The 115,343-nt window shown below is 41.6% G+C and carries 110 protein-coding genes and 7 tRNA genes; 25 read left to right on the forward strand and 92 right to left on the reverse strand.

All coding sequences use genetic code 11. The features are described 5' to 3' along the window. Position 1 precedes the first annotated feature (1 nt). From PHW01_00625 to PHW01_00670, 10 genes are all read left to right on the forward strand, one after another. Positions 2 to 694, forward strand: a complete 693-nt coding sequence (locus PHW01_00625; GenBank protein ID MDD5626509.1) for a GIY-YIG nuclease family protein — start codon at positions 2 to 4, stop codon at positions 692 to 694. Between the two features lie 33 nt (positions 695 to 727). Beyond that, positions 728 to 1,087 (forward strand): four helix bundle protein, encoded by a 360-nt coding sequence (locus PHW01_00630; protein ID MDD5626510.1) that lies wholly within the window; start codon positions 728 to 730, stop codon positions 1,085 to 1,087. Beyond that, entirely contained in the window at positions 1,071 to 1,709 is a 639-nt protein-coding gene (locus tag PHW01_00635) for a prepilin-type N-terminal cleavage/methylation domain-containing protein (protein MDD5626511.1), read from the forward strand. The genes PHW01_00630 and PHW01_00635 overlap by 17 nt, the downstream gene beginning before the upstream one ends. A gap of 77 nt (positions 1,710 to 1,786) precedes the next feature. Further along, positions 1,787 to 2,311 carry a type II secretion system protein gene (locus PHW01_00640; protein ID MDD5626512.1) on the forward strand — a complete coding sequence of 175 codons (525 nt, stop codon included), beginning with the start codon at positions 1,787 to 1,789 and terminating at the stop codon, positions 2,309 to 2,311. A gap of 159 nt (positions 2,312 to 2,470) precedes the next feature. After that, positions 2,471 to 2,890 (forward strand): hypothetical protein, encoded by a 420-nt coding sequence (locus tag PHW01_00645; protein MDD5626513.1) that lies wholly within the window; start codon positions 2,471 to 2,473, stop codon positions 2,888 to 2,890. Between the two features lie 73 nt (positions 2,891 to 2,963). Continuing rightward, positions 2,964 to 3,425: a prepilin-type N-terminal cleavage/methylation domain-containing protein gene (locus tag PHW01_00650; protein ID MDD5626514.1), complete on the forward strand. Its 462-nt coding sequence runs from the start codon at positions 2,964 to 2,966 to the stop codon at positions 3,423 to 3,425. A gap of 48 nt (positions 3,426 to 3,473) precedes the next feature. Beyond that, the gene (locus PHW01_00655; protein ID MDD5626515.1) at positions 3,474 to 3,920 is read left to right on the forward strand and encodes a type II secretion system protein; all 447 of its coding nucleotides are present in this window, start codon (positions 3,474 to 3,476) and stop codon (positions 3,918 to 3,920) included. 246 nt (positions 3,921 to 4,166) lie between these two features. Next, a complete protein-coding gene (locus tag PHW01_00660) occupies positions 4,167 to 4,820 on the forward strand; it encodes a PAS domain-containing protein (protein ID MDD5626516.1) in 654 nt (217 codons plus the stop codon). Positions 4,821 to 4,911: 91 nt separating this feature from the next. Beyond that, a complete protein-coding gene (locus tag PHW01_00665) occupies positions 4,912 to 6,477 on the forward strand; it encodes a PAS domain S-box protein (GenBank protein ID MDD5626517.1) in 1,566 nt (521 codons plus the stop codon). A gap of 84 nt (positions 6,478 to 6,561) precedes the next feature. Continuing rightward, complete coding sequence (locus PHW01_00670) at positions 6,562 to 6,972, forward strand: response regulator (protein MDD5626518.1); 411 nt, start codon at positions 6,562 to 6,564, stop codon at positions 6,970 to 6,972. Positions 6,973 to 7,240: 268 nt separating this feature from the next. Here the strand turns inward: PHW01_00670 and PHW01_00675 are convergent. The 20 genes from PHW01_00675 to murB all read right to left on the reverse strand — a co-directional run bounded on the left by PHW01_00675 (position 7,241) and on the right by murB (position 30,442). Further along, a tRNA-Pro gene (locus PHW01_00675) sits at positions 7,241 to 7,312 on the reverse strand. A 264-nt stretch (positions 7,313 to 7,576) separates the two neighbouring features. Further along, positions 7,577 to 9,376 carry an alanine--tRNA ligase gene (locus tag PHW01_00680; GenBank protein MDD5626519.1) on the reverse strand — a complete coding sequence of 600 codons (1,800 nt, stop codon included), beginning with the start codon at positions 9,374 to 9,376 and terminating at the stop codon, positions 7,577 to 7,579. A 45-nt stretch (positions 9,377 to 9,421) separates the two neighbouring features. Continuing rightward, positions 9,422 to 9,733, reverse strand: coding sequence for a hypothetical protein (locus PHW01_00685; protein MDD5626520.1), 312 nt, complete (start codon positions 9,731 to 9,733; stop codon positions 9,422 to 9,424). A 94-nt stretch (positions 9,734 to 9,827) separates the two neighbouring features. Beyond that, entirely contained in the window at positions 9,828 to 10,898 is a 1,071-nt protein-coding gene (gene mnmA, locus PHW01_00690) for a tRNA 2-thiouridine(34) synthase MnmA (protein MDD5626521.1), read from the reverse strand. A gap of 79 nt (positions 10,899 to 10,977) precedes the next feature. After that, positions 10,978 to 12,216 (reverse strand): TIM barrel protein, encoded by a 1,239-nt coding sequence (locus tag PHW01_00695; protein ID MDD5626522.1) that lies wholly within the window; start codon positions 12,214 to 12,216, stop codon positions 10,978 to 10,980. Between the two features lie 125 nt (positions 12,217 to 12,341). Next, entirely contained in the window at positions 12,342 to 15,041 is a 2,700-nt protein-coding gene (locus PHW01_00700) for an ATP-dependent Clp protease ATP-binding subunit (protein ID MDD5626523.1), read from the reverse strand. Positions 15,042 to 15,098: 57 nt separating this feature from the next. After that, on the reverse strand, positions 15,099 to 15,440 hold the full coding sequence (locus PHW01_00705) for a hypothetical protein (protein MDD5626524.1): 342 nt from the start codon (positions 15,438 to 15,440) through the stop codon (positions 15,099 to 15,101). Positions 15,441 to 15,766: 326 nt separating this feature from the next. Then, complete coding sequence (locus PHW01_00710) at positions 15,767 to 16,441, reverse strand: HAD-IA family hydrolase (protein MDD5626525.1); 675 nt, start codon at positions 16,439 to 16,441, stop codon at positions 15,767 to 15,769. Positions 16,442 to 16,458: 17 nt separating this feature from the next. After that, positions 16,459 to 18,231 (reverse strand): type IV secretion system DNA-binding domain-containing protein, encoded by a 1,773-nt coding sequence (locus tag PHW01_00715; protein ID MDD5626526.1) that lies wholly within the window; start codon positions 18,229 to 18,231, stop codon positions 16,459 to 16,461. 99 nt (positions 18,232 to 18,330) lie between these two features. Continuing rightward, positions 18,331 to 19,641, reverse strand: a complete 1,311-nt coding sequence (locus tag PHW01_00720; protein ID MDD5626527.1) for a hypothetical protein — start codon at positions 19,639 to 19,641, stop codon at positions 18,331 to 18,333. A gap of 384 nt (positions 19,642 to 20,025) precedes the next feature. Next, positions 20,026 to 21,102: an HTH domain-containing protein gene (locus tag PHW01_00725; protein ID MDD5626528.1), complete on the reverse strand. Its 1,077-nt coding sequence runs from the start codon at positions 21,100 to 21,102 to the stop codon at positions 20,026 to 20,028. A gap of 153 nt (positions 21,103 to 21,255) precedes the next feature. Continuing rightward, positions 21,256 to 22,146, reverse strand: coding sequence for a protein translocase subunit SecF (gene secF / locus PHW01_00730; protein MDD5626529.1), 891 nt, complete (start codon positions 22,144 to 22,146; stop codon positions 21,256 to 21,258). Between the two features lie 78 nt (positions 22,147 to 22,224). Next, positions 22,225 to 23,694: a protein translocase subunit SecD gene (gene secD / locus PHW01_00735; protein MDD5626530.1), complete on the reverse strand. Its 1,470-nt coding sequence runs from the start codon at positions 23,692 to 23,694 to the stop codon at positions 22,225 to 22,227. A 45-nt stretch (positions 23,695 to 23,739) separates the two neighbouring features. Beyond that, positions 23,740 to 24,183 (reverse strand): NUDIX domain-containing protein, encoded by a 444-nt coding sequence (locus PHW01_00740; GenBank protein ID MDD5626531.1) that lies wholly within the window; start codon positions 24,181 to 24,183, stop codon positions 23,740 to 23,742. Positions 24,184 to 24,255: 72 nt separating this feature from the next. Next, positions 24,256 to 24,957 carry a hypothetical protein gene (locus PHW01_00745; GenBank protein MDD5626532.1) on the reverse strand — a complete coding sequence of 234 codons (702 nt, stop codon included), beginning with the start codon at positions 24,955 to 24,957 and terminating at the stop codon, positions 24,256 to 24,258. Further along, positions 24,947 to 25,378 (reverse strand): NUDIX hydrolase, encoded by a 432-nt coding sequence (locus tag PHW01_00750; protein MDD5626533.1) that lies wholly within the window; start codon positions 25,376 to 25,378, stop codon positions 24,947 to 24,949. The genes PHW01_00745 and PHW01_00750 overlap by 11 nt, the downstream gene beginning before the upstream one ends. A 232-nt stretch (positions 25,379 to 25,610) precedes the next feature. Further along, a complete protein-coding gene (locus tag PHW01_00755) occupies positions 25,611 to 26,141 on the reverse strand; it encodes an HD domain-containing protein (GenBank protein MDD5626534.1) in 531 nt (176 codons plus the stop codon). Positions 26,142 to 26,200: 59 nt separating this feature from the next. Next, positions 26,201 to 28,873 carry a preprotein translocase subunit SecA gene (gene secA, locus PHW01_00760; GenBank protein ID MDD5626535.1) on the reverse strand — a complete coding sequence of 891 codons (2,673 nt, stop codon included), beginning with the start codon at positions 28,871 to 28,873 and terminating at the stop codon, positions 26,201 to 26,203. A gap of 199 nt (positions 28,874 to 29,072) precedes the next feature. Further along, complete coding sequence (gene raiA, locus PHW01_00765) at positions 29,073 to 29,432, reverse strand: ribosome-associated translation inhibitor RaiA (protein MDD5626536.1); 360 nt, start codon at positions 29,430 to 29,432, stop codon at positions 29,073 to 29,075. A gap of 53 nt (positions 29,433 to 29,485) precedes the next feature. Next, positions 29,486 to 30,442: a UDP-N-acetylmuramate dehydrogenase gene (gene murB / locus PHW01_00770; protein MDD5626537.1), complete on the reverse strand. Its 957-nt coding sequence runs from the start codon at positions 30,440 to 30,442 to the stop codon at positions 29,486 to 29,488. Positions 30,443 to 30,595: 153 nt separating this feature from the next. Between murB and PHW01_00775 the strand changes: the two genes are divergently transcribed. Beyond that, positions 30,596 to 30,814 (forward strand): hypothetical protein, encoded by a 219-nt coding sequence (locus PHW01_00775; GenBank protein ID MDD5626538.1) that lies wholly within the window; start codon positions 30,596 to 30,598, stop codon positions 30,812 to 30,814. Positions 30,815 to 30,897: 83 nt separating this feature from the next. Here the strand turns inward: PHW01_00775 and PHW01_00780 are convergent, their stop codons facing one another. Next, a complete protein-coding gene (locus tag PHW01_00780; protein ID MDD5626539.1) occupies positions 30,898 to 32,232 on the reverse strand; it encodes a Mur ligase family protein in 1,335 nt (444 codons plus the stop codon). A 105-nt stretch (positions 32,233 to 32,337) separates the two neighbouring features. On the opposite strand from PHW01_00780, the gene PHW01_00785 reads away from it, so the two are divergent. Next, complete coding sequence (locus PHW01_00785) at positions 32,338 to 32,778, forward strand: hypothetical protein (protein MDD5626540.1); 441 nt, start codon at positions 32,338 to 32,340, stop codon at positions 32,776 to 32,778. 10 nt (positions 32,779 to 32,788) lie between these two features. Next, positions 32,789 to 33,391: a hypothetical protein gene (locus PHW01_00790; GenBank protein ID MDD5626541.1), complete on the forward strand. Its 603-nt coding sequence runs from the start codon at positions 32,789 to 32,791 to the stop codon at positions 33,389 to 33,391. Positions 33,392 to 33,517: 126 nt separating this feature from the next. Here PHW01_00790 and murG read toward each other — a convergent pair whose 3' ends face one another. The 20 genes from murG to PHW01_00890 all read right to left on the reverse strand — a co-directional run bounded on the left by murG (position 33,518) and on the right by PHW01_00890 (position 58,031). Further along, positions 33,518 to 34,612 carry an undecaprenyldiphospho-muramoylpentapeptide beta-N-acetylglucosaminyltransferase gene (gene murG / locus PHW01_00795; GenBank protein MDD5626542.1) on the reverse strand — a complete coding sequence of 365 codons (1,095 nt, stop codon included), beginning with the start codon at positions 34,610 to 34,612 and terminating at the stop codon, positions 33,518 to 33,520. A gap of 84 nt (positions 34,613 to 34,696) precedes the next feature. Then, the gene (ftsW, locus tag PHW01_00800; protein ID MDD5626543.1) at positions 34,697 to 35,785 is read right to left on the reverse strand and encodes a putative lipid II flippase FtsW; all 1,089 of its coding nucleotides are present in this window, start codon (positions 35,783 to 35,785) and stop codon (positions 34,697 to 34,699) included. 58 nt (positions 35,786 to 35,843) lie between these two features. Continuing rightward, positions 35,844 to 36,002, reverse strand: coding sequence for a hypothetical protein (locus PHW01_00805; protein MDD5626544.1), 159 nt, complete (start codon positions 36,000 to 36,002; stop codon positions 35,844 to 35,846). Further along, entirely contained in the window at positions 35,999 to 36,967 is a 969-nt protein-coding gene (locus tag PHW01_00810) for a carbohydrate kinase family protein (protein ID MDD5626545.1), read from the reverse strand. Before PHW01_00810 ends, PHW01_00805 begins: the two co-directional genes overlap by 4 nt. Before the next feature lie 279 nt (positions 36,968 to 37,246). Then, positions 37,247 to 38,833 carry a 2,3-bisphosphoglycerate-independent phosphoglycerate mutase gene (gene gpmI, locus PHW01_00815; protein MDD5626546.1) on the reverse strand — a complete coding sequence of 529 codons (1,587 nt, stop codon included), beginning with the start codon at positions 38,831 to 38,833 and terminating at the stop codon, positions 37,247 to 37,249. Between the two features lie 180 nt (positions 38,834 to 39,013). Next, positions 39,014 to 40,306, reverse strand: a complete 1,293-nt coding sequence (eno, locus tag PHW01_00820) for a phosphopyruvate hydratase (protein ID MDD5626547.1) — start codon at positions 40,304 to 40,306, stop codon at positions 39,014 to 39,016. A 147-nt stretch (positions 40,307 to 40,453) separates the two neighbouring features. Further along, positions 40,454 to 42,253, reverse strand: a complete 1,800-nt coding sequence (locus PHW01_00825; GenBank protein ID MDD5626548.1) for a DUF4012 domain-containing protein — start codon at positions 42,251 to 42,253, stop codon at positions 40,454 to 40,456. A gap of 155 nt (positions 42,254 to 42,408) precedes the next feature. Then, entirely contained in the window at positions 42,409 to 43,278 is an 870-nt protein-coding gene (locus tag PHW01_00830; protein ID MDD5626549.1) for a glycosyltransferase family 2 protein, read from the reverse strand. A gap of 10 nt (positions 43,279 to 43,288) precedes the next feature. Then, a complete protein-coding gene (locus PHW01_00835; protein ID MDD5626550.1) occupies positions 43,289 to 44,677 on the reverse strand; it encodes a hypothetical protein in 1,389 nt (462 codons plus the stop codon). 206 nt (positions 44,678 to 44,883) lie between these two features. Beyond that, positions 44,884 to 45,018 carry a hypothetical protein gene (locus PHW01_00840; GenBank protein MDD5626551.1) on the reverse strand — a complete coding sequence of 45 codons (135 nt, stop codon included), beginning with the start codon at positions 45,016 to 45,018 and terminating at the stop codon, positions 44,884 to 44,886. Between the two features lie 79 nt (positions 45,019 to 45,097). Next, a complete protein-coding gene (locus PHW01_00845) occupies positions 45,098 to 45,376 on the reverse strand; it encodes a hypothetical protein (protein ID MDD5626552.1) in 279 nt (92 codons plus the stop codon). A 15-nt stretch (positions 45,377 to 45,391) separates the two neighbouring features. Then, positions 45,392 to 46,387, reverse strand: coding sequence for a glycosyltransferase family 2 protein (locus PHW01_00850; GenBank protein MDD5626553.1), 996 nt, complete (start codon positions 46,385 to 46,387; stop codon positions 45,392 to 45,394). Between the two features lie 135 nt (positions 46,388 to 46,522). Then, positions 46,523 to 48,004 carry an O-antigen ligase family protein gene (locus tag PHW01_00855; GenBank protein MDD5626554.1) on the reverse strand — a complete coding sequence of 494 codons (1,482 nt, stop codon included), beginning with the start codon at positions 48,002 to 48,004 and terminating at the stop codon, positions 46,523 to 46,525. Positions 48,005 to 48,136: 132 nt separating this feature from the next. Further along, positions 48,137 to 49,468 carry a hypothetical protein gene (locus PHW01_00860; protein MDD5626555.1) on the reverse strand — a complete coding sequence of 444 codons (1,332 nt, stop codon included), beginning with the start codon at positions 49,466 to 49,468 and terminating at the stop codon, positions 48,137 to 48,139. Between the two features lie 157 nt (positions 49,469 to 49,625). Beyond that, on the reverse strand, positions 49,626 to 50,783 hold the full coding sequence (locus PHW01_00865) for a glycosyltransferase family 4 protein (GenBank protein MDD5626556.1): 1,158 nt from the start codon (positions 50,781 to 50,783) through the stop codon (positions 49,626 to 49,628). 172 nt (positions 50,784 to 50,955) lie between these two features. Next, entirely contained in the window at positions 50,956 to 51,657 is a 702-nt protein-coding gene (locus PHW01_00870; GenBank protein ID MDD5626557.1) for a segregation/condensation protein A, read from the reverse strand. 36 nt (positions 51,658 to 51,693) lie between these two features. Then, positions 51,694 to 52,185, reverse strand: a complete 492-nt coding sequence (locus PHW01_00875; GenBank protein MDD5626558.1) for a YbaK/EbsC family protein — start codon at positions 52,183 to 52,185, stop codon at positions 51,694 to 51,696. A 169-nt stretch (positions 52,186 to 52,354) separates the two neighbouring features. Beyond that, complete coding sequence (aspS, locus tag PHW01_00880) at positions 52,355 to 53,752, reverse strand: aspartate--tRNA ligase (protein ID MDD5626559.1); 1,398 nt, start codon at positions 53,750 to 53,752, stop codon at positions 52,355 to 52,357. A gap of 119 nt (positions 53,753 to 53,871) precedes the next feature. Further along, the gene (locus PHW01_00885; GenBank protein MDD5626560.1) at positions 53,872 to 54,126 is read right to left on the reverse strand and encodes a hypothetical protein; all 255 of its coding nucleotides are present in this window, start codon (positions 54,124 to 54,126) and stop codon (positions 53,872 to 53,874) included. A gap of 446 nt (positions 54,127 to 54,572) precedes the next feature. Continuing rightward, on the reverse strand, positions 54,573 to 58,031 hold the full coding sequence (locus PHW01_00890; protein MDD5626561.1) for a hypothetical protein: 3,459 nt from the start codon (positions 58,029 to 58,031) through the stop codon (positions 54,573 to 54,575). Here PHW01_00890 and PHW01_00895 point away from each other — a divergent pair. Continuing rightward, positions 58,021 to 58,437 carry a hypothetical protein gene (locus PHW01_00895; protein MDD5626562.1) on the forward strand — a complete coding sequence of 139 codons (417 nt, stop codon included), beginning with the start codon at positions 58,021 to 58,023 and terminating at the stop codon, positions 58,435 to 58,437. The two genes, PHW01_00890 and PHW01_00895, sit on opposite strands and share 11 nt — an antisense overlap. A gap of 539 nt (positions 58,438 to 58,976) precedes the next feature. On the opposite strand, the gene PHW01_00900 is transcribed toward PHW01_00895, so the two are convergent. Further along, complete coding sequence (locus PHW01_00900) at positions 58,977 to 60,563, reverse strand: FG-GAP-like repeat-containing protein (GenBank protein MDD5626563.1); 1,587 nt, start codon at positions 60,561 to 60,563, stop codon at positions 58,977 to 58,979. Positions 60,564 to 60,990: 427 nt separating this feature from the next. Here PHW01_00900 and PHW01_00905 point away from each other — a divergent pair, with 427 nt between their 5' ends. After that, positions 60,991 to 61,452 carry a hypothetical protein gene (locus PHW01_00905; GenBank protein MDD5626564.1) on the forward strand — a complete coding sequence of 154 codons (462 nt, stop codon included), beginning with the start codon at positions 60,991 to 60,993 and terminating at the stop codon, positions 61,450 to 61,452. A 133-nt stretch (positions 61,453 to 61,585) separates the two neighbouring features. Here the strand turns inward: PHW01_00905 and PHW01_00910 are convergent, their stop codons facing one another. The 11 genes from PHW01_00910 to PHW01_00960 all read right to left on the reverse strand — a co-directional run bounded on the left by PHW01_00910 (position 61,586) and on the right by PHW01_00960 (position 71,663). Next, the gene (locus PHW01_00910; GenBank protein MDD5626565.1) at positions 61,586 to 61,888 is read right to left on the reverse strand and encodes a hypothetical protein; all 303 of its coding nucleotides are present in this window, start codon (positions 61,886 to 61,888) and stop codon (positions 61,586 to 61,588) included. Between the two features lie 10 nt (positions 61,889 to 61,898). Further along, a complete protein-coding gene (locus PHW01_00915; protein ID MDD5626566.1) occupies positions 61,899 to 62,522 on the reverse strand; it encodes a V-type ATP synthase subunit D in 624 nt (207 codons plus the stop codon). Between the two features lie 93 nt (positions 62,523 to 62,615). Continuing rightward, positions 62,616 to 64,043 (reverse strand): V-type ATP synthase subunit B, encoded by a 1,428-nt coding sequence (locus PHW01_00920; GenBank protein ID MDD5626567.1) that lies wholly within the window; start codon positions 64,041 to 64,043, stop codon positions 62,616 to 62,618. 52 nt (positions 64,044 to 64,095) lie between these two features. Then, positions 64,096 to 65,847: a V-type ATP synthase subunit A gene (locus PHW01_00925; protein MDD5626568.1), complete on the reverse strand. Its 1,752-nt coding sequence runs from the start codon at positions 65,845 to 65,847 to the stop codon at positions 64,096 to 64,098. Between the two features lie 55 nt (positions 65,848 to 65,902). Next, on the reverse strand, positions 65,903 to 66,214 hold the full coding sequence (locus PHW01_00930) for a V-type ATP synthase subunit F (protein ID MDD5626569.1): 312 nt from the start codon (positions 66,212 to 66,214) through the stop codon (positions 65,903 to 65,905). 51 nt (positions 66,215 to 66,265) lie between these two features. Then, positions 66,266 to 67,237, reverse strand: a complete 972-nt coding sequence (locus PHW01_00935) for a V-type ATPase subunit (GenBank protein ID MDD5626570.1) — start codon at positions 67,235 to 67,237, stop codon at positions 66,266 to 66,268. An 81-nt stretch (positions 67,238 to 67,318) separates the two neighbouring features. Then, a complete protein-coding gene (locus tag PHW01_00940; GenBank protein ID MDD5626571.1) occupies positions 67,319 to 67,909 on the reverse strand; it encodes a V-type ATP synthase subunit E in 591 nt (196 codons plus the stop codon). A 99-nt stretch (positions 67,910 to 68,008) separates the two neighbouring features. Continuing rightward, positions 68,009 to 68,479, reverse strand: a complete 471-nt coding sequence (locus PHW01_00945; protein ID MDD5626572.1) for a V-type ATP synthase subunit K — start codon at positions 68,477 to 68,479, stop codon at positions 68,009 to 68,011. Positions 68,480 to 68,696: 217 nt separating this feature from the next. Next, entirely contained in the window at positions 68,697 to 70,637 is a 1,941-nt protein-coding gene (locus tag PHW01_00950) for a V-type ATP synthase subunit I (GenBank protein MDD5626573.1), read from the reverse strand. Positions 70,638 to 70,701: 64 nt separating this feature from the next. After that, positions 70,702 to 71,022: a hypothetical protein gene (locus PHW01_00955; GenBank protein ID MDD5626574.1), complete on the reverse strand. Its 321-nt coding sequence runs from the start codon at positions 71,020 to 71,022 to the stop codon at positions 70,702 to 70,704. A 140-nt stretch (positions 71,023 to 71,162) separates the two neighbouring features. Further along, entirely contained in the window at positions 71,163 to 71,663 is a 501-nt protein-coding gene (locus tag PHW01_00960) for a hypothetical protein (protein ID MDD5626575.1), read from the reverse strand. 188 nt (positions 71,664 to 71,851) lie between these two features. Between PHW01_00960 and PHW01_00965 the strand changes: the two genes are divergently transcribed. Beyond that, positions 71,852 to 73,087 carry an AIR synthase-related protein gene (locus PHW01_00965; GenBank protein MDD5626576.1) on the forward strand — a complete coding sequence of 412 codons (1,236 nt, stop codon included), beginning with the start codon at positions 71,852 to 71,854 and terminating at the stop codon, positions 73,085 to 73,087. A 315-nt stretch (positions 73,088 to 73,402) separates the two neighbouring features. Here the strand turns inward: PHW01_00965 and PHW01_00970 are convergent. The 26 genes from PHW01_00970 to PHW01_01095 all read right to left on the reverse strand — a co-directional run bounded on the left by PHW01_00970 (position 73,403) and on the right by PHW01_01095 (position 96,282). Beyond that, positions 73,403 to 73,476, reverse strand: a tRNA-Lys gene (locus PHW01_00970). Positions 73,477 to 73,577: 101 nt separating this feature from the next. Beyond that, positions 73,578 to 74,087, reverse strand: coding sequence for a hypothetical protein (locus PHW01_00975; GenBank protein MDD5626577.1), 510 nt, complete (start codon positions 74,085 to 74,087; stop codon positions 73,578 to 73,580). Between the two features lie 119 nt (positions 74,088 to 74,206). Beyond that, positions 74,207 to 75,355 (reverse strand): molecular chaperone DnaJ, encoded by a 1,149-nt coding sequence (gene dnaJ / locus PHW01_00980; protein MDD5626578.1) that lies wholly within the window; start codon positions 75,353 to 75,355, stop codon positions 74,207 to 74,209. 102 nt (positions 75,356 to 75,457) lie between these two features. Continuing rightward, positions 75,458 to 75,868, reverse strand: coding sequence for a DUF296 domain-containing protein (locus PHW01_00985; protein ID MDD5626579.1), 411 nt, complete (start codon positions 75,866 to 75,868; stop codon positions 75,458 to 75,460). Positions 75,869 to 75,917: 49 nt separating this feature from the next. After that, positions 75,918 to 76,202, reverse strand: a complete 285-nt coding sequence (locus PHW01_00990) for a hypothetical protein (protein ID MDD5626580.1) — start codon at positions 76,200 to 76,202, stop codon at positions 75,918 to 75,920. Positions 76,203 to 76,536: 334 nt separating this feature from the next. Next, positions 76,537 to 78,444, reverse strand: coding sequence for a molecular chaperone DnaK (dnaK, locus tag PHW01_00995; GenBank protein MDD5626581.1), 1,908 nt, complete (start codon positions 78,442 to 78,444; stop codon positions 76,537 to 76,539). A 163-nt stretch (positions 78,445 to 78,607) separates the two neighbouring features. Then, a complete protein-coding gene (locus PHW01_01000) occupies positions 78,608 to 79,054 on the reverse strand; it encodes an Hsp20/alpha crystallin family protein (protein ID MDD5626582.1) in 447 nt (148 codons plus the stop codon). 74 nt (positions 79,055 to 79,128) lie between these two features. Continuing rightward, positions 79,129 to 79,716, reverse strand: coding sequence for a nucleotide exchange factor GrpE (locus tag PHW01_01005; GenBank protein MDD5626583.1), 588 nt, complete (start codon positions 79,714 to 79,716; stop codon positions 79,129 to 79,131). A gap of 163 nt (positions 79,717 to 79,879) precedes the next feature. Then, positions 79,880 to 80,659, reverse strand: coding sequence for a hypothetical protein (locus tag PHW01_01010; GenBank protein ID MDD5626584.1), 780 nt, complete (start codon positions 80,657 to 80,659; stop codon positions 79,880 to 79,882). A gap of 231 nt (positions 80,660 to 80,890) precedes the next feature. Beyond that, positions 80,891 to 81,871: a hypothetical protein gene (locus tag PHW01_01015; protein MDD5626585.1), complete on the reverse strand. Its 981-nt coding sequence runs from the start codon at positions 81,869 to 81,871 to the stop codon at positions 80,891 to 80,893. A 123-nt stretch (positions 81,872 to 81,994) separates the two neighbouring features. Continuing rightward, a complete protein-coding gene (locus PHW01_01020; GenBank protein MDD5626586.1) occupies positions 81,995 to 82,852 on the reverse strand; it encodes a hypothetical protein in 858 nt (285 codons plus the stop codon). 293 nt (positions 82,853 to 83,145) lie between these two features. After that, positions 83,146 to 83,685, reverse strand: a complete 540-nt coding sequence (locus tag PHW01_01025; GenBank protein MDD5626587.1) for a sigma-70 family RNA polymerase sigma factor — start codon at positions 83,683 to 83,685, stop codon at positions 83,146 to 83,148. A gap of 101 nt (positions 83,686 to 83,786) precedes the next feature. Beyond that, the gene (locus tag PHW01_01030) at positions 83,787 to 84,062 is read right to left on the reverse strand and encodes a hypothetical protein (GenBank protein ID MDD5626588.1); all 276 of its coding nucleotides are present in this window, start codon (positions 84,060 to 84,062) and stop codon (positions 83,787 to 83,789) included. Positions 84,063 to 84,115: 53 nt separating this feature from the next. Further along, positions 84,116 to 84,187: transfer RNA gene (locus PHW01_01035), tRNA-Glu, on the reverse strand. A gap of 255 nt (positions 84,188 to 84,442) precedes the next feature. Next, entirely contained in the window at positions 84,443 to 85,729 is a 1,287-nt protein-coding gene (locus PHW01_01040) for a UDP-N-acetylmuramoyl-tripeptide--D-alanyl-D-alanine ligase (GenBank protein MDD5626589.1), read from the reverse strand. Between the two features lie 161 nt (positions 85,730 to 85,890). After that, positions 85,891 to 87,651 carry a penicillin-binding protein 2 gene (locus PHW01_01045; GenBank protein MDD5626590.1) on the reverse strand — a complete coding sequence of 587 codons (1,761 nt, stop codon included), beginning with the start codon at positions 87,649 to 87,651 and terminating at the stop codon, positions 85,891 to 85,893. Between the two features lie 202 nt (positions 87,652 to 87,853). Continuing rightward, positions 87,854 to 88,222 carry a hypothetical protein gene (locus PHW01_01050; GenBank protein ID MDD5626591.1) on the reverse strand — a complete coding sequence of 123 codons (369 nt, stop codon included), beginning with the start codon at positions 88,220 to 88,222 and terminating at the stop codon, positions 87,854 to 87,856. 35 nt (positions 88,223 to 88,257) lie between these two features. Then, positions 88,258 to 89,193: a 16S rRNA (cytosine(1402)-N(4))-methyltransferase RsmH gene (rsmH, locus tag PHW01_01055; GenBank protein ID MDD5626592.1), complete on the reverse strand. Its 936-nt coding sequence runs from the start codon at positions 89,191 to 89,193 to the stop codon at positions 88,258 to 88,260. A 170-nt stretch (positions 89,194 to 89,363) separates the two neighbouring features. Further along, complete coding sequence (mraZ, locus tag PHW01_01060) at positions 89,364 to 89,795, reverse strand: division/cell wall cluster transcriptional repressor MraZ (GenBank protein MDD5626593.1); 432 nt, start codon at positions 89,793 to 89,795, stop codon at positions 89,364 to 89,366. Positions 89,796 to 90,906: 1,111 nt separating this feature from the next. Then, positions 90,907 to 91,455: a hypothetical protein gene (locus PHW01_01065; protein MDD5626594.1), complete on the reverse strand. Its 549-nt coding sequence runs from the start codon at positions 91,453 to 91,455 to the stop codon at positions 90,907 to 90,909. 584 nt (positions 91,456 to 92,039) lie between these two features. Continuing rightward, positions 92,040 to 92,234, reverse strand: coding sequence for a hypothetical protein (locus PHW01_01070; GenBank protein ID MDD5626595.1), 195 nt, complete (start codon positions 92,232 to 92,234; stop codon positions 92,040 to 92,042). Positions 92,235 to 92,733: 499 nt separating this feature from the next. Next, positions 92,734 to 92,865 carry a hypothetical protein gene (locus PHW01_01075; GenBank protein MDD5626596.1) on the reverse strand — a complete coding sequence of 44 codons (132 nt, stop codon included), beginning with the start codon at positions 92,863 to 92,865 and terminating at the stop codon, positions 92,734 to 92,736. A 516-nt stretch (positions 92,866 to 93,381) separates the two neighbouring features. Further along, entirely contained in the window at positions 93,382 to 93,639 is a 258-nt protein-coding gene (locus PHW01_01080) for a four helix bundle protein (protein MDD5626597.1), read from the reverse strand. Positions 93,640 to 93,666: 27 nt separating this feature from the next. After that, positions 93,667 to 94,845 (reverse strand): ABC transporter permease, encoded by a 1,179-nt coding sequence (locus tag PHW01_01085; protein MDD5626598.1) that lies wholly within the window; start codon positions 94,843 to 94,845, stop codon positions 93,667 to 93,669. Positions 94,846 to 94,908: 63 nt separating this feature from the next. After that, on the reverse strand, positions 94,909 to 95,571 hold the full coding sequence (locus PHW01_01090; GenBank protein MDD5626599.1) for an ABC transporter ATP-binding protein: 663 nt from the start codon (positions 95,569 to 95,571) through the stop codon (positions 94,909 to 94,911). Between the two features lie 120 nt (positions 95,572 to 95,691). Then, on the reverse strand, positions 95,692 to 96,282 hold the full coding sequence (locus tag PHW01_01095; GenBank protein ID MDD5626600.1) for a hypothetical protein: 591 nt from the start codon (positions 96,280 to 96,282) through the stop codon (positions 95,692 to 95,694). Positions 96,283 to 96,586: 304 nt separating this feature from the next. On the opposite strand from PHW01_01095, the gene PHW01_01100 reads away from it, so the two are divergent. Further along, positions 96,587 to 98,896 carry a hypothetical protein gene (locus tag PHW01_01100; GenBank protein MDD5626601.1) on the forward strand — a complete coding sequence of 770 codons (2,310 nt, stop codon included), beginning with the start codon at positions 96,587 to 96,589 and terminating at the stop codon, positions 98,894 to 98,896. Between the two features lie 193 nt (positions 98,897 to 99,089). Here the strand turns inward: PHW01_01100 and PHW01_01105 are convergent, their stop codons facing one another. The 7 genes from PHW01_01105 to PHW01_01135 all read right to left on the reverse strand — a co-directional run bounded on the left by PHW01_01105 (position 99,090) and on the right by PHW01_01135 (position 104,311). Next, positions 99,090 to 99,701, reverse strand: coding sequence for a sortase (locus PHW01_01105; protein ID MDD5626602.1), 612 nt, complete (start codon positions 99,699 to 99,701; stop codon positions 99,090 to 99,092). Between the two features lie 83 nt (positions 99,702 to 99,784). Next, positions 99,785 to 100,222, reverse strand: coding sequence for a 50S ribosomal protein L7/L12 (gene rplL, locus PHW01_01110; GenBank protein MDD5626603.1), 438 nt, complete (start codon positions 100,220 to 100,222; stop codon positions 99,785 to 99,787). Positions 100,223 to 100,272: 50 nt separating this feature from the next. Then, a complete protein-coding gene (gene rplJ, locus PHW01_01115; protein MDD5626604.1) occupies positions 100,273 to 100,806 on the reverse strand; it encodes a 50S ribosomal protein L10 in 534 nt (177 codons plus the stop codon). Positions 100,807 to 101,065: 259 nt separating this feature from the next. Further along, complete coding sequence (mltG, locus tag PHW01_01120) at positions 101,066 to 102,079, reverse strand: endolytic transglycosylase MltG (GenBank protein ID MDD5626605.1); 1,014 nt, start codon at positions 102,077 to 102,079, stop codon at positions 101,066 to 101,068. 53 nt (positions 102,080 to 102,132) lie between these two features. Next, the gene (locus PHW01_01125) at positions 102,133 to 103,212 is read right to left on the reverse strand and encodes a mannose-1-phosphate guanylyltransferase (GenBank protein MDD5626606.1); all 1,080 of its coding nucleotides are present in this window, start codon (positions 103,210 to 103,212) and stop codon (positions 102,133 to 102,135) included. Between the two features lie 57 nt (positions 103,213 to 103,269). Further along, positions 103,270 to 103,626: a four helix bundle protein gene (locus tag PHW01_01130; protein ID MDD5626607.1), complete on the reverse strand. Its 357-nt coding sequence runs from the start codon at positions 103,624 to 103,626 to the stop codon at positions 103,270 to 103,272. After that, positions 103,616 to 104,311 carry a protein-L-isoaspartate(D-aspartate) O-methyltransferase gene (locus tag PHW01_01135; GenBank protein ID MDD5626608.1) on the reverse strand — a complete coding sequence of 232 codons (696 nt, stop codon included), beginning with the start codon at positions 104,309 to 104,311 and terminating at the stop codon, positions 103,616 to 103,618. Before PHW01_01135 ends, PHW01_01130 begins: the two co-directional genes overlap by 11 nt. Positions 104,312 to 104,608: 297 nt before the next feature. On the opposite strand from PHW01_01135, the gene PHW01_01140 reads away from it, so the two are divergent. From PHW01_01140 to PHW01_01175, 8 genes are all read left to right on the forward strand, one after another. After that, positions 104,609 to 104,935 carry a hypothetical protein gene (locus tag PHW01_01140; GenBank protein MDD5626609.1) on the forward strand — a complete coding sequence of 109 codons (327 nt, stop codon included), beginning with the start codon at positions 104,609 to 104,611 and terminating at the stop codon, positions 104,933 to 104,935. A gap of 395 nt (positions 104,936 to 105,330) precedes the next feature. Next, the gene (locus tag PHW01_01145) at positions 105,331 to 106,752 is read left to right on the forward strand and encodes a CAP domain-containing protein (GenBank protein MDD5626610.1); all 1,422 of its coding nucleotides are present in this window, start codon (positions 105,331 to 105,333) and stop codon (positions 106,750 to 106,752) included. Positions 106,753 to 107,604: 852 nt separating this feature from the next. Beyond that, the gene (locus PHW01_01150; protein MDD5626611.1) at positions 107,605 to 108,765 is read left to right on the forward strand and encodes a DUF642 domain-containing protein; all 1,161 of its coding nucleotides are present in this window, start codon (positions 107,605 to 107,607) and stop codon (positions 108,763 to 108,765) included. A 137-nt stretch (positions 108,766 to 108,902) separates the two neighbouring features. Continuing rightward, positions 108,903 to 109,415, forward strand: coding sequence for a hypothetical protein (locus PHW01_01155; GenBank protein ID MDD5626612.1), 513 nt, complete (start codon positions 108,903 to 108,905; stop codon positions 109,413 to 109,415). Between the two features lie 6 nt (positions 109,416 to 109,421). Beyond that, positions 109,422 to 109,913 (forward strand): signal peptidase I, encoded by a 492-nt coding sequence (locus PHW01_01160; protein ID MDD5626613.1) that lies wholly within the window; start codon positions 109,422 to 109,424, stop codon positions 109,911 to 109,913. 7 nt (positions 109,914 to 109,920) lie between these two features. After that, entirely contained in the window at positions 109,921 to 111,198 is a 1,278-nt protein-coding gene (locus PHW01_01165; protein MDD5626614.1) for a lamin tail domain-containing protein, read from the forward strand. 21 nt (positions 111,199 to 111,219) lie between these two features. Continuing rightward, entirely contained in the window at positions 111,220 to 112,014 is a 795-nt protein-coding gene (locus tag PHW01_01170) for a hypothetical protein (GenBank protein MDD5626615.1), read from the forward strand. Positions 112,015 to 112,539: 525 nt separating this feature from the next. After that, complete coding sequence (locus tag PHW01_01175; protein ID MDD5626616.1) at positions 112,540 to 112,791, forward strand: hypothetical protein; 252 nt, start codon at positions 112,540 to 112,542, stop codon at positions 112,789 to 112,791. A gap of 346 nt (positions 112,792 to 113,137) precedes the next feature. Here the strand turns inward: PHW01_01175 and PHW01_01180 are convergent, their stop codons facing one another. The 6 genes from PHW01_01180 to PHW01_01205 all read right to left on the reverse strand — a co-directional run bounded on the left by PHW01_01180 (position 113,138) and on the right by PHW01_01205 (position 115,262). Next, the gene (locus PHW01_01180) at positions 113,138 to 114,211 is read right to left on the reverse strand and encodes a caspase family protein (GenBank protein MDD5626617.1); all 1,074 of its coding nucleotides are present in this window, start codon (positions 114,209 to 114,211) and stop codon (positions 113,138 to 113,140) included. 194 nt (positions 114,212 to 114,405) lie between these two features. Continuing rightward, positions 114,406 to 114,479: transfer RNA gene (locus PHW01_01185), tRNA-Trp, on the reverse strand. Between the two features lie 123 nt (positions 114,480 to 114,602). Further along, positions 114,603 to 114,764 (reverse strand): 50S ribosomal protein L33, encoded by a 162-nt coding sequence (gene rpmG / locus PHW01_01190; protein MDD5626618.1) that lies wholly within the window; start codon positions 114,762 to 114,764, stop codon positions 114,603 to 114,605. A 39-nt stretch (positions 114,765 to 114,803) separates the two neighbouring features. Next, positions 114,804 to 114,875 (reverse strand) — tRNA-Thr (locus tag PHW01_01195). A 105-nt stretch (positions 114,876 to 114,980) separates the two neighbouring features. After that, positions 114,981 to 115,063, reverse strand: a tRNA-Tyr gene (locus tag PHW01_01200). 127 nt (positions 115,064 to 115,190) lie between these two features. After that, a tRNA-Thr gene (locus tag PHW01_01205) sits at positions 115,191 to 115,262 on the reverse strand. Between the last annotated feature and the right edge of the window lie 81 nt (positions 115,263 to 115,343).

The following is a 115,343-nucleotide window of genomic DNA, read 5'->3' on the forward strand; positions in this document are numbered from 1 at the left end:
CATGTATTACGTCTATACCTTAATTAGTAAGTTAAAAAATAAGACAGAAATATATATTGGATCAACAAATGATCTGAGAAGAAGACTAAGAGATCATAATAATGGTAAAGAAAGATCTACAAAACGTTATAGGACGTGGAATCTGATTTACTACGAAGCATATATAACAGAGAGTCTAGCAAGATTAAGAGAAAAACGATTGAAACATCACGGAAATGCGATGAAAGAATTAAAAAAAAGAATCGGATTATCCGAATGGAAAAGTGGTGCTGGGTTTACCTTGCTGGAAGTTCTTCTCTCTATCGCGGCGATCGCGATTATCGCCGTAATTTCTATTCCCATTTATCAGTCGTTTCAGGTGCGAAACGATCTTGATATCGCGACCATGGAAATTGCCCAAACTTTGCGGCGCGCGCAAGTACTTTCCCAAGCGGTTGATGGCGACACAAGCTGGGGCGTTTCTCTCGCAAGCGGAAATATCACGCTTTTTAAGGGCGTAAGTTACGCCACCCGCGATACCAATTTTGATGAAGTGTTTGATGTATCAACAAATATCACTCCATCGGGACCTTCCGAAATCGTGTTTGTAAAATTTACAGGCTTACCACAGACCACGGGGACAATAATGCTATCCTCCAATATGAATGAAACGAGAAATATAGTAATTAACCAGAAGGGAATGGTTAATTATTAGTTGGTAGTTTGTAGTGGGTAGTTGGTAGTAAATATGAAAATTGAATCATACGAAAATTTAATTGTGTGGCAAAAGTCAATGGATTTAGTGATTGCTGTTTATGCATTGACAGGAAAATTTCCAAAAGCAGAACTATACGGTTTAACTTCACAAATGCGCCGCGCGGCTGTTTCAATTCCTTCCAATATCGCGGAGGGGAGCAGGCGCGGTTCTCGGAAGGATTTTAGAAATTTTTTACTCAATGCGTATGGTTCTGGTGCAGAGCTTGAAACTCAAGTTAAAATTGCGAAACGACTTTCATACGGAAAAACCAAAGATTATGAGCAGGCGGACGCGCTGCTCGATGAAGTAATGCGCATGTTAAACAAATTGACGTATGGGCTCAAAGAATAAAAATCTACCCACTACAAACTACAAACTACCCACTCAACAAGGCTTCAGCCTTGTTGAAGTTATTCTCGCCAGCGCGGTGTTTGTTTTGTTCGTTACCGCGCTTGTCGGAGCGTACCTCTATGGGCAGGAGTCAACCGCGCTTGCCGGCAATCGCGCGCGCGCGACGATTCTTGCCGAAGAAGGGCTTGAGGCAGTGCGCAATATCCGCGATGCCGGATTTTCTAATCTCACCGACGGCACCTACGGATTGGCTGTTGTCGGCAACCAATGGGCGTTATTCGGAACATCAGACACAACGGGTATTTTTACCCGCCAAATTACAATTTCCGCTGTAGATTCAGAACGAAAAAGCGTGACTGCGAATGTCGCTTGGCAACAAAATGCCCAGCGCCCGGGAGCAGTTGCCCTGACGACCTATCTTACTAACTGGAAAAAGGCGACTCCTGTCAATTCCTGCGATATTTACTGCCAGTTGTTGGGAACCTATACCACTGGTACCTGTCGGGAAAATTCCCAACAATGTACTAAGTATGACGAGATTTATGAGGCGGGCGGTGATCCTATTTGTGTGACTAGTTTTCCTGGCGACGCCAGCCATGATACTTGTTGCTGCAAACCATAATTTAGGGATTAGTTTGTAGTGAGTAGTTGGTAGGTTGTAGTTTTCTACTCACTACTCACTACAAACTACAAACTAACATGCTACCAACTACAAACTACCAACTACAAACCCAGCGTGGCTTCACGCTAATTGAACTGCTTCTCTATGTTGCCGTTGCGTCGGCGATACTTTTGGCGATTTCGGTTTTTCTTTCAATCCTCCTTCAGTCGCGCATCAAAAATCAAACTATCGCTGAAGTGGAACAGCAGGGGCTTCAAGTTATGCAACTCGTTACGCAAACCGCGCGCAACGCCGAGGCAATCACCTCGCCAGCGCAGGGCGCAAGCGCTTCATCTTTGACGCTTGACGTTATTTCTGCTGCCAGTGACCCCACTATTTTTGATCTCGCAAGCGGCGCGATTCGCGTCAAAGAAGGGGCTGGTTCAGCTACCGCTCTTACTAATTCTCGCGTTACCGCTTCCGCTCTCACATTCCAAAATCTCTCTCGCACCGACACTCCGGGCACGGTTCGCGTCCAATTCACCCTCGCACATACAAATCCAGAAGGCAGAAATGAATACTCATTTACTAAAACATTTATCGGCTCTGCGAGCCTGCGCTAGTCATAATGCGGCAAATGCCGCAACGACTGACACTTGATACCTAGCACCTGACAACTGACCACTAACATCTAACATTTTGTTAGGTGTCAGATGCCAAATGTCAGGTGTTAGGTGCTAGGTGTCAAGTGTTAATTGTATAGAACCAGGTTATTCACACTCATGATTATTTTAAAATATAAAAAGTGTTATAATAAACAGGAGGATGGGTTCATTACCCTAATAAGTGTCTTGGTGGTTGGAGCGGTTGGAATAGCCCTCACAATTTCCGTGATTTTGCTCGGGCTTGGGTCGTCGCGAACAAGTTTTACGAATGAGCAGTCAAACCAAGCGAAAGCCCTCACTAACGCCTGTGCCGAAGAAGCTCTTCAGCAAATTCGTGATTCTGTGAATTTTGAAGGTACCGGTAGCCTTACTTTAGGTCTGGGCAGCTGCACCTATACCGTGACCAAACTTGTTAGCCAGAACCGAACCGTCACCGCCAGCGGGACAGTGGGAACAATCATAAGAAAAGCAAGTATTGCTCTTGATACAATCAGACCGAGCATCAACATCACTTCCTGGCAAGAGGTGGCTGATTAGTTAGTAGTTTGTAGTGAGTAGTGAATAAAAAACTACCAACTAACACGCTACCAACTACAAGCTAAATAAACATATAAATCTACAAACTACAAATTACAAACCGCAAACCCACAAGGGCTTCACGCTAATTGAAATTCTTCTCGTTGTCGCCGCTATCGCTATCTTGGCGGGTATTGTCATTTTAGCCATTAATCCTAGCAAACAACTTGGCGATACAAGGAACGCCCAGCGCCGCGCCGATGTGAATACGATTTTAAACGCAGTCTATCAATACACGATTGATAATAATGGAATAATACCGGCAGGCATAACTACAACTCTAAAAGAGGTATGTAAAAGTGCAATTTGTCCCATTGAAATGTTTCACCCTAGTGTCTTAATTTCAAATGAAAAATATCTTGTTGCAATTCCGTGTGATCCCACCGGTTCTGTGGGAGATGGCAGTGGTTATTGGATTAAGAAAACAGCTAACAACAGAATTAATGTTGTTGCTCCAAGCGCCGAGCAGGGCGCGACTATTAGCGTTACAAGATAAACCTATGCGCAAAGAAATTGTAATAATTAATAATAATTACTAAAATATATGAGAAAAATGCTATCAAGTCAAAAAGGCTTTACCCTGATTGAAATCCTTCTCGTTGTCGCTGCCATTGCTATCTTGGCGGGTATTGTTATTTTAGCCATTAATCCTAGCAAACAACTTGGCGATACAAGGAACGCCCAGCGCCGCGCCGATGTGAATACGATTTTAAACGCCGTGTACCAATATGCCATTGATAATAACGGCACATTGCCATCAACTATCACTACAACCGCGACCGAGATATGTAAAACCAGCGGCACTTGCACGAGCTTGATTGACTTGTCGGTACTCACAACAAACGAAAAATACATTGTGTCTATGCCGGAGGAGCCGCAAAAAACCAATGCCAACGGTGCGGGCTATATGATTAAAAAATCAGCCAATGGCAGGATTACAGTTGACGCGCAGTTTGAAGAACAAGGCGCGACGATTAGCGTAACGCGGTAGGTCAGTTTGTAGTTGGTAGTTCTATAAACTACTCACTACAAACTACTCACTAATCCCACTGCTCACTACAAACTAAAAAGGTCAAAAATAAATCCAGCACCTTTCCGCGAGGTACTAGACCCCATGGAAAGGAACAACTTATTGCCCGCCACCATGCGGTAAGACTGCAGGTTATTCGAAAGGTGCTGGATAAACTTATTAAAAAGGTCGAGGGTAAACTTATTAATAAGTAAAAAATAAAAAAACATGAAAAATAAAAAAAATCAGACGTATGAATCAAGGCAGCTCGCCGTGCATTTTATGAAAACACTAGTCGCCGTTGCTAGGGAATCTTTCTTAATTCTTGATTCCAAACTTCGGGTGGTTACGGCGAACCCAACTTTCTACCAACATTTCCGGGTTTCACAAAGGCAAACAGAGAAAAAATTTCTTTATCAATTAGGAAATGGGCAGTGGAATATCCCTAAACTAAAGAGATTGCTGGAAGAAATCTTGCCTAAGAAAAAAGTTGTAAAAGATTATGAGGTTCATCATACTTTCCCAAAAATCGGGAAAAAAACAATACTGCTCAATGCGAGACAAATAGATGCGGTACAATTGATTATCCTAGCCATGGAAGACATTACACAAAGAAAAGAGCTTGAGGAAAAACTGATCGAGCATTCCGCAAAGCTTGAGCTTAAGGTGTTTGAGCGGACAACGGAGCTTGCCGACCGAATTAAAGCATTGGAAGCCTTGAATAAAACAATGGTTGGCAGAGAATTAAAAATGGTGGAACTCAAAAAAGAAATCGCAAACTTAAAGAAACGGGTAAAAAATGGCAATGGATTCGGCAAACTCACCACAAACGGCAAGAATGGAAATGGAAAGAATGGCAATGGTAATCATAAATCCCGTTAGAAGCCACGATCGTTCATCAATTATATGAGAATTATCAATAATATAAACAGATGTGTCGTGTTATATACGATTGCGATCTGTTTCTAACGGGATGAAATTTCAATCTTCCGAGGCTTTATATAAAATAATTTTTAATACTATAAACGACGGAATACTCCTGACAGATTTAGAGACCCAAAAATTTTATATTAGCAATAAGACAATCTGTAAAATGCTAGGTTATAGTCCTAAAGAGCTTAAAAATTTAGGGGTTGCAGACATTCATCCCAAGAAAGATTTACCTTATGTTATGAATATGTTTAAGAAACAAGCGAGAAGAGAGATTGGGGGTACTAAAAGTCTTCCAGTAAAAAGAAAAGACGGCAGTATTTTTTATGCTGACATTAATACTTCTATAATAACACTAGATAGAAAAAATTATCTCATAGGCATCTTTAGAGATGTCACTGACCGAGAGCAGATGGAGAAAGATTTGGAAAATGCGAGTATAGCCGCCCAAAATGTTTTTGAGGATTTAAGCACTGAAAAGTCAAAGGTGGAAATGGCAAGAGCGAAAGAAGAAGCGATTTTAATGTCAATTGGTGATGGACTTATTGCTACTGATGAAAAAGGAAATATTATGCTTATAAATAAAACAGCTGAAAAACTGCTTGGTAAGAAAAAAGAAGAAATTATTGGGAAAAATTTTTTTGAAGACATTATTATAAAGAACGAAAAGGGGGCACCTATTCCATTGGAGAAACGTCCCATGAGCATGGCTTTGGCAACCGGTACTACTACTACTACTACTACGGGCACCGCCTACTATTATAAGCAGAAAGATAAAACAATGTTTCCCGTGGCAATTACGGTAACGCCTATTATTCTTGATGGGAAGGCAATAGGAACAATTGAAATTTTTAGAGATATCACGCGAGAAAAAGAAATTGACAAAGTTAAGACCGAATTCGTCTCACTAGCCTCGCACCAGTTGCGCACCCCGCTCTCCACTGTCAGCTGGTACACGGAAATGCTCTTGGCTGGTGACGCAGGTAAGTTGAATAAGGGACAAAAAAAATATTTAGATGAAGTATACCACGGCAATCAGCGCATGGTGGAGTTGGTCAACTCGCTTTTAGATGTCTCTCGCATTGAGCTTGGAACATTTTTAATTGATCCTAAACCAACCAACGTAGTTAAAATTGCGCAGAGTGTAATAAACGAACAAAAGTTGCAGATTGAACAAAAGAAAATAACATTTTCCCCTACATTCGAAACAAACATTCCCCCTATACAAGCTGACCCAAAACTCCTGCACATAGTAATGCAAAATATTTTGTCCAACGCCGTGAAGTACACTCCCGAGAAAGGAAAGATTGGACTTTCCCTCGTTCTGGACAATAAAAAGAAGGCTGTTCTTTTGAAGATCTCTGATACTGGTTATGGTATACCAAAAGATCAGCAAGATAAAATATTCAACAAACTCTTCCGAGCGAACAATGTGCGGGAAAAAGATGCGGAAGGAACAGGGCTCGGGCTCTACATTGTGAAAGCCATTATGGACCAGTCCGGCGGTTCAATCTGGTTTTCTTCCAAAATAAATAAAGGAACAACATTTTATGTTACCCTGCCGCTTACGGGAATGAAGAAGAAAGAGGGAATTAAGATGCTGGAATAGTTAATTAGTGAGTAGTTTGTAGGAAGTAGAGAACTATAGTATAGCCTGCAAACTAACATACTACTATTATTAATCACAAAGTATATGGAAGAAAAGAAAAAAATTTTGATAGTTGAGGATGAAGCGCCGTTGCGCAACGCGCTTCGCGATAAGCTTATGGGTGAGGGTTTTATCGTGCTTGAAGCCAAAAACGGCGAGGAGGGGCTGAAACTCGCGTTCTCCAGCCACCCTGACCTTATTCTACTTGACATTATTATGCCGGTAATGGATGGCATGACTATGCTGAATAAATTGCGTTGCGACCCGTGGGGTGCTCATGCGACTGTCATTATCCTGACAAATCTTTCAGACGCGGAAGATCCGCTTGTGCTTTTCCCCCATCGTTCCATTGATTACCTTGTCAAGTCTGACTGGAGGCTTGAAGATGTGGTGACAAAGGTGAAAAAGATGTTAAGAAAACAGGCAGTAGAGGAAAAGGGAGGGGCGCCAAAATAAAAATCAGAGGCAAATGTTTTGTTTTGCGCCCCACCTTTGGAGAGGACGGAACCGCGAGACTAATAACAAAACGCCTCTGTTTTTTTAAAAGGGTTAATCTGGGTCGGGGATGTCCGCCCAAGGTCGTTCAGACTCCCTCGGGGCTGAGCCATCGGGACGAACGCCTGATGAGTCTTCAGACTCGAAGAGCGGACGATCTCTCCTCACCTTTGTCGGGGATGTGAGATTTGAACTCACGACCTCACGGTCCCCCTCACCGAAATATTAGTCGGGGACGGGGGAATTGAACCCCCTGCCTCTCGGTCCCGAACCGAGCGTTCTACCGATGAACTAGTCCCCGAAATTTTGGTGCGGGGCGGGCCGAACCGTGCGCGCTGGAACGAGCGCTAATCCCCGGCACGATAATTTTCAATTTCTAATTTCTAATTTCTATTAAATTTTGAATGATTTAATTTCTAAACAAAAATCTATAGAAAATTAAAAACTATAGGACTTTCGCGTTTGATGTCATCCCCGACCTGATCGGGGATCCAAGTTAATAGCACTAATCCTGGATTCCCGCTTTCGCGGGAATGACAATAAGTAAACTATTACCAGTCCTAAACTATTTCAGAATCGCTTTAATTCTACGCACGCCAGCTCCAGAAGATTCTTCTTTTAAAATCTTGAAATGCCCAAGTTTATCCGTGTTTTGTGCGTGCGGACCGCCGCAGATTTCGCGCGAAAAAACTTGCCCCGAGCCTTGCGAGGGGCTGCCTATGGAATAAACCTTGACCCTGTCCCCATATTTATGTCTGAACAAACCAATCGCGCCTTTTTGTTTTGCTTCCTCGGGTGACATTTCCTCGCAAATGACCGGCAATTTTTGGCGGTTTTTTTGATTGACAATTTCCTCTACTTTCTGAATTTGTTCAGGTGTCATTTTTTCCGAATGGGAAAAATCAAAACGCAGCCGTTCGGGCGTAATATTGCTCCCCCGCTGTTCTACGTGCTTGCCCAATACTTCGCGCAAGGCGGCGTGCAGAAGATGCGTGGCAGTGTGATACTTCGTGGTCATTTCCGATGCGTCAGAAAGACCGCCCTTAAACATTCCCGATGAAGCCGCGCGCGAAAGTTTCTGGTGTTTTTTTTGTTCCTTATGAAAATCTTCTTCATCAACCCTTAATCCTCGCTCATTAGCTAATTCCAAAGTCATTTCAAGAGGAAAACCATAGGTTTGATATAAATCAAAAGCTTCTTTGCCAGAAACTTTATTACCTGCTCCCATTTTGGTGAATTTACGCAAGCCGTTAGATAAAGTTCCCTCAAATTTCTCCTCTTCTTTTTTTAATTCTTCTATAATAAAATTTTGTTTTTGTAATAATTCAGGATAAATGTTTTTGTACATATCTACTACGACCTTTGCCGCTTCTGTGCAAAAATTATTTTCAATACCTAATAATTTTCCATAACGCACCGCTCTCCTAATCAACCGTCGTAAAACATAACCTTGATTTTTATTGGAAGGTGTAACCCCATCAGTCAGAATAAACGCACTAGCTTTAACGTGATCAGTGATAATGCGCAATGCTCTTGCCTGATCTACTTTTAACTTTTGACTTGTGGTTTTGACTTTTAAGATTTGACTTTTGACTTTTTCTGTAATCGGTTTAAATAAATCCGTCTCATACACATTATCCTTGCCATTCAAAACCGCAATCATTCGCTCTAACCCCATTCCTGTATCCACATTTTGCTGCGCTAACGGCTCAAAAGTACCATCTTTCTTTTTGTTATACTCCATAAAAACCAAATTCCAAATCTCGGCGTATTTGCCACAATTGCATTTCGGCTCACACTTCTCTCCGCATTTTTCTTTTCCGGTGTCAAAAAATATTTCCGTATCCGGTCCGCAAGGACCAATTTCACCCGCCGGACCCCACCAATTTTCAGATTTAGGATAATAATAAATGTGTTTCTCTGGAATGCCCGCCTTCTTCCAAATATCCGCCGCCTCGGTATCCTTCGGCGCATCCTTATCACCAGCAAACACAGAGACGGAAAGACGATTGGGATCAATCCCCAACCACTTTTTGCTCGCCAAAAATTCAAAAGACCATTCTATGGCTTCTTTTTTAAAATAATCTCCCAGCGACCAATTCCCCAGCATTTCAAAAAAAGTTAAATGCCAAGCATCCCCTACTTCATCAATATCATTTGTGCGCATACATTTTTGGACATTGCAAAGGCGAGATCCCTCTGGATGCTTTTCACCTAAAAGATAGGGAACTAAAGGGTGCATTCCCGCGGTGGTAAATAAAACCGTGGGATCATTTTCCGGAATCAAAGAAGCCGAAGGAATCACCTTATGTCCCTTCGTTTCAAAAAAGGCTAAAAACTTTTCGCGCAATGTTTTGGAATTCATAGTTCGACAAGCTCACTATTTTTAATAGTTCGGTAAGCTCACTACCTATTTTAAGGCATCAAGACTGCTCTGCAATTTGGTTAAATCCTGCTTAAAATTATCAATTTGCCTCTGGTTTCCCGCATACGTCCTCTCCGTCATCTGCAATTCTGACTCTAGTTTTTCAATCTCCCTTTTTAACTGGTCTTTCTGTTTGTCTAGATTTCCTATCTTGCCCTCCAACTCCGCTTTATTTGTTTCCAAACGCACTCGGTTGGCTTTTAATCCCTTCAACTCTTCCTCCATTCTTTCTTGCTCATCTTGTAATTGCAGGATCTGCTCGTTAATTTTGGTAACCTGGTCTCTTATGTCTGGCATTTTTTTATTTTAATAATGAAAAATATACTTAAACTATAGCATATATAAAGGAAAAAATAAATTCACCCCCGCACCAAAATCCTTAACGCGGGGGTCAACCTCGGATAATAGCACCCCCTAAAAGCTCTTTGCCGGAATAAAACACAGCGGACTGACCAGGCGTGATCGCTCTTTGCGGCTTTTCCATAATAACTGACAAATGATTACTTTTGAATCTTTCTATGGTTGCTTCCGCGGGGAGATGGGAATACCTGATTTTGACCCGGCATTGAAAAGGAAACTTCGGCGATCGGTCCGCAACCCAATTCACCTTCCCCAGCTTTAACATTTTGCCTTGCAATTTGGGGCTATTATTTTTTTGAGTCACCCACAGAATATTCTTTCCAAAGTCCAGTTTGACCGCATAGTAAGGTCCCGTGCCGCCAATACCGATGCCTTGACGCTGACCTAAGGTGTAAAAAGGCAAGCCCTGATGTTCTCCTAAAACCTTTTGAGTTTCTATGTCCATAATTTTTCCGGGTCTTACCTGAATCTTCTTTTTTAAAAAATCCTGGATTTTCTCTCCAGCTAAAAAACAAATATCCTGACTCTCTTTACGGTCGTAAACTGGAAGCCCTATTTCTCTTGCCATCGCCCGCACTTCTTGCTTGGTTAAATTCCCTAAAGGAAACAATAGATGTTTTAATTTATCCTGCGTTAAAGTATATAAAAAATACGATTGATCCTTTTTTTTATCCCACGCTTTAAATAATTTATATAACTTTGCGCTTTGCGCTTTGCGCTTTGCGCTTTTTACGTAGTGTCCCGAAGCCACATAATCAAAACCTAAAGATAGGGCGCGATCCAGCATCACGCCGAACTTAATCTCCTGATTGCAAACTATGCAAGGATTCGGCGTGCGACCAGATTTGTATTCACGCACCAAATAATCAATAATCTTTCTTTGAAATAAAGAGCTTAAATCAATGGCGCAAAAAGGAATGCCTAAAAGTTGGGCGACTTTTTTTGCGGAATCTTGGGCTTCTTTCGTTTTTTGAGTTTTATTTAAAACCATAAAAAAGCCGGTTACAGCATAACCTTGTTTTTTGAGTAGAACGGCGGAAACTGAAGAGTCCACGCCGCCGGACATTAAAACCGCGACTTTTTTAGGATTCTTTTCGCGCATAGTTTTATTATACCAAAAAATAAAAAATGGCGAGAGGAGTGTTTATATTTGAACTCTCCTTCGCCGAAAAGAACTGTGCCTAGGTAGACCAACGTGTTCCTTCAAACATAACTGCGCCTTCTTCGTGAATGCCAGATAATATCTGAAGGGTTCGATAAATATGTGCCTCAATGGCATCTGTATTTATATCTGAAACTGCGTCAAAACTGCTAAAAGACGCTGTTAAGGCTTTGACGGCTGGCACAACCAACATATCTTGTTGCACAGCGGCCATTATCTTTTTTAATTTAGCGCTTTCTGGTTGGTTTAGTTCTGCCTTGATCTTTGTTATTATTGGGTCGCTCTGATAGAGAGCAACTTTCTTTTCCAACATCTTCCAGTATACTACTGAATGCTTGAGGAATAGTTTCATGCCTTTTGGCGTTGTGGTAGTTCTCATCGGTTTGCAGTCGAACTCTATTATTCCGTCCCAGTTACGTTCATTTAATAGGTTACAGATCATAAAATCAGCAGTTAATGAACTGCCAACCCCAGGTGGGAGATCGCAGTCCATTCTAGCCGGGATCTGACCGCCAAAATGAAGGAACGGAGCCAGCACACCTTCTTCAAGCAACTGACCAAGCTCGACTACTGGATCAAGTCCGAGCATAGCAACGTGCTGCGGGTATTCAGGATTAATTAAGATACGTCCCTTATATTTCGGATCGGGGAAGAATTTCTGAATAGCCGATGAAGCAGAAGCGCCTGTTCCGGCAAAGAGCGCAAGAAGTCTCGGTTCGTATACTTTCGTTTCAATGGTAACTTTGTAGTCATAGCCTTTTTCAAGGGCGTAATCCACGCAGATTTTGATACCTTCAATGTATCTCCTTAAACCTAAGCCCATATCCTGCTCGTAAGCGCCATCAGAGCCTTCACGCCCCCCCCAGAAAATGACATTCTTTGCGCCCATCTGTGCGGCAACATCCATAGAACGACAGGCTTTGACAATGGCGGCTTCCCTGACCTGCGGGAACGGCGATGAGAAAGCGCCGGAACGGAAACAAGTGTTTGAGAATAGGTTGCTCGTAAAATTATAGAGTGATAACCCATATTGTTTGACAAGGTCAAGGGTCTCACCGATCTTCTGCGTGATCTCATCTTCTGAAGCATCGTCGCCCCAGAGGTCACGGTCGTGGAAACTGATGAACTTTATACCAGCCACTACACATCCCTCAAGTCCTACCTCTAAAGGCAAACCACGGGTCGGATCGCCAAACGGGTCCGAGCCTCCACTAACGAGACACCATCCACCCACAGAAAACTGACGTGGTATTAACATAATTACACCTCCTACAACCAAAACTAAATTACTCCAACTTCCCAAAATTTAAAAAGAGCTTCTTTCACCTCCCTGTTTTTAGAAATCAAAAAAGAGGTTTCCCTCCTATCAAAAGCAGAAAAGGTTTAAACCCTTTCTGCTTGTTGAACACTTATCTTACCACCTTCCTCCAAAATTGCAAGATCACGGGGCTTAAGTTCACCTGCTAAAATTTTCTTGGCTAAAGCGTTATCCACTGTGTCTTGAATCAAACGGCGCAAGGGACGCGCGCCAAAGACAGGGTCAAACCCTTTTTGCGCCAATTCTCTCGCGGCTTCTTCAGTGCATTCAAAACGGATATTTTGCTTCGCCAATCTTTCGCCTACTGCTTGAAGCATTAATTTAGCAATCAGCAAAACCTGTTCGGGCGCGAGCGGACGGAATAAAACAATCCCATCAAAACGATTTAAAAACTCTAAACGATAATATTGAGTCAAGACTTCTTCAATAATCTTTTGTTTAATCGTATTTAACTCCACCCCCGCTTTCACCGCTGCGGTGATTTCTGGAGTGCCGGCGTTGGAAGTAGCAATAATAATAGCGTTAGTAAAATCAACAGTACGACCCTTGCCGTCGGTTAATCTCCCGTCTTCAATTACCTGCAAAAAAGCGTTAAAAATATCCGGATGGGCTTTTTCCAATTCGTCCAATAAAATCAGAGAAAAGGGGTTGCGCCGAATATTTTCCGTAAAATAACCGCCCCTTTCCGCTCCCGCGAAACCCGGCGGCGGACCAATGAGCTTATTTAAAGCATCGCCAGTTCGATACTCGCTCATATCAATGCGGACCATCGCTTTTTCAGAACCAAAATAAATATCGGCTAAGGCTTTCGCGGTTTCAGTTTTACCCACGCCAGTCGGACCAACAAAAAGTAGAGAAACCACAGGACGCTTCTCGCTGCGCATTCCCGCGCGGCTACGGCGCAGAGCGGAAGCGATCATTTTAACTCCCTCTTCCTGATCCACAATTCTCTTGTGGATTTCTTCCTCTAAATTTAATAATTTCTCCCCTTCCGCTTGGGTCGCCGGCGCGAGAGGGACATGAACCTCGCGCTCTACCAATTTTATAATATCCTTGCCGCTCACTAGCCTCACTTTCCCTCCTTTGCGAGTGAGGGAAGCGGCATCGGTTAAAAGATTCAACGCCGAGAAAGGCAGAGCAGAATCGGGAAGATATTTCTTCGCTAATTCCAACGCCTTTTCCAAAGCAGGATAGGTAAAAAAGACCCGCTCTTTATATTCAATCAAAATTGTTTGCGCTTCTAGAATTTCTAGAGCCTGCTTCCCCGCCGGCTCTTCTAATCTAATCACCTGAAAATGACGCAAGAAATCCGTGCGCGGCTCCAAAATATCCTTATAATCCCCTTCCTCTGCCGTGCCAATAACATTCACCGTGGGATGGGAGAGAGCGGGTTTTAAAATCGCCGAGGCGTCCATGTTGTCCCCCGCACGCCCTAAACCGATTAACTCGGCAATATTATCAATCGAGAGAACGATGTTGCCCGCGTTGATCACCTCCTCAACAATCCTTTTTAATAATGCCAAGGGATTTTCACTCGCGGATAAAGCGCCTAAATCCAAACTCGCCAGCCTTTTATCCCGCAAAACCGCCGGCACATTCTCCGCAACCATTAAATTGGCAAAGTCGTAAATAATCGCCGACTTGCCCACTCCCGGCTGACCTACAATAATTACGTCTCCCTCGGCTTGTCTTAAATTTGCCAAGATTTCTTCCATTTCTTTTTCCCGACTAATCAGGAAGGGGAAAGCGCCGTATTTGGCGCGCAAGGTTAAATCATCCCCGAAACGATCAAGAAGAGGAGTGGGACGCGAAGTGTAGGCGCGATTCATTATTCCACCCGGTTTAAAACGAGCTTTTCTAAAAAACTTTTGCGAGAGCCTTCTTAGCTTTTCTTCCTCGCAAACCCAGTTAATTGTGTTTAATAAAGACTGAAGATTTAAATTTTGGTCTTCAAAAAAAGCTAAGAGAGAGGGTTCTCTCTTCACCGCGCCCCAAAAGATCTCGGGTAAAGAAATAGTTTCTCGCCCTTCCGCAAGACTCATCATTGCAGCATCTAAAATCATCACCTTAAATTTGACAGAAAAACTAGAATCCACGGAAAGGCGGAAACGGGGAACAATTTTTTGCCACTTTTTTTCCAAGACTGCGGGACTTATCCCCAATCTTAAAATTATCTTTTGCACCCGATCTTTCTCTAATAAAACTTTAAAAATAAAAAAGGGGTCCAGATTCTTCCGACCCAATGACCAAGCCCGCGCCAACGCCATCCTCGCGCCCTCGTCCAAAAATGGTTCCGCGTCTAATAAAAATGGCGAGCGCAGAAAATGAGTAATACTTTCCCCTCCGACTTCCCTAAAACCTAAAACCCTTGGGGTTAATTTCCTCTGCTTCTCGGAGATGCGCTGTAAACGGAAAAAAACAAAACTGAAAATGAGAATGGCAATCCAAAAAGAAAATCCGATTCCGCCCCGCCCCCAACACAGAAGCAAACCCCCGCACCACGGACCTACGCTTGCGGCATTTTGGTATAAGGATAAAAATTGATGGGCTAAAAAAATAATCCCCAGAGAAATTGCCGCCAAGTCCACGATTTTATTGAAAATAAGGCTAAATTTTTTATTTAAAATGTACTGGTCCAACCGCGTCGGCCGCCAATAAAAAACACGGGTTGGTGTTTTCAGAACAACCCCAATATTCTCACATTGACTGCAACCCTTGCCTGCGCAATTCTGGCAGTATAAAAATTTTATTTTCTCTTCCGCCATACTTTTTATACCACGGTCGCTCCCTTGATTATTACTGAACTAACCTCTCTCCACTCGTCATTTAAAAAGCATATAGATGCTTAAAGGAGGTATTGCTAAATAGCCTAGAAATAAAAATATAAAAAGCAACAAGCCGATCAGCATCGGAGGCAATAAAAATAGAAACCATATTGTCCTAATTACCGGTCCAATCAAAATCCCCACCAGAGAGTAGTCGCCGTAAAGCGGACGATAGAGATTCAAGAACATAATCCGAAAAGCTAAAAAGTCGTCCCAATTTTTGATTCTGTCCCACGCCCATTGCCAATATTTTTCCACGCCGCGAGAATACCACCAAAGGGGAAAATAAGCTATCTCTTTCACCAGGTCTAAAATAATAACAAAAGTACTCTGTTTCACCACGCTATTCATAAATGTAAAATGTAAAAATCAAAAATCAAAGTGACAATTTTAAAATGTTAAAATGAATTTTAACTAATAAAAATTCAGAGTTCTCGCCCGCTAGCGCCTGAAGCGCAAGCGCTTGAGCGAGCGGGTATCCTTTTCACCCTCTCAGGTAACCACCCGTTAGAGTGGCAAAACCCTATAAAAAAACCTTATTTTTGAAACCATAAATGGTTAATTCCCTAAAACCTTAGTTCATTTTGAAATTTTACACTGTCTCGCTTTGTGAGATCTCGCGAAGCGATGATCATTTTACACTTTGATTTTTACATTTTGATTTTTTAACAGTTCCTCCCATACTTCTTTAACCACCGAGGCAAATCTTTAACTGACTTAACAATGTCTTGATCTAAAATACCGAGGGTTTTAAATTCTAGCCGGTCCATTAATCCCGATCGCACCCCGATAAATTTAATCTTACGACCGCGGCTTGCCTCTACGTCAAATCGCGTATCCCCCACGTAAATTATCTCACGAGCGAGGATTCCTTTTTTGCCTAAGATGGATAAAGCATTATCAAAAGCGCGCGGATCGGGTTTATGGAAAATAAGCTCTTCTTCTCCTTGGATAATTTCAAAATCATCCAGGGAGAAACCTTGCTGCACTAAAATATCCCGCACTGACTTTACATTACGGTTAGAAAGGACGCCCAAAATCATATTCTCTTTTTTAAGTTTTCTGATCACTTTATTTGCTCCCGGAATCTTGCCGTAGCGCCGCGGTTCTTTCTGATTATAGTCAATATAGGCTTGGCGGAAATCGGAAAAAGGAACATCTGGCCAAAATTTAGCAATAAAATCCTCCCATCCCAAGCCCCAATACTTTTCCAGCTCCCCACGAGAGGGTACTCTCCAGCCTCTTTCCGCTGCTACTTTCTGATGATAAACAACTCCACTTTTGGAATCAATTAGAGTGTCGTCGAAATCAAAAATAATTGCACGATATTTATAAGGCACAAATTTAAAATTAGAAATTATAATTTTATCGTCTCATCTTCATCAACCCTTTTGAAATCCGGCCGCCTATTCTCTTTTTTTACTCCGTTAGAGAAACCCGCCGATTTCAATCGGTGGTCATTATCATTTAAAACTGACGGCGGTTTAATCCTTCGACTAAAGGAGTCAGCGCGGACCGTTGAAAAATGAGATTCTTTAACCCCGGAATCCAATCTTGAATCCGAAGCGGAAAAAGATTGAGGTCTTTGTTTCAAGGCTTCACTCAAAGAAATGGGGGGAGGCACGCGCTTCGCCACTGGCTCAACCTCTCTTTGGGGCGGGAAATGTCGGCTGAAATTATCCCATGCCGGTTTTGATGGCGCCGCGGTTCTCGCGTCTATCCGTTTAAAATGCTCTTCTTGCGGATGTTGTTGCTGTTGCTTTTGCTGTTGCGGCCATGATCTTGCTCCCTCTCTTACTTGCGTTCCTCCTTGCGCCCCTCCACCATTTTTCCCTCCCTCCTCCATTCCGCTCCAACGGTTGATTTTTTCTTCCACGACCGCGCGAGGAGTAGCATATCTTTCTCGCGAGATCCGAGTGATCTTCTCCCTGGCTTCAGGATATTTGGGCGCTTCTTTCTCAATCGGCGGCAGAGTCATCGCGGAAAAAGCATCCGAAGCCACGCCATCAATCATTAGTTTTAGATAAATTTCAAACTTAGTTAAATTCACTAAGTCTAATTGGGTGAAAACTGGTTGAAATTCCGGCTCTAGAAATTCCGCATCCATCGCGCCGACGCGGAAACAAATAATCGTCCCCACATTCCCAAAAACAGCGTCGCGCACCTTTTCCTCCATCTGAGTAATATACTGGTGCGCCATAATTAAATTCAAGCGATATTTCCGCGCTTCAGACAGAATGTTCGCGAAAGAGTCTGTAGAAAAATTCTGGAATTCATCAATATAAAGATAAAAATCGTGGCGTTCCTCCTCTGGGATATCCGCCCGGCTCATTGCCGCGAGTTGAATCTTAGTAATCATCATCGCGCCGAGGAGTGCGCTGTTCTCTTCGCCCACTTTCCCTTTCGCAATATTCATCAATAGAATTTTACCATGGTCCATCACATCGCGAATATTTATACTGGATTGCGGCTGACCAATAATGTTTCTGATGAGAGAAGAGGATAAAAACTGCCCGACCTTATTTTGAATAGGAGAAATGGCTTCATTGCGGAAATTCTCGCTGTAATTGGCATATTCATTCACCCAAAAAGAGCGCACCACAGGGTCTTGAATTTTTTGGACTACCTTTCGCCGATATTCTTTATCTACCAGTATCCGCGTCACCCCCAAAAGAGTGGAGGAAGGATAATCAAGAAGAGCCAATATAGCATTGCGTAAAATATACTCTAATCGCGGTCCCCAGGAATCAGCCCAAATCTTTTTAAACACACCAACCAAGCCGTCAGCAATAAGATGTTTATAATGGGGTTCTACGCGTTCAAAAATATTAAAAGCAATCGGATAATCATAATCCGCCGGGTTGAAATATATGACATCGTTAATCCGCTGCGGCGGCACAAAATCCAACATTTTATCGGCAAACTGACCGTGAGGATCAACAATCGCTAAACCTCTGCCCCCTTGAATATCCGCGATGGCCATATTTTCCAATAATGTAGTTTTACCCATCCCTGTCTTGCCAATAACATAGATATGCCTCCGCCGATCATCCACTCTAATTCCAAATTTACGCTCCTGTCCACGGTAATTGGTTTTGGCAAAAGGGACTATTTCATTATCTTGGGACATTTTAATAAACCAAAAATTAGACTAATGTTGTTCAATTACTCAATTGTTCAAAATATTGATAAATATGACAATAAACAATTGAACAATGGAACAATTGATTTATACGGTGGGCAACCCTTTCGGCGGCGCTCCCTTCTTCACTTCAATTCTCTCCATAAGCGGCGCCTTCACTGTCGTCGTCGGGAAATGGAATAATGTCGCCAACTCCTCAATATTTAAAAAGTAACTTGTCCCATCAGAAAGAGAACGGTTTTTGTATTCACTCAAAACCTCTTTTTTCCGCCTATTTAATCTAGCCGTCGGGAACCAATAATGAGCGGAGGTCTTGCGAGAGAGCTGAAAAGAATTTAAATTGGTCGTGGCAAAGTGGGTAAAAGCCCCAACATAGGACAAACACCGAGACTTTAGAAGCGGTTTGTTATAGACGTCCTTGCGCATCAAATAAATCATCCGCACCTTGCAGCGGTAAGCCACCTTATTAAGATTCCTTTGGATCGCTTTTACGGTTTCCTGCTCTCCTGGCGACAAAAATTGCATCAAACTGGGCAAGCCCCCATTTTCTTCCTTAGCCTCGCTGGCAGTAAAAGTAGGGGGAGCGAAAGGCGCTTCTAATACCCCCTTCACTGCCACTTCTGTCCACTCATCTACAAAATCTTTTAAAAAACTTTTCTTTTTCGGCTCTTTAACGCCGATCATTTTTTTCACCAATTTTTCCCCTTCCTCCTTCCATGTATCATCGGTAGGTTGAATCATTATCTGCATCCACATCTGCTCCCCGGCATTAAGACTACTCATTACTTCCACCACGCCGGCTAAAGGATCTAATTTTGCCTCATCGTCCGCGGCTTGGGTGGCCATCTCAAAATCCACATAACTTTTAATTGGATAAGCGTCCTCACGAGCAAGAGTCATCTCCGTCCCCCATATTTCCCAGGGTGAATTAGGATCAACAATATCGGAAGGAATATCTTTTGTATAGTCTTCAACCTCTACTATTTCCGCTTCAGGGTACTGGGCGTAAACATGCGCCTCCACGAGCTCCCGGAATTGAACGGGGGTACGGATCACAAAATTCACATGGCCTTCAATACCCACGATTTCCAAAGAAAACCATTCCTGGATCTCGCCAAGCCAATATTTTTCTATCAAATCGCGGGGCGCTAAAACGCCGTGCAAACCCGCCATAATCTGCTCGGCGGCAAAAGGAGTGCGCAAATTCTCCGCAGGCACATTAATACTCAATAAAACGTACTCCATCTTACTCAAATATTGCCCCTGACGATAATAGACCCAAGAAATAAAAGCGATGATAAACAAAAACGGCGGTACAATAAACTGCCATAAGTTAGCAAAGACAACTTTAAGAATGCCAAAAATTTGGATAAAAGGTCCGAAAACGGATAAATCCATTTTTGTCTTGATTGGGTAAAAATTAACCTTGATTATATTATAACATCATCAAGACCAGAAGACAACCAACTTTTTGGAATCAGGAATAATGAATTTGGAATCAGGATGAATTCTCTTGCCCTCTCAACTGCTGACTCCATAGGGACAATCGCAGCTATGGAACCACGGACCAGCCCCAAGGGGCCGTAGAAGTTCTACGCTGGCTTAAGATGACTTCCAAGTATCCCGCGGGGCACCATCTTGCCTGCGCAGGCAAGATGCCCGCGACCCTCAAAATCTATAAATTACCTCATTTTAAATTCAAGACTTGAAAAACAAAAAAGATGACGGTAAAATAAAAAAACAGGTTTGAAGATAATTTAAACCTGTCTTTTAAAACACTTTTTATTTTAACTCCACCTCTCCTCTTTCGTCCCGCGCGAACAGCGAGGAATCCTGCAGATTCAGCAAAACCGTAGAACGCCGGACAATTCTCTGTTTTAAAACCAAATCTACCAGCTTCTCCCGCGACACTGGTTTTTTGGCCTTTTTTAAAATATCAACAATAATTTCTTTGACCGTGCCTTGCTTGTAGCCCCATTCAGCCAAGCCATAAATCCCGCGTCCCACTAAAACAAAACGCGGGTCTTTGATTAACTCATTATGCACCGTGGGGGCGTGCGCTTTCTTCTGACTTAATTGACTTTTATTAATTAAATCTGTGATTTGATGAAAGTGTAAAGGCTTTCCCTCTTTTTTTAAAACAATATAAGCCCGATCTTTCACGCCGCGGGGATTAATCTCTCCCCAGCCCGCTAAACCCCAATCCTGATAAGGGTTAGAAATCACTTTTTTAGAAATACCTAAATAATTTTCAATAATCTCCCGATCCAAATCGCTAGTTTCCATGGGAGCAGAATCTATCTTTTGGTATAGACTATCAAAAGTCACGGGTTCTCCCACTTTCCGCAAAACCTCTTTGGCTGTTTCAATAATTTCGTTAGTGCGCTTAAAAAATCCGCGTTTTATTGTCCAGGCGCGATTGTATTCGCTATTTTCTGAAAAATCAAAAAATTTATCCGATAAATTTAAAATAAATAAAACCAAACGACGATAAGTCGGATTGTTAAAATCATCACGGAGCAACTTTCTTAAGAGACTTTCTTCAGGAGCAATACCCCCCAAGCCATTAAGAGTGTTGGCAATCGCGGTCTCAATAGGTTCAATCTTTTTAATATCTGGATTCTCTTTGAGGCTCTTTAAGGTCGCAGCTTCAATTTGGCGTACCCTCTCACGCGTAATCCCATAATACTTACCAATAGCCTCTAGGGTTTGACCTTCCTCTCCGGAGAGACCAAAACGTCTTTTCACAATATCTTGGTTTTTTTCCGGAAAAGAAGCGAGTAAATCAAAAACCACCGCAGAAAGCTCCGCGCCTTGAATTTTCCCCCTATTTTCAGTTGTTTTGAGTCTTTTATTCATAAGGATTTGTTTATGACACTTATATCATATAATATCTAAAAAATTATGTCAAGAGAAGATATTAGCATAACTTAAAGAATAGGTCAAATTTTGGCTTAAATCAAAAACCCCTTGTCAAGGCAAAGGGGGTTAGACAGACGAAATAATGCGTATTTAAGCTCTTTTGCGCGAGAAATTATACCAAACTACCAAAAGCGGTGAAGCAATAAAAATAGAAGAATAAGTTCCAGTAATAATGCCAATAAGCATTGCCAGCATAAACCAATGGATAGAAGCGCCGCCAAAAAGGAAAAGCGCAAAAAGCACTAAGATTGCATTCATTCCCGTAACGAGCGACCGCGTCATCGTTTCATTGACACTCTTATTAACCAGAATCTCAAAGGGTTCATCCACTTTCAATTTGAGCCGTTCGCGAATGCGGTCAAAAATCACAATCGTATCATTTACAGAATACCCTAAAACCGTAAGCATCGCGGTGATAAAAAAACTGTCAATCGCAACACCTAAAAACTTGCCCAAAACAACAAAGACAGTAAGCATTACTAATAAATCATGGACTAAAGCCACAATCGCGACCACCCCAAAACGCCAGGACGAAACCGGTCGGCTTACTTTCCGAAAAGCCCAGGCAATATACAAAATGATCGCGATGGAAGATAAAACAATAGTTAGATAAGCTTTGCCTTTTATCTCCTCACCGATTGTAGGACCGATGGTTTCGTAACTAATCTCTTCCACATTACCAAACTTTTGTTTTAGACCGGCGAGGGCAATATCGTATTCTCCCTGCTCCAAACTGCGAAATTGGAGCATCTTATTACCTTCAGACTCACGCACGCTTACGTCTCCCAGATTGAGGGTCGGCCAAAATTCCCTAATCGCCGTATTGTCTATGCCGGCAGGAAATTTCAGCTCCCACAAAGTACCGCCCTTAAAATCAATACCCCAATTTATACCGAAAATAAAGAAAAGGATAATGCCAATCAGAGTGAGGGCACCGGAAAAAATAAAATAAAATTTTCTCTTGCCAATAATGTTGAACATATTTGAGTAATTGGTAATTGGTAATTGGTAATCAGTAATTAGTAATTTTTTTGGCCCTTCGGGCCAATAATTCCCTGATTACCGATTATCAAGCTTGATTCCAAATAACTTCCTTTTCACCAAACGATTCAAAATTAAAAATTGTAAAAAACTTCGGGTCACAACAACGGCAGTAAACATACTGACAACTACGCCTAAACCTAAGGTGACAGCAAAACCACGGATCACGCTAGATCCAAAATAGCCTAAAATCACACAGGTAATTAAGGTAGTGATATTGGAATCAAAGATAGAAGACCACGCGCGCTTGAAACCTTCATCACAAGCGACAAGGAGATTTTGACCACGGCGCAACTCCTCTTTCATTCGTTCAAAAATCAAAACATTGGCGTCCACAGCCATACCCACCGATATGATAAAGCCAGCGATACCCGCCAAGGTCAGGGTGACGGGAATAAGTTTAAAAATTGCTAAAGAAAGCAGAGCGTAAATCAATAGGGTGCATACAGCCAAAAAGCCTGGCAGACGATAATAAATCAGCATAAAAAGCGCGACAATAAGAAGCCCTAAAGCGCCCGCCGCCATACTTTCTTCTAATGATTTTTCACCCAAAGAAGCGCCAATGTTTTTCTGACCAATAAGCTTAATCGGTACAGGAAGAGCGCCCGAGTTCAAGCGTGTCGCAAGTTCCTTAGCCTCCTCGGTAGTGAATTTACCTGTGATCACCGCCTCGCCCGTGGTAATGGGCTCATTCACCCGCGGCGCGGAGATAATCTCGCCATCTAAATAAATCGCCACCTGTTTGCCCACGTTGCGCGTGGTAATTTCACTGAATAATTTTTTACCCTCGTCATTAAATTCCAAACCAATCACCGGTTCATTGGTATTGGGGTCAAATTGCACTGTCGCGTGTTGAAATTCCTTGCCGGTTAAATTGGTGGGAATAAAAGAGGTGAGTTCAGTATCCGGCTTAATCTCCTGACCCGGCATAATTTGAGCAAGGGCTTCCGGCGGCAAATCCGATGCTTTGAAAATCTGGGCTTCCCGAAACTCCAAATAAGGCGTCGCGCCAATCATCTGCACAGCGGCGTCAATGTCTTTGATGCCAGGAAGTTCCACAACGAGCCGCCATTCTTCACCGACTTTGGTCGTCTGCACAATGGGCTCCCCTACGCCATAAGCATTCACCCTTCTTTCAATGACATCGCGCGCTCCGGCAATGGCATCCTGGCGCCTTTCCTCTTTCACCTTGCTCAAATCCATCTGGTAAACCAAATGGGTTCCGCCTTGCAAATCTAAACCTAAATGCACCTTAATTTCGCGAAAAAATTTTCCGATTTTTAAATCAGGACCCTTAGGCCAATCTACAAGTCCCACCAAAAAAGTTAAAAGAAGAATAAATATAAAGCTGGACCACACCTTGCGCCGCGGGGAAGAATTCGCGAGAAAACGCAAAAAAACAAAGAAGCCGGATTTGACTTTCCGACCCAAATCTTTCAGAGCGTCCAAATCCGTGCGTTCAGGCTTTAAATTTGGGTTTAGAGACATAATATTTATTTCGCCTTACACTTCTTTATTTTACCAAAAGCGCAGTTATTTTCCAAGGGATAGATACATTTTCACCGCTTCTAAAAACCAGACTCCAAAATACTGCGTAAGCTCAATCGCCTTCAGGTCCAACCAATGGTAATCCTGATGCTCTCTGCTCACTTTAATTTCACCGTCCAAATATTCTCCTTCAAAAAATAAATAAAAAATATGGAATAACCCATCTGTTTTTAACACCTCGTGTCTCGCGTAGGCAACAGGTACAGGATGGACTTTAAAATTAACTATGCCGGTTTCTTCTGTGATTTCTCTTGCCAAAATATCCAAAATCGGCACTGCAAATTCTTCCTGATGGATCCTGCCGCCCGGAAAATCATAAAAGCCGGCAAAGGGACCATCATTGAACGATTTTAAAACAAGGACTTCGCCCTTCTTGTTTTTAAGGAAGGCTTTTAAAGATATTTGATAAAAATCTTTTTGGGATGGCATAAATTTATCTTCTTCGTTGTAGAGACGTTGCAATGCAACGTCTCTACCTAAAAAATTCTGCAAAACCACGCTCTATATAGATGTTGTAATATAAGGCCCCTGCAATGCATTATCTAAAAACCATCTAAAATCCTGAAAATTTTGATAAAGAAATGCTTTACCTCCTTTGTCTTGATATAAGTTCGTCACTTTCAAGGAATCATCAACCAATAAAGTGTTATTAATTTCTTCCCCCATTTTCGCGAGGGCAATATCAAAAAGCTTTCCCTTTTGGTCTTTTTTTAAATAGCCATAATCCGCGGAATTGATAATCACATCAAATAACTTATTCAGGCTGTGATTTTTCACCGTGATTTTGCTAAACACATCCATATTATCCGTGACCAAGCCTATTTTTCCCACCCTCTTTTTCAAGCCCGCGATATAGTCGCGCAACTCCTGATCTATTTTCATCAAGCGTACGCTCTTAACAAATAACCTTTCTAAAAGCGCTCCGTTAATGGCTGTATTTTTGGCAATGATATGGTTAATCTCCGCGGAATTTATTTTACCACGCATCCATTGCCCCACTAACTCCTGGCGGTCACCGAAAATATTCTCCTGAATCCAGGCATAAACTTCAGGGTATATTTTTTCCAAAGTCGCGCGATAAAAGCGGTCATAGCAAAGCACGCCGTCAAAGTCAAACAAAAGACTATGTGGATTGAACATAAAATTATCACCTGTTGTAGAGACAGGTTTTAAACCTGTCTCTACGGACGATCTAAACTCCATAATACATCTTAATGCAGCCATCTAAATCCGACACTAATTTCATATTTAAAGCATCCTGCGGCATCACCCACGCGTGTTCCCTGTGTTCACGGGGATTGATTTTAATAATGGGTTCAGAATCTAATTGGAAAGAAAATATATGATATACAAAATCGTAGTCAGGATATCTGACATAGACCTTATCAAAATAATCCAATTTTTCTGATGAAACCTCTAAACCTGTTTCTTCTTGAATTTCTCTCACCATCGCCTCCTGTTCACCCTCGCCTAGATGAATCTTGCCCGCGGGCACGCCCCATTTATTGCCTTCTAATTTATGACTATTGCGAAATAAAAGAAGAATTTTATCCTTAAATTCTACATAGCAACTCACCACTTTAAAACGGGGTTTAAAATTTGGGGGAGTTTTTATAAAAATCATATTGGGTGCGGAAATCTCTAGCTTAATTCAAAAATTGAACCAATGAGGTGATGACCACGTTGGCTCCATAGTCCCCGAAGGGGCTGTGGAGCCAACAAATCAATTTCATCACGACTTCGCCCGATAGCGCCTTGGTGCATTAATATTGTCCCTTCTGTAAAAATTACTATCGTCATATTTTTACTTCTCATGACACTTTTTGGTCTTCAGTAACCTACCGCAGGGATAATAATTAGTCCAAATCAATTTTTTCATAGACTTTTATCAAGTCTTTCCAAGATTCATATAAATCTTTAAGTTCGCTCTGAATTTCAGGAAAAATACCTAAATCTCTATAATCACGATCCATTTTCGCGTATGCCCTGAATTCACGCTTGCTTTTCTTATCATCTCTTGCCATATCAAGATACATAGGCTCTGTCATATGGCTTGCAGAGTCTATACAGGCAATAATTTTTGCCTCAAGGGAATTTGGCATAACATCGCGACATCTATGCGATCTGACACAATGCAAAACCTTATCAGTTTTGTCTTTTGGATAATTCTGTTTTTCCAAAAAACTTTTTGATCGTTCTTCACTTCTTATCGCATGGTCGATTTTTGTCGGTATAGGATAATGCCCAAGATCGTGTAACCAAACGCTTAGAAAAACTATCTCTTCGTCCGCTTCGGGATATTTTTCCAACACGTATCTTGCCCATCTTTCAACTTCGGGAACGTGAGGCAACAAACGGTATGGATCTGAACCAAATTTTTTAACCATTTGATAAAATTTCGCTTTTGCTTGCTCAATTATTTCAGATATAACATTTTAGTTATTTTTTATCTCCCGTGGCAATGCTTGTATTTTACCGGATGGCCATCGGGTTTTTTCGCTCCGCACGGGCAGGGGTCATTGCGACCGACTTTGGGCCGCGTTACTAGTGCGTTAACCTGCTCTCCTGATGCTTCTCTATTTGCGGGCTTGAATGGCGATTGCGCTTCCGGCTTCATTGCTTGAACATTTACTTTGGGCGCGTTCGGCATTAAAATACTCACTTTGAAAATCGTATTCGCAATATCGCTTCTAATCTTTTCTAAAAGTTTCTGGAACAATTCATAACCCTCGCGCTTGTATTCCACCAAAGGATCGCGCTGACCATAGGCTTGGAAACGCACGCCTTCCCGCAAATAATCCATCGTGTCTAAATGTTCGGTCCAAAGCGTGTCCATAATCCGCAGAGCCACGGCTTTTTCCACTTGGCGCATTCCCTCGGGCTTCAATGCCTGCTCCCTTTGAGTATAGTTCTGTTCGGCGATTTTGAATAAATATTCAATTATTTTAGTACGCGCCTCACTGCCCCCTCCCATAATGTCTTGCGCCATCTTTTCCAAAACAGCGCATAAATTCTCGCGGCTTATTCCTGACATTGTCTCCAAGGGTAAAAGCGCATACATACTCTCGCAGATTTCTTGAATATCCCAGTTATTTTCTTTGTCCCCCATGGTATGGTTCATTACAATCCCTTCTATCTCTTCTTCAATCATTTGAAGGATTGCTTTTTTTAAAGCCTCGCCATCATCTAAAATCTCTCTGCGTTTTTTATAAAAAACTTCTCTTTGTTTATTTAAAACGTCATCATATTCCACGAGATGTTTTCTGATGTCAAAGTTATTGCCTTCCACTTTGGATTGGGCAGATTCTATAGAACGGGTAAGAATCCGATTTTGAATCGGCTGGTCGGAGGGCAAACGCAAACGGTCCATCAGCATCTTAATCCGCTCTCCGCCAAAAATGCGCATTAAATCATCTTCCAAAGAAACAAAGAATTGCGAAGAGCCCGGATCACCTTGGCGACCAGACCTTCCCCGCAACTGATTATCAATCCGCCGCGCTTCGTGCCGTTCAGTGCCTAAAACATGCAAACCACCCAGCTCCTTCACTCTGATCCCAAGTTTGATATCCGTGCCGCGACCAGCCATATTGGTCGCGATCGTAACGCCGCCAGCTTCCCCTGCTTGCGCAATAATTTTCGCTTCCCGCTCGTGGTTTTTGGCATTTAAGATCTCATGGGGCACGCCTTCCCTTTCTAACATTCCAGAGAGGATTTCATTTTTCTCAATGGAAATCGTGCCGACAAGTACGGGCTGTCCGGCTTCGTGCCGTTTTTTAATTTCCTCCGCCACGGCCTTAAATTTTCCTTCCTCGGTTTTATATACCACATCCGGCAAGTCTAGCCGGATCATTGGTTTGTTAGTCGGAATAATCAGCACATCCAGATTATAAACCTTACTGAATTCTTCAGCGCTCGTCGCCGCGGTGCCCGTCATTCCAGCTAGTTTTTTATAAAGCCGAAAATAATTCTGGAAAGTAATCGTTCCCAAGGTCTTGCTTTCTCTCTGCACTACCACTCCCTCTTTTGCTTCAATCGCCTGGTGCAAACCTTCGGAATAACGGCGGCCCGGCATTAAACGCCCCGTAAACTGGTCCACAATAATCACTTCACCGTCTTTTGCCACATAATCGCGATCGCGCTTGAAAAGGGCGTGAGCGCGCAGGGCTTGCTCAATATGATGCACCGTGCTGATACCGCGCTCCTCATAGATATTCTTCACGCCCAAGATTTTTTCAAGTTTGCCGATCCCTTTTTCAGTCAAAGCCACGGCTTGCATTTTCTCGTCCACATTGTAATCTTCGTTCTCTTTCAAACGCGGCACAATTCGGGAAAATTCATAATATTTATCCGTGGACTCGGTGTCTGGCGCGGAAATAATTAAGGGCGTGCGCGCCTCATCAATCAAAATAGAGTCAATTTCGTCAACAATAGCATAACTAAGTTCTCGCTGCACCATTTGAGAACGCTCCCAGACCATATTATCTCGCAAATAATCAAAGCCAAACTCATTATTCGTGCCATAAGTAACATCGCAAGCATAAGCCTTAGCGCGGGTAACTTCCTCTAAATGAGAATTCACCGCGTCACCCATCTCTACTTGTTCACTAGCGCCGCGCTCCCCTCCCTTACCTTGGTATTGGAAGGCTTTTTCGTGTTGAACACAACCCACCGAGAGTCCAAGTAAATGATAAATCGACCCCATCCATTCGGTATCACGGCGCGCTAAATAATCATTCACCGTAATCACATGCACGCCTTTTCCAGTTAAAGCGTTCAGATAAACAGGCATTGTCGCGGATAAAGTCTTGCCTTCGCCAGTTTTTTGCTCTGCGATCCTGCCTTGATGCAAGACTATACCCGCTAAAATTTGCACGTCATAAGGCCGCTCCCCCAGACTGCGGCGGCTAGCCTCACGGCAAGCGGCAAAGGCTAAAGGGAGAAGAGTATCTAAATCTTCACCCGCTTTAATTTTCTTTTTCAACTTATCTGTAAAAACGGGGAAATCTTCATCTTTAAATTTTTTGAACTGCGGCTCTAAACGACTCACCTCATCAACTAATGGCTGCATTTTTTTTAAAACCTTATCGTTAGGGTCGCCGAAAAGTTTAGTGAGAAACATGGAAAAATTAATTTTTAATTTCTAATTTTAAATTTCTATTAAATCTTCAATTCTTTTAATCTTCAAACCTCAAATCTTCCTCAAGCTTTTAATCATACCAAATGCAACAAATCTTATTCTGTAAGAAGTTTAAAAATTGATTCATTAAAAATTTAATAGAAATTATAAATTGAAAATTAGAAATTTATTCTCTATCTGATTATTTACGCCAACGCCATATCTTCACCCACCTCTTCCAGCTTCTCTCCTCGCCGCGCTTTTTATCCCGCATCTTGGTTTTAAATTTGCGAATCTCTTGAATCATTTCCTCTCGGCAAATATCAATAGCGGCATACAGATCCTGGGCTTCTTCTTTGGTATAAAAACGATTGCCCCTTATTTCCAGCATCACTTCCGCGTAAAAAACATTGCCCTTGCGGTGACGTTTATTGAGCGCCACTTCTACCCGCGCCAGCTGAATATCATTCAAGAACTTAGCGAGAGACCCGATTTTTTCTTCAATATAACTCTTCATTTTCTCATCCAGATTTAAATTTTTCGCTCTGACTTTGATTTGCATAGACAAAAGTTAAAAGTTAAAAGTGAAAAGGTAAAAGTAAATGCTTTTATTTCTTATTCAAATCCAATAAATTGAACCTCGGTTTCTAAAATTATTCTGTATTTTTTGTACACTTCTTTTCGCACTAAATCAATTAAATCCAAAACATCTTTGGCTTTGGCTTCTCTCTCATTCACAATGAAATTGGCGTGCTGCTCGGAAATTGCCGCTCCCCCCATCGTCTTATTCTTTAAGCCCAGTTTTTCAATCAAACAAGCCGCCTTGATTTCACCATACTGAACGCATTCAGATGGCACATTTTTTAAAAACCGTTCTCCTTGCTTTAAAGGAATATTTTTAAAAACCGAACCCGCGCAATTCTTATAAGGATGACGCGCCCGCACTGCTTTAGTCCTTTCAATCTTTTCTAAAATTCTTTCTTTATCTGGAGCGGGCTCAAAGACAAAGAGAGCGTCTAGAATAATATTGTGATTTTTTTTAAAGGCACTTTCCCGATAGCCAAATTGACACTCCTTTTGGGTATAAATTTTGACCTGCGAATGCTTCGGATCTAAAACCCAAACGGTCTTGACTTTTTCACCGATAAAATGTCCAAAGGCGCCCGCATTGCCATAAATCGCGCCGCCCACTGTGCCGGGAATGCCAGAGAGATCCTCCAGACCCGCCAAACCTTGATTTAATGATTCTCGGATTAACGCTCCCAAAGCCAAACCCGCGCCACAATGAATTTCTCGGCCGCGGCATTCTAGTTCTTGATTGGCAATTTGAATCACTAAACCCCGAAAACCGCTATCAGCCACAAGAACATTGCTCCCGCCTCCCAATGTATAATAAGGCAATTTAAAATCCTGGGCTACATCTACCGCCTTTATTATATCCTTTTTGTTTTTAGCCGTAAAAAAATAATCTGCCGGTCCCCCAATTTTAAAAGTAGTATATTTTTTTAAATCTTCACTAATCCTTAAACCAGCTAATTCTTTTCTTAAACCCTTTGAAAAAATGTCTATCATTGACTTTGGAATGAAAAATTGTATAATTCAATAATCCCTTTAAAATAGGGAGGTCGAAGCGCCGCTATTTTCTAGTATGCGGAGCTGTGATTCTTAAGTCCGATCAATAATTACAAAACACTTAGCGCCTTTCTGAAACTGGAAAGGGAATAAATGGAGGAAATTGAAATGGATAACATTGTGGATGCCTATGTTGTATCTACAGTTGGAGGAAAAATAGACTGGTACTATTGCCTAATCAAAGACACAGGGAAAAAAATCCTAGCCCAGGCAAAGCATCAGCAAACGGAAATCCCAAAGGAAACGAAGGTCAAGATCAAACTTGCCACTAATAATGATACCATGGGGACAATAACGGAAATAGCACATTAAGAATAATATGCTCACTACAATGGAAAAAATATGAAATCATCTATCCATTGTGGTAAAATGATCTTTTTTCAAGCCAGGAGATATCATAATCCCTGGTTTTTTAATACTGTTATCAATCGAGGAGTTAACTGATTGATATCCCCCGCGCCCATAATCATGACTACATCGTTACGACGTATATTCTTCAATAAATAATGGATGATTTCTGAAAAATGTTCCGAATAAACCGCTTGGGGGCGTTTTCTGCTTATTTCCCGCGCCAGCTTTTGGCTTAAGACGGTTAAATTCGCTTTACTGATTTCATCGCGACCCAAAACACCAAAAATTTTCGTAATCATCACACGATCCGCGTCTTGGAAAGCCTCGCTGAATCCCCGAAACAATTTCTCCGTGCGCTGAATTTGGTGAGGCTGATAAACACACCAAATTCTTCGCTTGCCATATTTCTGCCGCGCCGCCCTCAAGGTCGCCCGAATTTCCGTCGGATGATGAGCATAATCATCTATAACTGTCACTTCTTTATCATATTTAATTTCAAACCTCCGCCAAGCGCCGGTATAGCCATCTAGAGCTTTCAAAATTATTTCTTCTTTTATACCTAAAACCTTCCCCACTGCAAAAGCCGCTAAGGCATTTTTGACATTGTGCTCGCCGGTAATTTTTAAAGCATGCTCTATTGCCTTCCGCGGTCCTTTTTCATAATCAATGATTTTGATTCCTTTCTTAACAATGAAACAATGAAACAATGAAACAATATTACTAACGGCAATCAAAAAACCACCTTGCGGCAATAATTTCACAAAATTCTTAAAAGCCGCTTGAATATCTTTTAGGTCTTTATAATAGTCAAGGTGGTCCTCTTCAATGTTTGTAATCACGATAATATCTGGATGATAATTCAAAAAAGCTCTTTTGTATTCGTCCGCTTCAATCACTAAATATTTGCTTTCGCCCAAACGCGCGTTCGCATTATTTAACTCTTTTAACTTGCTGCCAATAATAATTGCGGGGTCTAATCCGGCTTTTAACAATATTAAAGAAATCATTCCGGTGGTTGTGGTTTTTCCGTGGGTGCCGGAAACGCAAAGCGTAAAATATTTTTTGGTAAGTTCTCCCAGAGCTTCCGGATAAGTGAGACTTCTAATGCCTCGTGCTTTCGCTTCCCGCAATTCAGAATTATTTTCGGAAATGGCTAAGTTATAAACCACCAAATTAGTATTTAAAGGCAAATTTCCCTTTTGATGTTTGCCAATCTTGACTTGCGCGCCTAATTTTCTTAAATCCTTTATCGTTTCCGAATCCGCTAAATCTGAACCCGAAATCTTGTATCCTTTTTCTAAATAAATCCGCGCTAAGCCCGAAATTCCAATCCCGCCAATGCCGATAAAATGGATTTTCACTTTTTTCTTTATTGACATATAATAAAATATGTTCTATATTCAATGGATTGTTTCTATTGTTTTTGTTCTTTGTAATATATCATATATTGAGGGTATTTAACTGCGAAGCGGGAGGTATGGATAATGGCAAAAAGACGAAAAATAGAGATATTATTACTGGCGGCTGCAATAATAGGGATATGGGTGTTTAGTCTTTACCCCGATCCACCCATAAGAAAGCTATCTTACCAAGAAAAAAGATTCGGCATGATCTTAACAGGAAAGAAATATGTGGACTGCCGAAGTAAGCTACACATCACCTATAAAGATTGGGGGGCAGATGGCAATCTGGATGAGGCGGAAAGAAACAAAATCATCAACGGCAATCTAGTAAAGGAAAAGGTCATATTCACCGAGACGCAAAGTGAGGCTGAAAAAGGAAACGCGGATGTTGGGGAATTTAACCATTTGGGGAATTTTGTCCCTAAGGATCCTCATAAACGCTATGTCTGGAACGAATCACCAGAAGGGCAAACATGGCAAGAAAAGTTTGAAAAATTATTAGAAGATTATAATCGACAATAGGAGGGACAGAATGCAAAAATGGTTGTTGATTCTTTGCTTTGCAGCCGTAGTCATGTTCTGCTTTAAGTTGAACACAGCAATTCAAGAAGAGGAGTTCCGATCGCGCAATCTCCTCAATAAAATGCTGGATTTGACAGAAGACGCATCGCGTTATGTCAAACCGACAGAGGGAGATTGGAAATATTTTTCTGATCTCGGCTGGGCATTTATGCCGACTGACGGCAAGAACTGGGCGTATTGGCGGGACAAGCAAGAAAAGGCGCAATTTTTCACCCTCCTTGACCTTGCTCTGTACAAAAATCAGAACAATTTTTATCTACGCCCTTTCCAATATCGCAAGGCATATGCCTTCAATCCCGTAAGTATTGATCGAAAAGAGATTCAGAAAGTTGATAATATTCAAAATGAATATGGGAGAATTTGGATAGAAGTTCAAGAGCCAGGCAGACTGGTTTTCATTGGTCTCACCAAACCTTTAAAATTCCGTCAACCGCGCAAACTCCATTTGGAGATATCAAATCATTATCTTATAGAACGCACAAAAGAATCCGGTGCTTTTTACTGGAAGCCAGTAGGTAAATTAAGTACTAAAACTGAGGCAGAAATTCAATGACTTACAACGCGAGTGTTCCATCACTCGCTTTTTTTATCCTGCATCTTTTTGAATAATACCAGCCAGCCCAGGTTAAAGGACAGGGTGGATGAATCTGACTACCCTGTCTGACGAAAGGTGTGGGATTTATTTTTCCAAAATCTCGGAAGCGATCTTTCGAGCCGCATCAAACTTAGCTAAACCTTTAGCTTTCTTTCTCATTGTTTCAAGCTGATTGGGATTTTTAAATAAACTTGTAATCAAACTAATCAATTTCCGCGAAGTTAAATCTTTTTGTTCTAAAATAATACTCGCCCCTCTTTTTTCAAAAATCTTAGCATTAGCGAGCTGGTGATCAGAAGCAGCAGACGGCAAAGGGATTAAAATTGACGGCTTAGCGCAAGCCGCAATCTCCGCCAAAGAATTAGCACCGGCGCGGGAGATGATAAGATCAGCAATAGAATAAGCCAAAGCTATTTTCTCCCCATCTAAATAAGAATAAGACCGATAGTCCCTCATTTTTCCCTTTGCTGGTTCAAGTCTCTGACTTGAACCGGATTGTACCCCTGTCAAATGAACAATCTGATATCCCTTTAACTTTCCCAATAATTTCCGAATTAAATCGTTAATAAACCGCGCGCCTTGGCTGCCGCCCATCGCCAAAATAGTTGGCTTGTCTTTCGACAAATGAAAAAAATCGCGCGCCTTTACAGGGTCACCCTTCAAAATTTCCTGCCGCACAGGATTGCCAGTAAAAATATATTTACCCTGTAAAGACTTGGCAGATAGCTTCTCCGCAGAATGCGCATTAAATCCCAATAAAACTTTACTCGCCAAGTGCGCCGCGATTCTATTTGCAAGCCCTGGCACCGCATCAGATTCATGGACAATAATTTTTTTATGCAAAATCCAAGCGGCGATTACGACGGGTAGACTCACATAACCACCCTTACTAAAAATCACATTGGGCTTAAATCCCAGAATCAAGAAAAAACTTTGAAAAATCCCCGCCGGAATCTTGAAAAAATCAATCAAATTCCAAAAAGAAAAATAACGCCTGAACTTGCCACAGGCGATTTTTTGAAAAGGGATATGATTTTCTCTCGCTGCTCGCTCCTCGGGATGGTCATCTCCCAGCCAAAACAATTTCAAATCTTTCCTTTGTCTCACGAGTTCCCGAACCACAGCGACAATAGGAATTGTATGACCGCCCGTACCGCCGCCAGTAAGAAGAATACGCATTGATAACGAATTACGAATTTCGAATCACGAATTACGGAAAACCAATTTATAACCGTGATTCGTAATTCTTAATTCGTGAATCGACTACACTGTCTGTTTTGAGATATTTGTCAAAATCCCTACCGCGACCAAAGAAATCACCATAGCAGATCCGCCATAACTAATCAAGGGCAAAGGAACCCCCGTTAAAGGGATTAAACCACTTAAAGCCAGAATATTCATAAAAGCCTGAAAACAAAGCCAAGAAGTGATCCCGCCAGCAAGCAACCGACCAAAGCTATCAGGACTCCCACGCGCAATCTTAAAACCTTGGTAAGTTAAAAAAGAAAAAATAAACACTAAAAAGGAAACCCTGAGGAAGCCCAGCTCCTCACAGATGACCGCAAAAATAGAATCTCCGGCGACCTCGGGTAAATAACTATATTTCTGTCTAGACTGGCCAAAACCCAAACCCCATAACCCTCCCGAACCTTCCGCAATTAGAGCTTGATTTAAATGGTAGCCAATCCCCTGGGGATCCGTTTCGGGATTGCGGAAAACAACAAAACGATTCATCCTATAAGGCGCAATCACAATCAGAAGCCAAAAAGTTAAAGCCAAGATACCGCCAATCATCGCTAAATGAGAGAAGCGGGCGCCGGCTAGATAGAAAACAATCACAGAGGTGAGTAAAATAATAGATAAAGTGCCTAGGTCTGGTTGCAACACAATTAAAAAACTCACCACCCCCAAAATAGCTAAAAAGGGCAGAAAACCATATTGGAAATGGGGGACCTGCTCGCGTTTTTTTGAAAGCCAAGTAGCCAGATAGATGACAAAGGTGAGTTTAAGTAATTCTGTGGGTTGAAAAGAGAAATGACCGGCTCCAATCCAGCGCCGCGCTCCCTTAAAACCCAATCCGATTCCAGGAATAAACACTAAAATTAAAAGGATCAAAGAAATAATTAAAGCGAGAAAAGCCCATTTTTGCCACTTGTGATAATCAATTTTCGCAAAGATGAGCCAAGCGATAAAACCTAAAAGCGCACCAAAAAAAAATTGGTGGCGCAGATAATAAGCATTGTTGCCGAATCTTTCATAAGACAAAACAGAGCTTGCGGAACCAATCATCACCAGTCCAAAAATCACCAAGGCGAAAACAGTAATAATCAAGGAATAATTCGGTTTGTGCATCAAATCAAAGTTAAAAGTTAAAAGTGCAAAGTTAAAAGTTCAGTTCAAAATTTTAAATTTATTCCTTAAACTTTAAACTAGTAACTGCCTGCCCGCTCACGCGCTTCGCCAGCAGGCTTGTGAGCAGGCGGGTAACTTTGGACTTTGAATTTTTAACTTGAAACTCTTCTTCTATAATAAAAATGAGCCACTTAACTATTCCGTCTATATCCCTCATTTCTCTATTTCCTTCCTCGTCAACAACCCTGATTGCGCCCCGTAGTCTTTGAGCACGCTGGCGCCATTTTTCACTCCCCACAAAAGCGCTGTCCTTATGTCTTTACCCAAAGCAATAGCTCCCAAAAAGGCGGCAGAAAAGGCATCGCCAGCGCCCGTCGTATCCGCAACCTTACTCGCTTTTATCGCCTCTTGAAAGTTTAGTTCTTTACCATCATAAGCCGATGCTCCTCTGGCCCCTTCTGTGATAACCACGATCTTGGGACCCCAAGAAAAAAGTTCGCGCGCAATATTACCAGCAAGCAAAGAAAAATTTTTATTCTTGCTTAAAACAAGCTCAATCGCCTCATCCAAAGTTAAAATTAAAATTTCCACATTACGCAAGATCTCTCGCAACCCTTCATACCCTGAAGACAATTGCGCCAACCCAGGATTAAAGTAAATTTTCATTTTCTTCTTTGCCGCCAAATCTGTTATATCCCTCAACAACTTTAACCATTCGCCAGTGAGGGAAGAAATGTAGATCCATTTGCTCGCAAATCTTTTACGTCCCAGATTTAAATTATTGCTTGCATTTTTGTCCACAAACACAACATGATCTCCGCCGCCCTTCTCATCTATAATAACCACGGAGAGATCAGTCCTCTCTTTTCTATCCCAAGAAATGAGCGTCCCGGAAACTTTCGCGGCTTTAAGATTTTTCTTAATCTTCAGACCATCCAAGTCGCGGCCCAAGTTCACCCGGCAAGCTACGCGCAAACCTAATTTTGCTAATCCTACCGCCACATTGCAAGCTCCACCTCCAAAATTATCATAAGTATGCAGAACCGGAATTTTGGCGCCATATTCAAAACCCAAAAGCTTATTCGCCAATGGATCATGATTGGTGGTAATTAGCTTGCCTGCTGCGGTGCGGATCACGATATCGCGGGTTGAGCCGCCAAAAGTTACCACATCGTAGTGCATAAATTTAAAATTAATCCTTCAACAAATTTCAGGATTAATGCTGAGCAAAGCCGAAGCATTAACCCTTCAGCAAAGTTCAAAAATAATATTGAACAAAGCCGAGGTATTAAAGTTTCTTTAGGAGTATTCAATCGCGAACCCCGTTACAGAACTTCGTTCTCTAACCCCATCTAGAAATTTATTTCTAACGGGGCTGACGGTTTTCGCTGACCCCATTAAATGTTTACTATCCAACGGGGTGAATAAAATTTACAAAGATGAGAGCCACGGGAGTGTGGATTATTTCAGCAATACTTCCAGAAGATTGATTCCCGTCATCTCTTTAGGTTTGGGGATGTCCAGGAACGCTAAAACTGTGGGCGCGATATCGGAAATTAGCCCTAAAGGATAACTCCCGTCAATATAATCAAGTGCGCTCTCTCTCCCCTTGCCTTTTAAATCTTCAGCAATCAAAATGACAGGCACGGGGTTACTACTATGTTTTGTCTCGGTGGTACCGGTCTTAAGATCTAATAATTCTTCCGCATTTCCATGATCTGCGGTTATAATAAGAGCGCCGCGCTGCGCTAAAACCTCATTCACAATTTGCTCTAAGCATTTATCCATGAACTCAACCGCTGAAATAGTAGCGGTTAAGTTCCCCGTATGACCCACCATATCTGGATTGGCAAAATTCACTACTATAAAGTCATATTTCTTTGCTTTCAATTCTTGGATAATACGCTTCGTTACCTCCGGAGCACTCATCTGGGGTATTTCGGCATAATTTTTATTCCTTGGGGAGGGGATCAACACATAATCCTCACCCGGCCAGGGTTTTTCATATCCGCCATCAAAAAAATAAGTTACATGGGCATATTTCTCAGTTTCAGCAATATGCATCTGGAAAAGTCCTGCCCGGCTTAATGTTTCCGCTAAAGTCATTTTTATTTTTTCCTCCTGAAAAGCCACATGAGATGGACAATTTTTACTATAAGCTGTCATGCCTACAAAAAACAAATCACGGATTTGTTTACCGCGTTCAAACTTTTTGAAATCATCTTCTATAAAAGCGCTGGTAATTTCGCGCGCCCGATCTGCCCGATAATTAAAAAAGATTAAAGCATCATGATCTTGCACTAATCCGACCGGTTTGTCATTTTTATCCACGATAACCAAGGGCTCAATATTTTCATCAAAAATATTTTGAGCGTAATAAGATTTAATTTCCTCATAAAAATTCTGTATCTTTTTGCCTTGCCCTTGCGCCATCATCCCATAGGCCTTCTCTACCCTATCCCAATGATTATCGCGGTCCATTGCAAAAAAACGGCCGCAGAGAGTAGCCACCTTCCCAATTTTTAAAGTGTGAATTTGGGAATCCAAAATTTTTAGATAAGAAAGACCGGCCTGCGGAGCAGTATCGCGCCCATCTAAAAAAGCGTGAATAAAAACGTCTTTAACATCTTCCCCTTTAACTAGCTCCAAGAGGGCAAAGAGATGATCCATATAACTATGCACACCGCCAGAGCTCAATAACCCCATTAAATGCAAACGGGAATTATTCTTTTTGACATGTTCTATTGCTTCCAAAAAAGCAGGAATTTTAAAAAATGAACCGTCTTCAATAGCGTTATTAATCTTAGGCAAGTCCTGTAAAATGAGCCGTCCCGAACCTAAATTTAAATGCCCAACTTCGGAGTTGCCCATTTCCTGCCAAGGCAAACCAACAGCCTCCCCTGACGCTTGCAATGTGGCGGCGGGGAATGTTTTAGCAAGATCATTAAAAACAGGGGTCTGCGCTTCCCTCACAGCGTTCACCCGCGTCGGCGGACCAATGCCCCAACCGTCTAAGATAATTAAAACTACGGGACGATACTTTTTCATAGATGATTAACAAAAAAATAATCTAAAACATCTCTGAAAATTTCTAATTTTCAATAAATCAATTTTTAAACCTCTCACAGAATAAAGTTTATTGTATTTGATTTGATTAAAGGCTTGATGGGGATTTGAGATTTGAAAATTAAAAGAATTAAAAATTTAATAAAAATTGAAAATTAGAAATTAGAAATTATTTATCTGTTCCTCAATTTCCATCAGCCGATTATACTTACAAATCCTCTCACTCCGAGAAAGGGAGCCGGTCTTGATTTGTCCTGCCCGTGTCCCCACGGCTAAATCAGCGATAAAAGTATCGCAAGTTTCACCTGAACGATGAGAAATAATCGTGTCAAAATTATTTTTTTGGGCTTCTCTAATACAATCCAAGGTTTCCGTTAAAGTGCCGATTTGATTTAACTTGATTAAAATTGCATTTGCTGCCTTTTCTTGAATCGCTCGCTTTAATCTCTGAAGGTTGGTCACTAAAAGATCATCGCCAATAATTTGAACTTTCTCTCCTAATTTCTGCACAAGCGAAATCCAGCCTTGCCAATCATCTTCAGCTAAACCATCTTCAATGACGGAAATCGGATACTTTTCCACCCATTCACAATAAAGACCGACCATCTGATCGCTGGAGAGAGACAAGCCTTCATTTTTAAAAAGATAGCTTCCTTGCTCAAAGAAAGAGCTTGCCGCCACATCTAAACCCAAAACAAAATCCACAGGCATTTTAAAACCGCCTCTCGCCATTGCTTCAACAACAAGCTCTACCGCCTGCTGATTAGAATCCAGATTAGGCGCCAATCCTCCCTCGTCGCCCACATTAGTATTATACCCTTTCTCTTTACACAGTTCGCGCAAACAATGAAAAACTTCGCTGCCCATTCTCACCGCTTCAGTAAAACTCCCTGCCCCTGCTGGAACCGCCCAAAACTCCTGAAAGGATAAACGATTATCCGCATGTTTCCCGCCTTCTAAAAGATTGAAACAGGGCATCGGCAAATCTTCGGAAATTGGTTTAATTATAAAACTATCTTTATTGTTGCTCGGCACAGATGAAAGTTTGCGAATCCATTGCCAAAGTTCTAATTTTTGCATTTGAGCGGCAACACGGGCAACACCCAAAGAGACAGAAAGAATCGCATTTGCCCCCAAACGGGATTTATTCTCCGTGCCATCCAGCCCCATCATCCGCTCGTCAATCTCTTTCTGTTTTACAACATCCATACCCTTTAAGGCTTCTAAGATTTCATTATTGACATTCTTGCAAGCTGTAAGCACCCCTTTACCTAAATATCTTTTCGGGTCATTGTCCCGTAATTCCCACATCTCAAACTTACCCGTCGAAGCTCCCGAGGGTACCGCGGCTTTTGCTTTCAAACCATTATCTAAAACAATTTTTGTTTCAATTGTCGGCTCGCCGCGGGAATCTAAGATCTCCCGGGCTTTAATGGTTTTTATTTTAGAGGACATAAATTAAATTTAAAATTCAAAACTAAAAATGAAAAATTATCATCGCTTTGCGAGATCTCGCGAAGCGAGACAATGCAAAATTTTAAAAATTTTTATCATTTTTACATTTTAATTTGTCATTTTGATTTTTAATTTTTACACTTTACATTATAATTTAAATTCCCTATCCTCCACCAAATCGGTCTTAAATTCACGCGCGGCTCCATTCCAGTCAATTTTCACATTTAACTCGTGATCTACTGTCCCTGCCTGTTTCTGGGCATAAAGAGAATAAGCTTGCTCAGTTATTCTAATCGGCAGTTTGTATTCTAAAGTGACCGACTCGGTCGTTTTTGGTTCTGTGACTTTAAAAAAGGAAAACACAGTCTTGCCTAATTCTTCATAGGTCGCGGGTTCGCTTTCATTGCCGGAAATATTGATTAATTCCGCTCCTTTGGGCACATAAACGCGCGCATAGGTGCGGTAGCGCGTTGACCGCCAGTTAAATTCGCCAATGTGATTGTAAGTCATTGTAAGGCGCGCGATAGGATTTCCTTTCCCATCCCAATTCACCTCATAATCAATAGTGCGCTTTACAAAGGGGTCGCTTTTAAGGCTCGCTAAATTGCAATCAACATACAAGAAATAATCGCTAGGCGTTTCCTTTATCCGCCCATCCCAATCAGATAAAGCAATTATTTTCTGCAAGGCAGGGTCATTAAGATAAACTAACGCATGCTTTTCACTAAATCCCTGGACAACAATATTAAAGAGTTCCAATAATTTATCCTTGGGCAAAGTTAATGCCCGAGCAATGAGAATCTCGCCAAAATCGCTAATAATACCTTTACGCTGCGTTTTATCCTCAAATTTATAAAAATTCTTTTCCACGTGAAATTCCAATTGGTCAGTAAAATTTTCGCTGGTGAACTCATAAGGATAATCGGGGACCTTCACCGACCCCGTCAATTGCAAAATCTTCTCAATGAACGTAGGAGTAATAGCGATGACGCCATCCAATGCTTCCCCTCCCCCTTCTAATTTATAAAACCACTCCGCTTTTTCGGCGGCTACAGAAAAATCAGGGGACCAGTTGGAATCACGAAAATACCATTCAAATCTTTTATTATAATCTTGAAAAGGCTTCGGCGTCTCAATTTCACTAGTATACTGTTTATCTAAATTATAAGAATCATCGGTAGTGAAACTCGCAATCTCGCCATTTTTCAATTTCAAAATACCATAGGTGCCGATAAAACCACCCGATGGCCTCAACTCCGTATTATTTTGAAACAGAAAAAGATAAGTCTTCTCTTGTGGATATCCCAGCATATTGGGTAAAACCTCCGATGCAAGAATAAGTTTATCCACTGTCTTTTGCAATAAGGGCATTTTTCCCTTCATCAAATCAATAGTTCCACCAATTTGCGGCAAAAGACCGATAGTGCTAATACTCTCTAAATCCCTTTTTGCTTCTTCTAGTTTATGCTTAGTCTCCTCTAATAAAGGTGTCGATTCAGAAAGCACCTTCAGACTTTCTCTCTTTTTTTCCTCCCCCGCTTTCTCTAGTGTACTATCCAGAGGATTCAGAACGGTATTGGCAACATTGGCTAGGTTAGCAAGCGCTCCGCTCAACTCGGAAGCGGAAATAAGCAGGCTGTCTATGGCAACCACCTGATTACCAAGAAGGGGAATTCCTTTATACCAAGCGAGGCGCCCCATCTTATCGCGGGCGGCAAGGAATTCTTGGTGGGCTAGAGTTAGATGTAAGGAGGCGTCTTTTAAATTGCCCGCGGACAACTCTTCTTCCGCTTTTGCCACAAAGCTTTTGCCGCGCGAAGCATGGGAGTAGACTGCCCACACCGGCTGACCAAAAACCAAACCCACAATCAAAACAAGGGCTAGAATAACAATAATGAATTTTAAATTGCGATGTTTGGGTTCTTCTTGAGTTGAAAGAGAAAACATTTATGAATAAATTTTTAATTTTCAATTTCTAATTCTTTTAATTTATAAACCATTTACCCAATGGAAAATTTAAAATTGCTAATGGGTTTTGAAAATTCATTCATTAAAAATTTAATGAAAATTAAAAATTAGAAATTGAAAATTCTTTATCGTCACTAACGAGATACCTGTCTGCTCAATGTCCGTGCCCGCGAGAAATTATTTTCTAATCTTTCTTCCCTTGGCTTCGGCACTCCGAAGTATTTAATAAAATATTTCACCGCACTCCTGATATGGATTCGCGCCGCGCGATTGAATAAGGCGGAAAATCCTGATTCAACCGCGCTATCTCGGCGATGGTAATGAATCATTTCGGCTTCCGGATAATAATAAACCTTCCAACCTTTTTCCCAAAAACGCCGGCACCAATCCATATCTTCAAAATATAAGAAATAACGTTCATCCATTAATCCTACGTCTCTAATAGCCGCTAGCCGCACCATCATACAAGCGCCAAAAATCCAATCTACCTCCTGAATCTTCTTGTGATTAATATCTTCCATTAAAAACTTCTGAAGAGCTTTCTTGGCAAAACCAAAGCGACCTAAAAATGTTCTCCGATAAAGAATGAGTTTCGGGGTAATAAACCTGCGGCAAGAACTCTGCACAGACAAGTCTGGATTTAAAAGTTTAGGGCCGATTAAAGCGACCTCGGGGCGCTTCTCCATAAACTCTAACATTTTTTCTAAAGCATTGCCTCGCATGATAATGTCTGGATTTAAAAAAACCAAATATTTTGCCGTATTGGGCGCGTTATTAATTCCCCAATTAATTGCCGTTCCAAAACCGCTATTATACTGCGAGGCTAGAACCTTAATCTCGGGAAAATCCTTCTGCATCATCGCGAAAGATTCATCTTCCGAAAAATTGTCAATCACTAAAATTCTCCTTTCCATCCCGGGATTATTTTTTAAAATGGAATCCAAACACTGCCGCAATAACGCAGGGGTTTTATAGTTGATAATGACGATAAAAAAATTATCCATAAAATATAATTTACTCTAGAGTTTCTCCTTTTGGCAAGCTGTCTAGATATTGAGCTGAAACGATTTTAACCCAGCTCCATTTATAACCTAAAGATTTGAATGTCTCTAAATTCTTGATGGGACGCAGATTACCATATTCCACCGCATAAATACCAGGGCGACCTTTCGCCTGGACAATAACACCGTCATTTAAAACCATAGGTTTATCCGTGGGATAGCTTGCCATTTCTTCCTCCGAAATAATCTTAACATCCTTCCAAGAATAGCTATTGGCTTGAAAAACATTCCATTCCGCAATATGGCGGCGTTTGCCATAATCCAAGACATAAATCGCCGGATTTTTCTTAGTGCGAATTAAAGTGCCGTCAATTTTTTTGGCTCCCGATTCCGCCGCCGGACCGCCCGCAATGCTCGCAAGTTCTATATCGCTTATCTTTTTTACATCTCCCATCTTATAACCCAAATCTTTTAAAACTTTCATACTGGCAATATGGCGGCGGCGGTTGTTTTCAATGACATAAATTGCCGGACCGCTGCCCCGCACCAATGTTCCGTTGGGATAAGTCATTCGCAATCCTGAATTCGGGTAACCGTCAATTTCGCTTTGGTCCACCGCAATAATCTGACTGTTGCTATAACCGCGAGCCTTGAAGACAGCCAAATTAGTAATCAACATCTTTTCCACCCGCTCTTCATCTTCATTATATATGGTGAGATAGATCGCTCGCCCTCCTTGCGCGCGCAAGAGATTGCCGGCAGGATGAGAAAGCAAAAACCAATTTCGCCACCCCTGCCAAAGAAGCACAAAATTGCGGTTGGCGCCGTGATTCACGCCATCACCCACCACCGGCGTATAGTTGTAATTCACCGCCGTGGCAATATTTTTTGGCTTAACAATTTCGCCATCTTCGGTCTTCGCCTCTTTTCCTACTTGGAAGGTATAATTTTCTGGATATTGAAGATAACGATTGCGAATCTGCCAAGCCGCGGATTCCACTTGTTTTTGAAAACCCTTATACCGTTCATCGCAGGCTCCGCCGGAAGGACAGGCAAACCCCATGGCATAATCCAGAGCGCGAGCTGACCGCGCCGCCGCGCTTTTAATTAAAGACTGCTCTTTCTGCAGGGTGGTTAAAAGCCAACAAGTGCTAATTTCATAATCCCTATAAGCATTGGCGATTACTTTTGCCGCGCTCGCGTCTTCCACGGCATAATCAGCCAGACAGCTCCCCTGCGCTTCCAGAAAGCGCTGCACCTCTTTTTCGGTTCTTAGATTGCAAGAATAAAGCTCATTATCCGACAAAAGGTTATTTTTGTCAAAATCAAAGGCTAAAACAAGGTTGGGGATAACTAGCGATAATATTCCTAAAATTAAGAAAATCTTTGTTTTTGTAGTCATTGTTTTTAAAAAAATGAAACTAAACTTAAGCGGATAAGCGAGAATATTCGCCTAAAGAATACTCTTGTTTGCACATTCCAATCATAACAAAAAAAAGAGGAAAGGTCAAAAATGGAATTAGGAATAATAAAAAATGGCTTAATAAAGAATAAGCCATTGAAATTCTACGCCCTTCTTAAGAGGGTGGAATGCACACCTAGCCATCTTTATCCTCCGTGTAATATCGCCTTTGCGAAGTCATCTCCTAAAGAACTCAACATTCCAGGAAATTTTATGCAAATATAGGCAACAGCCGCGATAAAAATTATGATAACAAATCCGATAATAATTTTCTTCCGCATAATATACCTCCTTTTAGGCACTCTCGCTGATTCAGGTCTCCCAAGCCCATAATATGCAAGTCAACAATCAATTCTTAATCTATCGCTTTACCTTTTTTCCGGATGAAAGCCGCGGCGATTCAATTTTTCCGCCCAATTCTTCATAAATTTTAGCAATCGGGCGACCGGGGTTAGTATCATTAAAAGTAATATAAATATCTTCTTCCAGTTCAAAACGAAGCTGGATACCATTATATGACATCTTTGCTTTCTTGCCATTGACAAAACAACCCTTTTCATCAATATGGACTGTGATTTCAGAGACTGGGAAACTGCCCACAGCAATTCGTTGTGCCTTAAAAGTCGCCTCAAACATCATTCGCACCTCCCTTAATCACTCAAAAAAACTTCTGACCTCTCTTGCTTTAACCCTGCGATTTGCCATAATCGCCCGCCGCTTTTTAAAGGCGTGCGGAAGTTGCTTCACTAATTTTAAAAAAGAACCAAACAAGCGGGGTTCGCGCAATAAAACATAACCCCAGCGCTTCAACTCATACCATAAGATAAAAGGCGAATCTAATAAATAATGCCGCAGAAAATCGTTTTTAACAAGCATCAAGCTATGATTCTTAAAAGAAAAGTATTTCGCGCGGAAAGAATGCTTTTTCTTCTCTCGCAAAAAATCTTTACCTTTTGCCTGTTCGCCTAAGCCTGTGCCGCGCTCGTGGTAGGCGATAGCGCGAGGCGCATAGACGCATTTCCAGCCGTATAGATTCATGCGCCACGAGAGATCAATGTCTTCTTTATAATTTTCAAAATCGCAGTCAAAATATTCGCCGAAGATTCGCACGTCTTGAAGCGCTTTTTTCCGAAAGACAGGCAAAGCGCCTGAAACGCCAAAAACTTGCTCTTCTTTCCTATATTGCCCCGCGTCAGCTTCACCGTGCCCGCGGTCAATCACGCGGCGGCTTTTAAAAATTTTAAAACCTGTGGAGTCAATAATGTCAGTCTTTGTTCCATCCTCTTTCATTTGCAATAGTTTACCCGCCAAAGCGCCGACGCGGTCATCCTTCTCCATCACTCCAACCGCGCGCGCAACAAAATCATCTTCCAAAATGATATCGGGATTCATACAGATCACATATTGACCAGAAGCCTGTCTGATTCCCATATTATGACCCTCGGCATAACCTAGGTTTCTCTTATTGTCAATAATCTTAATTTCGCGGAAAATTTTCCGCACAAAATCCACCGAATGATCTTCGGAGCCGTTATCAATAAACACGATTTCCAAATTCGGATAAGTCTGTTCCAAAACCGAATCAAAAGCTTGCTTTAGATATTTCTTACTGTTCCAACCCAAGAGATTGATGGTGACTTTGGGGTTCATAGAATTCTAATAAGAAAATGCATTAAAGAAGTATGTATAATTCAATCATTGTTTCATTGTTGTTTTATTTTAGCAATGAAACAATGGAGCGAGGGCGAAGCCCGAGCGAGAACAATGAAACAATGATTCTGTAAATTATTCTTTAGAAATATAAGATGGCGGCTGGTCTATAACTGCCAAAAGGTAAATAGTCAATACGATATGCGCAATCCCGAAACTAGACATTAAAAATGGCGAGGTGCCGCCTACAATTAAGAGCGCGATTAAACCCGACAAAAAACCCAGAATGAGCGCTTTTTGCTCTTTTCCTAAATCAAATTTAAACCAGAGTAGTTTCAAGCCTTTGAAAAATATGCCTAAGATCACGAGACCCCAAAAAGCAAAACCAATAACCCCCCATTTCACGAGCATATCAAGATATCCCAATTCAAAAGAATAAGGATCCGCCACCTCGGCCTCGGTGCGATAGACGGGGAAATAGGTTCCAAAACCCGTGCCCCAAAAAGGATGGCGCAGAATAGAGCCGCCCAAAACCCGCACTTGGGAAACGCGCTCTCCTACCGAAATAGGGTCCTTTTCCACACTTACGCTCGTAGCTAAACGATTAAAGAAAAAATTGGAAAAAGAGAGATGGAAAAGACCTTGAAAAACAATCTCGGAAATTAAAAACAGAACAATAGCGCCGACTAAAAGTTTAAACCTTTGTTTCCACGATAACCAGAATAAGAGGAATAGAAGAGCGCCGATAATACCCACCCAAAAACCCCGCGTGTAACTCGCGACAATAGCTAGATACACGAATAAAATAGAAACTAAAACGAGGTTTCTAATATTCTTGCTTAAGGATGTCGCTCGCGAACGACATCCTAAATGACCGCGAATAAGAATAAAACTGACTAAGAGCAAAAGTCCGATCTGGATAAAGACGCCATTGCCTGTAAAAAGCCTGTAAGCTCCGTCCGGCATAATCCCGATCTTCCCGCCATAAAACATCCTAGACAATAAGACCTGTTTTAAAAACCAAATATTGATAATACCTAAAGCGGCTAAGAAATATAATAGGGTAAAAATAAAACTCACGGCGACAATAGAAACTAAATAAACTTTGATGAGCTTTTGACCTTCAGAATATTTAGGCAAAACGGTAAGTAAAAGAAAAAATAGGATATAAAACAAAAATCCGTTAGCGTCTTTCAGAATATACTCCAAAGGAAAACCATAAATCCAGCCCAAGAGCCCCCAAAAAATTGGAAAAAAGAAAAAGAGAACTACTAAGGGCTTCGTAAATTTACTCTCTGCTAAAGGCGCCAGACTCACTTTTTTTCTGTAAATATAGAAAAGCCAAACTAAAATCAAAATTGCAAAAAAGGCGACGCGGATTGAAATTGGTCCTTTGAAATCAAGCCATCTGCCGCCGGCACCGCCCAAAACCAATTCCGCAATAAAGACATGCAAAGCATAATCTAATCTGCGCCAAGCCAAAACGAAAAAAACCAAAGCAGTAATAATACTCAAAGGCAAAATCAAAAATTTCCAGGCGAAGACATTAGCTAAAATTGCTAATATAAAGGCGGTACCCAGAACAAAGATGAGAATTTTATTCAAATGATGAAACATAGAAAAATTTTCAATTTTCAGTTTCTAATTTCTATTAAATTTTTAATGAAATAATTTTTAAACAATAAAAAACTACAGCTTAGGAATTAAAAATTAGAAATTTAATAAAAATTAATAATTGATCATTGAAAATTAATCTAAAATCTCTACCAACTTCTTGGTCAAACTTTTGCGTTCAAACTTTATCAACTCACCGTCCGTTAATTCATACCTTAATATTCCTCCCCTCTGCCATTCGGAAAACAATTCCCAAAGTTTCTTTTTAATCCCCGCGATGTCCTGCGGTTCTATAATCTCGCCCACTCCCAGTTGAGTCAAAAAATCACGACAAGCTCCTTGCGGGATAAGAGCTAAAATGGGTTTGCGGGCGCGAAGATGCTCAAAAACCTTGCCGTGGATGTATGATGAACGACCGCGCATTGGTCTGTCCACAAGCAAAAGAACATCTGAAATCAAACGATATTGGACAGCCTCTATATGCGGCTTTAAACCCAAAACCTTTACCCGCGTACCCAAGCCCGTCCTATGAGCCATCTTTTTCTCTTCCAAAGTTAAATTCCCCAAGAAAAAAACTTGCGTTTTGGCTTTCATCTCGGGGTGTTCTAAAAAAAGTTCTTTTAATGCCTGCAGAAAATAACGTGGCGTGTTTCCAGGATGCGAATAATAAAAAGCCCCCGTGTGAGAAATAATAAAGTATTTCTCCAACCTTTTGAACTTATCCAAATCTCTTTCCGCCAAGATAAAATCCTGCTCGTCATAACCATTGAAAAGGAGTGTGATTTTATCCCTATACTTCTTAAAATACTCCCCGACATCTGGCGACGTCACTAAAATTTGATCACAATTCTTGACCACCGCGGTTTCCAAAATTTTTTCTAAGAAAAGGCGAGCAGGGGAGTGGGTTAAGACTGGTTCCAAGGAATCCAGACACCACCCGTCGCGGAAATCAGCGATCCACTTTACATAAGTGCATCTTTTTAAAAATAAACCGAGCAGGTGAGAGGTAGCGGGCGGAAAAGAGGACACTACATACTCTACCCTATATTTTTTAATAATCCAAAGGGCGTAAAAAAAAGCAAAAACTAACCAAGTAATCTTGGAATCCGGGAATAAAAACCAAGTTTTGATGAATTGTTTAATCCTGGCTTGCCAAAAATTGTTCTTAATTTCCGAATAGCCAGCAATATTTTGATTACTTCCTCCCCCTTCTTTGACTACTAAATTACGCAATTCCCCTGCCCGATACACCAAGGCCTCTTTATCCTCGCGACGTTTTTTCCTGTCCAATCTCTTTGCTAAAGTAAAGCTCTTCATCCGATCGTAGCGCCGCGAGAAATAAGAAGTAGTTAAAACAATCGGGCACACACCAAAATCCGGCAAATACTTTACGAATTTTTCAATTCTCTGCGTGCCGGCGTTATTGACTGGAGGATAGTAGTAGGCGAGAAATAAAATATTTTTCATAAGGTGTAAAAATAATTTCCAATTTTCAATTACTAATTTCTATTAAATTTTCAATTACTTAATTTTTAAACTATTTGCCCCGTTTGGAAATTTTTCATTTCTAACGGCGTTTGAAAATTGATTCATTAAAAATTTAATGAAAATTAAAAATTAGAAATTAAAAATTTTCACTAATACTTACTGAACTTCTTATAAAATCTTTTGTTATCTTCTCCCAATTAAACTCCGCTTTCACCCTCCGACGCCCTGCTTCTCCCATCTTCTTCCTTAAATTCTCGTCTTCCAAAAGCTGAATCACCTTGAAAGCTAAATCCTTAGGGTTTTCTGGGTCAACCAAAAATCCTGTTTCGCCATCAATAATGGCTTCAGGTATGCCGCCTGATCTGCCGCCAATTACGGGACAACCGCAGGCATTCGCCTCCAAAAAAACCATCCCAAAACCTTCCACGTCCTCGCGAATCTGCCTAGAAGGCATCAAAAAAATATCTGCTAAATTGTAAAGGCGGGGTAAATCCGCATCCCGCACAAAACCAATAAACTCCACCGCTTCTTGAATTCTAGGATCGGAACTTTTTTCTACCATTGCACGCAACCTTGCTTCATCCGGCCCCTTGCCTCCTATAAGATAAATGGTGTTGGGGAATTTTTCCAAAATCGCGGGCAAAGCGCGAATCACCAAATCAAAACCCTTGCGGCTGACGAGCCGCGAAACCGAAAGAAGAATTTTTTTTTCGGGAGGAATATGATATTTTTTCTTCACCTCTGCCGTTGCCAAACCAGACCGGAAACAGCTACCGTCCACTCCCGGATAAATCACGCTAATCTTTTCCGCTGGCAAACCCAAAAGTGACATTTCTTCTTTGGTAAAATTGCTGTTCGCGATCCCGCCGGCAGCCTCTTTGTAAATTATCTTCACTAAATAACGCAAAAAACGCGATTTCCGCATCGCTAAAATATCCAAACCATAAGCCCAGACAAAATAGGGAAGACCCAAAAGCTTTTTTAAAACCCACGCCGCAAGGTAGGAAGCAAAACCATGGGCGGCTTGCACAAATTCCACTTTCTCTTTTAAGGCAATCCAAAGGCTAAAAAAGGGGGAAACAAGCCATTTTGGTTTGGAAAAACGCGTCTCTAATCCTCTTCTATAAATCGGATAATTCTGCCATCGGTCAAAATCCCGGCCGAATTCTCTCCTTTTATTCGTTAAGACCACCACTTTCCCTTTTGGCAATCTTTTAATGATATTATGCAAACACAACTCAATACCCCCCGTAGCCGGACAAAAAATGGTCGTGATGAATAAATTTTTCCGCATAAAAAAATGGCTTCAAGATTAACGAGATAAAAAATCCATTTTTGAAAATATCTATATTTTTGCCTAATAATACAATAAATACAAAAAAATTGCAATCTATTTGACCTATTATTGCAATTAGAGAAATGCTTCAAAAAAAATTGATCAGCAATAGGGGACTAGTTCCTCTCCCCTACGCCTTGCTAATTTTAATTTTTGCAAAAGTCCTTTCTTGCTCCGCAATCACCTCTTGACGGCGCAAAAGCTCTAAAAGCGCCAAAAAACTCACAATCTGCCCTAACCTATCCCCCGTCTTGTTCAGGCTTCCCAGGGTCACTTTCATTCGGCTCTCCAAGCACATTTTAATAAAATCAATTTTTTCCCGAACGGAAATACTTTTTCTTAAAGTTCCCTCCTCTAACTTCTCCTCTTCCTCTAAAAAATGCTCGATCATATTAGCATAAATATTGGCTAAGCGGCTGGCTGAAAATTTTAATGGCGGGGAAAAACAAACCTTACGCGAAAACCAAACATTACGGATTAGGCTGTACTCTCCCCTACTCTCTAATTTTTTGAGCTCCCCTGCTAAAAATTTGTATTTTTGATAAATATTAAGCCTCTGTTTCAATTCCTCAATATCTTCCTCTTCTTCGTTCGTCAATTCCAAATCAGGCAGAATTTCTTTGGATTTTAATAAAAGCAATCTCGCCGCTACGACTAAAAACTCCGAGAGTTGCTCGGGATTCACTTTGCGATTCTCAATGTAGGCTAAATATTGATCCGCTATCTTGGCTAAAGAAATGTCTGTAATCTTCAGCCTTTCATCTTCAATCAACTGCAGCAGCAAATCTAGCGGACCTTGAAATTTCTCCAGCTGAAAATGGTATGGGCGCATTGATATTTATCCCCCACCAATTGGTATAGATAGAGGTTATCTTGCTTTTGAAAACAAACCCTCAACTGGCTTTTCAATCTTGCGGTAAACCGAAGCGGTAATTTTGATTGCTTCTTCAAAACTACCAGCGTTTAAAATAATCTTTTTATTTTTAAGCAATAATTTATCAATGTAGGTTTTCTGTTTATAAAGCGAACCGAAGGGAACAAGGGTACCGGCTTTTTTGGTGATCTTCATTTTAATCTGCGCCTCACTGGCAATTTTCAGCTTCTGGCAAGCCCGCTCGCCCATTTTCTTCCGCTCGGCATTAATAAGTTTTTTGAGCCTCATAATATCCAAACGACGGTTTCCTGGCACTACCGCGAATATAAATTCCGTATCTGCCCGTACCAGTAAAGTTTTGGCAATCTCTTTTAAATCCGCGCGCAAGGTTTGGGCAAGGTCAAATGTCGTATAAACGGTTTTATGCGGCATTAACTTATAAACCGCCTTTGATTTTTTTAGAAAATTTTCTAGACGTTTGAGCATAGATGTATGATTAAAATTATTCTAATTGACCTAATTATTCTAATTATTCTAAAAAATGACCAATGTCCAAGCACCAATGAATCAATTAATAACAGAATTAGGTAATTGGGATTTAGTTATTAGGATTTATTTAGGTTAATTAGAACAATTAGAATAATTAGAATAATTTTTATTTCACAATCTTTAAATGTAATTCCCTCAGTTGTTTAGTGTCCACTTCATTCGGCGCGTCCATCACTGCCGTTGTCCCCTTTCCTGTGGTAGGAAACGGAATCATCTCCCGAATGTTTTTTTCAGCCATTAACACCATTAAAAGCCGATCCAGCCCAGCGGCAATCCCCCCGTGCGGCGGGACGCCATATTCAAAAGATTGCAACAGATGCCCAAACCTTTCCTCAATATCCCCGCTCTTGTAGCCTAAAAGTTCAAAAACGCGCTTCAAAATTTTGGGGTCAGTAGTGCGGATTGATCCTCCAAAAACCTCATTGCCGTTTAAAGCTAAATCATATTGCAACGCCCTAATCCGAGCCAAATCTTTCCCCTCTTTTAATAGGTCTAAATCCGCGGTGTGAATAGCGGTAAAAGGGTGATGTTGCGGTCCCCAAGCTTTTTCCTCTTTGTGATATTCAAACATCGGGAAGTCGTAAATCCAAGCAAAAGCCATTTTGCCGCTCTCGGGATCGCGCCGCAAATCCGGCTTGTCAGATTTATATTTCTTCATTGCCTCTTGGTAAGGAATGCGCGGAAAAGGAATTTCCTGGATTTCCTTTTTAAGAACACCCTCTGTGAAGCCAATCATTAATTCTTCAGTCAAATTCAAAATATCTTCTTGGTCGCAAAAAGACATCTCAATATCTAATTGCGTAAATTCCAGCAAACGATCCGCCCTTAAATCTTCATCCCTAAAACAGCGCGGAAATTGAAAATATTTTTCCACGCCTGCAACCATCAAAAGCTGCTTGTATTGCTGGGGGGACTGGGGAAGAGCGTAAAATTTCCCAGGGTGCAAACGGCTTGGCACTAAAAAATCCCGCGCGCCTTCCGGCGTAGATTTGGTCAGAATCGGAGTTTCAATCTCCAAAAATCCCTTTTTCTTTAAAAAGGCGCGGATATAATCTACGGCTTTTGCCCGCTTTTTAAGAATCTTTAGCACCCTCTCTCTGCGCATATCCAGATAACGATATTTCAGCCGCAAATCCTCTTTCACCTCTCTGCCATCATCTGTCACCTCAAAAGGCAGGGTCCGGCTTGCGGACAGAATATGAATCGCGCTCGCTTCTACTTCAATCTCGCCCGTTTTTAAATTCGGATTAACTAACTTTTCCGGCCGCCTGTTCACCTTGCCCTTTACCTGCAATACAAACTCCGGCCGCGCGCCTTCCGCAATTTTGTGCGCCTCTCTTGATACCTCCGGATTCACAACTACCTGCACCAATCCTTCTTTATCGCGCAAATCTAAAAAAATTAATTTTCCGTGGTCTCGCCGAGCGTGCACAAAGCCAGCTAAAGTTACTTCTTTGCCTTCCTCTTTTTTAGACAATAATCCGCAATAATGATCTTTAAGCATAATGATTATACCCCTCTCCTTGCCAAGGGGAGATTTAGGAGGGGTCTTTATCATTTTTATTTTACCATAAAAAAAAATCTTTGAAAATAAAAAAGAGGCAATGCAAATTGCCTCAAGTTTCAAGAAAATAAATCCTCAATCTTCTTTTTCACTTCATCAATATTACCCATGCAATAGAAGCAGGATTTAAAGAGTGATTCATGTTTTTCAAAATCTGAATTTGTCTTCAATTTTTCTATAACATTATCCTTATCGGAATAAATTCGACAGAAAGCGCCGTCTGAATTACCCCATTGGAAAAGAACCATGTCATTATCTCTAAGATTTATAGCAACTTCTACCAACTGGTTGACAACTAAAATTTTTACAGCCATTTTAATCTCCTTTATGATAAATATCTCCAATAACCCAGCTTCTAGTTAGACTAACGAAGATGCCTTTTGTATCATTATAGATAAAAAATCATACTACAAAATAAAGGACAATAAACAATCCTAACAATAATTCGTAATTTTGTCAAATAAAAAATCACTACAAGATTGACTGCAAGGTTTAATAAAGCAGGGATAATAATTATGGATCCAATAGGAGGAAATAGGCTAATCTACGAAGGGACTATATAAAAAGCAAATCTCACATTAAAATTAATGTGAGTTTTTTATCTTTAAAAAACTAACCCTTAAGGGCGAGGGTTAGTCTTCCATGCGCACTTTAAGGCGGATTTTAATTAGCGGATTTGTTGTTTTAATTAAGGATAGACCAGTATTTTCGGACTCTAATAACTGCCAATCTGCCAGAAGAAGGTGGCATCTTAATATCTTTAATCTTCGCCTTTCTTTTCTCCCCCTTCTTTGATTATCCACCAATTAAATTCCGTATCTTCTGACACTTCTTCCAGAGCAGAAACGGTAAAACTTTTCTCGCCCACTTCAGACAAATAAATAAATGTGGAAGATAGTGGGGTTATACCAATAAATGAATCTTTGGTTACTTCCTCATTCTCAAAAACTGCGTCTTTTTTTCCTGCTTCAATAACACCTGTGCCTGTGATTATATTGGTTATCTTACCTACAACCTCTAAATCACCTTTCACCACCACTTTCGGTTCGGGCACAGTGTCATTTGCTTCCCCGGGATTCAATTCCAGAATGCCAGTTTCCGAGAGAATCCTGCCCGAAACAAGCTTTAGCTCCCCTTTCACCTTTACATTCCCGTCCTTATCTACCGCGAAGTTCTCGCTATTAATCTCTAAGCCTGTGGCAGCATCCAGAACAAGGTATTTGTTGGGGTCGCCGATTATTACTTTGTCCTCCACAATCTTTACAATCTGCTGTAAATTCTGTGTTTCTTCTTCTAGTTCTTGAATCCTGGCGGTATTCGCTTGGTTGGATTCCATTACTGTTAAAATAGAGGCGCTTAAAGTGTTTAATTGATTGGAGACATTCTCCAGATTGCTCAAACTGTCTACTAGGGTTTGGAGGGTGCTTTGCAGTGATTCTAGATCAACTTGCTCGGAAGAAGCCCCCTCTACCATTTGTGCTGGCGCTGTGTCAGCATCATTTTCCGTAATTTGTGATTCGTAATTCGTAATTCGGGTCTCCAGATCCTGAATCCTTGATTCTTGATCTTTGATTCTTGATTCTAAAGACAGAATTCCTGATTCCTGATTCCCTATCCCTAATTCCAAGCCAGTGAGACGCGAGGTCGTGTCGCCCGCGGAAATACCAAGTTCATTCTGCACTAATTGCATATTATCATCTATGACCGATAGCTTTTGCTGCTGCTCCTTGAGCACCTCATTCTGATAAAGGGAGATCCGTTCATATTTGATTGCGTCAGGTCTGCCTTGCTCGTCATATATTACAAGGTTAGAAAGGCCTAAAGCGTCAAATTCTTCGGCAATAAAGCCGACATCCCTCTTTCCTGTTGCTTTATCAATAAAGGAGGTAGGTCTTGCTTCTAGAATCTTGGTAAAGTCATCTTGCAGGGTCTGCACATCATCTTTGTATCGCAAAGAGGAAGTAGAACGGTAGACACTGCCCGTGGTCGTATCAATAAACATATTGGCGGCGGAAGCGGAAGTGTCTATATTTGCAATGACAAACTTGGTGCCAGGGGCGCTCGTGCCGATACCGATCGCGCCCGTGGAGGTAATCACGAAGGCGGGCGTTGCCCCACCTAAAGTAGCAGCAGTTTCAATCTTGAATTTATCGCTATCGCTGTCATCAACTCCCACGGAGAATTTAGTAGAATCAGCAATTTTAAAGTCTAAAATAGGATCACCAGAAGCTTTATTTAAAGAAAGAAGATTGTCTGGCGTGCTCGTCCCGATGCCGACGTTTCCGCTCATTATGGACATCCCGCCTTGATAGATATGATTAGTTGACACAACATTCATTTCAGATTTGCCAGAGGTCATTACTTGGTGTGTGCCACCACTCCAATTCCAAGACACGGCGACAAACAAACCATTGCCATAGGTTACTGACATCCACCAATTTGATTCGGGCGCGGTTCTAGTTGTCCAGGTGATGCCATCGGGTGAAGTCATTACTCGGTTAGTGTCAGTTAGACCAACGGCGACAAACAAACCATTGCCATAGGTTACTGAATTCCAAGAATCTGCTACTGCGGTTCTAGCTGTCCAGGTGATACCATCAGGCGAAGTCATTACTCGGTGTGTGCCACTGTGACCAACTGCCACAAACAAACCATTGCCATAAGTTACTGCATACCACGTATTTGCTTCGGCTGCGGTTCTAGCTGTCCAGGTAATGCCATCGGGCGAAGTCATTACCCGGTTGGTGCCATTATAAGCGACGGCGACAAACAAACCATTGCCATAGGTTACTGAATACCACGAATTTGCTTCGGGCGCGGTTCGGGCTGTCCAAGTGATGCCGTCAGGCGAAGTCATTACTCGGTGTGTGCCGCTGTAAGCAACTGCGACAAACAAGCCATTGCCATAAGTTACTCCTTCCCATTTATTTGCTTCGGCCGCGGTTCGGGCTGTCCAAGTGATGCCATCAGGAGAAGTCATTACTCGGTGTGTGCCAGTTTCAGCGACTGCCACGAATAAACCATTGCCATAAGTGACCCAATTCCACCCATTTGCTTCGGCTGCAGTTCGGGCTGTCCAGGTGATGCCATCGGGCGAAGTCATTACTCGGTTGGTGCCATTATAAGAGACGGCGACAAACAAGCCATTGCCATAAGCTACCCCATTCCACGTATTTGCTTCGGTCGCGGTTCGGGCTATCCAGGAAGTTCCTTTGGATATGATGTTGCCAACAACTTCTAACTTCTCGCCTGGTGTTGTCGTCCCCACCCCAAGCCTGTTATTCGTGTCATCCCAGTAAAAATTAGCGTTATCTTGAGCCAGCGCGCCTGCGGCATCAGTGAAAACCACCGAGCCTTGGGTAAAACCAGGGGTAATGGTGCCGATAACATTGCCATAGATTGTGCCGTCAACCTCTAAAACATCCTCTACATAGAGGTCTCCGTCTCCTGTGGCATAATTCACTGTTCCGCCATTGCCAATAAAGACGTTGCGGTTAAACCAAGCGTCTTGATGGACGCGCAGAGTGCCTGCTGTTTCCACATCCCCTGTTTTGCCGTTAACAATAAATTTGTCATCGTCTATGTAGATTCCGCCATTTGCCTCTAGAATGCCGGTGAGCTTGGTCTGACCATCTACGGTAAGATTATTGTAAAGATGGGCATCTTTAATCACAATCAGTTCTTGACCGACTTTTACATTACCTGCTACATCAAGCTTATGCTGGGGGTATTTAGTGCCAATGCCTACTTGATCATTAGTAGTATCAACATAGAGAGCCTTTGTTCCGACCGTGAAGTTGCCCCCAACATCCACACTCTTTTGCAATTCAGTTGACCCTTTAACTTCAATACCACTACCAAAATATACTTTCCCAAGCAGGCTCAAGTCCTGTGATGTGCTGGCACCGTTAGTGGTAACATTCTGTAAATTGATATTATTGGAAGAGGCATTAGAGACTATCTTGGGGATAGAGTCGCCTAAAACAATCTCTGAAGATGGATGGGATTCCGATGTTTGTTCCGTAGGGGAAGAGGCTTGCGGTTTAATCTTGCTGTTTAAGGCTAGATCGTCTGTTTGAAGATTATGGATTATGGATCCTGTATTTTGGTCAACATTTTTTAGTAAACTACTAAATACTTTTAATGGGAAATATCCTCTTTCCGCAGAAACACCTCTCACAAAAACCAGAGTATTGGCGAAAAGGACTATGAGGATCAAAAGAGTTAAGAAAACGGGTCTAAAACGAGGAGGCGGAACAACAAATCTGGACCAAAAGGACAACGATGGTTTTAGGTTTTTCAGGATTTTATTCTTGAAAACGGATTTGAAGCGGAGCAATGTGGAAGATGATTCAGATTGGGGGGATAACAATAATTTCAGGTCTTCAAAAACTTTGAAGCTCTTGATTGGCGCCTTTACCCTGTTAGACAGTAACCCCCTTAAAGCCTCTGGTCTCTTACGGAATAAACATCTAATGGAGCCAGGGCAGTTTGTTAGCCCCGTTAGAAATAAATTTCTAAACGGGGTTAGAGAACAAGGTTCTCTAACGGGGTTTACTGACCCTAACGGTTTACAGGTGAAACCGAGAGCAAGACATCGGGAGCGTATCTTAAACATAAGATGAGAATATTTTTTATGAATACAAAACCCACCCCTTGAAAACAGAGAAATAATTTTTGAAACTATAGGGCTTTTTGTTTGCATTTTGGGAGATATGAATTCCGTATCGGTTTCTAGCTTTTATACTAAAAAATTGAGAGAGTAAGTCTCTACTGAAAATCTCCTAGTAGATTTACTGGTTTAAGTACATTACTATTATATAATACCTCCCCCCACTCGTTTTTACAAGAATGTTATCCACAAAGTAATATAAAAGACTAACCCTTAAGGGCGAGGGTTAGTCTTCCACCGCGTTTTAGTTTGAATTTTTTAGGCGCGGACTGCCTCTCATTTTTAGGCAGCGACGCCTGTTAAATTTTACGGTGGCGGAGAAACCACGTCTTTCGCGTTCCCGACGTCACCGTAAAATTATTCTATGCACTCTTTCATCTTAATAAATACATCAAATTTTTGTTTCTTAATTTTTAATTTTTAACTAATTTTTATTTACTTAATTTTTATTGTTATTATAAATAAAACAATAATTCAATAACTAAATAAAAATTAGTCTTGAACAATTACCGGCGTTCCTATTGCCGCCCAATCGTAAAGCTGTTTAGCCGGTCCCACACCGAGGCGCACGCAGCCATGAGAAACGCGCACACCTAAATGATTAGCCCCTTCCTTATAACCGCCCGGCCATTCGGGCAATTCATGAATGCCATGACCTTTAGTAGTAAAAGCCATCCAATAGGGCATATATAACCCATATTTAGAAGACCAGGCGCGCGGATTTTTACTTAAAATGTGAAAATTACCCAAGGGAGTGCCCATACCAGGCCGACCTGTAGATACCTTAGTGTCTAAAAATATTTTCTCTCCTTCATAAGCCTTCAAATTTTGCTCTGAAATGTCAATCACAATCTTCTTTAAACCATTGAAATTGTAGTTCAAAGCAGGCAAGATAATAATTTCCGCAATATGATCGCCATCTAAATCTGCCGCCGCCAGGTTCACCCCGCCATTAAAATTCTTTTCAAAAGGATAATAACTGTAACCAGTCTGGTTCATCGCTTGGGAGCTAACGCCACTCACCAGACTTGGTTCCTTAAGATTACCTCCCACCCCCTCCTTTCTCCCCGCTCCGGGCAAGGGGAGAGCCGCTCCCATTCTCTCTTTTTCAGAATCAGTATCTTCTTGCGCGATTTTCACCCCGCCGATATTATAAGGGGAACTCTTCTGAATCTCGCCCAAGTGATTGAACGCCCGCACATGCGGCGCGCCGCCCGGACCAGCGCCAGCCAAAATCTCACTCTTGCCGTCAAAATTCAAATCCGCCGCGGCGATATCCACGCCGCCCTTGAAACCTTGATCAAAGGCGATGAAGCTGGATTCTAAAAGGCCATTACTCTTATATACTTTAATCTGGGCTTTATCCTGACGCGCGGCAGAAACGATAATCTCCGGAAGTTTATCTCCGTCCACATCCGCCGCGGCGATATCCACGCCACCCTTGAAGTCGCGCGGAAAAGGATAAAGGACAAAATCAGTCCGCGTACCATTTCCTTTAAAAACACGCACCTCGGAGCGCGTACCCTGCCCTCGCGAAACCAAAATTTCCGCATTATGATCGCCGTCTAAATCCGCAAGGGCAATGTGCACGCCGCCCCGAAACGCCGCTGGTTCTCCAAAAAAATCCGCTAAAACAGTTTTGTTTAGGTCTGCCTTGTAAACCTTGATATGGGCGCTCTCGCGGGAAGCAACCGCCACCGCAATTTCATCCTTTTGGTCGCCATTAACATCCCCACAAGCCACATCAACGCCTCCCAAAAATTCTGCGTCAAAAGGATAGATTACATAATTGGTCTTTTTGCCTCGATAGTCATAAACGCGCACTTCGCTTCTCCGACCCGGTCCTGAACCAATCACAATTTCCTTATGACCATCACCATTTAGATCCCCCACGCAAACCGAAACCCCGCCGCGGAAATCATTTTCAAATAAATTAAAATCCTGGCCTTGTTTAAGGTCCACAGCTTTGAAAATACGACCGAGACCAAAATAATCGCGAGCCTCTACACTTTTTAATGGCCCAAAAATCATTCCTGACATTAAAACTGCCGTAAAAATTATTGTTTTTGTTTTTGTCATTTTTATTTTTATTTGCCTCGCCGTAGTCAGCCAGAGGCGGACGAAGCTCGCCTTCGCTTAAAGCTTTAGGCGGAGCAAGGCGGGTTTTACCTCGCCGAAGCACACAAAGTGCGTAGACGGGTTTAGTCCTCTTTTAGAAAGCTATTTTGGCTTTCTTTGAGTAAGACTTTAAAAAGCTCGCCGGGGATAAAACCCCTTAAGCGAGCTCTTTGTACTTGACTGCTTTTATTATATCATATTATGGATTTTGAGTCAATAGTTTTCTTGCTAAAATTCAAAAAATGTATTTTAATTAGATTATCACATCAATCATAAATTCCACCTTAAAGTACGAATCGCGCTTCAAAAGAAAATTTTGGGATATCTTTTAGCTTTGAATCATCGTTCTTTACCCAAACTTTATATATAGTAATCAGGAGCTAATTTGATGGAAATTGGATATGAAGGAGGAAGGATAAATATGTTAAATTCTGAAGTCGCTGAAAGGTTATTGTTTATTGGTATGAATGAAGAATTAAAAAAGAAGGTGTTTTTACTAAAAAACCTTCTGGAGGAAATTGCTCAAAAGCTGGGAGGAGAGGTATTTCCAGCAATCCAAATAGTGGAAGAGAAAAAGTTTCTTGATTACGAAATTAGGATTAAAGCGAGAACAGCGCTTTTTTCACGGCTCATTACTATTGCCAGGGCATATTTTCTGCATGGTTTTAGCGGTGACGATGGAAAATGGACCGACCTTAGAGTCGCTTTCAGAAAAGATAGGTGCCCTCAATCCATCTTTTCACAGCTAGAGCTAGAAATGAATAAAGAAACTGTGGATCGGCACCCCATCAAGGTAGAATATGTTGACTACAAAAAAGACCAAAAGGAAGGCTTTTTTAGAAAACTTTAAATTATATTTATTCTACCTCTGCGGCGCGAAGCTCATTTTACCCATAAGGGAAGAACTTTACTTCCCTTACCTATCCTTACTATAAATAAAAAGCCCCTCTTGATTTCCAGGGCTTTTTTTATTTTCCAGAACATTAATAACCTAACAATAATTGAATCCTCTCCCCCTCTCCTTCCAAAACCTGCCCCTCTCTTTCCACGCGCGTCGTTCCTCGCATATGCATTGGCTTCATATTTTCAAAATGCAAATCAATAAATAAATTTCCATCCTGATCTAATGAAGGATGGGCGTGGAAGCGCGGGTAAAAACCAGCGCCAAGCCGGCGCACATATCCTAATTCTCTGCTTCTTGGATCACGCAGGGGCTGATAGCCCAAACGGCGCATAAGGTTAGGAATGTTTTCTCTAATTTTTTCTTTAGATATTTCAATACGCATAATTTTAAGATTAGGCTTGCGCCGCGATCATAGCTTTTACTTTCATCAGCCGCGTCAAATTCCCTCTCTCTTGTTCATCTAATTTCATTGTAATCTCGCGGATCGCGGACTGCAAATTTGGCACTAAAACATATTCCAAAGAATTTACTCTCCGCCGCGTTTTCTCAATCTCGCGGCTAAGCATTAAAATCGCTTTTTCAGTCTGCGCCAAGCGGACCATTTTTTCTAAAGAAGTCTCAAATCCTTTCAAACTTGTATCCAATTCCGCGACAGTATCCAAATAACCATAGCAAATCGGTTCTCCTTCCTTTTGAACCTCAAAAAGCGGCACTTTGATATTCATTATATTCTTCTCGCTTGTTTGCAGGGAAAGCTTCATCTTGGACAACATCAAAGCCGCCTCTAGGCTTTGGGCTGGCATTTCCGCGGCGGCGAAAGCAAAAGACAAAAAAGCTTCGCTCAATGATTTTTCTACCGCTTCGCGAACATCCTTGGCTTCGCGGACTACCTGCATAAAATCTTTCATTAGTCCGTCCCGTTTCTCTTTTAATAATTTATGCCCTCTTTGCGCGACTTTGAGCCGCTTTTTCAATTTAAGCAGCTCCACGCGCGTGGGGTTGATTTTGACTTGCATTATTTTAGAACCCCTCCCCGCCCGCAGGTCTTGAGAGGGAGAAATTATTATCCCCTTCTGGTCTCAAGGGAGTTAGGAGGAGAAAAGAGGGAGTTATCTCTTAAAATACTTCTCAATCATTTCCGGCTTCACTCTCTTTAACTCGGACTGCGGTAAAATAGACAAAAGTTCCCAGCCCAAACTCAATGTTTGAATAATGTCACGATCCTCATATTCACCTTGGCGGACGAATTTGTCTTCAAAGAGAGAGGCAAACTTTAAATATTTTTTATCGGTTTCATCCAAACTCTCTTCGCCCAAAATCACGGCTAATTCTTCCACTTCCTTACCGCGGGCATAAGAAGCGAATAACTGATTTAAAACACCGGAATGATCCTCGCGGGTTTTACCTTCGCCGATTCCTTTGTCTTTAAGCCGGGAAAGGGAAGGTAAAACATCCACGGGCGGAAAAATCCCCTTGCGGTGCAATTCGCGGCTAAACATAATTTGGCCTTCGGTAATGTAACCGGTTAAATCGGGCACGGGATGGGTTTTGTCGTCCTCGGGCATGGAAAGGATCGGAATCTGCGTGATGGAACCGGGCTTGCCTTTAATGCGCCCCGCGCGTTCATAAATTGTAGAAAGGTCGGTATAAAGATAACCCGGATAACCACGCCGACCCGGAATTTCTTTGCGCGCCGCCGAAACTTCGCGCAAGGCTTCACAATAATTAGTCAGATCAGACATAATGACTAGTACATCCATTCCCTTTTCAAAAGCCAAATATTCAGCGCAGGTTAAAGCCATTCTGGGCGTTGCAATCCGCTCCACCACGGGATCATTAGCAAGGTTAATAAACAGCACCGAACGCTCAATCGCTCCGGTTTTCTTAAAATCATTTTGAAAAAAATTCGCCTCATCAAAAGTGATACCCATCGCCACAAACACCACCGCAAACTTCGTCTCTTTTCGGTCTTTATTCCGTGATTCGTGATTCGTGATTCGTGATTCGGTATGCCGTAAATCCCAGCGCATCTTTGCCTGCCTCGCGATTTGAGCCGCAAGGCGCGCGTGCGGCAGACCAGCGCCCGAAAAAATAGGCAGTTTCTGACCACGCACCAGCGTGTTCATGCCGTCAATCGTGGAAACGCCGGTTTGAATAAATTCATCGGGATAAGAACGGGCATAAGGATTTAAAGGCAAACCATTGATATCTAATTCTTGGTCTGGAATAATTCTAGGTCCGCCATCAATCGGCTTGCCCGCGCCAGAAAACACCCGACCTAGAATATCCTCGGATACCGGCAGTCTCAAACCTCGTCCCAAGAATTTGACCTTGGTGCCAGCACGCGGCACGCCTTGCGGCGCTTCAAAGAGCTGGATTAAGGTGAGCTCGCGTCCGGCTTCCAGAACCTTGCCTAGTATTTTGCGACCTTCTTTTGTTTCCACTTCCACTAATTCTTCATACTTTGCGCCTTCAATCTTTTCCAAAATTATTAAAGGTCCCGCAATTTCTTTCACTGTTTTATAAGCTTTGGACATAAAAATAAAGTTAAAAGTTAAAAGTGAAAAGGTAAAAGCTATTGCACATCAATTACACCACTTTCTCTATCTTCTCCCAAACCTTTTTATACTCTGCCTCTATTTTATCTTCGGGAATAAATTTGAGTCGGGCAATATCTTCAATAATTTCCTGCTTAAATAATGCCTTCAAGTCCAACTCGTTAACTTTGGAAAGCGCTAAATCGTAGAAATCAATAATAATCTTTAACATACCGTATTGTTTAGATAAGGAGGTATAGGTATCAATTTCATCAAAGGCATTCTGATGCAAAAAGTCTTCCCGAATCATCCGGGCAACGCGCAAGATTAATTGGTCCCGCGAACCTAAAGCGTCAAAACCGACCAAACGCACAATCTCTTCCAGATTGGCTTCTTCCTGCAAAATTTCCATTGCTCTTTGACGATACTGGTTAAAATCCGCGGCGACATTATTTTTAAAATACTCCTCTAAATTTTCAGTGTATAAAGAATAGCTGGTCAGCCAATTAATCGCTGGGAAATGGCGCTTGTAGGCGAGCGCTGAATCCAAAGCCCAAAAAACCTTGGTAACCCGCAAAGTGTTTTGCGTCACCGGTTCAGAAAAATCGCCGCCCGGCGGCGAGACCGCGCCAATCACGGACAAAGAGCCAACGCGCTTCTCCGATCCTAAACACTCCACGCGGCCAGCGCGTTCATAAAACGCCGCCGTCCGCGTGCCGAGATACGCAGGATAACCTTCTTCACCGGGCATCTCCTCCAGCCGTCCTGACATTTCCCGCAAAGCCTCGGCCCAGCGCGAAGTGGAATCCGCGGTAAGCGCGACTTTGTAACCCATATCACGATAATATTCAGCGATGGTAATCCCGGTGTAAATAGACGCTTCGCGCGCCGCCACAGGCATATTAGAAGTATTGGCAATCAAAATCGTGCGCTCCATTAATTGTCTTCCCGATTTCGGATCTTTCAATTCCGGAAATTCAATCAAAACATCGGTCATCTCATTCCCCCGCTCCCCGCAGCCGATAAAAACGATAATCTCCGCATCTGCCCATTTAGCTAACTGATGCTGAACCACAGTCTTCCCGGACCCAAAAGGACCCGGCACGCAAGCTGTGCCGCCTTGGGCAAGCGGGAAAAAGGTATCAATCACTCTCTGTCCTGAAGCCATTAAAGTATCAATGGGTAAATTTTGTTTCACCGGCCGCGGAATCCGAATCGGCCAACGCTGCAACATTGTAATCTCTTGTTCGCCTTGCGCTGTTTTAATCTTCGCGACAATATCTTCCACTTTGGATTGACCAGCCTTTATTGCCGTGATTTTCCCCCGCGCACCCTGAGGCACCATAATTTTATGCATAATCAAGGAGGTTTCTTGAACCGTACCTAGAATATCGCCTTCCTTCACAACATCCCCTTCCTTTTTTACAGGCTTAAAATCCCATTCCTTTTCGCGGTCAATCCCCGGTACTTCCATACCCCTCGCAATAAAAGCGCCAGACTTGGCAAAAATCAAATCTAATGGTCTTTGAATGCCGTCATAGATGGCTTTAATCATTCCCGGTCCCAGTTCCACAGACAAAGGTCTGCCAGTTGTCTCCACTAACTCTCCCGGTCCAACACCGGCGGTGTCCTCATATACTTGAATGGAGGCTTGGTCTTGGTTTAAGCCAATAATCTCGCCGATTAATTTTTTCTCCCCCACTTTGACCACATCAAACATCCGCGCATTAGGGATGCCTTCGGCGATCACAAGCGGACCGGAAACTTTAACAATGATTCCCTGTTTATTTTCTAAATTAGACATAGTTTAAAAAAGCTAAAAATTAAAAGCGAAAAGCTAAAAGTTAAAATTCTTCTAATTACCTTTTGGTTACATCAGTCCCGACCGCGCGCAACATCGCATCGTGAATAATTTTAGAAGCAAAACCTTTCGCTCCGGAAGGATCAGGAATAATGGTAATCGCTGGAAAGGTTTGCTCATTTAATTGTTGAATCATCCCATAAATCTCTTCAGCCAAAGATTCAGGAATAAAAAGAACACCTAAATCATCTTGCGCGATTTGATTGAGTCTCGCGCGCGCTTCGGCGCTATCCCTCACCGCGTATGTCTCCATTCCTAAAGCGTGGAAGCCTGCAATAGTTTCTTTTTTACCTATAATGCCAATTTTCATATTCCGTGGTGAAATCACCCGTAGAGACGTTGCACTGCAACGTCTCTACTTTTAGTATCCCACCAGCCTGTGAATTTCTGCGGACCCAATCCCAGCACTCTTCATCACCATAATTTTGTGAATCAGCTTTGTCTCCTCTACCTTTACCTGCCAAAAAGCGAAGACCGGCTCAATGCCCAGAATTTTATTCTGCGCTTTTTCTAAAATTTCAAATAAAATTCGGCGCGCCGCGAGCTCCAAAGAAAGCAGCCCTTCTTTTTCCACCTGCTCTTCAAGATGTTTAAATTCTGCCTGCTCTGCGAAATCGTCAATGGACTTAACAAATTTATCTTCATTAGAAATTTTAAACCGCCGCAAGGGAATCAAACCGCCGGGAATAAAATCCGCTTCCTTCCCTCCCTCACCCCGAATACGAAAATAAATTTTCACATTAAACAAATCAATCTCTCGCCGCAGAAAATCCTTCAAAATCTTAGATTTAATTCGCGCAAGTTCCCTTATTAAAATCTCAATATATTTACGATCTAAAATCAAATCAATTTCTTGAGGATCTTGATTTTTTTCATAATTTTCAAAAACTTCACGAATCACCCCATTCAGATTGTCAGGCAATTCTTTTTTTGTCCCTTCTAAAATCACCTCCCGTAATGTATCCAATTCAATCGTTCCCAAGTTGTTTAATTGCACATTTTCCCCCTGAAATTTGAGTTTTATTAATGATTTGAGATTAAGAAAATCATACTTGAGCCATAAAAACCGCAAATCCTTATCTCGTGAAAAAAGTTTTAAAATCAAATCTTTAACCCCCTCTAAACCCTCATTTAAAACAACATCAAAATCTTTAGGGCCTTTAATGTCTCCTAAATACTGACCATAGTGAGTCTCATTGAAAACATGCAAAGCCTCCTCGGCGTTCTTCGCTTCAATCATTCTCTCAAAATCATTTTGATCCAAAAATTCCGACTCCAAAGTCTTCAAATAAGAAACGAGGTAAGCATTGTGGGTATGGTTTTGAGGAAACATCTTCCTATAACGTGTAACCTCTAAACTTGTAACGCAAGAGTCCTTCTTGAATTACAAGTTTCTGGTTTCAGATTACACGCGTTACTGAAATAAAATCTTCGCTACTTCACTTTCTAATTCCTGCCGCTTTTCTGCCATCAGATGGTCAAAAATATAATCTTCTTCCATAAAATCGCTGGCCGCGATAAAACCGCCTTGACCATTCACTATCTTACTGGATAGCTTAAAACTGGAATGCTTTGGCACTAATTTTGCCAAAACCGATTGACTATTCGCAGTCGGGATAATTTTCACTTTTTCCCCGCCCAAATGCTTGCGGACGTTTTTCAAAAACATTTCTAAAAGCTTCTGTCGCGCCACAGGCTCTTGTTTAGTTAAAGATTCTAAAGCACGGCTAAAAACTTCATCAATTAATGCTTGCTTTTTGCGTAAAAGATTATTCTTTGCTTCCCAGATGGCTTGGATCCTCATCTGCTCTCTCAAAGCCTCCTGTAAATGCTTCATCTCTGCGGTAAAAACGCGATATCGCTCTTGGATTCTCTGCTTCACCTCATCCCTCATCTTTTGCGCCTCTTCTTTGGCTCCGGCTAAAATTTGCTCGGCTTCTTTCGCGCCTTCCGCTAAAATTTTCTCTTTGATGATTTCTAAAGACATCAAAATCCATTGCTTCATTGTTTCACCGTTTCATTGTTGAAAATCCGACAATGAAACAACCTCTCGCCTTTAACTAAAGATAAAAGAGTGAAAACAATGTAACAATAGCCTGTTACTTTATCCAATCTTAATCCCGTTTATCAGTAAGATTGTAGCCAGTAGTCCTAGAACCGCATAGGTTTCCACCATCGCCGCCATAATCACGCCCTTGCCTGCCGTAGATTCATCCTTCGTAATCATATGCAATCCGGCAACAGAAACGCGCGCCTGATAAATCGCCGAAATCAGACCACCTATGGCAACAGGAAGGCAGGACAAAAGTATTTGCCAGCCAATGGCAGTAGGAACTTCAAGGGGATTGCCAGCCAAAAGACCGACTTTTAAAAGCACCCAAAAACAACCCAAAAAACCATAAATCCCCTGCGTAGCTGGCAATGCCTGAAGGAGTAAAACCTTACCAAAGATTTCACTCTTTTGACCGGTAACGCCTGCCCCGGCCTCTCCAGCCATACCTACCCCCAAAATAGAACCGATCCCTGCTAAAATAACCGAGGCTGCTGCTCCGATAATCGCAAGAACAAGACCCATAAATTTAGGACGAATTTATGTCGGGGAAATTTATTTGTATTTAACTAATCTTCCCACATAAATCCGCTATTAAACTTTATAAATTTCTAATTCCTAATTGACCTAATTAACCTAAACAATAACTAATGATTAATGCCAAAATGTCTAAATATTTGGTCATTCTGAAATTGGTCATTGGACATTATTTAGAATAATTAGAATAATTAGAACAATTAGGTTAATTCCCCTTTATCTTCGTAAACCTATATTCCCTCTTGAGCGGCTTAAACATCCTCCCTCCGCCTTCCATAAACTTCGGAAAAAATTCCACGAACTGCAGACGCGCGGAATGAATAAAGCCGCCTAAAATGTTAATCCCCATATTGAAAAGATGCCCGCCAATCAAAATCGGAATCATCACCAGCACGCCTACATAAGGAACCATATCGCGAAAAAGCAAAGCGATCACATTAATCACTAACCCGATAATACTGGTGGTTAAACCTAAAGCCAGAAGCCGTGAATATGACAAGATATCCGAAAGCATCCCTACGACTTTATAAAGCGACAAAAGACCGCTAGTAAACTTCAAAAAGATATTCTTTTTCTGATACCCTTGGGTCAAAACTAAAATTGCAGCGAAACCAATCACGGTATAGCCCCCGATTTTAGCCAAAGATGGAAAAAATAATTTCGTGATTCCAAAAAAAATAATCGCCAAGATCGCCCACACCCAAATAAAATCCCCTAATAGGGCTTCCTTAATCCTTTTTTTTGATAAAAGATATTTCACATTCACCATCCGCGCAAACCAAGATTGCAACAACCCAAATAACAAAGAAATAATCATAATTTGCAAAGGACTTTTAATCGGATCAATAACCTGCAGGGAAAGAAGAAAATCGCGCAAGCTTGATGCTGGGAGATCTATTAAGCTGATGCTGAAATAGGCTCCGTAAAGCACCCCAACGATGATTGTGGTAATACTGCAATAAATCATTAATTTAAAAAGGCGCTTCACCCCCTCTGACAACTTCAAATATTTCACCGCTGCCACACTGGCAATCAAAAGGACAATGCCATAACCAGCATCGGAAAGGCACATCCCAAAAAATATCGCGAAAAAGAAGGATAAATAAGGGGTGGGGTCTAATTCATTATATTCTGGAAGGCCGTAGATTCGGGTTACGGATTCAAAGGGCTCCATAAGGTTTCTATTAGCCACAATCACTGGCACCCGTTCACCCTTTTCTTTCTCTGTCTTTTCTAAATAAACACCAGGAAATTTTGGAGGCAAAATTCGCTGTAATCTTTTAAAACCAAAGCTGGAAGTCCAGCCAGAAATAAAACTCATATAGCGCGTATCTTCTATCCAACCTGTTGTATCTTTCACTTTCTTCTTATTCTGCCAGTAATCATAAACCATTTTGACCTTTCTTTCCTCGCGGCTTGCCCGCTTGATTTGCTTTAAGACATCTCTTTTTAATTTATGAATTTCTTCCAGCCTTTCTTCTATTTTTTGAATCTCCGCGGCGGGCGTATTCTCGCAAGGCAAAACAACAATGCTAAAACCCGTGCTTTGTAAATCGCGCAAAAAGGTCTCTTCATTTTTCTTGAGGTATGTGATCACCAGATAATAATCCTTGACCTCCTCTTTGACTTTGCGAATATTCACCTCGCCATCCACCACCTTTTTTAAATTGGATAAAGCTTGCGCCGGAAGAACACCCAAGATTGATTTGGTTCTTCCAGTTTCCAAATCCGCCCGCATCAAACCTAAAGTCTGCCACGGCCTTAAGATCTCCATTTTTTCTATCTGTTCTTTTTCCTCTATTTGCAACCTGACCAAATCATTATCCCATTTTTTAAGATCATTCACTAACTTTGAATAATCAAAACTTCGGCAAATTTTTTCAAAATCCTGGTGGGAAAATTCTAGCGGACCAGCCAAAAATTTTTTGATTCCCGTTAGCGCCCCTTCTTTTTCTTTCACCACGCGCTCCTTAAAAAGATCCAAGACAAAATCCAATTCCGCAAGCAATAAATCAATTTCGTGCTCACTAGATGGTTCTTCTTTTTTTGTCCGCACATCCACAACTTCCACATCTCCCCTTTCCTGCAAATAAGAAAGGAGCGCGCTCTTCTGGTGTTTACGAACCACGATATTAAATTTTTGCATCGGAATGATCATAAAATCTGATTAATTTAGGCCACGAAGATAGTTAAGCAAGAATTAAAATTCTCTAAATTTCGTTTAAAATTTTCTCTACTACAAAATCCGCCGCTGTTTCAGTTTTACCCTGCGCCTTCGCGGCGATACTTCCGACCTCCTTCTCATTATCTTCTAAAATTTCTTTTTCTATCTTCTTTGCTTCTTCAGCCGCGGTTTTTAAAACCTGCTCTTTTTGTTTTAAAAAGTTTTCTTCTTCTCTCTTTATTGCTACTTCTGACTCTAAGCGCCCCCTCTCTAAAATCTTTTCTTTTTCTTTGTGCGCCCTTTCTACTATTCTCTGCGCTTCGGCTTCTACTTTTTTAATTTCTTTCAAGGTTTGTGTTGACGACATTGGTTTCAAAAATTAGCCAAAATAAAAAAATTCTTAAGAAAAAGACATTCAATGCCTAGTTTACTCTAAATTGCAGAAAAAGCAAGAGATAAATTGTGGATAATCTAAATAAAAAAACCGCCTTCTTATAAAAGGCGGGGTTAATCTCTGTATCGTGCCCGATCTGGGACTAATTGAACTAGGCATCCTGGAATTTCCCAAAAATTCCTTTTGCTAGCATATCCCGCGTCAAAAGCATCAATTAAGATATGGAAGCAATAAGCAATAATTGGCCAGAAGCTATGGGTCAAGAACCATGCGCCCAGTATGATAAGCGTAGCCATTGGCCAAGTGTGAAAGAGATTCGCTTTTTTACCCTCGCTCTTAATCCAAGCTTGCCTAAAAGGAATTTTATCTTGCTTGCGAATCCTTAATGCTATTTTCACTCGTTTCCAGTGGAAAAGATGATCCACGTCCACCAGAACGCCTAGGCAAAAAATAATTGTCACAACCCGTGCAGAGTGCCATCCGAAACTTAAAGTCGTTGCCAAATTGTTTAACCAATAAGCCACAAAAACGAAAGTAGTACCTACTATATGTGTTCTCGAGCTAGCCATTTCATAACCTCCTTCACTATTCTGAACAACAAGAAAACGCGCCATACCATACCATGATTAAAGTACTATTATCTAAAGAGCAATATTTTATTTAACCATAAAATCAAAAATAAATCAAGAGTTTGCAACTAATAATTTACTTGCTATCCTAAACATTACAATCTAATATAGAATTGGAGGGAAACGATCTTTTCAAAATTACGCTACCCCTTACAAGGGATGGGAGGAAATCTATGCCAGACAAGTATAGAACAGAAATTATTGATCCGGGCGACCAAGCTTCACATCTTGCCCACGAAGTCTGCGTCCAAAGCTACTCTAATTGTCCAGCGGTCATTATTATTCCGCACCAACCGGGGAATTTTCGCGGACCAGTCGGTTTTCTTTGGAAGCCGCACATCCTGGAAGCGATGGCGAGAAACAGGGTTGATCCCCAAAGCGAGGCATTAACCCATTGGGAAATGCTCCAAGAGGTGGAAAATGACGGCGCTGGCGGCAAACCCCAATTTTTCACGCTGCTGGGAATACCTGAATTCTTTCAACGTCTGGGCTTCGAGATTATCACAATGACTGCCGATGATTTCGCCCGCTCTGGAAGATTTCCCGCAGTGATGGTGAATGAAATAAACGCGAAAAGGATTACCGCGGAAAACTTCCCTCTCTTTAAAGCCACAATGGAAGGATACGGCGAGGCGCTGAAACAATCTGGACTTGTGAATATCACCGGCGAAATTGCTATAATGAAACACAGCATCACTGCTTTCTGCGACACGAGATCTTCAGCAGAATTTATTCTCACTTGGGGAGGCACTTGTATCGGCTTAGCCCACCGTGATCTCTTGACTGATGGGTCGGAAATCAAGCCCGGAATGCCGATTGTCGGATTCTGGGAGCCGGGCTACCGTTGCAACGGCGGCACATTCTTCACCAACTTAATCCTAAAAAAATTCGGACCGGAGATACAAAGAATCAAAGATAATCCGCGAGCTCTGGACTTTATCGCCAATTTAACCATACCTTCCAGAAGTTACGCCCGCACTATTACACGTATCGCGGGCTGGTATCCGGACGGAAGTATCGGCAAGCCGCTAGCTAAGATTTACGGCATTGCCCATATCACCGGCGGCGGGGTCTGGAAAAAATTTGGCGAGTTGCTGCCCGAAGGCGTTGGAGCGAATCTTGACTCTATGCCCGAACCTGCCGAGGTTTTAAGACAAGGTCAGGAACTTTCTTGGGATCTTCCGGATTTAAGACTCACGGACAGACAAGCCTATGGCACGCTCCACGGCGGTTGCGGTATGCTTATTATATGCGCAAAAAATGACGCGGAAAAAATTATCGCGGAGGCAAAAAAAGATATAATCCGCGCAGAAGTGGTTGGCGAAACAACAATATCGCCGGACAGAGAGGTAATTATTCACTCACGTTTCAAGGAAGGCGGAATCCTTTCTTCAAAAGATCGGGAATAAAAAACACTATATAGGAAGAGTTTAATTCTCTTCCTTTTTTTGTAGAAATATAAATGGCATTACAAAAAATTGTCTTTAACATAAAAGGCTTGCTCGAAATAGCAAGCCAGCTAAAAAAATACTATCTCCTAATATCTAGGTTATGTCTTTTTTACAGGTTCTCTTTTTATTTCAGGACAGGGCCATTTCCCGCAATACAAACCGCCAATTAAATCTTGATCTTCAGTATGAATAAAACTCAAAACTACAATTTAAAAAATTTTCATTTTAAATCATAGTTTTGAATTTGCAATTTGAGTTTTGAATTTTCAATAGTGCGCGCGGAGGGAATCGAACCCCCGACCGTCTCCTTAAAAGGGAGCTGCTCTACCTAACTGAGCTACGCGCGCTCGCAACGAAAAAACAAATATAAAAAATGATTTTGACTTCCCGATTATATACAAAAAATCCCCCCTTGTCAAAACTTTTGCATTTAAAAAGGAAGGAGGACTTAGTCTTTTTCTCTACGCCAAAGGATAAAACCCGAAATCAACATCAAGACTGCCGGCGCTAAAAACCACCACATCCGATAGTCAATAATATAAGATGAGAGACGAGAAAAAGTTAAAATTTGAATCTCTAATTCTGAATTTAAGAATAAACTTAAAATGGATAAAAGCATCGCGGCAAGCAAAAAACCGTAAATGCCAGACATCACTAAATTGACCATTCCCTTTTTGCCGGAACTTGCGGCTAAATATTCCGCCCAAAGTGCCAACAGAACCATTATTACTAAAAACAAGCCTATTTTGAGTGCGGGAGATGCCCAAATCCCGTAACTTTCAATATTCAAAACATTATTCAAACAGCTGACAACTTTATTCCCGACCTCATTCACTACCACGAAACTAATGTAACTGGAAACAAAAAGCACCACGATTTGCCCTTTCCGGAAAATAAAACCATAACCAGCGCCGATCGCTAAAAATAAAATTAGTCCAAAATCCCAAGTAGAAAACATAAGTTTTTTTGCCCGCAGAATAATAGAAGGCGGACCTGCCCACCGAAGCTGAATAGTAGCACCGGTGGGTTTTTGTTTTTATTTGAATTTAATCAACCTTTTAGTATTATACCACTTTTTTAGAAAAAATTCCAAAATCCCTTATCTTTATCCACATTCGCCGTTTCGCCTCCCTCGTTCTCCAGTTCTCTAAGGAGCGCTCTTTCCCGCCGCGAAAGATGCCTCGGCACAATTACGTTAACCTTAACCAATTGATCGCCGCGGCCACGACCGCCAAGATGAGGAATGCCTTTTTCGGAAAGCTTAAAGATCTTGCCCGATTGGGTTCCCGCTGGAATTTTTAATTTCACCGCGCCATCATAGGTCTTAACCCTCACTTCCCCGCCTAAAGCGGCTTGAGTAAAAGAAATATTTAAGGCGGTTAAAACATCGTCTCTTTGACGCTCAAAATAACTAGAAGGTTTAATATGAATATTTAAATAAAGATCGCCGGAAGCCGCGCCGCGCACCCCCGCCTCGCCTTTGCCTTCCACCTTAATTGTTTCGCTGTCGCGCACTCCCGCTGGTATCTCCACAACAATCCTCTCCTCATCCACCACCCGACCCGTGCCCGAGCAGCGCGCGCAGGGATGATTCACTTTTTTTCCTTCCCCTCCACATTCAGGGCAGGGAGACACTTGGGAAAAATTCCCCAAGAAAGTCTGCCGCGTAATCCTCACCTGCCCCGTTCCTTTACAACGGGGACATTCTGTAACCTTGCTCCCCGGCTCTGCGCCGCGACCGTGGCAACGGCTGCATACTACCTCTTTGCGCAAGCGCATTGTCTCCCGCGAGCCCGTAAAGACTTTTCCAAAATCTAATTCCAAATCCGCTTGAATGTCCGCGCCGCGCCCTCCCTGCCTCTCGCGCCGGCGGCTCCCGCCAAAACCGAACATATCCGAAAAGATATCGCCTAAATCAAAATCTGCAAAATTCGCGTTAGAACCTTGGCTACGAAAATTATTAAAATCAAAGCCTGAAAAACCAGAAAAGCCAGCGCCTCCGCCCGAGGCTCCGGCTTCGCCAAAAGTAGTGCCGAATTGGTCATACTGGGCGCGCTTCTTCGGATTTCCCAAAACCTGATAGGCTTCATTTAGTTCCTTAAACTTAGCCTCATTGCCTCCATCTTTATCCGGATGATGCTGGTGCGCCAATTTTCGAAAGGCTTTTTTAATTTCTTCTTGGGTGGCGCTTTTAGAAACGCCGAGAGTAGAATAGTAGTCTTTCATAGTTTGTAATCAGTAATTGGTAATTAGTAACTAGTAATTCCGCAGACCAAATGTAGTTATCCCCAATTACTGATTACTGATTACTAGTTACTAATTACTAATTCAAATCTCCAACAATTTCAATCCAATCTCCTCCGAATATTTTCTAGAAATTTCAGCGTCCCATTTGCGCACGACGATTTCGCAAGTGGCGGCGACGCGGGCTTCTTTCAAATGTCCGCCGAAAACTTGCATCACGGCGTTCCCTAAAGCAATATGGGCATGCAAACCCCCAGCCGTGATAGTCGCCACTAAATTAACAATCTCTAATGGTTCATTAAATTCTTTTTCACTATATTCTTTTTTATCCACACGGTAATGGGCAAGCTTAGCATAATCCACCGCCCCTAAACCCCAAAGAATGCCGCTTGCTATTTTTTCTTTTTTTAAAAAATCTTCTACGGTCTTCACAATTTCTTCTCCCCGCTCTAATCTCAAAAGATATTCATTTTTAAAAACCTTTTTAATCCTCATAAATATATATAAAGACAGAAACAGTTAAAATAAGAGGTGAAGCCCAAGTTCACCTCTCCTCCTCCTTCTTTTGGACCTCAAAAGAGCGCAAAATACCTACAGGGGCTAATCCAGATATTGCACCATTGACCTTTAGCTTGCCGTCTACTTCAGTCATTTCAAAACTAAATTCCTGGCCATTCTCTAAAGCTTTGAGGTCAAATTTGAGCTTCAAGTCCCTGGGGTCAACGATTTCCATAGTTCCGGTCAACCTTTGATTATCACGATCAATGGTGACCTCAAAAACCGTTCCTGCCTTTTCTTTCCTCACATTGATCTTTTCTCCACCAAACATTCAAATCACCTCTATTTTCTTTAATGGCCAGATTGTAGGATAAATAATTTTAAAATTAAAAATAGCCAATACCTCTCCATAACCAAAACCGCCCCACTAATCCCATAACTTAATGGTTTTGGTTTTGGCAAGTACACCCCGCAAGATATTTTGTCCGCGGGGGCGAGGCCCATTTTCAAGAAGATTTTTTCATCTTCTCATTCCTTCTCGCTAATCTCTAGAGAATTAGCGAGAAGGTATACGAAAAGATAATCTTCCACTAAGTAAGGCAATAAAGAACGATTTACCCCATTAGAAATAAACCGGGATTAGGAACAAAGTTCTCTAACGGGGTTTATTTCTTCACTTCTTCATACTTCCCTTCTTCGGGTTTCTCTTCTTTCTTTTGATCTGGAGCGCTTTGCGCCCCGCTCCCTTGCTGCTCAGAGCTTGTTTGAGCCGCCTGCGCTGCCTGATACATCGCTTGACCAATTTTTTGAGCGACTTGGGACAACTCTTCTATTCCTTTTTTAATCGCTTCAATATCATCACTGTCTTTGACTTTCCTTAAAGCCTCTAGTTTTTCTTCAATCTCTTTCTTATCATTTTCAGAAAGCTTATCTTTTGCTTCCTGGAGGGTCTTTTCGGTCTGATAAACCAAGCTTTCCGCCTGATTCTTGGTTTCTATTTTTTCTTTTTTCTTCTTATCTTCCTCGGCATGCGTTTCCGCTTCTTTTTGCATCTTTTCAATTTCCTCTTTAGACAATCCTGAAGAAGCTTCAATGTGGATTGACTGCTCTTTTCCAGTTGCCTTATCCTTTGCTTTCACATTTAAAATTCCATTAGCGTCAATGTCAAATGTCACTTCAATCTGCGGGATGCCGCGCGGCGCGGGCGGAATGCCGTCCAGAATAAAACGACCTAAAGACTTGTTATCTTGAGCCATCTCGCGTTCACCCTGCAGGACATTGATTTCCACCGATGGCTGACTATCCGCCGCCGTGGAAAAAATCTGGGTCTTGGAGCTCGGGATAGTGGTATTCCGCTCAATGAGCGCTGTGCGAATACCGCCTAAAGTTTCAATGCCTAAAGTAAGAGGCGTGACATCCAGAAGTAAAACATCTTTAACATCGCCTTGCAATACGCCACCCTGAATCGCGGCGCCTACCGCGACCACTTCATCGGGATTGATGGATTTATTCGCCTTTTTGCTGAAAAATTCTTCTACTGTCTTCTGCACGAGCGGCATCCGCGTCATTCCACCCACCAAAACTATTTCCTCAATATCTTTGGTTGTGAGCTCCGCGTCTTCCAAGGCTTTTTTGCAAGGCCCAATGGTCTTTTTCACTAAATCCCCGACCAAATCTTCCAATTTTGCCCGCGTGATTTTCAGAGTTAAATGTTTAGGACCCGAAGCATCCGTAGTGATAAAAGGTTGGTTAATCTCCGTTTCTTGAGCAGTGGATAATTCAATCTTCGCTTTTTCCGCCGCTTCCTTCAATCTCTGCATCGCCATCTTATCGCCGGACAAATCAAGCCCCTGATCTTTTTTGAACTCCTGCAAAATCCATTCAATAATTATCTGGTCAAAGTCGTCGCCACCCAAATGCGTATCGCCATTAGTGGACAAAACCTCCACCGTGTCTTTGCCGATATCCAAAATAGAGACATCAAAAGTGCCGCCGCCTAAATCATAGACCGCAATCTGTTGCTCTTTCTTTTTATCAAAACCATAGGCAAGCGCTGCGGCGGTCGGTTCATTGATAATCCGGCGCACATTTAAACCGGCAATCTTGCCCGCGTCTTTGGTCGCTTGACGCTGCGAGTCGTCAAAATAAGCCGGCACGGTAATCACCGCGTCCGTAATTTTTTCCCCTAAATGCTCTTCAGCGTCGGTTTTCAATTTTTGCAAAACCATCGCCGAAATCTCTTGCGGCGAATAAAATTTGTCTCCCACTTTTATCTTTACGCCCACGCCTTCTTCTTTAATCTCAAAAGGCATTACCTTTTTATCACGCTGCACTTCAGGATCGGAATATTTGCGGCCGATTAAACGTTTAATGGAAAACAATGTATTTTCAGGATTGGTAACAGCTTGCCGTTTAGCGAGTTGTCCCACGAGCCGTTCGCCGCCGCTCGTTATCGCGACCATAGATGGCGTGGTGCGGTTGCCTTCGCTGTTTTCGATCACAGTCGGCTTGCCGCCCTCCACGACCGCCATACAAGAATTTGTTGTCCCTAAATCAATGCCTAAAATTTTCATAGTTTTTATTAATATTCTTTTAACTACTAGAATCTCTACTCGCAATAGCAAAGAATACTAATTTTATGTTATCAATTGATCTAGAACGTGTTCTAGAAGATTCACCTTTTAGAACACCTTCTAGCCCCGCATCCTCCGAAAAATGAAGATTCGGGGCTTTTATTTAGTTTTCATTCTCTTTCACCTTGATGGCGATTTTCTTTGCTTCTGGCTTCTCCACCTTTGGCAAAGTAATCTTCAAGATGCCGTTCTCATAATCCGCCTCTGCTGTCTCACTCTCCACTGAAGTGGGAAGAGCGACAGCGCGGTAGAAGCTTCCGTAGCGCACCTCTTTACGATAATAATCCTTCTTCTTTTCCTCCTCTTTACTATCGATTTTGCCTTTAATTATAAGCGTGTCATCCTCTACAGAGATATCTACTTTTTCCGGCTCAATGCCTGGCAGAGCTGTTTCCACGACTACCTCCTTATCAGTCTGATAAACATCCACAGCAGGAATAAACTCTTTCACTTCTGAAAAACGCGGGCAGCAATCCTCACTCCAAGCATCTTCCATCATATCCCGCATACTGAATAGATCGCGCATCGGTGATAATTTCATGATTGTCATATTAATCACCTCCTTTCTTATTGAATTATGAATTAGGAATAAAATAATTTCCAATATTCCTAATTCATAATTCCCTATTCAACCTTAACCCTCGCTGGCCGAATAACTTTACCATTCAAGTTATACCCTTTTTGCAAAACCCCCACAATCCGGCATTCCTTATTCCCTTCTTGCTTTCCTGCTTCATCAGTTTCTTTCTTTTCCACGGCTTCGCAAGTATAGGGATCAAATTTATCCCCTGCCTTGAGCTCAATTTCCCGCAAACCTTCAGATTCTAAAATATTTTGGAAATGATTCTTAATATGTTTAATCCCCTCTACCCAGCTTGTTTTTTCCCAACCCTTGGGCGTATGCTTTAATGCCTCTTCCATGTGATCCAGAATCGACAGTATCTTTAATAATAATTCTTCATTGGCAAACTTGATTAAATCTAAATTCCTTTTTTCCATTCTTTTCCGATAATTTTCAAAATCCGCTCTTTCCCTCTGCCAACCCGCCAGATTTTCCTCTGCCATTTTTTTGCATTTCTCCAGCTCTTTGTTGGGGTCCTTTGATTGTTGTGTTTTATCCTTCAGGTCTGAAGACCCTTCGGGCCGTTCAGGCTCTGAAGAGCCCTCAGGCTCAAAGAGATCTGAACGATCTTTGTGCTTTGATTCTTTCATTATTAATTTATGAATTGTGAATTGTGAATCCCACCTACGCCCTTCGGGCTTCCACCTTCGCTGAAGCTTCGGCGGACAGGTCGGTGGGCAGGCATGAATTAGGGATTGAATTTTATAATTTATTATTCCTGATTCCTTATTCCTACTTCCTGATTCCTAACTATTAACTAAATAATTCTAAAATCTGATCTCCAAATCCCACCATCAACATTCCGCTTATGGTCGCGCCGCCCAAAAATTTAGTAACATAGTCTAAAATAGAAATATTGCGCGCGTAATGCATTCTTTTCGGACCAATCAGAGCGATAATCCCTTTTTCACCCGAGGGCAGCTCAAAATGAGACACCATTAAAGCACATTCTTGAGCCTCGCAAAAAGGATTTTCCCCTCCGATATATACCTCCAAATCTTGATCCTCGGATCTCGCTAAAACTTTAATATTCTCGTCTAAAAGATCAACCATTTGCGCCATTTCAGAAACTGATTCGGGGCGCGCGAATTCCGGCTCATTTAAAAGGCGTGAAAGTCCCGAATCAAAAACTAAATCTTCGCCCAGAATGCTTGTGAGAGCGACATTCCCCGTGAGTTTGGCTAAAAGCTTTGTCAAGTGGTGAAAGAGTTTCGCGTTTGCCGCCCTGGTCTTTAATAGTTCTAGAGCCAATTTCTTCTGCTCTTTACGGGACAAATTTCTATCCTGCATTAAATAGTCAATAAAATAGCGATAACCCTTGTCGGTCGGAATGCGTCCCGCGGATGTGTGCGGCTGGAGAATCAAGCCCTTTTTTTCTAGTGCAACCATTTCATTGCGCATCGTCGCGGTTGAAATATCAAAATGAAATTTTTTGACAATCCTTTCTGAAGAAACAGGCAAAGCGGTCTCCACGTATTCGCGAATAATCGCTTTTAAGATTTTATTTTGTCTGTCTGAAATTTTAATCTTCATAGGATAATATTCTTATTATTTATTTTCCTTTTCTTTAGTTCAAGACTTATCCACAGGATTAGCACTCACACTTCCTAACTGCTAATTCCATTATATACCCCTATTAGCACTTGTCAAGTAGGAGTGCTAATGTAGTTTCAAAAGTTAAAAAAACAAAAGGCAAAAATGGGAAAAATTCTATTAAAAAATCCCATTGGAATAACCAGTGGGTTTGGTTTTTATCTATATCTATTATTTCAAAAGCGCATTTAATTCGTCGTCAGTGAGTTGTGTCGGCGGCACATTCTGGGGATTGACGCCACCATTTTGCAAGGTGGTCGCGGCCGTATCATAAAACCACTCGGGGACACCAGCTAAAAATCCGGGTTTTTGCCATTCCTCTTCGCTGAAGTCTAAGGTGATGCCTTTCTTGGCTGCCTCTGCTTTACGAATTTTTTCGATTAACCCCCGAAGATCAAAAGTCTTCGCTTGATTGGTAATAATATTGACATGGTCCGAAGACAAGCGCACGATCACGAGATCAACGTGGACATATGCGCGCAAGAATCCAGGCAAACTCGTGTTATCCGTGTGCACCAAAATCACGCGCACCTTATATTTGCCGCGGCTGCAGACCCACTCACGCGTGGTTTTTTCTTTCTTTAATATCTTCCATTCTTCAGGCATTAGTTTTGTGCGCTTTTCCTCCTCGCGGTAATAGGCCTCAAAAATTTGTAAAACAATCCGCGCGGCGGCTTTTAAATCCTCTTGATAGCACTTATTTAAATTCATAATGATCCCTGAAAGACCAAAGGCGCGATCTAAAGGGTCTTCGGAAAGTGTACCCTTGCCCTCTAAATCATCGCGCTTAGCATAAGCTAAAATTTTCTTGAGAGCTGGATCATCCTGCACGCCCAGGTAAGAAGCCACGATTTCGCTCACACATTGCACCACCTTTTCCCCTTTGCGCTCCCTGTGATGATCAAAAATTCCTTCCCCGACGTCAATTAAAATATAGCCCTCTTTTCCCAGATCTTCTGCTTTTTTATCTTCCGGAAGATTAGTCCAAAATTCCACTTGCGCCTCTTTGACTCCTGGGAATTTCTCCTCCCCAAATCTTTTTAATAAAAACAAAGCCAGCAGGGTATCCGGCTGGAGTTTAGGATAGAGGATAATTGTATGATATTTTTTATTCATATCTGATCCAATGTTATTGTGAAGAAAAGTAAACATTTCTCTTTACGCTCCTTCATAATCACATTGTACCACATTTAGGAAAAAATGTTTTGGGGTCTGACATAAATGGTTACAATTACAGATAATTCTCATCAATTATGTATGTCAGACCCCGGGAAGCTAAATTAGTTCCACTCCTTTCACTTCCCATCCTTCCTTGCCATCTTCTATGATCTCCTTAAAGATAAAGGAGTCAGTCGACTTGGTGGTACGAAATCCACCATTTGGAGGCAGAGAAGAATAATGTATTTTACAGCACCATAACTCTCCGCCTTGACGCACTACTGCGCAGCCGACACCTTTACTTTCAGTGAAATAGTCAACTATTCCAAAACCATCGTTGGTTAACTTTTCACTATAGTTATAGTGGGGAATGTGACGATCGTCATTTACGCTACCCTTGTGGTCAACCACTTCGTCCCACGTAAGGTGAGTATATTCAGGAGCCTCATCAAGAACCTGATATTTGAACCTGTCAATTATAACTTGATCAAGACCAACCCAAGGCGCAAAGTAAGGGTTAACTATTGCCGGTTTTCCATTTTGTTTTACGACCTCCCCACTATAGAGAAGTTGATAACGGAGATAAATACGATAGTCCTGGGACGCAAGGGATACTTGAAAAAATTGGAATCCTCCCTTGCCAAGTTTTGCAACCACATATATCTGATTCTTGGGCCACTTGGTAAAGCCTTTGGGAGGCTTACCAATAGTAGACACTGGAAAACGATATGTGATAGAGTTACCTTCCTGTAATCCTTGGAGAAGTCCAAATGTTGGCGCTTCCTCCTCTTCATCCCTATGTGCGCAGAAGCTTTCCAGGTGATATTTATGTGGCACTCTGATAACCAGGTCAAGTTTTGTATTAGGCGGTAAAGTACCTATAAGACCTTGCCTGCCAATACTCATATCTTGACCATTTCTCTCTACCGCGATCTCCGCATCAGCAACACCGATTCTGAAATTCAACATATTCATTAGAAACCTCCTATGCGAAACTTATAGTTGACACCCAACTAGACACGACTGAGAATAATAAACAAAAAAAGAACCATCTAAATCTATGAAACTGGATTATATCATATCTGTCGTAAAAAGTCAATAGTTTTAGCATCCCCAATACGTTATTTTTGCTGAAATAAGCCAAAAATGGCTATTTTTAACCCTGAATTCCGCCCTCTTCCTGACAAGTGGGGTTATTTGTATAGACGCAAAATTTCGTGCCCCCTCCTCAAGAAAAAAGAGACCGCTTTTAAAAGGTCTCTTATAGATTAGACATAGCCACAACTTCTGGCATACCCTACCAGCAGATCTCGCAGGAGTTGACGTCCTCTGTGCAATCTGGACATCACTGTGCCTACGGGACATTTAAGAATCTCTGCAGTCTCTTTATATGTATGTCCATATAGAGAAAGGATAATCGCTTCACGACAATATTCCGGAAGCGCTTTGATGACTGATGAAACTTCATCATAAAACATATCATACAAAACTTCATCTTCCGGCGTCTTTTCATTAATCAGCTCACCCTCTCTTTCCGCTTTGTCTATATCCACCTTTTCGGGTTCTCTTCCTTGTTCACGATAACTATTGATAAATAAATTCTGCAAAATTTTTGACAGCCACGCCTTCATATTCGTCCCTTTCTTAAATTTATCAAAGAACTGCCAAGCCCTAAGAAGGGTCTCCTGCGTCAAATCCTCGGCGTCCATCTCGTTTCTCGCCATTCGCAGAGCATTCTGATAGATATAATTCATCCAAGGCAGGATGAGCTCTGCAGACTTATCTGGCGTTAAAGTGTTATCAGCCATCTTTTCCCCTCCCTTACTCCAGAAAAATTAATAGCTTCAGTATGTTCTGATGGTCATATATTTTCGCTCACTTCCGGAGCAACTAAGAATACCAAGCTCTTTTAAAAAATCCATTTCCTCAAGAAATAGATCACTGGCGAATAAAGCACTAGCGCGACCATAAGCACAATAAAGGTTTGATAGAGGCGATGATGCGCCGCTCTATCCGAATAAAGGCGCAAGGTGTTGCGAATAGTATGCTTTATCCACCAACTGCCCACATATAAAGAGAGAATCAACCCAGCGTATTTTACGCTGGATAGGATTAACCGCGCGCATATTGCCGGCAGTTCATTGAAAAAAAGAACGAATGAGAATAGAAATATTTTCTTTTTCAAAACAAAAGACCCTCCTTAATATTAGAATCTGAAATCTGGAATTTATAATCTCGTACCGCCACGGGGATTTGAACCCCGGTTACTGGGCTGAGAACCCAGTGTCCTAACCACTAGACGATAGCGGCAAAAATAGAAATCATTATAAATTAAGATAATTTTATCAAATTCAGTTTGAGCACATTTACAAATTTTGTTCTCAAATTTTCAATTCTCAATTTTTAATTTTCATTAAATTTTTAATGAATAAATTTTCAAACCCCGTTAGAAATGATAAATTTCTAAACAGGGCAAACAGTTTAAAAATTAAGTAATTGGAAATTTAATAGAAATTGTCTCGCTATGCGAGATCTGGCGAAGCCAGAAAAATTAGAAATTAAAAATTATTTTCTAGACCATTCTTCGTTCTGCCTCACGAGCAGTTCCCGCGCGCGCAAGGGTTCAAACATTATGTCTTTAACAATCTTTTCCATCCGCATTGCCTGCGAACCCTTTACGAGAATAATATCATTAGGTTTTAAAATATTCTCAATATCCTCCAAAACCTCGTCAGTGTAATTATATTCAACGATTCTCTCTTCCGTCATTCCAGCCCGCCGCGCTTCATCCGAAGCAAAATTCGCTCGGTCGCCGACCGTGATTAAAAGGTCAGCCATTGAACGGGCAACCCGCCCCACCTCTCTGTGACCTCTTTCTGTTTCTGTCCCCAGCTCCAGCATATCGCCCAAAATTGCCACTCTTCTCCTTCCGGCGGGCGCAACTTCCGCTAACGCGCGCAAAGCGGCGATCATAGAGACAGGCGCGGCATTATAAGTATCGTCAATAATTAAACTATTTTTGATCCCGGGGAGCATGCGCATTCTGCCTGCTGGCGCTTGAAAATGTTTCAGGCTTTCCGAAATCTTAATCAAATTCATTTTAAAATAAATCCCAACGGCGGCGGCGGCGAGCGCGGCATAAATCTGATGCCGACCCAAAACTTTTGGCAAATGCACCGGCACACTATTGCCTTTGTAGTTTAATTTGAAGCCTAACCCCCCTTGATTGGAGATGACACGAATATCTGAAGCCACTATTTCTTCTCGCAAAGGACTTTCCTCATCCTTTAACAGGCCATATTTTAGAATCGGCGACCGACCCTTCATTTCCGCCACGCGGGGATCATCTCGGTTCAAAACAACAAGACCATCAGCCGCGACTCCCTTGACTAACTTTTCCTTCTCGTCCCGAATCGCTTCTTGCGACGCGAAAAATTCCAGATGTGAAGGACCAACGGCAGTAACTACGGCGACGTCAGGCCGCGCGATATTCACCAAATAACCAATATCTCCAGGTCGATCCGCGGCCATTTCTAAAACTAAAATTTCCGGATATTTTTTGGTCTTGATTAAAACGAGCCGCAAAGCCTGCCCCAAAACATTAAGCCAAGCGCCGATGTTCCTCGCGGGCGCTTTCACGCCGATAATGGCGAATGGCACTCCCAATTCATTATTATAATTCTCCGCGCTTTTGCGTACCCGTCCAGGAAAGGCGGCGGCAAGGACTGTATAGATAGCGTCTTTGGTGGATGTTTTTCCCACGCTGCCAGTCACCGCCACGATCTTGGGGCGGTGTTTTTTCAAGATTTTCCGAGCAGATAAAGCGAGAATTTTTTGAAGGAAAGTTTTCATAACTCTAAATTTTTATTTCTTAATTTTTAATTTTTAATTTTTAACTAATATTTATTTGCTTATTGATTTATTGCATTGCCAGGGTCAAATAATTCAATAAGACATTAAAACAATAAAAATCAGCTAAAAATTAAGAAATAAAAATCAAAAATTAAGCATTCCTACTCCGAAGGAGGAATTTGATAGTAGTTTACCAAAAACTGCGCCAGCTCTTTGAAAACCGGCGCCGCGGTATTCACGCCGTCCGCCCGAAAATTCGGTCCCGATTTTGGATTATCAAATTTCACTAAAATTAAAAATTTAGGATCTTCAATCGGACCATAACCGATAAAAGAAGTAATCACTTTTTCAGAATCATAACCCCTTTCACTTTTCAACGGCACCTGCGCTGTTCCCGTTTTGCCTGCCAAATAATATCCAGGCACTCTTCCGGTCTTAGCATAACCGTTATCCACGGAACTGACAAGCATTGCTGAAATAGTGGCGGCGGTCCCTGGTTTTAACGCTTGCCGCACAATTTTAGCGGGAATCTTTTCCCGCGTTTCGGTGCCATCAGGATTATGATGAATAATCTCTTTAACAATATGAGGGGTAACCAAATTCCCGTTCCCCGCCATTGCCGCTGTCGCGTTGGCAAGTTCAATAGGCGTAACGGCAATCCCTTGGCCATAGCCGATTGTTGCCAAATTAGATTCCCGCCAAAGCTGGGGGTTGCTTAGTTCTGTGTTCGCCTCGCTGTCCAAATCAATGCCGCTCAATTCATTAAAGCCAAGTTTAAGAAGACCATTATACAGCCTCTCCGCTCCTAAATGTTCGTTCACAAACACCATCCCCGTGTTAATGGATTTCTCCAAAACATTAGTCATTGTTTGAACGCCGTAACTTTTATTGTCATAGTTATGAATGGTGTAGCCGCCTATATTGGCCGCGCCCGTATCAGTATAGGTTGTGTCCGGAGCGACAACGCCTTCATCCAGCGCGACGGCCATACAAATTGGTTTAAAGGCCGAGCCTGGCTCATAATGTTCAAAAATTGCCGCGTTGTTAAAAACATTGATGTCTTTAACCTCCGCGTATTTATTATTATCGTATGTCGGATAATTAGTCATTGCCAAGATCTCCCCGTCTTGAGGATTCATCACGATAATAGAAGCGGAATCCGCGCCCCATTTCTCTGTCGCACTTTTTAACTCGGCTTCCGCCTTATACTGGATGGCGCGATCCAAAGTGAGAATTAAATCATCACCATTTACCGCGGGTTTAATTTCCTTTTTCCCAATAGAAATCCACCGCCCAGCCACATCCCTCTCGGCTTCTAAATGACCAGATTTTCCCGCTAACCTCTGCTCATAATAGCCTTCTACGCCATAACGGCCTTTTTTTTGGTCGCCATCATACCCGACGAATCCCAAAATATGAGCCGCGAGTCCACCTTCTGGATAGATGCGCCAAGACTCTCTGGTGAAGCCAATGCCCTTTAAATCTAACTTCTTGATCTCTTCTACCTTTTCATCTGTAACTTTATTTTTTAAAGGTTCATATAAATCGTCTTCTTTAGAGACACGCTCCAGAATAACCTTTTCATCCATTTCTAAAATAGGAGCGAGCTTTTTGGCAAAATCATCAGGATTTTTGATTTGTTTAGGAATAGTGTAAACCAAATTTAATTTTTGATTGGAAGCAAGAGGATAGAGGGCGTCTGAATATTTGTCTTGAACAAAAATCTGGCCCCGTTCCGGAGTAAGACTGGCCACGACTTGATGTTGATCTTGCGCTAAAGCCGCGTAAAAGCTGTGATTTACCACTTGCACCACAAAAAGACGGAAGATGATTAAACCCGTAATTAAAAAAACGACCGCAAGCAGAATATCTATGCGAATGTCATGTCTTTTGTGATGCTTTTTGTTTCTATGCTTATACAAGATAAAATCAAAATTTAAAAATCAAAATGTAAAATGATCATCGCTTCGCGAGATCTCGCGAAGCGAGACAATGTAAAATTTTAAAAATTCTTTTCATTTTAACATTTTAAACTGCCTGCCCGCTCACAAGCTTCGCGGGAGTGCGAGGCGGGCGGGTCATTTTGATTTTTGCCTGCCTGGCGGCAGACAGGATTTTTGCATTTTAATTTTTTATTAAAGCTACAACCGTGCCTTCGGAAGAGATATAAACAACCTTCTGAAGCGGCACCATATTTAATTTTTTAACCCCCTCTTCCACATTCCGCACGGATTGCAACTCTGCCGCGCGTAATTCTAATTCACGATTCTCTTCTTTCAAATTATCAAGTCTATCTTCTAAATCTTTAATCTCATAGCCCTTCGTAGCTATTTGATTGGCTTGAGTGAGATAGAAAAGACTGATTAGACACAAAAGAATAATCGTCACAAAACACAAAGTAACCGGCCCAATTTTGATCTTCCCCCTAATTGCTTTTTTTCTTTTTCCTCTTTGAATATCACCGCTCTTGGAAAGTGTAAGAAAACGCGCCATTTTTCAAATCTTGACTAATCCCCCTTTTTCTTTGATTAGCCAACAATTTTTTCCGCGACGCGCAAAAGTGCGCTTCGCGATCGTGGATTTTGTTTAATCTCTCTAATTTCTGGCTTAGTTGGTTTTTTATTTAAAATTTTGATTTGCGACAAATGGCCACAAATGCATTGCGGCACTTCTGGCGGACAAAGACAGCCGCGGCTCTCGGTGCGGAAAAAATTTTTCACTATTCTATCCTCCAAAGAATGAAAAGAGATAATCACGAACCTTCCTCCCCGCTCTAAAATCTCTAAAGACTGCGGCAGCACTATGCGCAGATTTTCTAATTCATTATTCACGGCGATTCTCAAGGCTTGAAAAATCTTGGTTGCCGGATGAATCCTGCCTTTTTGAAAAGATGCCACTTTCAAAATAATCTTAACTAAATCTTGTGTTGTTCCTATCTTCTGCGCTTTGCGTGCTTCTACAATCAGACGGGCAATTTCGCGCGCTTTCCGCTCTTCTCCATATACGCGCAAAATCCGCGCCAAATCTTCTTCATTATAATGATTCACGATATAAGCGGCGGTAATCCCCGTCTCTTCGCCATGCCGCATATCTAATGGCTCATCTTTCAAAAACGAAAAGCCACGGTCTGAAGACTCAAGTTCAAGAGAAGATAGACCCAAATCCAGCAACACACCTTGCGCATTTTTAAAATGATGCTCCTCTACAACTTTTTTTAAATCGGCAAAGTTACCCTGGACCAAAACGGCGCGCCCGCCAAATTCTTTTAGATTCTCGCGCGCGATTTTGATACTCGCCGCGCTCCAATCAATACCAAGTAATTTTCCCTCCGGGCCAGTGCGCTCTAAAATAGCTCGCGCGTGGCCCGCTCCCCCTATGGTGCAGTCAATGAAGTTTTGATTGGATTTTGGATTTAAATATTTAATTACTTCCTCTAATAAAACTGGTGTATGAACTATATTCATCTTGAGGACAATTTTTAATTTCTAATTTTCAATTTTCATTAAATTTCTATTTACTTAATTTTTAAACAAATAAAGATCAAACTCTCATAATCTGCTTACCGTAAAATCTAAGGGTTTAGAAATTATTTCATTAAAAAATTTAATAGAAATTAGAAATTGAAAATTAGAAATTATACTCCTAATTCTCCCATCGCCTCCGCGATCTCGGTTGAGTCTTTCTCTGTCACTGCCTTGTATTTATTCCAAAGCTCTGCGTCCCAAATTTCCAAACGGTTATACAGACCGGCGATGACGGCTTGTTTCCCAAGCCGCGCGTAGCGGCGCAAATAATCCGGGATCAGAACCCGCCCCTGCTTATCCATTTTGACGTCCATCGCGCCGGCAAGCATCAGGCGGCTGAACGCGCGCGACTTTGCTTGGCTTATAGGGAGGCTCGCCAACTTCTCGGCAAGTTTCGTCCATTCTTCTTGACCGTACAAAAAGAGACAATTATCAAGACCTCGCGTCACCACGGCTCCGCTTGCTAACTTTTTCCGAAATTTTGCTGGGACAGCCAAACGACCCTTAGTATCTAAACTATGACTGTATTCGCCGATAAACATTATAAAACAACTGACCCCAAATATTTTGGCTTTCCTTTTTTGGCGAGCGCAAAATACTTCGGATCTCCCCCTATATACTCTCGTCATTGCGAGGAATCCGCCCTCAAGCGGACGACGAAGCAATCTCCTCGCATGAAAGTCTATTTAGTTAAATTTTTATATTTTTATTCTTAAGTGGGTTTATCCACCTTTGACCTGACTTTTCCCCACTTTTGTCCACAGTTCCCCACAACAAAGTTATTATACACCATTTTAATGTTCCCGCCAACCATTGCAAACCACTCTTCCTTTTGGCTTATTTAAAAGAAAAAATAAGATAATCTCAAAATTTATCCACAGTTTTTTAAAACCCTCCCCCTGCCCGAGGGGGAGATGGAGGGGGTGGGAGCTTCAGAACCCCACCTTACCTCCCCTTTGAAAGGGGAGGGTTCAATCTTATAATTGTTGGCTCCATAGTCCTGAGTGTGAACGAAGGCTGTGGAGCCAACGAACAAAAAATTTTTCCAAATAAAAAATCCTCACCAATCTGCGAAAGGACTATTCCCCCACCTTTTAATAAAAAGGCGAAGGGGAGGAGAGAGATTTTTTCTGCGTCCAAAAAGGACACAGAAAGTCCATTCGCAGGTTGGTGAGGACAAGATGTTAGCTCCGGCAAGAGAGGTGGTGTTTCCGTATAATTTACGTTTTTGAAACCATAAATGGTAAATTCCAGGATTTTTTAAACACACCTTCAAACCGTTAAATGAGCTTGCTTGGAAATCTTGATTTGATTCTCAAACAAGCTTGCTCAAAAAAAATTGAAGGAATGGATAAACAGACGAATTATACAGATCATTTCGTTTATCCATTCCTCCTGCAGATAGATTTTGGTTTACCACCAAAAATTTATCTGCCTTGTTTTCTCTATCACTCCGCCTTTATAGGCGAAATATAGAGTAAATAAAAATGCCAAACATGCCACCACAATAATCACCTCCTCTTACAGTTAGTTTTACTACTCAACAACCGAAACTTTATTGACAGACCTCAACTAAATCTTGGAAATTTTTCCAAAGCTTGGTTGAAGGACTGACGCGAAGAAAAAAATGTGCATCAGTCCGGGTACTTTATCCTACGCTTGGGCAAAAATGATGGCAGGTCTCCGCTCATAGACCCAACCGCTTCTTACCCTAGAAAGATCGTCCGGGTTTACCTCATGGACATATTGCCCGTCTGAAGTTGAAACCATATATATCTTCAGCTCTTTGAGCTTTTCGATGTCTCCATCCTCAAGCTTGTAGTATTTTTCCCTATACGCCATGGAAGAATAATCCGATTCCTTGTCTAAGAATTCGGCAATCTTCTCTTTTTGTACATCAGGCGTGGAATAAACTTCTATCCTGTTGTTATCATGCCTATCTCTCCAATACGGAGTTGATATACTATAGAGATACACCCTATATCTAAGCACTAGCTTGCCCTTGTCGGGCGAATACCACAATTTCCCCATATCAGTAGCATGTGGGGCGGCATGGAATGCATTGAACTCATACGAATCCTTGTCGACAGTCTGCTCAATAAGATAACTTTTACATTCCTCCCAGCTATGATCAGAATGTATAGTTTTTGATGACGGGTTAAGAGCGTCCTCGACATAATGTGAATAAATCCCAACAATCATTTCTTTTCTCCTCGGTCATTTCTGACCTTTCAAAAACCTTAAACCTTTTCTTTCTTCCACCCCGTGAAAAGCCATACCTTCAAATCAGGCCATTACCCTCTTTCTGGCAGGGACGGAAAGATAAAATTAAGGGCAAATATTAATCGCTCCAAGCGACCAAGGTGGGGCAAAGACTTTCCCCCTGACAAGGGGGAATAAGAAGGGGGTTATAACCCCTCCTGCACCTCCCCTTGTCAGGGGAGGAATCTTTTTTCGCCGCACTTTGGTTGCTTGGAAATAATATTTGGTTTTAAAGAACACACAACCCCTCTTTTATCTCCCCTTATCAGGGGAGAAACTCTTAACTAGGACGATGTAGACGAGAAACAGGCGTAATAAATATTTTGGCCCTCTCCTCTACATCGTTCTATTTACTATGAACCCAATGTGGTTCATAACTAAACTGCACCCAACGTAGCATAGATCGTCTTCTTATTAACGAGAAAGAATTCATACTTCTAAGTCTCTTTCTCCCTTCCTTGCAATAACATTTGGAAAGAAACTTGGAAGTGAGGACCAGTATTTCTCTGGTCCGAAAGTTTAGCTTAGCGCAAGCCTGCCTGATGCCACACGGCATCTCTCCCAAAGTTACCGGGGTCTAGTATTTGACCCCCCAAGAGAGCCATAACGAAACTATGCGCATCACCGTCTTCGTCTTCATCTTCATCTTCGTTATCATCTGTATCCTCGTCTCCCGCTTCAGGGTCGAGGTCATTATCCTCATCATCAAAGTTTACCACTTAATTCACCTCCTCGTTTTTGGCAGTAAAATATTAAAGTTCAAACGTTTCTCAAGAAGACGATGCAGATGAGATTTTGAATGGGATTATTTCGGAAACGGCAGCTGTCTTAGGGTGAATAATTAATATGAATATTACCCTAGGTAATCCTGCCAAAAAATAATCCGTTCGCACTCTCTCCTCCACATCATTCTCTTGAGGATTCTTCGACGTTGGTTCAAGTCAGGAGACTTGAACCAATATTAGTAAACAAATAGCCCCGAGGTAGAAAACCTAAGGGCTATTTGCCAAAATTCTGAATAAGTATTAAAAGGTTCTCTCTCCTTGTGCCCTCCGAAGCACAAAGTGCATAGGCGGGCTTTTACTTATATATATAAAATTGTAAATTAGCATTTTTCTTATTTTGTTTTAGGACTATTATCATAGCATACTTTAATATTTTTGTCAAGGGTTTCACCCGATTTTGGCTCAAATAAAGCTCTTTTTTCCTGATAGGGGGTTAAACCCCTCTTTGTCTCCCCTTGTCTGGGGAGATGTTTGGATTATCCATTATTCTAAGACTATCAATAATTCTTTGCTTAGGCAGAGAAGCAAGAGCGGTGAAGATCAAACAGAGTTGAATAAAAATCATCTACGATCCTCGTTGGTCTTCACCGTTTGCGGATTCAGAAATCTTGTCTTGGATCCCCATCCAAAGGGGAGGAATTTTCTGAACCTTCTAAATCCCACATCACAAAAATCTGAAATTTAGAAGATTGGTGAGCTGGTTTTGCCTAGGTGTTTTCTAATCCCTAGAAAAGTTACTTTCCAAATCTTGTTGGAGCAAGAATTAATTTGAATGAACATATATATAAATTTTCCCTGCCCCAACTGGACTTGAAAATAACTTTTTTGATATTTTGTTTGAAGTGGTATTATATCATAATCGCATATTTTTGTCAAGAGTATATTCTCTTTTATAACAAAAAATGGCTTAGATAAGCCGAATTTGAATCGTGAATAATGAATCAGGAATTAGGAATTAGAGAATTTTTAATTTAGATGTCTTAATTAAACCATTGATGATTTTGTGCACTTTTATTGTTTGTTCGGCAATTTTTAAAAAGTCCTCCTTTACAATATATCGGACATCACGAGCGATAATCAATTAATTCTGCAATTCAGTAACCGATCCCTGCGCTCTAGAATAAAAACAAATTTTATCTTTATAGGTCTGACGGCTGAAACCTTCGGCAATATTAGAAGTGATTGAAACTACACAACGACGCATTTGGCTCACTAAACCAAACATCTCTTCTTTGGGAAATTTTTTGGTAATTTCGTAAACCATTAAAACTAACTTGTGCCCTTCTTTCCAAGCATCTAAATCCGTGAATGACTTAATTTTCTTTAATTCATTATTCATAATTCATAATTCCTGATTCATGATTCCCTATTCTCCCCTCAACGCTTCCACGGGATCCATCCTGCTTGCCCGAAACGCAGGATAAAGACCGGACAATAGACCCACAAGCGTGGCAAAAACAATAATACTGCCTATAAGCCACCAAGGCAGAGCGAATAAATCAACTTGAGTTTGGACAATGTTTTGCGCGGCAATGTAATTATTGAGCAGAGAACTTAAAATTAAAGTAATGCCCCAGCCACAGAGCACGCCAAAAAAACCGCCGATAAAACCAATCGCGGAAGCTTCCAAACTGAAAATTTTTAAAATGTCCCGCCGCGACGCGCCGACCGCGCGCATCACCCCAATCTCACGAGTGCGCTCTAGGGTAGCCATAATCATCGTATTGATAATCCCGAGGGAAGCGACGCCCAAGATGATAATCCCCACGCTTCCGAGAGCAAGTTCTAAAATCCTGAAATATTTGGTCACGCGGTCAACTAAATCATCTAAAGCGACTGCTTCCAGCCCCATCCCCTTAATTTCTTTGCTAATCCCCGCGACCTTTTGCACGGAATTTGCCTTCACCCGCAGACTATCATAAGTTACCATCTTTTTAATCTCGCTCGCCTGGGTCAAAGGGATAAAAACCCCATAGCCCAAGATATTCTCTCCCCGAGCCACGCCGACAATTTTTAAAACTAAATTCTTTTGACCGAAGGTCAGATTTAAAGATTTACCTAAAAATCTCTCCGGGTAATCGCTGGAAAACTCTTTCAAAAAATTCTCTCCTATGACAGCGCTTTCCCCTGCCAAGCTTGAAGCGGGACTACCAGCGATCAATTTAAAAACATCCGTCGCCCCTGACGGCACGGCAGTAACTAAGGTCTTGCCTACGTTTTTTTCAAAACCGCTCAAGGATACCTCATCAGCCATCAAAGTAACCATCGGATCCACCCGCGCGACATCAGGCAGGCTTTCCAGCTTGCTGATTGTTTCGGAGTCCAGAAGCCGATTCCCATCCTCTTTTTGATAAACATTAATGTCCGTTAATTCTCCTGTGTCTTTCAGGCCTTTAACGACGATCTGCTGCAAACCCACGCCCAAAGAAACCATAGAGCTAATTAAAGTCGTGCCAATAAGAATCGCGAAGGTTGTTAAAACCGTGCGCAACTTGCGGCGGCGCAGATTTTTAAAAGAAAATAATATTGCTGAAGAAAGCTTCATAAAAATTTAAATCTTTTTAGATTTTAAATTGTAATTTTTCATTTTACACTTTGAATTTTACATTTATACTATTCTCCCATCCTGCATCCTTAAAACCCGAGGCGCGATTCCCGCCGCTTCCGAATCATGGGTCACTAAAAGCACGGTGACGCCCAGGTGCTGATTAATATAAGATAAAATCTCTAAAATCTGCTGGCTTGCCTGCGAATCCAGATTTCCTGTCGGCTCATCCGCCAAAATAATCTCTGGCCGCGTCACAAGCGCGCGCGCGATTGCTACCCGCTGGCGCTGACCTCCTGAAAGTTCACTGCCCTTATGTTCAAGCCGATCGCCTAACCCGAGCCAAGTGAGCAAGCTAGCAGCGATTTTATTTCTTTTCCTCTTGGGAACATTGGCGAATAATAAAGGCAAAGCGACATTTTCCACGGCGGTTTGCGAGGAGTCTAAATTAAACATCTGGAAGATAAAGCCGATTTTTTGATTGCGGTAAACAGAAATAGCTTGGTCCGACAGACTAGTCAAGCAAAGCTGGTCTACAAAAATATCGCCCTGATTCGGACGATCCAAACCGCCGATCACGTGCAAAAGAGTGGACTTTCCCGAACCTGAGGGACCCGTGATCGCCAAAAATTCACCTCGGCTGATATTCAAATTAATGCCATCCAAGGCAAAAATATTTTCTCCGCCCATCTTGTAGATTTTAGAAACATTCTGGAGGGAAATCATAACAAATTAAAAATTTAAAATGAAAAATGTAAAATTATAACGCAAAATTTAAAATTCTTCAATTTCTTAATTTTGAATTTTGAATTGCAATTTTCAATTTTGAACTTTTAATTTTTAATTTTATATTCTTCCCCAATCCAATTCCGCTGGTTTGTGGCTGCCGATTTTGTCCACTAATTTTAAATAATCACTCTTAAAAATTGTATCCACAAAACGGTCATGCATTTCCTGACGATACAAAAATTCAGCGAGCGACACTACCGTATAATTTAACTCCTCGCCTAATCCCTCTTCTAATTTCCTCACGATACGCACGAGCGCTTTTTTATTGATCCTGCCCACAACAAACAAATCCACCGGCGAATCATCTAAACCGATGAATTTACCCGAGAGACAGGCAAACTTGATCCCCGCCAACTGCTCAATGTCCCGAGCCAATTTACTCCCCTCCAATCCCGCCTTGAAAATCAGACGCTTTAATTCCGGATACAGTTTGAACTGATCGTTCGGGTAATAATACTTCTTGCCGTCTTCAAGACGGCTCGTAAGAAGCCCTAATGTTTCCAGATTCGCCAGCTCAATCCGCACTGAGTTAATCTTTTCATCTAAACGGCGGGTTAATTCCCGCACATAATAAGATTGGGGCTTACCCGCCAGAAAAAGCGCCAACAGCTTCACCCTTACCTTGGAAGAAAATAATTGTTCCAGCATAGAGTTGCTTTGAACAAGTTAGTTGTTCATTTTTAATATAGCATAACAAAAATCAGAATGCAAAGCCGCCAATTCAAATTTGATATAGTTAGTCTAACCTGACATTAAATATAATAACCAACGGTTAAAGTTTTTGTAACTTGTAACCTATAACATATAACTCAAGGTCTTGTGTTACATGTCTGCCGCCAGGCAGGCAAGTTTCAAGTTATAAATTACAAAAATTAGAAATTTTCAATCCCTATCTCTTTGCATTTTTATCTCATAAATATTATAATATAAGTAAATACTTTGTGTATATCTTATGTTCCAACGCTCAAGGTTAGAAATTCAAAACACCAAACTGCTAATTTCTAATCCTAAGGTGCGCGAAGGCTTGTGTAATGTTTTTATTTTTGAACCTGAAAGAGGGAAAGAAAACTTAGGAGAGCTTCTTATTCTTGTCAAAATTGAGGAAGACAACAGAGATAATCGGGAGATCGCCCAAGGAATCGTGGAAATTGTAAAAAATGAATTTTACCGCGACGCGGAAAAAAATCCCGAAGAAAATTTAGAAGCTAGTTTGGTGAAAATTAATGAGATTCTGAAAGAGTTAGCCTCTTTAGGCAAAGTGGCTTGGGTGGGCAAGTTGGACGCAATCATCGCTTGTCTCCAAAACAAAAAGCTAATTTTAACCCAAACAGGAAAAGCCTTGTCTCTTTTGGTCCGCGATGGCGAGGCTAGTTTTATTACGGAAGGACGAGAAGAGGAAAAAGAAGGTCAACCCCTTAAAACTTTCAAGGGTTTAACCTTCGGTCTTTTGGAATCTAATGATCACCTTATTCTTTCCACTGCCACTTTATTTGATTTCTTCTCTCCGGCAAAACTCATCCAAATCCTCTGCCGCGGCACCTTAAAAGAAGCAAAAAATTATCTGGAAGAATTGCTCAAGGAGCAGATTGAGACGGAAATGGTGGGGACAATCCTTGTCTCCCTAAAACGAATCCAGTCTAAAAAATCTTTCAAACAAGAAGAAGGACAATTATCCGCTTTAGAAAAAATCGGCAGGCTTGAGGATTTCCCTGAAGCAGTGGAGATGGCAACAGAGGAAGCGGAAACTCAAACTGATTTCCTGCAAGCGGTGGATAAAAGGCTGGAAGCAAAAAGAAGGGGTAAGTTTCCTTTTTCCCTCTTTCACACTCTCAAAAGCTCCCTCTTGATTTTAAAACAAGGAAGGCGATCTTTCTTTAAATATGCCATTAAAATACTCCAATCTCTATGGCGGTTCATCCTTTTTCCTCTCCTTCTTCTCCTTAAGAAAATATTTTCACTGTTTCCCGTCCTTTGGAAAAAACTCCTGCCCCTCTTCAGGAAAGTAAAGGGTTTCTTGGCGCGCAAAAAGATAAAAACTCCAAGCGTCACCCCCATTCAAACTAATCAGGGAATAACCACCAAATTATCCTTTGTAAAATACATTCCGGGATTGATCAAACCGATTTCTCTCCGCCTGCAAGCTGTTCCTCTGCGAAGCAAAATAATTCTTTCCAGCCTGATCGTCGCGCTATTATTCCTTGCTTCCGGCATCATCTTCCTTAAAAAATATCATTCCCCAAAGCCCCAAGCCGCGCAAGGCGAGGAAACAATTCTCCAAGAGGCCGAGGGCAAAAGAAAAGCGGCGTTAGACGCGATGGTTTACAAAGACGAAAAGCAAGCAAGGGAACTTCTAGAAGAAGCGGACAGCCTTACGGGTCAAATTTTGGGTTCGTCCACGCATCGCGAAGAGGCAGAGAGTTTAAAAAACGCAATTGTAGAGCAATTTGACAAGATGGATAATATCACCCGCATCACAGAACCAGCGCTTATATTTAATGTTGACCAAATTAACTCTGATTTCAATCCATTAGACTTAATTGGCTTGGAGAACGGTCTCTACGCTCTCTGCAACCCTAACAATATCATCCTCCGCCTTGACCCGCAAAAGAAAGAAGCAGTCCAACTCTCGCCCAGTTTTAATGATATAGGCTACCTCGTCCGCGCTTCCCAGATTGATCAAGGAAAAAATATCCTCTTTGTCAACGCCGATAACAAATTTTCCCTTTTTGATTTTAATTCCTTTAAAATTGAACCAATCAGCGCAGAATCCCCCTTAGAGCCCAACAATATTCAGGATTTAGCTGAATATTCCAACAAAATCTATACCCTCAATCCTAGTGAAAACCAAATCGTGAAATACACGCGCACGATTGGGGGCTTATCCAAAGGAAGCTTATGGCTTTCTGAAGGCGATATTAAAAATGGCGCTTCTTTAGCAATTGACGGCGATGCCTATGTCTTGACCCTTAATGGTGAAATCTTGAAATTTCGCGCGGGAAAACAAGTGAATTTCAATAAAGCCGCAATCCAGCCCGCTCTGGAAAAACCCACGAAAATTTTCACGCGATTAAATGACAAAAATCTCTATCTTGTTGACCCCCCCACGCGGCGCATTATTGTTTTGGGAAAAAACACGAGCGAAGTGCTCCGCCAATTTACCTCGGACAAGTTTAACGACCTTAAAGATATTTGGGTAGCACCGGATGAAAAAATAATTTATGTTCTGGCGGGCAAAAGCGTCTATCAGATAGAAAACAGGTGAATTTTTAATTTTTATTCCTTATTTTTTAACTAATTTTTATTGAATTATTGTTTTATTTGTGATGTCAATAAAAATTTCTGCCCAAGGCGGATCAGCCTAGGGCTGAAAGAAACAAAAATTCGTTAAAAATTAAAAATCAAAAAATAAAAATTATAAAAACAGCCTCTTAACGCTGTTTTTGTTTAGTTTAGTTTTATTCCACCAACCTTCCTTTAACAACAAGTCTCTTAAGTGGCGTTCCAACCGGCCAACAAGTCATTAGGGAAATGGTGGGCTCGGGAGTGGATGCTAACACCTGCACTTCATTTTCGGAAACAATTATTTTATCAATGACTCTATATAAATATTCTTTACCTTGATAATATACTTTGATTTCGTCATTTATTTCTAATTTACCCAAGAGAGCGAAAATATCTTTATAATCTCCTTTGCGCCAAATATAATCTGATGAATGGCCAAGGATAAAATAATTCCCTACCTCCCCTGAATTTGCCGTCCCGGGATAATGGACGACGCCGTTCTCCAGACCCTTTTGAATCGTGCTCTCTTGGCTATTTTCCACCTCAACGACTGGCACATTCACATTAATCTTAGGGATGATGAGCCGAGTTTCCGCTGGAATCCCCTCCTCGCGAGAGGGCTTCTCTAAAATAGTCCGGATTACTTCCGCCTTGGGATATTTAGAATAAAAATAATATTCCGCCTGCTTCATCAAAGCCTGATAATTGATCACTCCAAAAACTACGGCTAAAAACAAAACCGCGTAGATTATTCTTTTAATTAAACGGAGGGGGTGAAAAAACATAGAAAATAATTAACTATTCTAATTATACCAAACTTAGAATAAAAAATCACCTCATACTCTGGAGGTGATTTTTAAATCTCTATTTATTTCAATGTTACCGTCGCTCCCGCCTCTTCTAGTTTCTTCTTAAGCTCTTCGGCTTCAGCCTTACCCATCTTGGCTTTAATCACTTTAGGGGAGCTATCCACAATATCCTTCGCTTCTTTTAGTCCCTGCCCGGTGATTTCGCGGACGAGTTTGATCACCGCGATTTTGGCATCGCCAGGGGCGGTCAGTTCCACATCCCACTCTGTCTTTTCTTCAGCAACGCCCGCGGCCTCACCGCCCCCAGCAGGGGCGCCAGCGGCAGACATAGCCATAGGGGCGCTCGCAGAAACGCCAAATTTTTCTTCGAAAACCCTAACCAACTCCGATAGGTCCAATACGGTCATCTTTCCTATTTCTTCCACAATTTTTTTGAACTTCTCTGGAACTTTAACCTTTTTTTCTTCCTTGATTTCTTCTTTTGTTTCCTCGGCCATAAATTTTGTATAAAAGGGAGAATACGAATTATCAAAATCTTGATGAATTATTATTCTGCGCCTTTTTCGCTAATATTTTTTAAAATATAAATTAAATTACGCAAGTTGCCCGCCAAAACATTAACAAAACCAGAAACCGGAGCGGCGATCGCGCCAACAACCCTGGCACGCATCTCATCGCGACCCGGAAGTCCAGCTAAACTTAAAATTTCTGTGTCCGCCAGGAAACGTTTATCTAAAATACCGCCTAAAATTTTCAAATCCTTATGCGCTTTTTTAAAATTAACTAAAACGCGGGCAGGCGCGATCTCATCTTCTAAACCAAATGCCAGAGAAAGCGGCCCCTCTACCTTCACTTCTTCCTTTAAAACCTTCAGGTTTTTGTCCTGTCCAATGGCGATTCCGAAAAGCTTTTTTTTCATAACTTTCAGAACAGCATTCTCTTTTTTTAGACAACGGCGCAGATCTTGGATTTCAGAAACTTTAAGGTTTGTAAAGTCCGCAAAAACAACGGTTTTCATTTTGCCGAAAATATCGCGTAACCATTCTACTTCTTTTTCCTTTTGTTTTCTGGTTTTGGCCATGGATTTGGAATTATGAATTAGGAATAGTGAATCAGGAATAACGAATTAGGAAGAATAAAATAAAGCCTTTTCCCAAGGCTTTATTCAAATATAAAAAAGTGGATTCTTGCCTACACGAGATTTACCAAGCGGCTCACACCGCCCTACTCGTGGTCTTGGGAAGCATATGTATTATACACTGGCAGAATAAACTGTCAACCTTAAGGGGATTAGGAATTATGAATATTTTTATATTCCTGATTCATGATTCCTGATTCATTTACGGAAGATATTTTTGCTTATTTAAATTGTGCTCCTGCAAGTTTTTGGAAAAAACAACGGGTTGTCCTTCCGGATGCAGAAAATACAAATAGTCCGTCTCTTCGGGGTAAATCGCCGCTCTTATCGCGGCTAAACCTGGGTTGCAGATCGGACCTGGCGGCAATCCCTTGTAACGATAAGTATTGTAGCGCGAATCCATTTGAACATCCTCTAAAGTAGGCTGGCGCGATTTTTTACCGGTCACGTAATTCACCGTGGCGTCGGATTCCAAAGAACGGTCCAATTCAAGGCGGTTATAAAATACCCCCGCGATCTTCGGCATTTCCTCTTCGTTAGCCGATTCTTTTTCCACAATGCTCGCCATAATTAAAATATCATATAAACTCTTTCCCTGCCTCTCTATCTCCACCAAAAGATCAGACCCAACTTTCTTTTGAAAATTTGCCAACATCTTTTTCAAAAGATCTACCGCGGCTTGATCCTTGTAAACCCGATAAGTATCGGGAAACAAAAAACCTTCCAGGGAAGATTCCGGAGGTGCCTCAAAACGATCAGCGAAGATGCTGTCTTTAAAACCGCGGGTTGCGACAATGAAATCGTCTCGCTCAATAAGCTTTAACCCCGCTAAATACTGGTCAATATCCTGCCGATCCCAACCTTCAATAATTGTAATATCTATCTCCTTGGGCTCTGGTTTGCCAGTCAAAACGCGGACAGTTTCGGGGATATTAATCTTGGGTGGCAATTTGAACTCACCCGCCTTAAAATCTTTCTCTCTCTTCTCTGTCCAGACATAGACTTCAAAATACCAAGCATCGCGAATAAAACCTTCCTTTTGCAAATTGCCGGCAATCTCTTTTACTCCCTGACCTTCCGCAATCGCAAATTGCCGCGTCCCCTCGCTCTCGTTAAAAGATCTGTGGATCTGCCATTCAATGTAAAGTAAACCCGACAGCGCGGCGAATAAAAATAGAATTGTAAAAAAAATAACGGAACGAAATATTGTCTTCATATATTGGAATCAGGAATAATGAATTAGGAATCAGGAATAGAAAATATTCATAATCACAAATACTTCTTCTGCCCATTCTTCTCCAATGTCTCCACAATCTTTTTTACATCCTGCGACCGATCCTTGGGACAGATTAACAAAATATCTTCCGTGTCAATAACCACCATATCGCGCATACCGATAGTAGCCACTAATTTTTTAGCGGGCGCATAAATTAAACTGCCGTCCGTATCCAAACCAACGTGATGGCACTTGATGTAATTCTCGGCTTGGCCGTGCGTCAAAATTTCCTTGACCGCCTGCCATTGCCCCACATCAGACCAGCCAAATTCAGCGGGAATGGTTAAAATATTTTTGGTTTTTTCCACAATGCCATAGTCCACGGAGATGGGCTTAATCTTGCTGTACTCTTGGTTTAAAACTTTTTTTTCTTCCTTTGTGCCAATGGCTTTCTGAATCTTCCTTAATTTTTTATAAGTGTCGGGAAGATATTTTTCAAAAAGCGCGACCAAGGACTTCGCTTTCCAAAAAAACATCCCCGAATTCCATAAATATTGGCCTGAAGCGATATAGCGTTGGGCGGTTTTTAAATCCGGTTTTTCCACAAAACGTTTCACATAATAAACAGCGTCCTTGCCTCGCTTTTTTAAAAGACGGCTGCGTTCAATATAGCCATAGCCGGTTTCAGGATAAGCCGGATTCATGCCCAAAATCACCGTGTATTCCGGCCTCTCCGCAACAATCTGTTCAGCCAATTTTGCCACCCGGCGGTATTCATCTTCATCCAGAATATAATGGTCAGAGTAGACGCAAGACATCACTGCCTCCGGATCCCGTTTTTCCAAAATCATTGCCGCGAGGCCTAGAGCTGCCGCTGTATCTTTGCGTTCCGGCTCCAAAGAAAAATTGGAAAGCGAAAGAGAAGGAAGTTGTTTTCTAATATCCTTAAAATTTTTCCGCCCCGTGGTAATGAGGATATGTTTTTTATCCACGGCTTTGGCTAGACGGGTGAAAGTTTTTTGTAAAAGCGTGCGGTTGCCAATAATGGCTTGGGATTGTTTGGGTTTAGCCTTGCGGCTTACAGGCCAAAGGCGCGTCCCCGTTCCGCCCGCCATAATCACGGCGTAGAACATAGAAATAAAGTTAAAAGGTAAAGTGCAAAGTGCAAAACTAAAGCGCAAAGTTCAAAATTATTTCCTTCCCTTAAGAGTTAGTAAGCTTGCTCCGAGTATTTTTGCTAGTTCCTCTACTTCTTTTAGAAGTAAACTAATTTCTTCCTTTGGGAATTTAGTCGCATCTCTTAGTAAACCTAACCAATACTTTGTTTCGTTTGCTGACTTTAAGGCAATTTCATAAAATCTAGTAAAATCCCTTTTAGAACTCGCAGCCTGGGCTTCTATAATGTTTGCTCCTACTGAAGTAGCTGATCTCAAAAGTTGATCTGCAATTATCCGAAAAATATTTTGGCTAGGTAATTTACTAACAAATTTAATAATCTGAATTGAAAAATAATATGCACGATATTTAAGTTGTTGTTTAACTTCCATAACTTTTACGCTTTAAGCTGTGGTTTTGCCTTTTGCACTTTGCCTTTTGCACTTTTACTAATGGCACAAACGAAAACCCTGGCTCTTCGGTAATTTCAAAATCATCTTCACTTATCTTTTCCAATCGCGTCATTGTGCAAGCATAAGGCGAGCCCACGGGAATGACCATCACCCCGCCCACTTTTAACTGCGCTTTTAAAGCTTTAGGAATATTGACGGCCGCCGCCGCCACAATAATGCGGCCATAAGGTGCCGCTACCGGATGCCCCTTCCAACCATCGCCTAAAATAAATTGAACATTGCGGAGACCTAATGCTTTGACATTTTTCTCGCCAAACTCTTTTAATTCCGGAATTACTTCTAGGGCGTAAACTTTCCCTTTGGCGCCAACAATATGCGCGAGCAGCCCTGTCTGCCAGCCAGAGCCTGAACCCACATCCAAAATCTTATCTCCCCTTTTCGGAGCGAGCATCTCCAGCATAATCGCGACGGTCAAGGGCTGGGAAATCGTCTGACCAAAACCAATGGGCAAAGGGGCGTTAATTTCCGACTGTTCGCGCAGATCCTCTGCGCTTCTACCCTCCCTGGGGATAAAACGAAAGCGAGGCACTCTTCTAAATGCCTCAATGATCCGCGGTGTGCGCAAATGCCCTTGACTGATTAGGGTCTCAATTAGAGCGGACATAATGATGTTTATAATCTATCACAAATTTCTTTCCGAATCAAGGGAAAGACCCCCTCTTGCCTCCCCCTTGGTAAGGGGGAGTGCCGCTCCCACCCCCTCTAGTGTCAGGTTCTTATAATGCGAGTTTCACTAATATAGGTCTGCATTCTGGCCTGCCGGCAGGCAGGCAGGCTCCATAATCCCCTCGCTTCGCTCGGGGATTATGGAGCTCCTTGACTTTTATCTTTGTATATTCTAAAATCAATGTGCCCTGAATATCCTTAGATCTTTACACTAATACTGAAAGGAGAGAAAAATATGTCTCAGGAAAAACCAAAGAGAAGGATTATGTCACAACTGGAATTGGAAGAGCTCACTGACCCAAAGATAGTTATGTCAGAAGAGGAACGAAAAAAGTACACTGGCCTTCTATTTAAGTGCAAAAGAGTTCTCCGTGGTTTCGGCTGGCATTATCTGGAAGGTCCGAATGGCATTGGTAAAGATGGCACCTTGGCAATACTGCGGCTAATGTATACAAAGGGATTACCTGACCCACACAGTATACTACACACTATCCCTTCGTTCCTCTACACTCTAGAATATGTGATACAACTATTCAAGATGTATGAGGAAAAAATGGAATAAGTGCTGCGGCATTAGATGTTAGTGATTTGACAAAACAAATGCCTTGACCCACGGAATAAGCTGGGTCTTTTTTTATAATAAATACCTCCCACCCCCTCTTAATCAGAGGGTAAAAATCCTTGCTTTTTTTCTTTAGATATGATATAATATAACCATCAAGTACAAAGAGCTCGCCCCGTGTTTAAAGCGAGCTTTTCGGCTTTTTAGGGATGTCGTTCGAACGACATTCTAAAGACATCCTAAAGAACGGTGAGACCCGCCTCCGCTAAAGCTTCCCCCTTCGCTCACAAGCTTCGGGGGACAAGTCGGAGGGTGAGACCCGCCTGAAGCCGACTACGGCGAAGTAAATCAAAACAAAAAATATCCTGCTCCAAAATAAGGGTAGGACACATAAAATGAATACCAAAACCATTCTCAAATGGTGCGTGCCGCGCAAGAACAATCAATACCAACCTTACGCTCTGCGTAAAAAGGCGCTTACCTTTTATGTCGCCGTGATTTTCATACTGAAGGCGAGCGTCGGTTTTTTGTTTTTCGCTTTTCCGGAAACCGCCTATCTCTCCCAAGTGAGCATTAAAGAAATCGTAGACCTCGCGAACCAATCCCGCGCCGAGGTAGGCCTTGCTCCCCTTAAACTGAATGCCAAATTAAATATCTCGTCCGCGGGAAAAGCCGAAGATATGATGACGAAACAATACTTTGCCCATACCTCGCCCGAGGGCGTGGAGCCTTGGTATTGGTTTGAGAAAGCGGGCTATCCCTACACCTATGCGGGAGAAAATTTGGCTCTCGGTTTTGAAACAAGCGCGGGCGTGCATCAAGCCTGGATGAATTCTAAAGGTCATCGCGACAATATTATCAATCCTAATTACAAAGAGATTGGCGTCGCGATTATTTACGGCAGTTTTGAAGGCAATTTCACCACGATTATTGTTCAGCATTTCGGCTCTGTTGAATCCACAACTCCCCAAGAAGTCCCTGCCTATCCGCCTCCGAAAAAAGAAATACCCGCGCCGACCGCTCCGCCTCAAACTCCCGCTGGTGCCGACCGCACGGCTCCCGCTCCCCCGCGCATTCTTACTCCCGCTCCCCGCTACCTGACGAATAATAAAGAAGTGACCATCACGGGACAAGCCGAAGCGGAAAGCACGGTTTTAATCTATGAAAAGAACGAAAAGATCGGCCAGACCAAAGCTACTAAAAAGAACCGCTTTAATTTTGCTTCCGCCTCTGATTTTTCCGATGGCGAACATTCTTTCCGCGCCATGGCGGTAGATAAAGCAGGAAACCGCAGCGCTTTCTCTAAAAGCGTGGCGGTGGTCATTGACACAACTCCGCCGGTGATTGATATGGAAAAATCATATATCCTGCCTACTTATCTTAATCCGCTTAAAACCTTTGATGTCTTCGCTTATGTGACTGGCGAACCGGTGGAAGTCAAAGCCACTGCCGGTCAAAACGAGGTTATGCTCAAGGAAAAAGAGGCGCATCTCTATCGCGAAGTCATTAACCAATCCACTGGCGGGGTTTGGGTTCAAGCAAAAGATGCCGCCGGCAATATTACCAAAGCAAAATTAAACTTTACCCAAAATGTCAGCAGTGAGCGCGACCTGCATCTGGTAGACTCCGACAATAGCTGGACGCTTTTCTTAAACACACTGGATCAAACTAGCCGCAATCTTATTATAGTCTTTAGCGCCGCGATTGCGATTCTTCTGCTTGTAAATATTCTTGTGCATATCAAAAAACAAAACAGTAAAACCATCAGCTCTGTCCTGCTGATTATCCTTATTAACGGTCTTCTCCTGGCGGTTTAATCTTGGTTATTCTTGGGGTTTTTAAAGTCGGAGCCTCAAAATAACAATAGTAAAACCCGCCTTCGTCTAATAGACTTCGGCGAGGTAAAACAAAAACAAAAAAACACCCTTAAATAAGTAAGAGGGTGTTTTAATTATTAAAAATATTGACAGCATGAAATAAAAAAGAATATAATGGTAGCGGATAGGTAAATACCCCTCCCAAAAGAGTATGAGCTTATTCCAGCCTTCAGGGAGCCCTTGATTTTGAAGAAAGCTTCCGGAAGGCTTTTTATTATTTTTTTAAAGAAACTGTGAACAACTTAAAACAAAAAACGCCTTTAAATAAACAAGAGAGTGTTTTAATAAAGCGAAAGGCGAAAAGTGTAAAACGTAAAACCGCAACTTAAAGCTCAAAGCTTTACACTTTGCGCTTTGCACTTTGCGCTTTCATCTGTGGATAACTTTTTGACTCCTTTAATCAAGATAGTATATAATGATATATCTTTCCTAGTTTAAGCCTCAAAAATAAAAAATAATGTTTCAGAAAGAGCAAGGAAACCGAGTCAAAAAAAATCAATTCAGCTGGGGGCTCGTTTATATTTTATTGATAAAAAAACAACGCAGTCGAAAGTCCTTTTGTTAATTCAAGGGACTTTTTAAATAAAATAAGTTTGCTTTCTAGCCTCTTTGAAATCAAAGAGGTAAACAACAAAGACTTTAACAAGGAGGGATAAGTCTCCCCCTTTTTATTTTAAAGGGTAAAGGCAAGCTTATTTCTTAAAAATTATTTATGAAAGGAGGTGTTAAAAAATGAAAAAAATTATTCTAGGCTTAGTTGCTGGGGTCGCTATAGTCGGCGGCGTCGTGGCGATGTCCGCCTTTGAGGCGCATGTCGTCAATGTTACCGCCAAGATTGAGAACGCGTTGGATGTACCCATTACAGAACTCGATTTTGGTACAGTCTTCCCAGAAGAAGTGCTCAACAAAACCATGGCTGTGAACTTAAGCGAATCGTTTATGGAGCAAGCCCAATGCAGTACGACAAGCATTATTGAAAATGGCGGGTTTGAAATTCCAGAAGTTACAAACCCTGCCAAATGGGAGACATTTCCTGTAGTCCCTGGTTGGAATATTACATGGGTAAATCCTGGAGATGCCCCTGCTCCTGCTTTGATTGAATACCAGGCAGGTGTTAATGGTTGGAATTCTCATGAGGGTAATCAATGGACAGAGCTTGCCTCTGATTGGGGTCAAGCGCCAAACAGCTTGCCCAATGACGCGCGGGTAATCATTTCCCAAGAAATATCAACCACAGTCGGCGCGAAATACACATTAACCTATTGGTATTCGGGCCGTCCGGGCCAGTCAAGCGCTGATAATATGATGGATGTAAGAGTAAATGGCATAACTAAACCATACGCAGAAAACAATCCCGGAGCCAATACGAATTGGAAAGAAGACAGCATTGAATTTGTCGCAACTGCCAGCACAACCAAAATTGAATTTCAAGGAACTGGAGCAAACCATACCTACGGAATGTTCCTAGACGATGTCAGCTTGGTTGAATGCGGTCGGGTCAGTACGGTTGATTACGTCTTGCGCCAGAAGCCCAAGTGTGTTGACGACAATAATTCTTCTATTCATCCCCAAGTCACTCATAACACAAATGGCGATTTTGCTTGCCCTGAAGGTTCAACGATGATGCCCTTGCTCTGTCCTTATCTCTCTAAATCAGAAACAACGAATGATGGCGGCGAAGGGCAAAATAATGATGGTGTCGCGATTGCGGCCTTCCATGGCCCACTGACTGGATGGACAATGAAAAACACAGAAGACTGGCAAACTGGCGGCACATTATCCGCGGCGATCGGAGACATTATGGATGAATGGTTAATTGATCTCCATGCCCCCTGCTTTAAAGGTATGTGCGCCCAAGACAATAAGATTGACCCAGAGTACCAAGCCGATCCAGCACTTGAACACGCAGTCTTTGGCTGTGATCTCTGGCTGGAAGTGACAGGTATTGATTAAGCTAATATAGCCAATTAACTAACACAGGTACAACCTTTAATTCCCTTTAGACAACTTTCATTGTTGATCGTTTCCCCTCTGCTCCTGCGCAAGGCGGACGGAGGGGAGGGATTAGTAATGAAATCATTAAAAAAATTATGCTTGAAAATAATTCGGAGGAAGAAAAGAACCCCGAAAACGAAGCGGAAAATCCAGTCCAAAAGTTAATGTCCGAAAAGAAGGCAGAAAAGCCCAAAAGAAAAATAAAGGTCGGGCGCATTATTGGCTATGTAATCATTGCAATTATCGCGGTCTTTATTGTTGTCCAGCTTTTGAGCGCTTCCTATTATAAGATGACTGTCAATGTCGTGGAGGGTGAAAATGTGGTCGGGGTCAATCCCACGGCGGAAAAATTGGATTTTGGCGATCTTTCCCGCGGCAGTAGTATGACCCGCTACGTAACTTTAAAAAGTGCGGGAAAATCCCCAAGTTACATTATAGTCTGGAAATTTGGCGGCGTTGCCTCGCTCGTTAAGGTGGAAAAAAACTACTTTACACTTAATTCCAGTGAAGAGGTAAAAATTACTTTTTCTCTTACCATTCCTCCTTCCGCCCAAATCAAACACTATAACGGTCAAGTGATTATTTTCAAACTACCCAAGATTTTCTAAGTAAGTATGAAAAAGATTTTGCAATATTTTCAAAAGCGTAAGGAAGAAAAATGCACACAAGCGGAAGAATTAAGTAAGAGGCAAAAAATTTTCCGGAAAGCTATCGGTTATCTATTTTATGTTGGGATTTTAATTGGACTCTTCTACGGTACACCCAAAATTCTATCCTATCTTCTAAATACTAAATATCCCTTTGCGTCAATTACATCGGGGTCAATGTGGCCAGTCTTAAAGAAGGGAGATCTCGCCTTAATCTGCGGCGTAGAACCCTCTGAAATCAAAACGAATGATGTTGTGGTTTTCCCTAATGAAAATGGCGCTTTAGCAATCCATCGGGTGATTAAAATAAATGGCGATAAAATTATTACCAAAGGCGACGCCAACACTAAAGAAGATAAACCTATTAACCGCTCCGACATCTTGGGTCGACTTTGCACAGTGGGTTCCCTTGAGGCAAAAATCCCAAAAATCGGATTAATCGCTCCACTTTTTCACTAAATTATTTATGCCAAAGATGAGTAGCAAAAATAAGTATTTGACTCTTGGTCTCCAAACACTAGGAATATTTATTGTTTTTGTTTTAGCTTTTTTCTGGGCAAATAAATCATTTGCTTATGAAGCGCATGTGATTGGCGTAACAGCGATGTTTCAAAATTATGTTTGCGGCGATGGCAATCTCAATCCCGGCGAAGAATGCGATGACGGCAACAACACTAATGGCGATGGCTGTTCGGCGACTTGCGTCCTTGAGAAAACACCTAGTTGCATGAAAATTAACGAGGTCTATTACTATCCAGATGATGCGCATGGCGGCGGGGATGCCGAATGGATTGAGCTTTATAATGCTTGCGAATATCAAGTTAATCTTAAAAATTGGTATTTGAAAGACAACACTCAAACGGAAACCATCCATCAAAATTATATTATTGACCCCAGTCAATTTGTAGTTCTCGCGCCCAATGCTTCAATTTGGGAAAAATACTGGGATATTACCCCTACGAACGCCATAAAAATCGCTTTGGGCGGCGGACAAAAAATGTTTAATAATCTAGCGAATGACGGCGATCGGGTTTTCCTTTATGATAATCACGATAATGAGATTGACGCAGTAAGCTGGGGCGCGGATACAACCGCTTTTGACCCGAGCGTCCCCGGTGTTACCGAAGGTCATTCTATCGCCCGTAAAACAAAAGGTGTGGATACCGATACAGCAGACGACTGGGGAGATTTACCTACACCCAACCCGGGCACAAATCCCCATTCAACAATCCAAACAACTGTTCCTGAACCGCCCAAATTACAAACCAGTAATCTTAATATCGCTGGCGACAGCACGCCGATAATAACTGACACGACTGTGGGCGATGCCGATGATTCCACGCCCGCGACCAAGAATAACATAATAACCGACCCTGGCGATTCTACGCCCGCGACTGATACCCTTGAGGTAAAAGAACAGGAAGATATATCCCCTGCCTTAGAATCAAATGAAAACCAAGAAGATAATGATAGCGCGGAAAATCCTGGTGAAACAGAAGATATTTCTCCTCCCTCCGGTTCTGATGACTCTCAAACCGATTTAACGCAAGAAGACCCTGTAACAGACAATACGCCACCTGCTGCTAATAAAGAAGACATCAATAACACTGATTCATCTCTATCCCCGCCTGAAAATCCAGAGCCAGAAGAGGAAACCAGTCCAACCAATAACCCAGAATCAAATTCTTCTTCTGAATCCCCTCCCCCTAACCCCGCAGAAGGTACGGAAAATAATCCCTCTTAAACTCTCTGTGTATATAATTTTATGATTAAGTTTGACCGCAAATTAAAACGAGTCCTCTTTTCTCCCCAAGAAAAAAGTTTTAGGACTAAATTATTTATTTTCTTAACAGGAGCAATAACCCTCGTTTTATTTTTCTTCGTTCTGCAAGAAGAAACAACGCGCGTCTCGGCGCAAGCCTTGCCTATTGCTGTCTCAATGAATCATATTGATTTTGGTTTGGTCTTTCCCGGGGAGAGTCTGGAAAAAAACTTTATTGTTTATCTGGCCAATGGTCAAACCGAAAAAGTAAATTACAGTTTAATTCAAAGGAGAAAGCCCCTGCCGCCTGAATCCAAAATTGAGGAAGATCCAAATATGCCCGGTTTCTATCGCGACCTCTGCCCCTTTCTCACCAAAACCACCAAAGAGGGGGAAGGTGATTTGGAAATCGCAGCGTCGGTGACACCCACCACTGATCTTACCGATAAATGGCTGATTGACTTGGCAGTACCAGCGTTGGAAGGCTATGTGGCTCAAGAACACGGTGATAAGATAGTGAAGATTGCCGGCGACTATGGCTGTGATATCGTGATTGATATTGAGTCGAATGGTAATGGTACAGACGGAAATGGAGCTGGCGGCGGTCCAGAATGGTTTTGGCAGGATATGAATCTTGCGGGAGCCATGGAAATAGCTACCTCTCCAATCAAAAAAGTTGTGCAGGCAGCAGTCAAATTACCGGCTAAACTCCCCCGCGTTGGCGCGTGGGGCAGCCTTATTGCCGCCTCAATGGGCTTAATCGCGACAGCAGCCTTTTATAGAAGGAATAAAAAGTGAAATTCTAGGGAATTTTTTTTATTTATTAAAAACACCCCTAAAGAATAAGAGGGTGTTTTAATTAATTTTCAATTTTCATTAAATTTTCAATGTATTAATTTTCAAACTTTTTTGTTGATGAAAGTTTTTAAAAATTAAAAATTAAAAGAATTTAATAGAAATTAGAAATTGAAAATTAAAAATTATTCGTCTGTGGATAACTTTCTTGAATCAAATCTTAAACAAAAATATAATAAAAGTGCGTGTTTCCGCTAGTGTCAAATATTGTCATGCCGTTCTTTCGCTCCTTAGCGTCTAGCGCCAAAAGGAGCAATTGCTTATCCGCCTTTTTAGGACAAAGGCGGACACCATGCCTCTTGGAGAACTTATATTTTTTATGCGCGTGTTGAGTAAGTTTTCCAAGAGCGCTTTTTTTTGACAAAAAAAATTAAAAATGGTATTATAGAAAGGCTTTATTCTAAGAACTTGTTATTATTCTTGCTATTATTTTGGTACATTTTATTTCAAAAATAAGGAGAGCAAAAAATGAAACAAGTTGCCCAGTATCTAGCTGTTTTTTTATTCTTCTTTCTATTGATTTTCGGCGGAGCGGACGTGGATAACATAAGCTATCTCCTTGCCATTCTGGGAGTGGCTATATTGGGAATAATCACGATTATTATTCTGGTTGTCGTTGATAACCGCCGTCATCCGCCCATTACAACAGCGGACTTGATTAAAAAAATGAATTTTGACACGCATCAAGAGATTATTAAATCAGCCCGCCGTTCTCTTTAAGGATCTGACCATTCAAGATCCTTTTTTTATTTAAAATTTTATGGTTCAGATTGGGAGATCTGAACCAACAGTAAGGGAATATAAAAAGATCAAAAAGAAATTCTAAAAAATAAAAGTGGCTTCTAAAAAGCCACTTTTATTGCTGGCTCCATAGTCCTGAGCGTTAGCGAGGGCTATGGAGCCTTAATGCAAATCATTTCATCTAAAAGGACTGCATCCCGCTCCCTCACTACTATGAAGCCAACGAGGTCGTCATTTACTCGTCATTCCCAAATGACGAGTTTTTTTAACACAAAACCCCGTTTCAAAACGGAGTTTTGTGTAGTATATTTCTTATCAATAACCGCTATAAAAGCAGGTCGTTAGGAAAATTATCGCTTATTACGGGCTTTTGTCTAACCTTCAGATAAGAAGAAGCATTTGCTTTAGCTTTAGCATAATCAAAAGCTTCTTCTATAACCACATCTTTTCTTTCTGGTTGTACTCCGTCTTTATCATGGTCATATTTATCTGCCAAGCCTTGCAACATTCCTTCATTGACAAAATAACGGGTGAACACTCCTTCGCCATCTTGGATTCCATTGCCATCCACATCCTCCCCGGCAGTGGAATAGACATAAGCTGATTGAGTTTCTCCGGTTGCCATAGAAACTACTCTTCCAACGCTTGCCACATCGTTCATTCCGCCAGCAAGGCAAGAGTCAAAAACAAAAGCAATCCTTGTAGTAGCAAAACCATCAAACCAATTTCTTAGTTCCCCGTCCCATATGTAAGTTATGTTATTCTCTGTATTAGCTTCGGTGTTCCAAACAACAATGCCTTCATCTGTGAGTTCACTGTCTCCGTCCATAGCTGTCCCTTTTGTTCCATGTCCGCTGAAAAAGAATACCACTTCATCGCCCGATATAGCATGACCTTTAATATCCATTATAGCATTATAAATCTTTTCGCGGGTTGGAATACTATAGGCAACACTACCAAGGTTAGGACCAGTAGTACCTCCGTCGTCCTTAAACAATTTGATATTTTCTGGTTTATATCCATAAAGCTCGATAAGAGCTTTATACATATGCAGTGAATCTCCATCGGACTGGCAGAGGTCAAGGTTTGTGCCTGGATAATCACAAATTCCGATTATCACCGCATATTTATTACCTGTTGCCGGCGCGCCTAAAATTCCAGTGGCTGCGCTCCCCGTTTTAGAAGGAGGAGAAGGTTTGCCCTTTCCCTTACCCACATCTTCAGAAAAAACTTTCTTTACCACCTCTATATTAGTAGCAGGAATGGGTTTAGGCGCTTCTCTCTTCGGACCCTGCTGTTTTTCAGATGGCGCTGCTTGAGAGACTAAAACTCCGGATAAAATCAAAGTTAATCCGAGTATCGCTATACTAGATACTAAAATACTTAATCCTTTTTTCATGTTTTATGTTTTTAATTAAATTATAAATATTTAACCTTTGAGTTAAGGATTTTTCTCTTAACCTATATTAAAATTTTAACATATTTTTTGTAGAAAAACAATAAATTATTAGGGCTTAGAAAATTCAAAACACGGGCATTGGGGTCAAGGTCTTGAATCATCCCGCGCGGTCGCTTATCACTTCATTCTAATCTTGGCAGGGGTGGAGGGAATCGGACCCCCGACTACGGTTTTGGAGACCGTCGTTATACCACTTAACTACACCCCCGAAAATAAAATTTCTAATTTTCAATTTCTAATTTCTATTAAATTTTCAATGAATCAATTTTTAGGCAGTTTAAAAATTAAGAAATTAGAAATTTAATAAAAATTAAGAAATAAAAATTAAAAATTATTTCTTTACTTCTTTATGCAAGATGTGCTTGCGGCAATGGCGGCAGTATTTTTTTAATTCCAGTTTTTTCGCCTGCGGATCCTTCTTGTTGCGGCGGGTGAAATAATTGATATTCTTGCACGCCGTGCATTGCAGGCGAACTAAAGTTTTTTGGGGCATAGAAATAAGTTAAAAGATAAAAGTGAAAAGTCATTTTTGAGCCCACGAGCGGATTTGAACCGCTGACCTACTCCTTACCATGGAGTTGCTCTACCACTGAGCTACATGGGCTAAAAAGGAATCATATATTATGAATCAGGAATTATGAATGGGGAAAATTATGAATAAAAAAAATAATTCATTATTCCCGATTCCCTATTCCTTATTCCATGATTGTGGGGAGAGCAGGATTTGAACCTGCGTAGCCCGAAGGCGCGAGTTTTACAGACTCGAGCAATTGACCACTCTGCCATCTCCCCGTCTTCAAGTTAAAAGTCCAGAGTTCAAAATTCAAAGTTGAATCCAAAGTTCAAAGTTAAATTCCTGAGATTTTAAATTTTTAACTGTAACTTTTAACTTTGCACTTTGAACTTTTAACTATTTTTGAGCCGAGGAGAGGATTCGAACCCCCAACCTTGGCTTTACAAAAGCCCTGCTCTACCTTTGAGCTACCTCGGCAAAAGGGAATAATGAATCAGGAATTATGAATGAGGAAAATTATGAATAAAAAAAATAATTCATTATTCTCCAATTACCAAT

Source organism: Patescibacteria group bacterium (assembly GCA_028717685.1).
Classification (GTDB): Bacteria; Patescibacteriota; JAQUNI01; order JAQUNI01; family JAQUNI01; genus JAQUNI01.

Excerpts from the sequence above, each read along its gene's own strand:
- PHW01_00625 (MDD5626509.1), top strand. The coding sequence starts at position 2 with ATGTATTACGTCTATACCTTAATTAGTAAGTTAAAAAATAAGACAGAA.
- PHW01_00630 (MDD5626510.1), top strand. The coding sequence starts at position 728 with ATGAAAATTGAATCATACGAAAATTTAATTGTGTGGCAAAAGTCAATG.
- PHW01_00635 (MDD5626511.1), top strand. The coding sequence starts at position 1,071 with ATGGGCTCAAAGAATAAAAATCTACCCACTACAAACTACAAACTACCC.
- PHW01_00640 (MDD5626512.1), top strand. The coding sequence starts at position 1,787 with ATGCTACCAACTACAAACTACCAACTACAAACCCAGCGTGGCTTCACG.
- PHW01_00645 (MDD5626513.1), top strand. The coding sequence starts at position 2,471 with ATGATTATTTTAAAATATAAAAAGTGTTATAATAAACAGGAGGATGGG.
- PHW01_00655 (MDD5626515.1), top strand. The coding sequence starts at position 3,474 with ATGAGAAAAATGCTATCAAGTCAAAAAGGCTTTACCCTGATTGAAATC.
- PHW01_00660 (MDD5626516.1), top strand. The coding sequence starts at position 4,167 with ATGAAAAATAAAAAAAATCAGACGTATGAATCAAGGCAGCTCGCCGTG.
- PHW01_00665 (MDD5626517.1), top strand. The coding sequence starts at position 4,912 with ATGAAATTTCAATCTTCCGAGGCTTTATATAAAATAATTTTTAATACT.
- PHW01_00670 (MDD5626518.1), top strand. The coding sequence starts at position 6,562 with ATGGAAGAAAAGAAAAAAATTTTGATAGTTGAGGATGAAGCGCCGTTG.
- PHW01_00680 (MDD5626519.1), bottom strand. The coding sequence starts at position 9,376 with ATGAATTCCAAAACATTGCGCGAAAAGTTTTTAGCCTTTTTTGAAACG.
- PHW01_00685 (MDD5626520.1), bottom strand. The coding sequence starts at position 9,733 with ATGCCAGACATAAGAGACCAGGTTACCAAAATTAACGAGCAGATCCTG.
- mnmA (MDD5626521.1), bottom strand. The coding sequence starts at position 10,898 with ATGCGCGAAAAGAATCCTAAAAAAGTCGCGGTTTTAATGTCCGGCGGC.
- PHW01_00695 (MDD5626522.1), bottom strand. The coding sequence starts at position 12,216 with ATGTTAATACCACGTCAGTTTTCTGTGGGTGGATGGTGTCTCGTTAGT.
- PHW01_00700 (MDD5626523.1), bottom strand. The coding sequence starts at position 15,041 with ATGGCGGAAGAGAAAATAAAATTTTTATACTGCCAGAATTGCGCAGGC.
- PHW01_00715 (MDD5626526.1), bottom strand. The coding sequence starts at position 18,231 with ATGTCCCAAGATAATGAAATAGTCCCTTTTGCCAAAACCAATTACCGT.
- PHW01_00720 (MDD5626527.1), bottom strand. The coding sequence starts at position 19,641 with ATGGATTTATCCGTTTTCGGACCTTTTATCCAAATTTTTGGCATTCTT.
- PHW01_00725 (MDD5626528.1), bottom strand. The coding sequence starts at position 21,102 with ATGAATAAAAGACTCAAAACAACTGAAAATAGGGGGAAAATTCAAGGC.
- secF (MDD5626529.1), bottom strand. The coding sequence starts at position 22,146 with ATGTTCAACATTATTGGCAAGAGAAAATTTTATTTTATTTTTTCCGGT.
- secD (MDD5626530.1), bottom strand. The coding sequence starts at position 23,694 with ATGTCTCTAAACCCAAATTTAAAGCCTGAACGCACGGATTTGGACGCT.
- PHW01_00740 (MDD5626531.1), bottom strand. The coding sequence starts at position 24,183 with ATGCCATCCCAAAAAGATTTTTATCAAATATCTTTAAAAGCCTTCCTT.
- PHW01_00745 (MDD5626532.1), bottom strand. The coding sequence starts at position 24,957 with ATGGAGTTTAGATCGTCCGTAGAGACAGGTTTAAAACCTGTCTCTACA.
- PHW01_00750 (MDD5626533.1), bottom strand. The coding sequence starts at position 25,378 with ATGATTTTTATAAAAACTCCCCCAAATTTTAAACCCCGTTTTAAAGTG.
- PHW01_00755 (MDD5626534.1), bottom strand. The coding sequence starts at position 26,141 with ATGGTTAAAAAATTTGGTTCAGATCCATACCGTTTGTTGCCTCACGTT.
- secA (MDD5626535.1), bottom strand. The coding sequence starts at position 28,873 with ATGTTTCTCACTAAACTTTTCGGCGACCCTAACGATAAGGTTTTAAAA.
- raiA (MDD5626536.1), bottom strand. The coding sequence starts at position 29,432 with ATGCAAATCAAAGTCAGAGCGAAAAATTTAAATCTGGATGAGAAAATG.
- murB (MDD5626537.1), bottom strand. The coding sequence starts at position 30,442 with ATGATAGACATTTTTTCAAAGGGTTTAAGAAAAGAATTAGCTGGTTTA.
- PHW01_00775 (MDD5626538.1), top strand. The coding sequence starts at position 30,596 with ATGGAGGAAATTGAAATGGATAACATTGTGGATGCCTATGTTGTATCT.
- PHW01_00780 (MDD5626539.1), bottom strand. The coding sequence starts at position 32,232 with ATGTCAATAAAGAAAAAAGTGAAAATCCATTTTATCGGCATTGGCGGG.
- PHW01_00785 (MDD5626540.1), top strand. The coding sequence starts at position 32,338 with ATGGCAAAAAGACGAAAAATAGAGATATTATTACTGGCGGCTGCAATA.
- PHW01_00790 (MDD5626541.1), top strand. The coding sequence starts at position 32,789 with ATGCAAAAATGGTTGTTGATTCTTTGCTTTGCAGCCGTAGTCATGTTC.
- murG (MDD5626542.1), bottom strand. The coding sequence starts at position 34,612 with ATGCGTATTCTTCTTACTGGCGGCGGTACGGGCGGTCATACAATTCCT.
- ftsW (MDD5626543.1), bottom strand. The coding sequence starts at position 35,785 with ATGCACAAACCGAATTATTCCTTGATTATTACTGTTTTCGCCTTGGTG.
- PHW01_00805 (MDD5626544.1), bottom strand. The coding sequence starts at position 36,002 with ATGAGGGATATAGACGGAATAGTTAAGTGGCTCATTTTTATTATAGAA.
- PHW01_00810 (MDD5626545.1), bottom strand. The coding sequence starts at position 36,967 with ATGCACTACGATGTGGTAACTTTTGGCGGCTCAACCCGCGATATCGTG.
- gpmI (MDD5626546.1), bottom strand. The coding sequence starts at position 38,833 with ATGAAAAAGTATCGTCCCGTAGTTTTAATTATCTTAGACGGTTGGGGC.
- eno (MDD5626547.1), bottom strand. The coding sequence starts at position 40,306 with ATGTCCTCTAAAATAAAAACCATTAAAGCCCGGGAGATCTTAGATTCC.
- PHW01_00825 (MDD5626548.1), bottom strand. The coding sequence starts at position 42,253 with ATGTTTTCTCTTTCAACTCAAGAAGAACCCAAACATCGCAATTTAAAA.
- PHW01_00830 (MDD5626549.1), bottom strand. The coding sequence starts at position 43,278 with ATGGATAATTTTTTTATCGTCATTATCAACTATAAAACCCCTGCGTTA.
- PHW01_00835 (MDD5626550.1), bottom strand. The coding sequence starts at position 44,677 with ATGACTACAAAAACAAAGATTTTCTTAATTTTAGGAATATTATCGCTA.
- PHW01_00840 (MDD5626551.1), bottom strand. The coding sequence starts at position 45,018 with ATGCGGAAGAAAATTATTATCGGATTTGTTATCATAATTTTTATCGCG.
- PHW01_00845 (MDD5626552.1), bottom strand. The coding sequence starts at position 45,376 with ATGATGTTTGAGGCGACTTTTAAGGCACAACGAATTGCTGTGGGCAGT.
- PHW01_00850 (MDD5626553.1), bottom strand. The coding sequence starts at position 46,387 with ATGAACCCCAAAGTCACCATCAATCTCTTGGGTTGGAACAGTAAGAAA.
- PHW01_00855 (MDD5626554.1), bottom strand. The coding sequence starts at position 48,004 with ATGTTTCATCATTTGAATAAAATTCTCATCTTTGTTCTGGGTACCGCC.
- PHW01_00860 (MDD5626555.1), bottom strand. The coding sequence starts at position 49,468 with ATGAAAAATATTTTATTTCTCGCCTACTACTATCCTCCAGTCAATAAC.
- PHW01_00865 (MDD5626556.1), bottom strand. The coding sequence starts at position 50,783 with ATGCGGAAAAATTTATTCATCACGACCATTTTTTGTCCGGCTACGGGG.
- PHW01_00870 (MDD5626557.1), bottom strand. The coding sequence starts at position 51,657 with ATGCGCCCATACCATTTTCAGCTGGAGAAATTTCAAGGTCCGCTAGAT.
- PHW01_00875 (MDD5626558.1), bottom strand. The coding sequence starts at position 52,185 with ATGCTCAAACGTCTAGAAAATTTTCTAAAAAAATCAAAGGCGGTTTAT.
- aspS (MDD5626559.1), bottom strand. The coding sequence starts at position 53,752 with ATGCTTAAAGATCATTATTGCGGATTATTGTCTAAAAAAGAGGAAGGC.
- PHW01_00885 (MDD5626560.1), bottom strand. The coding sequence starts at position 54,126 with ATGGCTGTAAAAATTTTAGTTGTCAACCAGTTGGTAGAAGTTGCTATA.
- PHW01_00895 (MDD5626562.1), top strand. The coding sequence starts at position 58,021 with ATGAGGATCAAAAGAGTTAAGAAAACGGGTCTAAAACGAGGAGGCGGA.
- PHW01_00900 (MDD5626563.1), bottom strand. The coding sequence starts at position 60,563 with ATGACAAAAACAAAAACAATAATTTTTACGGCAGTTTTAATGTCAGGA.
- PHW01_00905 (MDD5626564.1), top strand. The coding sequence starts at position 60,991 with ATGGAAATTGGATATGAAGGAGGAAGGATAAATATGTTAAATTCTGAA.
- PHW01_00910 (MDD5626565.1), bottom strand. The coding sequence starts at position 61,888 with ATGCGTATTGAAATATCTAAAGAAAAAATTAGAGAAAACATTCCTAAC.
- PHW01_00915 (MDD5626566.1), bottom strand. The coding sequence starts at position 62,522 with ATGCAAGTCAAAATCAACCCCACGCGCGTGGAGCTGCTTAAATTGAAA.
- PHW01_00920 (MDD5626567.1), bottom strand. The coding sequence starts at position 64,043 with ATGTCCAAAGCTTATAAAACAGTGAAAGAAATTGCGGGACCTTTAATA.
- PHW01_00925 (MDD5626568.1), bottom strand. The coding sequence starts at position 65,847 with ATGTCTAATTTAGAAAATAAACAGGGAATCATTGTTAAAGTTTCCGGT.
- PHW01_00930 (MDD5626569.1), bottom strand. The coding sequence starts at position 66,214 with ATGAAAATTGGCATTATAGGTAAAAAAGAAACTATTGCAGGCTTCCAC.
- PHW01_00935 (MDD5626570.1), bottom strand. The coding sequence starts at position 67,237 with ATGTTTCCTCAAAACCATACCCACAATGCTTACCTCGTTTCTTATTTG.
- PHW01_00940 (MDD5626571.1), bottom strand. The coding sequence starts at position 67,909 with ATGAAGCAATGGATTTTGATGTCTTTAGAAATCATCAAAGAGAAAATT.
- PHW01_00945 (MDD5626572.1), bottom strand. The coding sequence starts at position 68,479 with ATGGGTCTTGTTCTTGCGATTATCGGAGCAGCAGCCTCGGTTATTTTA.
- PHW01_00950 (MDD5626573.1), bottom strand. The coding sequence starts at position 70,637 with ATGCAAAAATTTAATATCGTGGTTCGTAAACACCAGAAGAGCGCGCTC.
- PHW01_00955 (MDD5626574.1), bottom strand. The coding sequence starts at position 71,022 with ATGTCGTCAACACAAACCTTGAAAGAAATTAAAAAAGTAGAAGCCGAA.
- PHW01_00960 (MDD5626575.1), bottom strand. The coding sequence starts at position 71,663 with ATGGCGCGTTTTCTTGTTGTTCAGAATAGTGAAGGAGGTTATGAAATG.
- PHW01_00965 (MDD5626576.1), top strand. The coding sequence starts at position 71,852 with ATGCCAGACAAGTATAGAACAGAAATTATTGATCCGGGCGACCAAGCT.
- PHW01_00975 (MDD5626577.1), bottom strand. The coding sequence starts at position 74,087 with ATGTTTTCTACTTGGGATTTTGGACTAATTTTATTTTTAGCGATCGGC.
- dnaJ (MDD5626578.1), bottom strand. The coding sequence starts at position 75,355 with ATGAAAGACTACTATTCTACTCTCGGCGTTTCTAAAAGCGCCACCCAA.
- PHW01_00985 (MDD5626579.1), bottom strand. The coding sequence starts at position 75,868 with ATGAGGATTAAAAAGGTTTTTAAAAATGAATATCTTTTGAGATTAGAG.
- PHW01_00990 (MDD5626580.1), bottom strand. The coding sequence starts at position 76,202 with ATGTTTGGTGGAGAAAAGATCAATGTGAGGAAAGAAAAGGCAGGAACG.
- dnaK (MDD5626581.1), bottom strand. The coding sequence starts at position 78,444 with ATGAAAATTTTAGGCATTGATTTAGGGACAACAAATTCTTGTATGGCG.
- PHW01_01000 (MDD5626582.1), bottom strand. The coding sequence starts at position 79,054 with ATGACAATCATGAAATTATCACCGATGCGCGATCTATTCAGTATGCGG.
- PHW01_01005 (MDD5626583.1), bottom strand. The coding sequence starts at position 79,716 with ATGAAAGAATCAAAGCACAAAGATCGTTCAGATCTCTTTGAGCCTGAG.
- PHW01_01010 (MDD5626584.1), bottom strand. The coding sequence starts at position 80,659 with ATGAAGATTAAAATTTCAGACAGACAAAATAAAATCTTAAAAGCGATT.
- PHW01_01015 (MDD5626585.1), bottom strand. The coding sequence starts at position 81,871 with ATGTTTACTTTTCTTCACAATAACATTGGATCAGATATGAATAAAAAA.
- PHW01_01020 (MDD5626586.1), bottom strand. The coding sequence starts at position 82,852 with ATGAATATGTTGAATTTCAGAATCGGTGTTGCTGATGCGGAGATCGCG.
- PHW01_01025 (MDD5626587.1), bottom strand. The coding sequence starts at position 83,685 with ATGGCTGATAACACTTTAACGCCAGATAAGTCTGCAGAGCTCATCCTG.
- PHW01_01040 (MDD5626589.1), bottom strand. The coding sequence starts at position 85,729 with ATGAAAACTTTCCTTCAAAAAATTCTCGCTTTATCTGCTCGGAAAATC.
- PHW01_01050 (MDD5626591.1), bottom strand. The coding sequence starts at position 88,222 with ATGGCGCGTTTTCTTACACTTTCCAAGAGCGGTGATATTCAAAGAGGA.
- rsmH (MDD5626592.1), bottom strand. The coding sequence starts at position 89,193 with ATGAATATAGTTCATACACCAGTTTTATTAGAGGAAGTAATTAAATAT.
- mraZ (MDD5626593.1), bottom strand. The coding sequence starts at position 89,795 with ATGTTTATCGGCGAATACAGTCATAGTTTAGATACTAAGGGTCGTTTG.
- PHW01_01065 (MDD5626594.1), bottom strand. The coding sequence starts at position 91,455 with ATGATTGTTGGGATTTATTCACATTATGTCGAGGACGCTCTTAACCCG.
- PHW01_01075 (MDD5626596.1), bottom strand. The coding sequence starts at position 92,865 with ATGATTTTTATTCAACTCTGTTTGATCTTCACCGCTCTTGCTTCTCTG.
- PHW01_01080 (MDD5626597.1), bottom strand. The coding sequence starts at position 93,639 with ATGAATAATGAATTAAAGAAAATTAAGTCATTCACGGATTTAGATGCT.
- PHW01_01085 (MDD5626598.1), bottom strand. The coding sequence starts at position 94,845 with ATGAAGCTTTCTTCAGCAATATTATTTTCTTTTAAAAATCTGCGCCGC.
- PHW01_01090 (MDD5626599.1), bottom strand. The coding sequence starts at position 95,571 with ATGATTTCCCTCCAGAATGTTTCTAAAATCTACAAGATGGGCGGAGAA.
- PHW01_01095 (MDD5626600.1), bottom strand. The coding sequence starts at position 96,282 with ATGCTGGAACAATTATTTTCTTCCAAGGTAAGGGTGAAGCTGTTGGCG.
- PHW01_01100 (MDD5626601.1), top strand. The coding sequence starts at position 96,587 with ATGTTCCAACGCTCAAGGTTAGAAATTCAAAACACCAAACTGCTAATT.
- PHW01_01105 (MDD5626602.1), bottom strand. The coding sequence starts at position 99,701 with ATGTTTTTTCACCCCCTCCGTTTAATTAAAAGAATAATCTACGCGGTT.
- rplL (MDD5626603.1), bottom strand. The coding sequence starts at position 100,222 with ATGGCCGAGGAAACAAAAGAAGAAATCAAGGAAGAAAAAAAGGTTAAA.
- rplJ (MDD5626604.1), bottom strand. The coding sequence starts at position 100,806 with ATGGCCAAAACCAGAAAACAAAAGGAAAAAGAAGTAGAATGGTTACGC.
- mltG (MDD5626605.1), bottom strand. The coding sequence starts at position 102,079 with ATGAAGACAATATTTCGTTCCGTTATTTTTTTTACAATTCTATTTTTA.
- PHW01_01125 (MDD5626606.1), bottom strand. The coding sequence starts at position 103,212 with ATGTTCTACGCCGTGATTATGGCGGGCGGAACGGGGACGCGCCTTTGG.
- PHW01_01130 (MDD5626607.1), bottom strand. The coding sequence starts at position 103,626 with ATGGAAGTTAAACAACAACTTAAATATCGTGCATATTATTTTTCAATT.
- PHW01_01135 (MDD5626608.1), bottom strand. The coding sequence starts at position 104,311 with ATGTCCGCTCTAATTGAGACCCTAATCAGTCAAGGGCATTTGCGCACA.
- PHW01_01140 (MDD5626609.1), top strand. The coding sequence starts at position 104,609 with ATGTCTCAGGAAAAACCAAAGAGAAGGATTATGTCACAACTGGAATTG.
- PHW01_01145 (MDD5626610.1), top strand. The coding sequence starts at position 105,331 with ATGAATACCAAAACCATTCTCAAATGGTGCGTGCCGCGCAAGAACAAT.
- PHW01_01150 (MDD5626611.1), top strand. The coding sequence starts at position 107,605 with ATGTCCGCCTTTGAGGCGCATGTCGTCAATGTTACCGCCAAGATTGAG.
- PHW01_01155 (MDD5626612.1), top strand. The coding sequence starts at position 108,903 with ATGCTTGAAAATAATTCGGAGGAAGAAAAGAACCCCGAAAACGAAGCG.
- PHW01_01160 (MDD5626613.1), top strand. The coding sequence starts at position 109,422 with ATGAAAAAGATTTTGCAATATTTTCAAAAGCGTAAGGAAGAAAAATGC.
- PHW01_01165 (MDD5626614.1), top strand. The coding sequence starts at position 109,921 with ATGCCAAAGATGAGTAGCAAAAATAAGTATTTGACTCTTGGTCTCCAA.
- PHW01_01170 (MDD5626615.1), top strand. The coding sequence starts at position 111,220 with ATGATTAAGTTTGACCGCAAATTAAAACGAGTCCTCTTTTCTCCCCAA.
- PHW01_01175 (MDD5626616.1), top strand. The coding sequence starts at position 112,540 with ATGAAACAAGTTGCCCAGTATCTAGCTGTTTTTTTATTCTTCTTTCTA.
- PHW01_01180 (MDD5626617.1), bottom strand. The coding sequence starts at position 114,211 with ATGAAAAAAGGATTAAGTATTTTAGTATCTAGTATAGCGATACTCGGA.
- rpmG (MDD5626618.1), bottom strand. The coding sequence starts at position 114,764 with ATGCCCCAAAAAACTTTAGTTCGCCTGCAATGCACGGCGTGCAAGAAT.